The organism is Burkholderia sp. AU16482 (assembly GCF_002223285.1).
In the GTDB taxonomy this organism is placed as follows: Bacteria; Pseudomonadota; Gammaproteobacteria; order Burkholderiales; family Burkholderiaceae; genus Burkholderia; species Burkholderia semiarida.
This window is the reverse complement of the sequence record NZ_NKEY01000003.1, coordinates 1,584,445-1,696,901: the sequence shown is the minus strand read 5'-3', so window position 1 is coordinate 1,696,901 and position 112,457 is coordinate 1,584,445. Positions and strand designations below refer to the sequence as shown.

Sequence of the window (112,457 nt, the reverse complement as noted above, 5' to 3'; positions counted from 1 at the left end):
CGATCGAACAGGCGCAGATCGACCTCGAGGCGCAGACGGCCAAGCTGCGCGAAGTCGAGGCGCAGCTCGAGACGCTGCGCGTCGCGCACTACTCGGCGAGCGACGCGATGCAGGGCGCGCAGGGCGCGCTCTACGAGGCGAACGCCGAGGTGAGCCGCCTCGAAGCGGAAATCAAGTTCATCGTCGAATCGCGCAATCGCGTGCAGGCGCAGATCGCCGCGCTGAACGCGCAGCGCGAGCAGTGGCGCGCGCAGGCCGAGAAGTCGCAGGACGAGCTCGAGGAAGCCGAAGAGGCGCGCGCGATGGCCGACGAGAAGGCCGCGCTCGCCGAAGACAACGCGGCCGCGAAGCACGATGCGCTGCCGGCGCTCGAAGCGAAGTGGCGCGACGCGCAGGCGCAGCTCAACGACGAGCGCGCGCGGATCGCGCAGACCGAGCAGTCGCTGAAGCTCGAAGCCGCGCACCAGCGCAACGCCGACCAGCAGCTCCAGCAGCTTCAGCAGCGCCACGAGCGCCTGAAGAGCGAAGCGGGCGGGCTCGACGCGCCGGACGAGACGCAGCTCGAAGAGCTGCGTATGCAGTTGGCCGAGCAGGAAGAGATTCTCGCTGAAGCGCAGGCGCGCCTCGCGGACGCGCAGGAAACGGTGCCGCGCCTCGACGGCGAACGTCGTGCCGCGCAGGAGCGCGTGCAGGCCGAAGCCGCGCAGATCCACCAGCTCGAGGCGCGCCTCGCCGCGCTGAAGCAGCTGCAGGAGAACGTGCAGACCGAAGGCAAGGTGCAGCCGTGGCTTGACAAGCACGAGCTCGGCGCGCTGCCGCGGCTGTGGAAGAAGCTGCACGTCGAGGCCGGCTGGGAAGCGGCGCTCGAGGCCGTGCTGCGCGAGCGCCTCGCCGCGCTCGAAGTGTCGAATCTCGACTGGGTGAAGGCATTCGCGGCCGACGCGCCGCCCGCGAAGCTCGCGTTCTACGCGCCGCCCGCGGCCGGCGAGCCGCCCGCCGCGGCGGCCGGGCTGCGGCCGGTGCTGTCGCTCGTGCGCATCGACGACGCCGGTATCCGCGCGGTGCTGAACGACTGGCTCGGCAACGTGTACGTCGCTGACGACGTCGCGCAGGCGCTCGCCACGCGCACGCAGTTGCCGGCAGGCGGCGCGTTCGTCGTCAAGGCCGGCCACATCGTCACGCGCGTCGGCGTGCAGCTGTACGCGGCCGATTCGGAGCAGGCCGGGATGCTGGCCCGCCAGCAGGAAATCGAAAACCTGACACGCCAGGTGCGCGCGCAGGCGCTGCTCGCCGACGAGGCGCGCACGGCGGCCGTGCGGGCGGAAGCCGCGCACACGCAGGCCACGCAGGCGCTCGGCGACGTGCGCGCGCAGGCCGAGCGCGCGACGCAGCGCGTGCATGCGCTGCAGATGGACGTGCTGAAGCTCGCGCAGGCGCACGAGCGTTATACGCAGCGCAGCACGCAGATCCGCGAGGAACTCGAGGAAATCGGCGCGCAGATCGAGGAGCAGCGTGCATTGCGCGCGGAGTCGGAAGCGAATTTCGAGCGCTTCGACGGCGAGCTCGCGGAACTGCAGGCGCGCTTCGAGGACAACCAGCTCGCGTTCGAGTCGCTCGACGAATCGCTGACGCAGGCGCGTCAGGAAGCGCGCGACCTGGAGCGCGGCGCGAACGACGCGCGCTTTGCCGCACGCAACGCGGCGACCCGCATCGACGAACTCAAGCGCACGATCCAGGTCGCGCACGAGCAGAGCGAGCGCGTCGCCGCGTCGCTGGAAGACGCGCGCGCCGAACTCGAGACGATCAACGAGCAGACCGCGCACACGGGCCTGCAGGACGCGCTCGAGATTCGCGCGGTGAAGGAGGAAGCGCTGCAGGCCGCGCGCATCGAGCTCGACGACCTGACCGCGAAGCTGCGCGCGTCGGACGAGCAACGGCTCGTCGCCGAGCGTTCGCTGCAACCGCTGCGCGACCGCATCACCGAGCTGCAGTTGAAGGAGCAGGCCGCGCGCCTGTCCGTCGAGCAGTTCGCCGAGCAGCTCGCGGCCGCCGAGGTCGACGAGGCCGCGCTGGCCGCGAAGCTGACGCCGGATCTCAAGCCGTCGTACCTGCAGGGCGAAGTCACGCGCCTGAACAACGCGATCAACGCGCTCGGGCCGGTGAACATGGCCGCGCTCGACGAGCTGAAGGCCGCGAGCGAACGCAAGGTGTTCCTCGACGCGCAGTCGGCCGACCTGATCGACGCGATCACGACGCTCGAGGACGCGATCCACAAGATCGACCAGGAGACCCGCACGCTGCTGCAGGGCACCTTCGACGAGGTGAACCGTCATTTCAGCGATCTGTTCCCGCGCCTGTTCGGCGGCGGGCAGGCGAAGCTGATCATGACGGGCGACGAGATTCTCGATGCCGGCGTGCAGGTGATGGCGCAGCCGCCGGGCAAGAAGAACGCGACGATTCACCTGCTGTCGGGCGGCGAGAAGGCGCTGACCGCGACCGCGCTGGTGTTCGCGATGTTCCAGTTGAACCCGGCGCCATTCTGTCTGCTCGACGAGGTCGACGCGCCGCTGGACGATGCGAACACCGAGCGTTTCGCGAATCTCGTGCGCGCGATGTCCGACAAGACGCAGTTCCTGTTCATCTCGCACAACAAGATCGCGATGGAAATGGCGCAGCAGCTGATCGGCGTGACGATGCAGGAGCAGGGCGTGTCGCGGATCGTCGCGGTGGACATGGAAACTGCCGCGGGTTTTGCCCAGAATTGACGTTTGACGAAACCGGACCGCGTTCGCGCGGCGCATGGGCGCCCGTTCGCGGTCCCGACGAAAAAGAATTGCTGATGGAGCGTGCATGGACGAGTTGACACTCGGTTTGATCGGCGCGGGCGCCGTCGTGGTGGGCGGCGTCGTGGTCTACAACGCATGGCAGGGCGCGAAAGTGCGGCGCAGGATGCCGCGCCCGATGCCGGAGGAAGCGGCCGAGGCGATGAACCGCCCCGAGCGCGACGAAGAGCCGCCGTTCATCGAGCCGGTGCGTCAGCCGGTGCGTCGCGAGCCCGCGGCGCCGGTCTCCGCGGGTACGGCGGCCACGGCCGAAGCCGCGCGCGTCGAGCCCACCTTCGGTGCGGCCGCGGGCGGCGCCGCGCCGGCCGATACGCCGGCCGACCTGCAGGCCGAGGCGACGGGCGTCGACACGTCGGCCCCACCGACCGAACCGGCCGCGGGCGAGCAGGCCGTGCCCGCCGCCACGCACGAGGCGGCGGCCGAGCCGACCGAACCGGTGTTGCCGGCCGCGACGACGATCTCGTCGGCGCCGCCCGCGATCGTCGATCGCCGGATCGACTGCATCGTGCCGATCCGTCTCACCGGGCCGCTGCCGGGCGACAAGATCCTGCCGGTCGCGCAGCGGCTGCGCCGCGCGGGCAGCAAGCCCGTGCACATCGAAGGCAAGCCGGAAGGCGGCCAATGGGAGCTGCTGCAGAACGGCGTGCGCTACGAAGAGCTGCGCGCGGCCGCGCAGCTCGCGAACCGCGGCGGCGCGCTGAACGAGCTCGAATTCTCCGAATTCGTGACGGGCGTCCAGCAGTTCGCCGACGCGATCGACGGCGCGCCGGAATTCCCGGACATGATGGAAACGGTCGCGATGGCGCGCGAGCTCGACGCGTTTGCCGCGCAGTGCGATGCGCAACTGTCGATCAACGTGATGTCGGACGGCGCGCCGTGGTCCGCGAACTACGTGCAGGCGGTCGCGTCGCAGGACGGGCTGCTGCTGTCGCGCGACGGCACGCGCTTCGTGAAGCTCGACGCGAAACAGAATCCGGTGTTCATGCTGCAGTTCGGCGATACGAACTTCCTGCGCGACGACCTGACGTACAAGGGCGGCAACATGATCACGCTGGTGCTCGACGTGCCGGTGGCCGAAGAGGACATCCTGCCGTTCCGGCTGATGTGCGATTACGCGAAGTCGCTGTCCGAGCGGATCGGCGCGCGCGTCGTCGACGATTCGCGCCGGCCGCTGCCGGAGTCGACGCTGCTCGCGATCGAGCAGCAGTTGATGAAGCTGTACGCGAAGCTCGAGGAAGCCGGCATTCCGGCCGGTTCGCCGGTCACGCGCCGCCTCTTCAGCCAGTAACGCGATCGCGCGGACGGCGGCGCCTGGCGCCGTCGTTCGTCGGCGCGGCGCACACCGCTCGGTGTGCGCCGCAGCATGCCATCGGGCCCGCATTGCGCACCCCGCCGCGGCGTCAAACTGAGATAATCGGACATCCGATTTTTTCAGAACGAATCTGCCGCCAGCATGGCCCGAACCCAAGCCGAACCGCCAGCCAGCCAGCCCGACGCGCGCGCCGCGTGGCTGCGCGACCAACTCGAGCGGGCGAACCACGCCTATTACGTGCTCGATCAGCCGGATCTGCCCGACGCCGAATACGACCGGCTGTTCCGTGAGCTGCAGCAGCTCGAAACCGACCATCCCGAACTCGTGACGCCCGATTCGCCGACGCAGCGCGTCGGCGGCGAAGCGGCCGGCGGCTTCACGCCGGTCGTCCACGATGCGCCGATGCTGTCGCTGAACAACGGCTTCGCCGACGAGGACATCGTCGCGTTCGACAAGCGCGTCGCCGACGCGCTCGCCAAGACGACCGATCTCGCCGGCTCGGTGACGGACCCCGTCGAATACGCGTGCGAACTGAAGTTCGACGGCCTCGCGATTTCGCTGCGCTACGAGCAGGGCGTGTTCGTGCAGGCGGCGACGCGCGGCGACGGGACGACGGGCGAGGACGTGACCCAGAACGTGCGCACGATCCGCTCGATTCCGCTGAAGCTGAAGGGCAAGCACGTGCCGGCCGTGCTCGACGTGCGCGGCGAGGTGCTGATGTTCAAGCGCGATTTCGCGCGCCTGAACGAACGCCAGCGCGCGGCCGAGCAGCGCGAATTCGCAAACCCGCGCAACGCGGCGGCCGGCAGCCTGCGCCAGCTCGACTCGAAGATCACCGCGCAGCGGCCGCTGTCGTTCTTCGCATACGGGATCGGCGTGCTCGACGGGATGCCGATGCCCGACACGCACAGCGCGCTGCTCGACTGGTACGAGTCGCTCGGCCTGCCGGTGAACCGCGAGCGCGCGGTCGTGCACGGCGCCGAAGGCCTGCTCGACTTCTTCCGCAAGGTGGGCGAGAAGCGAGAGTCGCTGCCGTACGACATCGACGGTGTCGTCTACAAGGTCAACCGGCGCGACGAGCAGGAGCGCCTCGGTTTCGTGTCGCGCGCGCCGCGCTTCGCGCTTGCACACAAGTTCCCCGCGCAGGAAGCGCTGACGAAGCTCGTCGCGATCGACGTGCAGGTCGGCCGCACCGGCGCGATCACGCCGGTCGCGCGTCTCGAGCCGGTGTTCGTCGGCGGCGCGACCGTGACCAACGCGACGCTGCACAACGAGGACGAAGTGCGCCGCAAGGACATCCGGATCGGCGACACCGTGATCGTGCGCCGCGCGGGCGACGTGATTCCGGAAGTGGTTGGCGCGCTGCTCGACCGGCGCCCGGCGGATGCGGCCGAATTCGTGATGCCGACCGAATGCCCGGTGTGCGGCTCGAAGATCGAGCGCCTGCCGGACGAGGCGATCGCGCGCTGTACGGGCGGGCTGTTCTGCCCGGCGCAGCGCAAGCAGGCGCTGTGGCATTTCGCGCAGCGCCGCGCGCTCGACATCGACGGCCTCGGCGAGAAGATCATCGACCAGCTCGTCGAGCTGAATCTGGTGCGCACGCCGGCCGACCTGTTCAATCTCGGCTTCGCGACGCTGGCCGAACTCGACCGGTTCGCCGAGAAATCCGCGCAGAATCTGCTCGATTCGCTCGAGAAGGCGAAGCATACGACGCTCGCGCGCTTCATCTACGGGCTCGGCATCCGCCATGTCGGCGAATCGACCGCGAAGGATCTCGCGAAGCATTTCGGTTCGCTGACGCCGATCATGGACGCGTCGATCGAGGAACTGCTCGAAGTCAACGACGTCGGGCCGATCGTCGCCGAGTCGATCCACCAGTTCTTCGCGGAAGAACACAACCGGACCGTGATCGAGCAGTTGCGCGCGCCCGGCAAGGTCACGTGGCCGGAAGGGCCGCCCGCGCCGAAGGCGCCGCAGGGCGTGCTGGCCGGCAAGACGGTCGTGCTGACGGGCACGCTGCCGACTCTCACGCGCGATGCGGCGAAGGAAATGCTCGAAGCGGCGGGCGCCAAGGTGGCCGGTTCGGTGTCGAAGAAGACGGATTACGTGGTCGCGGGCGCCGAAGCCGGCAGCAAGCTCGCGAAGGCCGAGGAACTCGGCATCCCAGTGCTGGACGAAGACGGTCTGCACCAACTCCTGGAGGGCAATACGCCATGATTCGCGAGATCCTGAAGATGGGCGATCCGCGCCTGCTCGAAATCGCCCAACCGGTCGAGCGGTTCGATACCCCCGAGCTGCACGAGATCGTCGCGGACATGTTCGAGACGATGCATCACGCGAACGGCGCTGGGCTGGCCGCGCCGCAGATCGGCATCGGGCTGCAGATCATCATCTTCGGCTTCGGCAACAACAACCGCTATCCGGACGCGCCGCCGGTGCCCGAGACCGTGCTGATCAACCCGAAGATCGAGTACCTGCCGCCGGACATGGAAGAGGGCTGGGAAGGCTGCCTGTCGGTGCCGGGCATGCGCGGCGTCGTCAGCCGCTACGCGAAGGTGCGCTACAGCGGTTACGACCAGTTCGGCCAGAAGATCGATCGCGTCGCCGAAGGATTCCACGCGCGCGTGGTCCAGCACGAATACGATCACCTCATCGGCAAGCTGTATCCGATGCGGATTACCGACTTCACGCGCTTCGGCTTCACCGAGGTGCTGTTCCCGGGGCTCGATCCGGCCGACGACGACTGATCGTCCGCGCTTTGCGCGGAAACGAAAAAGCCCGCGCAAGCGGGCTTCGTCATGGCGGGGCGCACGTCGCGCGTGCCCGAGGTCAGAACGTCTCGTCGGCCGACAGGTAGCGCCATTGGCCCTGCGGCAGCGCGCCGAGCATCACGCGGCCCATCCGCACGCGCTTCAGGCCGATCACGTCGAGGCCGACCAGTTCGCACATGCGGCGGATCTGGCGCTTCTTGCCTTCGCGCAGCACGAAGCGCAACTGTTCGCCGTTCTGCCAGCTCACCATCGCCGGCTTCAGCGGAACGCCATCGAGCTCGAGGCCGTGGCGCAGCTTCGCGAGCGATTCCGCCGGGAAGTGCTGGTCGATGTCGATCAGTCGTTCGCCGAAGCGCACGCGCACCAGGTATTCCTTGTCGATGTCCGACTGTTCGCCGATCAGCTGCTTCGCGATCACGCCGTTCTGCGTCAGCACGAGCAGGCCGGTGGAGTCGATGTCGAGACGGCCGGCCGGCGCAAGCGCATGCAGATGCTGCGGCGAGAAGCGCAGCGGCGAATGATCGCCGCTCCAGCGGTTCGCGCGCGTGATCAGCACGGACGCCGGCTCGTAGCCGTCTTCCGCCTGGCCCGACACGTAGCCGACCGGCTTGTGCAGCAGGATCGTCACCTGCGCGGCCTGCGCGGCGCTCGCCCGCTCGTCGATCTCGATCTTCTGATCGGCGCGCACCTTGGTGCCGAGCGTGTCGATGCGTTCGCCGTCGACGAGCACCCAGCCCTTTTCGATCCATTCGTCGGCTTCGCGGCGCGAGCACATGCCGAGCTCGGACATCCGCTTCGACAGGCGCATCAGGCCCGTTTCGTCGCCGTAGTCGACATCGGCCGCCGCCGCGCGCTTGACGGGTTGCGCGGTCTTCACCGCGCCGAACGAACGGCGCTCGCCGTCGCGCGCGGGGCGGGCCGGGCGATCGCCGAAGCTGCGCTTCGCGCCTTCGCCGGCGGCCTTGTCGCGGTAGGACGGGCGTTTGCCGTCGTCGGTGCCTGCCGTGCGGCGCGGGCGTGCGTCGTCATCACGACGGGGCGGGCGATCGGACGACGTACGGCGCTCGCCATAGCTGCGCTTCGCGCCTTCGCCGGCGGCCTTGTCGCGGTAGGACGGGCGTTTGCTGTCGTCACCGCCCGCTGCACGGCGCGGACGCGTATCGTCGTCGCTGCGGCGCGGCGGGCGATCCGATGACGTATTGCGGTCGCCATAGCTGCGTTTCGCACCTTCGCCGGCAGCCTTGTCGCGATAGGACGGACGCTTGCTGTCGTCACCGCCTGCTGCGCGACGCGGACGGGCGTCGTCATCACGGCGGGGAGGGCGGTCGGAAGACGTGCGACGCTCGCCGAAGCTGCGCTTCGCGCCTTCGCCGGCCGCGTTGTCGCGATAGGACGGGCGCTTGCCTTCGTCGCCACCCGTGCGACGCGGACGTGCGTCGTCATCGCGACGCGGCGGGCGATCCGACGACGTGCGACGCTCGCCGAAGCCGCGCTTCGCGCCTTCGCCGGCCGCGTTGTCACGATAGGACGGACGCTTGCCTTCGTCGGCACCGGCACGGCGCGGCCGCGCATCGTCATCGTTGCGGCGCGGCGGGCGATCCGACGACGTGCGACGCTCGCCGAAGCTGCGCTTCGCACCTTCGCCGGCCGCATTGTCGCGATACGGCGCGCGCGTGCCGCGCTCGGCGCCGCCGTCACGCGGCGCGCGCTTGGCCGGTGCGCGATCCGCGCCGGGGCGTTCGGCGCCGGCGGCGCCGCGCGGCTTGAACGAGCGCTCGCCGGTGGCGGCCGCCGCGGGCGCCTTCTTCGGGCGGGCCGGCTTGTCCGCCGCGGGCGGCGCGGCGGGGCGTACCGCCTTGCGGGCGACGAGGCTGCCGGAGCGGACGGGGGCGCGAGTCGGCGACGCCGGCTTCGGATTCTTGACGGTTAATTTGGTGCGCATAAACGCTGGGATTCATTCAGACTGCGATCGCACGCAGCAATTCGGTTTCGAGCTGGATCTGCAGGCGGTTGTCGGACAGGCCGGCACCCGCGAGCAGGAAGATGTCTTCGACGCGCTCGCCGAGCGTATTGATCCGCGCCGCATGGACGCCGATCCGATGTTCGGCGAGTACGCGCGCGATCGAATAGAGAAGGCCCGGCCGGTCGTTGGCCGACACGGACAGGATGTAGTACTGACCGCGCTCGTCGGCCCGCAGGTCGACGCGCGGCGTGATCGGAAACGTCCGCGACAGCCGCGACAGGCGGCCCTTCGACGGCTCCGGCAGCGATGCGGTTTCCGCCAGCCGCGTCGCGAGCTGCTGCTCGACGAGATTCGCGATGTCGCGGTAGCGCACGTCGCGTTCGGTCTGCGTGACGATGAAGTTGTCGAGCGCATAGCCGTGCCGCGTCGTGCTGACGCGCGCGTCGAGCACCGACAGCCCGTTGCGGTCGAAATACGCGCAGATGCCCGCGAACAGGTCGGGGCGGTCCTTCACGTACACGAGCACCTGCAGCGCGTCGCCGATCGGCGACGGCCGCGCGCGGACGATCGCGGTTTCGGCGTTCACGTGCCGGTACAGCACGCGCGTCTGCCACGCGATGTCGGCCGCGTCGTGACGCAGGAAGAAGCCGACGTCGAGCTGATCCCACAATGCGCGGTGCGCGTCGTCGGGCACGGTTTCCAGGCGCAGCAGCGCGAGCGCCTGCTCCTGCCGTGACTTCAGCTCCGAATGCGCGTCGGGGTTCGCGCCGCCGAGCACCGCGAGCGTGATGCGGTACAGATCCTCGAGCAGCTTGCCCTTCCACGTGTTCCATACCTTCGGGCTCGTGCCGCGGATATCAGCGACGGTCAGCAGGTAGAGCGCGGTGAGGTAGCGTTCGTTGCCGACGACTTCGGCGAAGCGCTTGATGACCTCGGGATCGCTCGTGTCCTGCTTCTGCGCGACCTGGCTCATCGTCAGGTGATGCTGGACGAGCCACACGATCAGCGCCGCGTCGTCGCCGTCGATCCCGTGCTCGCGGCAGAAGCGCCGCGCGTCGGCCATCCCGAGCGTCGAGTGATCGCCGCCGCGGCCCTTCGCGATGTCGTGGAACAGCGCCGCGACGTACAGCACCCACGGCCGCTCGAAGTTGCCGATCAGCTGGCTGCAGAACGGGTATTCGTGCGCATGTTCGGCCACCGCGAAGCGGCGGATGTTGCGCAGCACCATCAGGATGTGCTGATCGACCGTGTACACGTGGTACAGGTCGTGCTGCATCTGGCCGACGATACGGCGGAAATTCAGCAGGTAGCGGCCGAGCACGCTCGTCTGGTTCATCAGCCGGAACGCATGCGTGATGCCTTCGGGCTGCTGCAGGATCTGCATGAACGTGCGGCGGTTCTGCGGATCGCGGCGCCACGCGTTGTTCATGATTTCGCGCGAGTTGTACAGCGCCCGCAGCGTGCGGGCGGACAGGCCTTTCACGCCGCGCGTCGTCTCGTACAGCAGGAACGCTTCGAGGATCGCGTCGGGATGGCGCTCGAACACGCCGTCGTCGACGATCTCGAGCATCCCCTGTTTCTCGACGAAGCGATCGGCCGACAGCACGCGCGTGATGCCGCTCGTCGCGGGGAACAGCTGCGCCTCGATGTTCTGGATCAGGATCGTCGCGAGCTGCGTGACGGCCTTCGCGGCCCAGTAGTAGCGGCGCATCAGTTGCTCGCTCGCGCGCTTGGCCTGCGTCGGCTGGTAGCCGAAGCTCTCGGCGGCCTGCGTCTGCAGGTCGAACACGAGCATGTCCTGGCGGCGCCCGGCGATCACGTGCAGCCGCGCGCGCAGCGTCTTCAGGAAGCCTTCGTTGCGACGCAGCTCGCGTGCTTCGCGGTCGGTGATGAGCCCGCGCGTGTCGAGTTCGCGCCAACTGCTGCCGAAGCCGGCCGCGCGCGCGATCCACAGGATCGTCTGCAGGTCGCGCAGCCCGCCCGGGCTTTCCTTGACGTTCGGCTCGAGGCTGTACGGCGTGTCCTGGAACTTCGCATGGCGCTGGCGCATCTCCAGCACCTTCGCGGTGAAGAACGCGCGGGCGTCGAGCGCTTCGTGGTAGCGCACGGTGAAGCGCTCGAACAGCGTGGTGCTGCCGACGATGCGGCGCGCTTCGAGCAGCGAGGTCTGCACCGTGACGTCCTGCGACGCCTCCTCGATGCACTGCGCGACCGTGCGCACGCTGCTGCCGATCTCGAGGCCGAGATCCCACGCCATCCCGATGAAGCGCTCGATGCGCGCGTCGAGCGCCGCGTCGTGCGCATCGGGCAGCAGCACGAGGATGTCGACGTCGGAATAGGGCGCGAGCTCGCCGCGCCCGTAGCCGCCGACGGCGACGAGCGCGAGCGTCGCGGGCAGCCCGCATTCGTCCCACACGCGCTTCAACGCGTCGTCGGTGAGTTTCGACAGCGCGTGCATCAGCGACGCGACGTTCGCCGCGCGGCGAAAACGCTCGAGCATTTCCGTCTTGGCGGCCTTGAATTCGGCGCGCCGCGACAGCGCTTCGGGCGAGGGGGCAGCGTGAGCGCTCATGGGCAGCCGTTCAGGTGCGAAAGTGGGGCGGGCTGGCGTGACGTCGCTCAGACGGCGGCGGCCGGTTGCGCGAACACGGGGCGCGCCGGCGTGCCGGCCGACACGGTCAGCACTTCGTAGCCGGTTTCGGTGACGAGCACCGTGTGCTCCCACTGCGCGGACAGGCTGCGGTCGCGCGTCTTGACCGTCCACTGGTCGGGCATCGTGCGGATGTCGCGCTTGCCGGCGTTGATCATCGGCTCGATCGTGAAGATCATGCCGGCCTTCAGCTCGACGCCGGTGCCCGGGCGGCCGTAGTGGACGACCTGCGGATCCTCGTGGAACACCGTGCCGATGCCGTGGCCGCAGTATTCGCGCACGACGCTGTAGCCTTGCGCTTCCGCGTGCTTCTGGATCGCGTAGCCGATGTCGCCGAGGTGCGCGCCGGGCTTGACCTGGTCGATGCCGAGCCACATGCATTCGTAGGTGGTCTGCACGAGGCGCTTCGCGAGGATCGACCCCTCGCCGACGATGAACATCCGGCTGGTGTCGCCGAAATAGCCGTTCTTGATCACGGTGATGTCGATGTTCAGCGCATCGCCGTTCTTGAGCACCTTCTCGCCCGGAATGCCGTGGCAGATCACGTCGTTGACCGAAATGCAGGTGGCCTTCGGGTACGGCGGATAGCCGGGCGGCTGGTAGTTCAGCGGCGCGGGGATCGTGCCTTGCTCGTTGAGCATGTACTCGTGGCAGAGGCGGTCGAGTTCGGCGGTCGTGACGCCCGCGACGACGTGCGGCGTGATGAAGTCGAGCACTTCGCTCGCGAGACGGCAGGCGACGCGCATCTGGGCGATATCGTGTTCGTTTTTGAGCGTAATAGCCATCGAGGTATGCCTGCAATGCGGTGAATTGACGGATTATCGCACCTTATGGCGGGCCTCGCAGCCCCTGCGGGCCGCGCGGATGCGGGTTTTCGCGGATTGTCCGGCCCGCTGCCGCACGGCACGCGAAAGTGCCGCGCGACTTGAGAGCGGACAATTCCGCGTGCTATACTCTCTGGCTAAGTCGATATCCAAATGCCGAAATTTCCCCGTCTTGGGGCGGCATCGCGATGAAAGGCTTACGGCACGGGCGTTTTGCACGTGCCGAATCGCAAGCCGGCGCAACCAGGGTGCCGGCCGCGCGGCATCCGCGCCCTTCGGGCGGGTTCGCGCGGCGGTACGGCAGCCGGCTTAAGACCCAACCCTCGTGGAGAATTTACATGGCAGTCACGATGCGCCAAATGCTGGAAGCGGGTGTCCACTTCGGTCACCAGACGCGCTTCTGGAACCCGAAGATGGCTCCGTTCATTTTCGGTCACCGCAACAAGATTCACATCATCAACCTCGAAAAGACGCTGCCGATGTTCACGGACGCACAGAAGTACGTGCGCCAGCTGGCAGCGAACCGCGGCACGATCCTGTTCGTCGGCACGAAGCGCCAGTCGCGTGACACGATCGCCCAGGAAGCGCAGCGTGCGGGCATGCCGTACGTCAACGCACGCTGGCTCGGCGGCATGATGACCAACTTCAAGACGCTGAAGGTGTCGATCAAGCGCCTGAAGGACATGGAAGCGGCTGTCGAGGCAGGCGAGCTCGAGAAGATGAGCAAGAAGGAAGCGCTGCTGTTCGAGCGCGAAATCGCCAAGCTGCAGAAGTCGATCGGCGGCGTGAAGGACATGGGCGGCATTCCGGACGCGATCTTCGTCGTCGACGTCGGCTACCACAAGATCGCCGTCACGGAAGCGAACAAGCTGGGCGTGCCGGTCATCGCCGTGGTCGATACGAACCACTCGCCGGAAGGTGTGGATTACGTGATCCCGGGTAACGACGACTCGAGCAAGGCAGTCGCGCTGTACGCGGAAGGCGTGGCCGACGCGATCCTCGAAGGCCGTGCGAACGCGGTCAACGAAGTGGTCCAGGCTGCACGCGGCGACGACGAGTACGTCGAGGAAAACGCGTAACTGGCCCCGAGCCGGCGCAAAAAGGGGGCTCTCAACAGGCCCCCTTTTTTTAAGCTTGTGCGCCGGACCTGATCGCGTCGAATCGGCGCGGGTCCGGAAACGAATCTCGGCCGTTCGCGTCCAAGCGGGCGGCGTTGTGAATACAGACTCAAGGAGCGAATGATGGCGGCAATTACCGCAAGCATGGTGGCAGAACTGCGCGCAAAGACCGACGCACCGATGATGGAGTGCAAGAAGGCGCTGACGGAAGCCGACGGCGATCTGGCCAAGGCTGAAGAACTGCTGCGCGTCAAGCTCGGCAACAAGGCGAGCAAGGCCGCGTCGCGCGTGACGGCGGAAGGCGTCGTCGCATCGTTCGTCGGCGGCAACGCAGGCGCGCTGGTCGAACTGAACTGCGAAACCGACTTCGTCGCGAAGAACGACGACTTCCTCGCGTTCTCGAAGACGGTGGCGGAACTCGTCGCGACGCAAAACCCGGCCGACGTGGCGGCACTGTCGGCGCTGCCGCTCGACGGCTCGACCGTCGACGCAGTGCGTCTGGCGCTGATCGGCAAGATCGGCGAGAACGTGTCGATCCGCCGTTTCGTCCGTTTCGAAACCGCGAACAAGATCGCCACGTACCTGCACGGCGCGCGTATCGGCGTGATCGTCGAGTACACGGGCGCGGACGAGCAGGTCGGCAAGGACGTCGCGATGCACATCGCGGCGATGAAGCCGGTCGCGCTGTCGTCGGCCGACGTGCCGGCGGAACTGATCGAGACGGAACGCCGCGTGGCCGAGCAGAAGGCCGCGGAATCGGGCAAGCCGGCCGAAATCGTCGCGAAGATGGTCGACGGCAGCGTCCAGAAGTACCTGAAGGAAGTGTCGCTGCTGAACCAGACGTTCGTGAAGAACGACAAGCAGACGATCGAGCAGATGCTGAAGGCAGCGAATGCCGCGGTGCAGAAGTTCGCGCTGTTCGTCGTCGGCGAAGGCATCGAGAAGCGCCAGGACGACTTCGCCGCCGAAGTGGCCGCGCAAGTCGCCGCAGCAAAGCAGCAGTAAGCAGTCAGGCAGTAACCGCGGCGGGCGTCCGCTCCGCCGCGGCCGGCGGCGCCGCCGGGCCGGCCGGGTACCCCGGCCCGGTCGTCGGCGCTTGCCCGAATCAGTATTTCGCCCCTACAGTTCGTGGTTGTCATCCTCTCGTCGCTCGGAAGCCCCTATGTCCAATGCCTATAAACGCGTCCTCCTCAAACTCTCCGGCGAAGCGCTGATGGGCGACGACGCCTTCGGCATCAATCGCGCGACGATCGAGCGGATGGTGGCGGATATCGCAGAAGTCGTGCGCCTCGGCACGCAGCTCGCGGTCGTGATCGGTGGCGGTAATATTTTCCGCGGCGTCGCGGGCGGCGCGGCCGGCATGGACCGCGCGACGGCCGACTACATGGGGATGCTGGCGACGATGATGAACGCGCTGGCGCTGCAGGACGCGATGCGCCACGCGGGCATCGAGGCGCGCGTGCAGTCGGCGCTGCGGATGGACCAGGTCGTCGAGCCGTACATCCGGCCCCGCGCGATCCGTCAGCTCGAGGAAGGCCGCGTCGTGATCTTCGCGGCCGGCACCGGCAACCCGTTCTTCACGACGGATACCGCGGCCGCGCTGCGCGGCTCGGAAGTGGGCGCCGAAGTCGTGCTGAAGGCGACCAAGGTCGATGGCGTATATTCTGCCGATCCGAAGAAGGATCCGTCGGCTACGCGCTATACGACGATCAGCTTCGACGAGGCGATCAGCCGCAACCTGCAGGTGATGGACGCGACGGCGTTTGCGCTGTGCCGCGACCAGAAGCTGCCGATTCGCGTGTTTTCGATCAACAAGCCGGGTGCGCTCAAGCGCATCGTGCTGGGCGAGGACGAAGGTACGCTCGTCCACGTGTAAACTCCCGCGGATGCGGGCGACTGACGGCGGGCCACCGGCTATGTGCGACTGGCTGCGGGTTGCCGGCCGCGGCGCGCGACATGCGCCGGTCGGCGCTCGCGTTCTTTGAAGGTTTGAAGGTTCGGAGGTTGAAATGAGTGTCGCTGATGTCAAGAAGGGCGTCGAGCAAAAGATGCAGCGCTCGATCGAAGCGTTCAAGAACGATCTGGCCAAGATCCGTACGGGCCGTGCACACACCGGTCTGCTCGATCACGTTCAGGTCGACTACTACGGCTCGATGGTGCCGATCTCGCAGGTCGCGAACCTGACGCTCGTCGACGCGCGCACGATCGGCGTGCAGCCGTGGGAAAAGAACATGGTCGCGAAGGTCGAGAAGGCCATCCGCGAAGCCGATCTTGGCCTGAATCCGGCCACGGCTGGCGACCTGATCCGCGTGCCGATGCCCGCGCTGACGGAAGAGCGCCGCCGCGAGCTGACCAAGGTCGTGAAGAGCGAAGGCGAAACGGCCAAGGTCGCGATCCGCAACCTGCGCCGCGACGCGAACGAAGCGCTCAAGAAGCTCGTGAAGGACAAGGAAATCTCGGAAGACGACGAGCGCCGCGCAAGCGACGACGTGCAGAAGCTGACCGACAAGCACGTGGCCGAAGTCGACAAGCTCGTGCAGACCAAGGAAGCCGAGATCATGACGGTCTGACGACCGTCCTCGCGCGCCGCCTTCTTCCCGCATTACTGTCTCAACGGCCATGACCTATACCAGCTCTACCGTTCGCGTGCCTGACGTCGGCGTCGTGCCGCGTCACATCGCGATCATCATGGACGGCAATGGCCGTTGGGCGACCGAACGCCGCTTGCCGCGCGTCGCGGGGCACACCCGCGGCGTCGATGCCGTGCGGGCGGTGGTCGAAGGCTGCGCGCGCGCCGGCGTCGAATACCTGACGCTGTTCGCGTTCAGTTCGGAAAACTGGCGCCGGCCGAACGACGAAGTGTCGTTCCTGATGCGGCTGTTCATCACCGCGCTCGAGCGCGAGGTGGGCAAGCTGCATGCGAACGGGATCCGCCTGCGTGTCGTCGGCGATCTCGACCGTTTCGAGCCGCGCATCCGTGAACTGATTCGCCGCGCCGAAACCAAGACGGCGCGCAATACCCGTCTGACGCTCACCATCGCGGCCAACTACGGCGGCCGGTGGGACATCCTGCAGGCGACGAAGAAGCTCGTCGAGCAGGCCGTGCGCGAAGGTCGCGAGATCGAAGTGACCGAGGACGCTTTCGCGCCGCACCTGGCGATGGCCTACGCGCCGGAGCCCGATCTCTTCATCCGCACGGGCGGCGAGCAGCGCGTCAGCAACTTCCTGCTGTGGCAGCTCGCGTACGCCGAATTCTATTTCACCGACAAGTACTGGCCGGATTTCGACGGCGCGGCACTGGCCGACGCGATGGCGTCGTATACCGAGCGCGAGCGCCGTTTCGGGCGCACGAGTGCGCAGCTCGAACCGCAATCGCAGAACGCCGACTCCCTTTCATGCTGAAAACCCGTGTGATCACGGCGATCGTGATGCTGGCCGTGCTGCTGCCGGTGACGCTGTTCGCGCCGCTCGCCGGGTTCGGCGCGCTGATCGGCGTCGTGCTGGTGTTCGCCGCGTGGGAGTGGGCGCGCCTGCTGAAGCTCGGCGGCGCCGCGCCGGTCGTCTATGCGCTCGTCGCGGCCCTCGCGCTCGCGGCCACCGCGCCGCTCGGCGTCGACGCGGCTTCGTCCCGTCCCCTTTTCATGGCGGCTGGCGTGTTCTGGCTGCTGGTCGGCCCGTTCGCGCTGCGGCGCAAGCCGGAACTCGCGGGGGGCGTGTGGCGACCGTTCCTGCTGGCCGCCGGCCTCGTCGTGTTCGCCGCCTGCTGGCACGCGCTCGTGGCAGCCCGCGCGCAGGGCGTGCCGTTCGTGCTGTCGCTGCTTCTGGTCGTCTGGCTGGCCGATATCGGCGCATACTTCGCCGGCAAGGCCTTCGGAAAGCGTAAACTGGCCATCACGATCAGCCCCGGCAAGAGTTGGGAAGGCGCGATCGGCGGCTGGTTCGCGGTGATGGTCGTCGCCGGTGTCGCGATGGCCGTACACGCTTTCGAACCGACCCTGTTTTCCGCGCTCGCCGCGCGCTACGGAATGCCCGGCGCGTGGGCCGCACTGACGCTGCTGGTTGCATACAGCGTGATCGGCGACCTGTTCGAGTCGCTGCTGAAGCGGCAGGCGGGCGTGAAGGATTCGAGCGGACTGCTGCCGGGCCACGGCGGCGTGCTCGATCGTGTCGACGCGCTGCTGCCGGTGCTGCCGCTCGCGATGCTGCTGCTTGGTTAAACCATTATTTCTGTTATGCAAAAACGCCTGACATTGCTCGGTTCCACGGGCTCGATCGGAGACAGCACGCTCGACGTGGTCGCGCGCCATCCCGAGCGCTTCTCGGTCTACGCGCTGACCGCGCACCGCAACGGCGACAAGCTCGTCGAGCAGTGTCTGCGCTTCGCGCCTGAAGTGGCCGTGGTCGGCGATGCCGCGACGGCCGCGCACGTCGACGCGAAACTGCGCGCGGCGGGCAGCAGGACGGTCGTGCTGCACGGGCCGCAGGCGCTCGTCGACGTGTCGAAGAGCGACGGCTGCGACACGGTGGTCGCCGCGATCGTCGGCGCGGCCGGCCTTGCGCCGAGCCTGGCGGCCGCGCGCGCCGGCAAGCGGATCCTGCTCGCGAACAAGGAAGCGCTCGTGATGTCGGGCGCGATCTTCATGGACGCCGTGCGCGACCATGGCGCGATCCTGCTGCCGGTCGACAGCGAACACAACGCGATCTTCCAGTGCATGCCGCGCGACGCGGCCGAGCACGGCGGGATCTCGAAGATCATCCTGACCGCGTCGGGCGGCCCGTTCCGCACGCGCGAGCCGGCCACGCTCGTCGACGTGACGCCGGACGAGGCGTGCAAGCACCCGAACTGGGTGATGGGCCGCAAGATCTCGGTCGATTCCGCGACGATGATGAACAAGGGCCTTGAGGTGATCGAGGCGCACTGGATCTTCGGGCTGCCGGGCGACCGGATCGACGTGCTGATCCATCCGCAGAGCGTGATCCATTCGCTCGTGTCGTATCGCGACGGCTCGGTGCTCGCGCAGCTCGGCAACCCCGACATGCGTACGCCGATCGCGCACGCGCTCGCGTTTCCCGAGCGCGTCGACGCGGGCGTCGATCAGCTCGACCTCGCGCAGATCGCCCAGTTGTCGTTCGAGAAGCCCGATTACGCGCGCTTCCCGTGCCTCGCGCTCGCGCTGAAGGCGCTCGAGGAAGGCGGTATCGCGAGCGCCGCATTGAACGCGGCGAACGAAGTGGCGGTCGAAGCATTTCTCGAGCGCCGGATCGGCTTCATGGCGATCGCGGCGACGGTCGACGCCGTGCTCAACACGCTGCCGAACCGCGCGCCCGACGGGCTCGACGACGTCCTCGCGGCGGATGCCGAGGCTCGCCGCCTCGCCGCCGCGATCATTGCGAAAGCGCCTGCGCCACGCGTGGAGCGTGCGGTCTGAATGGAGTGCTCATGAACGTACTGGTCGAACTGGTCGCGTTTGCGGTGGCGATCGGGGTGCTGGTCGTCGTGCATGAGTATGGACACTATCGCGTCGCGCGCTGGTGCGGCGTGAAGGTGCTGCGTTTCTCGATCGGCTTCGGCCAGCCCGTCGCGCGCTGGGTCAGCCGCAGGACGGGCACCGAGTGGACGCTGTCCGCGCTGCCGCTCGGCGGCTACGTGAAGATGCTCGACGAGCGCGATCCAGGCCCGGGCGGCATTCCGCCCGAGGAACTCGGGCAGGCATTCAACCGCCAGTCGGTCTACAAGCGCATCGCGATCGTCGCGGCCGGACCGATTGCGAACTTCCTGCTGGCAATCGTGCTGTTCTCCGCCATATTCGCCACCGGCGTGACCGAGCCGACCGCGATCGTCGCGCCGCCGGCCGCCGGCACGGTGGCGGCTCGCGCGGGCTTCGACGGCGGCGAGACGGTCGTGTCGATCCGCGACGTGCGCGTGAGCGACGCGCAGGGCGGCGAGTCGGAGCCGGTGCGATCGTGGTCGGACCTGCGCTGGAAGCTGCTGTCGGCCGCGCTGGACCATCGCGAGGTCGTGCTCGGCGCGCGCGACGGCAATGCGACGTTCGATTTCCGCGTCGACCTGCGCAACGTGCCCGACAGCCAGCTCGACGACGACTTCATGGCCCATCTGGGCTTCGAGGCCGGCGGCGGCACGTTGTCGGTCGCGTCGGTGCAGCCGGGCAGCGCGGCGGAGCAGGCGGGCCTGAAGGCCGGCGACAAGCTGGTCGCGCTCGACGGCAAGCCGATCGGCGGCGCGTCGCGTTTCATCGATACGGTGAAGCACCATGCGGGTCAGCCGCTCGCACTGCAGATCGAACGCAACGGCGCCGCGCGGACGGTGTCGATCGTGCCGCAGATGCAGCGCGACGACGAATCGGGGCAGCAGGTCGGCCGCATCGGCGCGGCGCTGTCGATGCACGCGCCGTCGGTGGACGTGCGCTACGGGCCGATCGAGAGCCTGCGGCTCGGCGCGCACCGCACTTGGGACATTTCCGTGTATTCGCTGAAGATGTTCGGGCGGATGATCACGGGCAACGCGTCGTTGAAGAACCTGTCGGGCCCGGTGACGATCGCCGACTACGCGGGCAAGAGCGCACGGCTCGGTCCGTCGGCGTTCCTGTCGTTCCTCGCCCTTGTCAGCATTAGCCTTGGCGTCCTGAACTTGTTGCCGATTCCCGTTTTGGACGGGGGGCATCTGTTATATTATGCGGTTGAAGCCGCGACCGGGAAAGCCGTATCGGAGCGCTGGCAGCTGATTCTGCAAAGAGCCGGGTTGATCTGCATCGTCGCGTTGTCGGCGATCGCGCTGTTCAACGATCTGGCTCGGTTAATCCATTTCTGAAGCGTCAGGCGGCGGCCGCTGGCCAGCCGCCCGATTTGATGCAGCTAAATATTGGGGATGCATGTTGTTCAAACCTCATCGCTTTGTACCTAAGACAGTTGCAGCGGCCGCGCTCGCCGCGCACGGCCTCGCGGCGCATGCAGCGGCACCGTTCGTGGTGCAAGACATCAAGATCGAGGGGCTGCAGCGCGTCGAAGCGGGTTCGGTGTTCGCCTATCTGCCGATCAAGCAGGGCGATACCTTCACGGACGACAAGGCATCCGAAGCAATCCGCGCGTTGTACGCGACGGGCTTTTTCAACGACGTGCGCGTCGCCACGCAGGGCAACGTCGTGATCGTGCAGGTGCAGGAGCGGCCGGCCATCGCGTCGATCGACTTCACCGGCACGAAGGAATTCGACAAGGACAACCTGACTAAGGCGCTGCGTGCGGTCGGCCTCGCCGACGGCCGCTACTACGACAAGGCGCTCGTCGACAAGGCGGAGCAGGAGCTCAAGCGCCAGTACCTGACGCGCGGCTTCTATGCGGCCGAAGTCAAGACGACGATCACGCCGGTCGACGCGAACCGCGTGTCGATCCTGTTCGCGGTGGCCGAAGGCCCGAGCGCGAAGATCCGCCAGATCAACTTCATCGGCAACAAGGCGTTCAGCACGAGCACGCTGCGCGACGAGATGCAGTTGTCGACGCCGAACTGGTTTTCCTGGTACACGAAGAACGACCTGTACTCGAAGGAAAAGCTCACGGGCGACCTCGAGGCCGTGCGCTCGTACTACCTGAACCGCGGCTACCTCGAGTTCAACATCGAGTCGACCCAGGTATCGATCTCGCCGGACAAGAAGGACATGTACCTGACGGTCACGCTGCACGAAGGCGAGCCGTACACGGTGTCGGGCATCAAGCTGTCGGGCAACCTGCTCGATCGCGAGGCCGAACTCAACAAGCTGATCAAGATCAAGCCGGGCGACCGCTTCTCGGCCGAAAAGCTGCAGCAGACCACCAAGTCGATCGTCGACAAGCTCGGCGAATACGGCTACGCATTCGCGACCGTCAACGCGCAGCCGGACATCGACCAGGCGAACCACAAGGTGAACCTGAACCTCGTCGTCGATCCGAGCCGCCGCGTGTACGTGCGCCGCATCAACGTGGTCGGCAACACGCGTACGCGCGACGAAGTGGTGCGCCGCGAAATGCGCCAGCTCGAAAGCTCGTGGTTCGACTCGAACCGCCTCGCGCTGTCGAAGGACCGCGTGAACCGCCTCGGCTACTTCACCAACGTCGACGTGACGACGGTGCCGGTCGAAGGCACGAACGACCAGGTCGACGTGAACGTGAAGGTCGACGAAAAACCGACCGGCGCGATCACGCTGGGCGCCGGCTTCTCGTCGACGGACAAGGTCGTGCTGTCGGCCGGCGTGTCGCAGGACAACGTGTTCGGCTCGGGCACGAGCCTGTCGGTGAACGTCAACACCGCGAAGAGCTACCGCACGCTGACCGTCACGCAGGTCGATCCGTACTTCACGGTCGACGGCATCAAGCGGATCACCGACGTCTACTACCGCACGTACCAGCCGCTCTACTATTCGACGAGCTCGAGCTTCCGGATCATCAGCGCGGGCGGCAACCTGAAGTTCGGCATTCCGTTCTCGGAAGTCGACACCGTCTACTTCGGCGCGGGCTTCGAACAGAACCGCCTCGACGTCGATTCGAACACGCCGCAGAGCTACCAGGATTACGTGAACGAGTTCGGCCGCGTGTCGAACACGGTGCCGCTGACGGTGGCATGGTCGCGCGACGCGCGTGACAGCGCGCTGATTCCGAGCCGCGGCTACTTCACGCAGGCGAACATGGAGTACGGCGTGCCGGTCGGCAAGATCCAGTACTACAAGGCCGACCTGCAGGCGCAGTACTACTATTCGTTCTCGCGCGGCTTCATCCTGGGCCTGAACCTGCAAGGCGGCTACGGTAACGGTATCGGCAACCCGTACCCGATCTTCAAGAACTACTACGCGGGCGGTATCGGCTCCGTGCGGGGCTACGAGCCGAGCTCGCTGGGCCCGCGCGACACGAAGACGAACGATCCGATCGGCGGTTCGAAGATGCTGGTCGGCAACATCGAGCTGACGTTCCCGCTGCCGGGCACCGGCTACGACCGTACGCTGCGCGTGTTCACGTTCCTCGACGGCGGTAACGTGTGGGGCAATGCGCCGGGCGGCACGAGTACGGGCGCCAACGGCCTGCGCTACGGCTATGGTGTGGGTCTCGCGTGGATCTCGCCGATCGGCCCGCTGAAGCTGAGCCTCGGCTTCCCGCTGCAGAAGCACGAAGGCGACCAGTACCAGAAATTCCAGTTCCAGATCGGGACGGCGTTCTGACCGAACGCATGACAACAGCAACGAGAGGGTAATTTTGCTAACCGGTAAGTTTTCGAAACGAGTGATGTGCGCGCTGACCGTTGCGCTGGCCCTGGGCGCGGCAACGGTGCACGCACAGGACGTCGCCCGCATCGCGGCGGTCAATTCGGATCGGATCCTGCGCGAGTCGGCGCCCGCGAAGGCGGCGCAGACGAAGCTCGAAGCCGAGTTCGCGAAGCGTGACAAGGATCTGCAGGACCTGGCGGCCCGTCTGAAGTCGATGTCCGATTCGCTCGACAAGAACGGCACGTCGCTGTCGGCGGCCGATCGCGCGCAGAAGCAGCGCGATCTGGCGCAACTCGACACCGACTTCCAGCGCAAGCAGCGCGAGTTCCGCGAAGACCTGAACCAGCGGCGCAACGAAGAGCTGGCGGCCGTGCTGGAAAGGGCGAACAAGGTCATCAAGCAGATCGCCGAGCAGCAGAATTACGACCTGATCGTGCAGGAAGCCGTGTACGTCAGCCCGCGCATCGACATCACCGACAAGGTGCTCAAGGCGCTCGCGTCCGGCTCGACGAACTGAACGGAGCAGACGACGAATGGCATTGACGCTTGAGGCACTCGTAAAGCGGTTCGGCGGCGAGATCGCCGGCGACGCACAGTGCACGGTCGGCGGCCTCGCGCCGCTCGACCAGGCAGGCCCTCAGCAGCTCGCGTTCCTCGCGAACCCGAAGTACCTGTCGCAGGTCGAGACGACCCGCGCCGGCGCGGTGCTGATCGCGCCGAAGGATCTGGAAAAGCTGGGCGCGGCCGCGAAGGGTCGCAACTTCATCGTGACGCCGAATCCGTACGCGTACTTCGCGCGCGTCGCGCAGATGTTCATCGATCTCGCCACGCCGCCGCGCGCGGCCGGCGTGCACCCGAGCGCGACGATCGATCCGGCCGCGAAGGTCGCCGCGACCGCGGTGATCGGCCCGCACGTGACGGTCGAGGCCGGCGCGGTGATCGAAGACGGCGTGCAGCTCGACGCGAACGTATTCGTCGGCCGCGGCACGACGATCGGCGCCGGCTCGCACTTCTATCCGAACGCATCGGTGTACCACGGCTGCAAGATCGGCCCGCGCGCGATCGTCCATGCGGGTGCCGTGATCGGCTCCGACGGCTTCGGCTTCGCGCCGGATTTCGTCGGCGACGGCGACGCGCGCACCGGCAGCTGGGTCAAGATTCCGCAGGTCGGCGGCGTGACGATCGGCCCGGACGTCGAAATCGGCGCGAACACGACGATCGACCGCGGTGCGATGGCGGATACCGTCATCGAGGAATGCGTGAAGATCGACAACCAGGTCCAGATCGGCCACAACTGCCGGATCGGCGCGTACACGGTGATCGCCGGCAGCGCCGGCATCGCGGGCAGCACGACGATCGGCCGCCATTGCATGATCGGCGGCGCGGCCGGGATCGCCGGCCACGTGACGCTCGGCGACTATGTCATCATCACCGCGAAGTCGGGCGTATCGAAGTCGCTGCCGAAGGCCGGCATCTATACCAGCGCGTTCCCGGCCGTCGACCACGGCGAGTGGAACAAGAGCGCCGCGCTCGTGCGCAACCTCGATAAGCTGCGCGAGCGCATCAAGGCGCTCGAAGCCGCGCTCGCCGCCCAGGGCGGCACCCACGCCTGAGCCCATCATGCGAGACCACGAACCGGGCACGGCCAGCGCAACCGGCCCGGTTTGCCAGACTGGGCCGCGCGGCGGCCCGCTTCAGCCTTTGCATCACCACCGCGCAGCCTCTGCGTGAGACGAACCATCATGAGCACTGAAAAAATCAATCTCGACATCCACAAGATCCTCACGCTGCTGCCGCATCGCTACCCGATTCTGCTCGTCGACCGCGTGCTCGAACTCGAACCGCACAAAGGGATCAAAGCGCTGAAGAACGTGTCGATCAACGAGCCGTTCTTCCAGGGGCATTTCCCGAAGCGGCCGGTGATGCCGGGCGTGCTGATCCTCGAGGCGCTCGCACAGGCCGCGGCGCTGCTGACGTTCGCGGAAGAGCAGCCGAAGGATCCGGAGAACACGCTGTACTACTTCGTCGGGATCGACGGTGCGCGCTTCAAGCGCGTGGTCGAACCGGGCGACCAGCTGATCCTGAACGTGACGTTCGAGCGCTACATTCGCGGCATCTGGAAGTTCAAGGCGGTGGCGGAAGTCGACGGCAAGGTCGCGGCGGAAGCCGAGCTGATGTGCACGGTCAAGACGGCCGACGCGGCGCCCTGAGCGACGCGGCACGCATGGGCAACATAACGCGAGCAACGCGACACATCATATCGAGAGGCAACGGCGCATGACCAGGATTCATCCTACCGCGATCGTCGAGCCGGGCGCGCAGATCGACGAATCGGTCGAGATCGGCCCGTACGCGATCGTCGGCCCGCACGTCACGATCGGCGCGCGCACGACGATCGGCTCGCACAGCGTGATCGAAGGCCATACGACGCTCGGCGAGGACAACCGCATCGGCCATTACGCGTCGGTCGGCGGGCGTCCGCAGGACATGAAGTACAAGGACGAGCCGACGAAGCTCGTGATCGGCAACCGCAACACGATCCGCGAATTCACGACGATCCACACGGGCACCGTGCAGGACGTCGGCGTGACGACGCTCGGCGACGACAACTGGATCATGGCCTACGTGCACATCGGCCACGACTGCCGCGTCGGCAACAACGTGATCCTGTCGAGCAACGCGCAGATGGCCGGCCACGTCGAGATCGGCGACTTTGCGATCATCGGCGGCATGTCGGGCGTGCACCAGTTCGTGCGCATCGGCGCGCATTCGATGCTGGGCGGCGCGTCGGCGCTCGTGCAGGACATCCCGCCGTTCGTGATCGCGGCGGGCAACAAGGCCGAGCCGCACGGGATCAACGTCGAAGGGCTGCGCCGGCGCGGCTTCTCGGCCGACGCGATCTCGGCGCTGCGCAGCGCGTACCGCGTGCTGTACAAGAACAGCCTGTCGCTCGAGGAAGCGAAGGTGCAACTGCGCGAGCTCGCGGAAGCGGGCGGCGACGGCGATGCACCGGTGAAGGCGCTCGTCGAGTTCATCGACGCGTCGCAACGCGGCATCATCCGCTAAGCGATGCCGCTTCCGACCAACCAGCTCCGGCTCGCGATGGTGGCCGGCGAACCGTCGGGCGACCTGCTCGCGGCCTCGCTGCTCGGCGGCCTGCGCGAGCGGCTGCCCGAATCGGCCCAGTATTACGGGATCGGCGGGCAGCGCATGATCGCGCAGGGCTTCGACTCGCACTGGCAGATGGACAAGCTGACCGTGCGCGGCTATGTCGAGGCGCTGGGCCAGATTCCCGAGATCCTGCGGATTCGCGGCGAACTGAAGCGCCAACTGCTCGCCGAGCGGCCGGACGCGTTCATCGGCGTCGACGCGCCCGATTTCAACTTCAACGTCGAACAGGCCGCGCGCGACGCGGGCATCCCGTCGATCCACTTCGTGTGCCCGTCGATCTGGGCGTGGCGCGGCGGCCGGATCAAGAAGATCGCGAAATCCGTCGACCACATGCTGTGCCTGTTCCCGTTCGAACCGGCGATCCTCGACAAGGCCGGCGTCGCATCGACCTACGTCGGTCATCCGCTCGCCGATGAAATCCCGCTCGAACCCGATACGCACGGCGCGCGCATTGCGCTCGGCCTGCCGGCCGACGGCCCCGTGATCGCGGTGCTGCCGGGCAGCCGGCGCTCGGAGATCGCGCTGATCGGCCCGACGTTCTTCGCGGCGATGGCGCTGATGCAGCAGCGCGAGCCCGGCGTGCGGTTCGTGATGCCGGCCGCGACGCCCGCGCTGCGCGAACTGCTGCAGCCGCTCGTCGACGCACATCCGCAGCTCGCGTTGACGATCACCGACGGCCGTTCGCAGGTCGCGATGACGGCCGCCGACGCGATCCTCGTGAAGAGCGGCACCGTCACGCTGGAAGCCGCGCTGCTGAAAAAGCCGATGGTGATCTCGTACAAGGTGCCCTGGCTGACCGGGCAGATCATGCGCCGGCAGGGCTACCTGCCGTATGTCGGCCTGCCGAACATCCTGGCGGGGCGCTTCGTCGTGCCCGAGCTGCTGCAGCATTTCGCGACGCCCGAGGCGCTCGCCGATGCGACGCTCACGCAGCTGCGCGACGACGCGAACCGCCGCACGCTGACCGAAGTGTTTACCGAAATGCATCTTTCGCTGCGGCAGAACACGGCCGCGAAGGCGGCCGAGGCCGTCGTGCGCGTGCTCGAACAACGCAAGGGGCGCGCATGACCGCAGTCCGTGCGCCACGCCGCCGCGCGTCGGGCGACGTGCAGGGCGGTTTCGATTTCAGCCGCCCGGACGAGATCGTCTGCGGCGTCGACGAAGCCGGCCGCGGCCCGCTCGCGGGGCCGGTGGTGGCCGCCGCGGTGATCCTCGATCCGGCTCGGCCGATCGACGGGCTCGACGATTCGAAAGCGCTGTCCGCGAAGAAGCGCGACATGCTGTACGAACTGATCGTCGCGCGTTCGCACGCGTATTGCGTCGCGTCGGCGAGTGTCGACGAGATCGATACGCTGAACATCCTGCACGCGACGATGCTCGCGATGAAGCGGGCCGTCGAAGGCCTGTCGGTGCTGCCGACGCTTGCGCAGATCGACGGCAACCGTTGCCCGACGCTGAGCGTGCGCGCCGAGGCGATCGTCAGCGGCGACGCGCTCGTGCCGAGCATCTCGGCCGCGTCGATCCTCGCGAAGGTCACGCGCGACCGCATGCTGGTCGACCTGCACGAACGCTTCCCGGTGTACGGCTTCAACGTACATGCAGGCTACGGCACCGCGAAACATCTTGCCGCACTGCGCGAGCACGGCCCGTGCGAAGCGCACCGGCGCTCGTTCGCGCCGGTTCGTGCGGCGCTCGATCTGATTCGATGAAAAGCATCACTTCCCGCGACAACCCGCTGTACAAGCGCCTGAAGGCGCTCGCGGGTTCGACGCCCCAGCAGCGCCGCAGCGGCCAGGCGCTGCTCGAAGGTTTCCATCTCGCGAGCGCGTACCTCGATACGGGCGCGACGCCGGAGCTGTGCGTCACGACCGAAGGCGCGCTCGGCCACGCGGAGGCGCAGGCGATCGTCGCGCGCATCGACGCGCAGCGGGTCGTCTCGCTGCCGGACGCGCTGTTCGGGCAGTTGTCCAACGTCGTCAACGGCGTCGGCTTCCTGCTGCTGGTCGACCGGCCGGCGCACCCGCTGCCCGCGCGCGTGACGCATACGTCGGTCGTGCTCGACGGCGTGCAGGATGCCGGCAACGTCGGCTCGATCCTGCGCAGCGCGGCGGCGGCCGGCGTGCGTCACGTGTTCTGCGCGCCGGGGACGGCCTATGCGTGGTCGTCGAAGGTGCTGCGCTCGGGCATGGGCGCGCATTTCCTGTTGTCGATCCATGAGGACGTCGAAGCCGCGACGCTTGCCGAACGCCTCGACGTACCGGTCGCGCTGACCGATTCGCACGGCGCGCGCGCGGTTTACGACTGCGATCTGTCGGGGCCCGTCGCATGGGTGTTCGGCAACGAAGGCGCCGGCGTGTCGGCATTCTGGCGCGACGCGGCCACGCATCGCGTGACGATTCCGCAGCCGGGCGGGATGGAGTCGCTGAACGTCGCGGCCGCCGCCGCGGTGTGCCTGTTCGAGCAGGTGCGGCAGCAGCGGCCCGCGTGACGCCGCACGCGCGCAATGAATTACCGTAAAACGAAACAAGGCCGCGTTCGACGCGGCCTTGTTGCTTTCGGCGGCGGCTGGACAGCCGCCCGCGCATCCGCGCTCAGTACGACTGCCGGTCGAGGCGGATTTCCTGCAGGATCGTCGTCGCGATTTCCTCGATCGACTTGTGCGTCGACGACAGCCACTTGATCCCCTCGCGGCGCATCATCGCCTCGGCCTCGTTGATCTCGTAGCGGCAGTTCTCGGGCGCCGCGTACTTGCTGCCGGGCCGGCGTTCGTTGCGGATCTCCGACAGGCGCTGCGGGTCGATCGACAGCCCGAACAGCTTCTCGCTGTACGGCGCCAGCGCCGACGGCAGCTTGCCGCGTTCGAAATCCTCCGGAATCAGCGGATAGTTGGCGGCCTTCACGCCGTACTGCATCGCGAGGTACAGGCTCGTCGGCGTCTTGCCGCTGCGCGACACGCCGACCAGGATCACGTCGGCCTCCGACAGGTTGCGGTTCGACTGGCCGTCGTCGTGCGCGAGCGAGAAGTTGATCGCCTCGATCCGCGTCTTGTATTCCTCGGTGTCCGCGTTCTGGTGGCCGCGGCCCATCGCGTGGCTCGACTTGAGCTCCAGTTCCTGCTCGAGCGGTTCGACGAAGCGCTGGAACATGTCGAGCACGAGCGCGTTCGAGCGTTTGACGATGTCGTTCGACTCGCTGTCCACGAGCGTCGTGAACACGATCGCGCGACGGCCGTCGTGCACGGCGGCCTCGTTGATTTTCTCAACGGTCGCGTAGGCCTTGTCGAGCGAGTCGACGAACGGCACGCGCACGAGGCGGAATTTCTGGTCGAACTGGGAGAGGATCGAGTGCGCGAAGGTTTCGGCAGTGATCCCGGTGCCGTCGGAGACGATGAATACGGTAGGCAGCATGAATCTGGACGTCGAGCGTGAAGGGCGGTTGCGCGGACCGCTGGAGGTTCGCCTCCACACGCAGTGACAAGGTCGCGCCACATCCGGCAGCCGGCACGGTAGAATAGCGGCAACCTGTTGGATAAGCAATTGCGGGGCGGGGCGCGAACGGCGGCCCGTAGCTGGGCCGCACGATTCCAGAATTCCCGGCAAGTCTGGCGATTTGTCTGCAAATATCGCCCTTCTGCCGGGATTTTTGCAAATCGGGTCGGAACATTTTCGCCGCTGCGAGTGCTTATCTAACAGGTTGCGCAAGACGCGCCGCGCCTTTTTGCAAGCGCCCGCGTTCGAGCCCACTTGCGCGATCGAGCATTTTTTTCACACTTAGGGGCTTGTATGACTAACGCAGCAAACGTCGCAAAGGACCAGGCGTATGTAATTCCGTTCGAGCAGTTGCGGATGACCGATGTGGAAATCGTGGGCGGCAAGAATGCGTCGCTCGGCGAGATGATCAGCCAGCTTTCCGAAGCAGGCGTTCGCGTACCCACCGGTTTCGCCACGACCGCGCTCGCATTCCGCGATTTCCTCAAGCACAACGACCTCACCGATCGCATCGCCAAGCGTCTCGAGTCGCTCGACATCGACGACGTGAAGGCGCTCGCCGAAGCCGGTGCCGAAATCCGCAAGTGGATCGTCGACGCGCCGCTGCAGCCGCGCCTCGAGCAGGAAATCCGCGCGCAGTTCGAAGTGCTGAAGAACGGCTCGCCGAGCGAGCTGTCGTTCGCCGTGCGCTCGTCGGCGACCGCGGAAGACCTGCCCGACGCATCGTTCGCGGGCCAGCAGGAGTCGTATCTGAACGTCGTCGGCATCGACGACGTGCTCGACCGCATGAAGCACGTGTTCGCGTCGCTGTATAACGACCGCGCGATCTCGTACCGCGTGCACAAGGGCTTCACGCACGCCGAAGTCGCGCTGTCGGCCGGCGTGCAGCGCATGGTCCGCTCGGACGTCGGCGCCGCCGGCGTGATGTTCACGATCGATACCGAATCGGGCTTCAAGGACGCCGTGTTCATCACGTCGAGCTACGGCCTGGGCGAAACCGTCGTGCAGGGCGCGGTGAACCCGGACGAGTTCTACGTGTTCAAGACGACGCTCGCGCAGGACAAGTATCCGATCATCCGCCGCTCGATCGGCTCGAAGCTGATCAAGATGGAATTCACGCAGCCGGGCGAGCCGGGCCGCGTGAAGACGGTCGACGTGCCGCACGAGCAGCGCAACCGCTACTCGATCACCGACGAAGACGTGATCGAGCTCGCGAAGTACGCGGTCATCATCGAGAAGCACTACCAGCGTCCGATGGACATCGAGTGGGGCAAGGACGGCCGCGACGGCAAGATCTTCATCCTGCAGGCACGCCCGGAAACGGTGAAGAGCCAGGCATCCGGCAAGGCCGAGCAGCGCTTCAAGCTGAAGGGTCAGTCGCAGGTGCTCGCGACGGGCCGTGCGATCGGCCAGAAGATCGGTGCGGGCCCCGTGCGCGTGATCCAGGATCCGTCGGAAATGGAACGCGTGCAGCCGGGCGACGTGCTGGTGGCCGACATGACCGACCCGAACTGGGAGCCGGTGATGAAGCGCGCGGCGGCGATCGTCACGAACCGCGGCGGCCGCACCTGCCACGCGGCGATCATCGCGCGTGAGCTCGGCGTGCCGGCGGTGGTCGGCTGCGGCGATGCGACCGACATCCTGAAGGACGGCGCGCTCGTCACCGTGTCGTGCGCGGAAGGCGACGAAGGCAAGATCTACGACGGTCTGCTCGAGACGGAAGTCACGGAAGTGCAGCGCGGCGAACTGCCGGAAATCCCGGTCAAGATCATGATGAACGTCGGCAATCCGCAGCTCGCGTTCGACTTCTCGCAACTGCCGAACGGTGGTGTTGGCCTCGCGCGTCTCGAGTTCATCATCAACAACAACATCGGCGTGCACCCGAAGGCGATTCTCGAGTACCCGAACATCGACCAGGACCTGAAGAAGGCGGTCGAGAGCGTCGCGCGCGGCCACGCGTCGCCGCGTCAGTTCTACGTCGACAAGCTGACGGAAGGCGTCGCGACGATCGCGGCGGCGTTCTATCCGAAGCCCGTGATCGTGCGTCTGTCCGACTTCAAGTCGAACGAGTACAAGAAGCTGATCGGCGGTTCGCGCTACGAGCCGGACGAGGAAAACCCGATGCTGGGCTTCCGCGGCGCGTCGCGCTACATCGCCGACGACTTCGCGCAGGCGTTCGAGATGGAATGCCGTGCACTGAAGCGCGTGCGTGACGAGATGGGCCTGACCAACGTCGAGATCATGGTGCCGTTCGTGCGGACCGTGAAGCAGGCGGAGCGCGTCGTCGGCCTGCTCGAGAAGTTCGGCCTGAAGCGCGGCGAAAACGGCCTGCGCCTCGTGATGATGTGCGAAGTCCCGACCAACGCGATCCTCGCCGAAGAGTTCCTGGAACACTTCGACGGTTTCTCGATCGGCTCGAACGACCTCACGCAGCTCACGCTCGGCCTCGACCGCGATTCGGGCATGGAACTGCTCGCAGTCGACTTCGACGAACGCGACCCGGCCGTCAAGTTCCTGCTGAAGCGTGCGATCGATACCTGCCGCAAGATGGGCAAGTACGTCGGTATCTGCGGCCAGGGCCCGTCCGATCACCCGGATTTCGCGCAATGGCTGACCGACGAAGGCATCGCGTCGATCTCGCTGAACCCGGACACGATCATCGATACGTGGCAGGCGCTCGCCAACCGGAAGTAACGATCCGTCATGCAACTTCGGCGAAAGGGCGGTCCACCGCGCTTTCGTTGAAGGCAAAATGCAAGGTTCATGCTATAAACACCCCGGTAAGCACCGGGGTGTTTTTTTTCGTCGGTACGCGCCGGCCGCCCCTGGCGCGCCGACCGCTTCGTACAGTTGCAAGCGCGGCGAATATAGTGAGCATCGGGGGCGTTTTTCTGGAGACCACAATGATGTCGGGGCATCTGTTCTGGTGGGTCGGGGTAGGCGTGCTGGTCGTCGCCGAGTTGCTGACGGGCACGTTCTATCTGTTGATGATCGCACTCGGCTTTCTCGCGGGCGGCTTGCTGCAACTGGCCGGCTTCGCGCCGCACGTGCAGTTCGGCGCGGCGGCCGCGGTGGCGATCGTCGCGATGGTCGTGCTGCGCCGGTCGGGGCTCGGCCGCAAGCAGAAGCGCGACACGTCGGCGAATCCCGACGTCAATCTCGATATCGGCTCGACCGTCACGGTCGACGCGTGGCGTGACGGCCGCGCGCGCGTGCAGTATCGCGGCGCCGACTGGGACGTCGAGCTCGCGCACGGCGAGCGCGACGATGCGCACGTGTACCAGGTGAGCGCCGTGCGCGGCAATTGTCTCGTGGTCGTGGCGAAACCCGCGGGCTGATCGTCCGCCAATACAACAAGGAGGGAATATTTCATGGATTCGCTGATCATCTGGGTTGTCCTGCTCGTCATCGCGATCGTGATCGTGTCGAAGACGGTGAAGATCGTGCCGCAGCAGCATGCATGGGTGCTCGAGCGCTTCGGGCGCTACCACGCGACGCTGTCGCCCGGTCTCAATATCGTGCTGCCGTTCGTCGATCGGATCGCGTACCGGCACGTACTGAAGGAAATTCCGCTCGACGTGCCGAGCCAGGTCTGTATCACGCGCGACAACACGCAGTTGCAGGTGGACGGCGTGCTGTACTTCCAGGTGACCGATCCGATGAAGGCGTCGTACGGGTCGAGCAACTTCGTGCTGGCGATCACGCAGCTCGCGCAAACCACGCTGCGCTCGGTGGTCGGCAAGCTCGAACTCGACAAGACGTTCGAGGAACGCGATTTCATCAACCACAACATCGTGTCGGCGCTCGATCAGGCCGCGGCGAACTGGGGCGTGAAGGTGCTGCGCTACGAGATCAAGGACCTGACGCCGCCGAAGGAAATCCTGCATGCGATGCAGGCGCAGATCACCGCCGAGCGCGAAAAGCGCGCGCTGATCGCCGCCTCCGAAGGCCGCAAGCAGGAACAGATCAACCTCGCGTCGGGTGCGCGCGAAGCGGCGATCCAGAAGTCCGAAGGCGAGCGGCAGGCCGCGATCAACCAGGCGCAGGGCGAAGCCGCCGCGATTCTGGCGGTGGCCGAGGCGAACGCGCAGGCGATCCAGAAGATCGCGAGCGCGATCCAGTCGCAAGGCGGGATGGATGCCGTGAACCTGAAGGTCGCCGAGCAATATGTCGGCGCGTTCGCGAATCTCGCGAAGCAGGGCAACACGCTGATCGTGCCGTCGAACCTGTCGGATCTCGGCACCGCGATCTCGTCGGCGCTGACGATCGTCAAGAGCGCGGGCGCCGCGTCGGGCGCGAAGGGTTGAGCCCCATCTCGACGCGCGCGCGGCTGCCGCGTGCGCGTCGTCGTGCGGCGAATCGTCGCGCAGCCGCGCGACCGGCCGGTGCGATTCACCACGTCCAAAGCGACACGGCCCGCTTCGAGCGGGCCGTGTCGTTTGCGATGAATGGCGTGGGCGTCAGGTGCCGGCGCGCATGATGCGCGCCTTCTCGCGTTCCCAGTCGCGCTTCTTTTCGGTTTCGCGCTTGTCGTGCAGCTTCTTGCCTTTCGCGAGTGCGATGTCGCACTTCACGCGGCCGCCCTTGTAGTGGAAGTTCAGCGGCACGAGCGTGTAGCCGCGCTGCTCGACCTTGCCGATCAGTTTCTTGATTTCCTCGCGGTGCAGCAGCAGCTTGCGCGTGCGAACCGGGTCGGGCTTGATGTGCGTCGAAGCCTCGGGCAGCGGACTGATATGGGTCCCGATCAGAAAGATCTCGGCGTTCTTCACCACGACGTAGCCTTCCTTGATCTGGCCGCGTCCGGCGCGCAGCGCCTTGACTTCCCAGCCCTCCAGCACGAGCCCCGCTTCGTAGCGTTCCTCGATGTGATAATCGAAGTGCGCTTTCCTGTTGTCGATGATGCTCATGAAAGGATTGGGCCAACTCGTTTAAAATCACGATTTTAGCAAAGCGGGGCGGCAATTGCCCGGCTTGGCGTTTCCACTTTCAGCGATGCCGCGCGATTTATGGCAGATGTCCAGAAAACCGTATTGATTCGCCATTCGGCGGAACAGATGTTCGACCTCGTCACCGACGTGGCCGACTACCCCAATTTCCTGCCCTGGTGCGGCGGTGTCGAGATTCGCCGTCAGGACGAGAGCGGAATGGAAGCGCGCATCGACATCAACTTCAAGGGCATCAAGCAGCATTTCGCGACGCGCAACACGCAGCAGCGCCCGACCCGCATCGACATGGAGTTCGCGGACGGGCCGTTCAAGAAGTTCACGGGTTCGTGGCGCTTCATTCCGCTGCGCGCCGATGCGTGCAAGATCGAATTCGCGCTGCACTACGAATTTTCGAGCATCCTGCTCGAAAAGATCATCGGGCCGGTGTTCAGCCACATCGCGAACACGTTCGTCGATTCGTTCGTGAAGCGCGCGGACCAGCGGTACGGAAAGGGGTGACGCGATGCTGTCGATCGAAGTCTGCTACGCATTGCCGGACCGCCAGACGCTGATTCCGCTGTCGCTGCCCGAAGGGGCGACCGTGCGCTCGGCCATCGACGCGAGCGGCGTGCTCGCGCTGCACCCGGAGATCGATCTCGCGCACGCGAAGACGGGCGTCTACGGCAAGCTCGCGCCGCTCGATGCGCCGCTCGTCGATCACGACCGCGTCGAGATCTATCGTCCGCTGATCGTCGATCCGAAGCTCGCACGCCAGCGGCGTGTCGACAAATCGCGCCGCGACGGCTCGATCGAGGGCCGCAAGTGGATGCACAAGGACGCGCGCTGACGCGCTTTTCGTTCCGATTGATCTGATCAAGCGCCGCGGCGCTCAGTGGGCCGCGGCGTTTGCGTTTGCGGGCGCGCCGCCCGGCGTGTCGCCGTGCCGTCGCACCGAGCCGTATACGCCCGCGAGCAGCAGCACGAGCGCGGCGATCTCGAGTGCGCGCGGCATCCGCTGGTCGTACACGAACGCATACAGCATCGCGAACACGGTTTCGAACACGATCAACTGGCCCGACAGCGTGAGCGGCAGCCGCTTCGACGCGGCATTCCACAGTCCGTTACCGAGCCACGACGCACCGATCGCAAGCACGAGGTTCAGCAGCCAGAACAATTGCCAGCGCGAGGCGGGGACGGCCGCCTGTACCGTCCCGGCGGGCAGCGCGAGGATCGCCAGCCAGCAGAGCCCGCCGATCAGGCCCGTCACGACACCCCACAGCACCGACCATTCGTTGCCGCCGAAGCGGTGATGGCGCTGCAGGTAGCGTGTGTTTGCCACCGCATACCAGGTCCAGCTCGCGAGCGCGCCCGCCGCGCAGGCGATACCCGCAAGCTTCTGGGCGAGCGTCGTCGCGTGCGCGGCTTCGGACGTAAACAGATCGACGTTGATGCACACGATGCCCGCGATCACAAGCGCGAGCGGGGCGGCGAGCCGCCGCAGCGGCATTGCGCCGTGGTCGCCGAGGCCCGCGAGCGTGACGGTCACCGGCAGCACGCCGACGATCAGCGAACTGGGCGCGATGCCGATCAGGTGCACGGCGCCGGACAGCAGCATGTAGTACGCGACGTTGCCGATGACGGCGAGCCTCACCAGTGCGACGAGATCCGCGCGGGTCAGCCGATCGAGCAGCGAGCGGGCGGCCGGCAGCGCGGCCGCGAGCGACACGAGGCCGTACATCGTGTAGCGGCCGGCGCTCAGCAGCAGCGGCGAGAAATCGGTCAGCAGCCGCGGAACCAGAAACACCATGCCCCACAGGGCGCCTGCCAGGACACCGTACACCACGCCGCGCTGCATCGACCGCTCCGAACGAATGACTGAGGTGCGCGCATCTTAGCGATGCCGGCGCGGCGGCGTCTTGTTCATTCCTGCACTCGCGGCCGGGTGCGGCCGTCACGCGGCTTCGGCGGGCGGCGAATCATTCGTCCGCCGAATCGGGGGTTGGCCGCGTGCCGTCGCCGGCAGCATCCGTGCGCGTCGGGCGGCGCACGGCACGCAGCTTGCCGCTGTTGCCGCCGCCGCAGTAGAAGCGGTCGCGGCCATCGGATTCGAGGCCCGACACGCCGACGCCGGGCGGCATGTCGACCTGCTCGAGCACTTCGCCCGTGCGCGGATCGATGCGCCGCAGGTCGCTGCGGTCGGCTTCCCACGTGCCGTGCCACAGCTCGCCGTCGACCCACGTCACGCCGGTGACGAAGCGGTTCGACTCGATCGTGCGCAGCACGGCGCCCGATTGCGGATCCACCTGATGAATCTTGCGCTCGCGGTACTGGCCGACCCACAGCGTGCCTTCCGCCCACGCGAGCCCCGAATCGGCGCCGCCGCCGGGCGCCGGAATCGTCGCGAGCACGCGGCCCGATTCGGGGTCGATCTTCTCGATGCGGTCCTCGACGATCTGGAACAGGTGGCGGCCGTCGAACGCCGTGCCCGCGTGCGCGGCGACGTCGAGCGAGCGGACGATCGTGCCGCGCTCGGGGTCGAGCGCATTCAGCTTGTCGCCGGACGCGTACCACACGTGCCGCCCGTCGAACGTGACGCCGTGCACGCCGTCGACGCCCGGAAACGGGCCGTACTCGTGAAGGATGTCTGCGGTGGAGCGCTTCATGTTCGTCACCTCGTCGTTCGATGAGGCCATCCTAATCGCCCGGCAGCGCAAGCGGGAGTAACAAGGTCGTCGCGAATCCGGGCAGCGGCGGCGTGAGCCAGCGGCGCGCGCGTCCGCGGCCGAGTGCCTGCACCTTGCCGGTTTGCGCGAGCGCATCGAGCGCGCGCTGCACGGTGCGCTGGCTCGCGCCGAGCGCGAGCGCCAGCGCGGAGCTCGACCACGCTTCGCCGTCGGCGAGGAGCGCGAGTACGGCCGCATGGCGATCGTCGACCGGCCGCGCGAGGACGACGGTTTCGCGCACGCCGAGCGGTTCGAGCGCGAAGCCGCGCGGCGTCGCGACGACGTTCGCGAGCGGGCGCAGCACCGCGCGCAGCCGGCCGATCTCGACACGCAGCCGCGCGCGGTGCGATTCGTCGGCCTGTTTCGCGCGGAACGCGGCGGCGACGAGCGCATTTCTCGACACGTCGGCTGGCCAGGCCTCGCCAAGTGCACGGACGAGCACGAACAACACCGGGCGTCGCGCGAGCGACACGGTCGTGCGCGCATCGCGCACCGTGTGGCGGCACGCGTCGACGACGAGCGCATTCGACTCGAACAGCGTCTCGACTTCGTCGAGCGGCACGAGCCGCGACGTGCCGCGCGCGATGAGCCGCGCGGCCGGTGCGTCGAGCACGCGCGCCGCGGTGTCGACCTCGGCCGCCAGCGCGGCGATGCCGGCGGCGCGGGCGGCTGTCCGTGCGCGGTCGAGCGCCGCGCGGGCCGCGTGCGTGCGGATGCGGCGCATCGCGATGCCGGCCGCGATCAATTCATGGGCGGCGCGCGACGCGGGCGGCAGCGGCGCGGGGTCGAGATGCGCGAGCAGCCGCTCGGCCTCGTCGAGATGGCCGATCAGCAGCAAGCGGCGGACGCCGAGATAGCGGCCATGCGCGGCGTTCGCGCGGTCGCCATGCGCGTCGAGCGTCGCGCAGGCCGCGTCGAGCGCGCGCGTCGGCCAGCGCAGGTCGCGCGACGCGAGCGCGATTTCCGCTTCCGCGACGACGCAGCGCGCCCGTGCGACCGCTTCCTTCGCGCCGAATGCGCGTGCGGCGCCGCGCACGAGCGACCGTGCACGTTCGAAATCGCCGAGCTGCGCCAGCGCGATCCCGCGCAGCGCGAGTGCCGGCGCATCGTCGCGCAGCGCGACGCGGTTCAGCGCGCCGAGCGCGTCACCGGCCGCGAGCGCGTGCGCGGCCGCCGTGATCAGCGAATCCATTCGAATCCCGACACACTTGTCACTCCCTTCGGTCCGATGCCCGCCACTAATCTAGCACCACGCACACGGCCCGTACGCCGTGCCCGGACACCCATCGGAAGGAGGACCCCACCATGACGACCCATCTCACCGGCACCCGCGACGAATGGCTGGCCGCGCGCCGCGCGCTGCTCGACGCGGAAAAGGCGCTGACGCGGCACAGCGACGAACTCGCGCGGCAGCGCCAGGCGCTGCCGTGGGTGCGCGTCGACAAGACCTACCGGTTCGACACCGAAGCAGGGCAGGCGACGCTCGACGACCTGTTTGGCGGCCGTTCGCAACTGCTCGTCTATCACTTCATGTTCGGCCCCGACTACAAGGCGGGCTGCCCGTCGTGCTCCGCGCTCGCCGACGGCTTCGACGGCTTTGCCGTGCATCTGGCGCATCACGACGTGACGCTCGCGGCCGTGTCGCGCGCGCCGCTCGCGAAACTGCTCGCGTACCGGCAGCGGATGGGGTGGACGTTCCCGTGGGCGTCGTCGGTCGGCAGCGATTTCAACTTCGATTTCAACGTGTCGTTCACCGAAGCGCAGCAGCGCGCGGGCGACGTCGAATACAACTATGCGAAGGCCGGCCATGCGATGGACATGGATCCGCCGCCGGCGCCCGTCGTGCAGTTCGCGGCCACGTGCGGCACCGATCCGGTCACGTATGCGCTCGATCGGCCGGGAATGAGCGCGTTCGTGCGCGAGGACGGCGCCGTCTATCACACGTATTCGACCTACGCGCGCGGCCTCGACGGATTGTGGGGGATGTATCAGTGGCTCGATCGCGCGCCGCGCGGACGCAACGAGGCCGGCCCGTGGTGGCGCCGTCACGACGAATACGCGCGTGGCTGAGCGGGCCGGCCACGGGCGGGAGCGCGCGATGACGCGAACGGCAACCGGCGAGGCGGCCCCCGATCCGCGGGCATTCGGCGTGGCGGCCACCGCCGTGTTCGCGCTCGCCGCGATGGCGACGTTGGCGCAGCACGCGTCGATGGGTGCGATGGGCGGCGAACCGATGCCCGGCGGCTGGATGGCTTCGGCCGTATGGCTGCGGCCGTGCGGCCAGGGCGCCGGCCGCGCATTCGCGGCCTTCGCCGGAATGTGGGGCGCGATGACGGTGACGATGATGCTGCCGGTGCTCGCGCCGCAGCTCTGGCATTACCGGCGGCGCATCGGCCCACGGGCGGCGGCGCGGTCGGCCTGGCTCGTCGTCGTCGCGGGGGCGGGATATTTCTCGGTCTGGATGGTGCTCGGGGCGCTCGTGTTGCCGGCCGGCGCTGCGCTGACGGCGGCCGCTGCCCGTCTGCCGGCGCTCGCCGGGGCGATGCCGTTCGTGGCCGGCGCCGTCGTGCTGGCCGCGGGCGCGTTGCAATTTTCCGGGTGGAAGGCGCGGCGGCTCGCGTGCTGCCGGCACCCGACGGCGCACGACGTGCATCGGCCACGGGCAGCAGCCGTCACGGCATGGCGGTACGGCGTGCACGCCGCGATCCGATGCGGCGCGTGTTGCGGGAATCTGATGGCGGTCGCGCTGGTGGCCGGCATGATGGACCTGCGCGTGATGGCCGCCGTGACGGTCGCGATCGCCGCCGAACGCGTTGCGCCTGCCGGCTGGCGCGTCGCGTGGATCGTCGGTTGCGGGACGGTGGCGGGCGGCATCGCGATGACCGCCCGTGCGGCCGGTCTGGCGTGAGGTCGGGCAGGCAAGCCGCTTCGGCGCGCGGGTCGCCGGGCCGTGCGCGGCCGCCGCCGTCGCGCCCGTGTCGCCTCGCCGCGACACGCGCACGTGCCGTCCGGCCGCCGGCGGCGCGAATGGCTCGACGCAGCGGTGAAACGAAAGTCGATCGAAAACGAACCGAACGGCGATCCGAACGATTCGGCCCCCGAACCGCCGAAACCGGCTAAGCCGTTGTTCGTGTTGTGAAAAATCACGGCGCTTCGCGTATAATTCGCTTTTGCGCCCATAGGATTTGCCATGCGTCTGATCCAAAAAGCACTCACTTTCGATGACGTGCTCCTCGTTCCCGCCTTCTCCGACGTTCTCCCGCGCGACACCAGCCTCAAGACCAAGCTGACCCGCAACATCTCCCTGAACATGCCGCTCGTGTCCGCCGCGATGGACACGGTCACCGAAGGTCGCCTCGCGATCGCGATGGCGCAGCAGGGGGGCGTCGGTATCGTCCACAAGAACCTCACGCCGGCCGAGCAGGCCCGCGAAGTCGCGAAGGTCAAGCGTTTCGAGTCGGGCGTCGTCCGCGACCCGATCACGGTGCCGCCGCAAATGAAGGTGCGCGACGTGATCGCGCTGTCGCGCCAGCATGGCATCTCGGGCTTCCCGGTCGTCGAAGGCCCGCAGCTCGTCGGCATCGTCACGAACCGCGACCTGCGTTTCGAAACGCGCCTCGACGAGCCGGTCAAGTCGATCATGACGCCGCGCGAGCGCCTCGTCACGGTCAAGGAAGGCACGCCGCTCGCCGAAGCGAAGGCGCTGATGCACAGCCACCGCCTCGAGCGCGTGCTGGTCGTCAACGACGCGTTCGAGCTGCGCGGCCTGATGACCGTCAAGGACATCACGAAGCAGACCGAGCACCCGGACGCGTGCAAGGACGAACACGGCAAGCTGCGCGCAGGCGCGGCGGTCGGCGTCGGCCCGGACAACGAAGAGCGTGTCGAACTGCTGGTGCAGGCCGGCGTCGACGTGATCGTCGTCGATACCGCGCACGGCCACAGCAAGGGCGTGCTCGAGCGCGTGCGCTGGGTCAAGCAGAACTTCCCGCACGTCGAGGTGATCGGCGGCAACATCGCGACGGCCGCCGCCGCGAAGGCGCTCGTCGAATACGGCGCGGACGCGGTCAAGGTCGGTATCGGCCCGGGCTCGATCTGCACGACGCGGATCGTCGCGGGCGTCGGCGTGCCGCAGATCAGCGCGATCGCGAACGTCGCGGAGGCGCTGAAGGGCACCGGCGTGCCGTGCATCGCCGACGGCGGCGTGCGCTTCTCGGGCGACGTGTCGAAGGCGCTCGCGGCCGGCGCGAACGCGGTGATGATGGGCAGCATGTTCGCGGGCACCGAAGAGGCGCCGGGCGACGTGTTCCTGTACCAGGGCCGCCAGTACAAGTCGTACCGCGGCATGGGTTCGGTCGGTGCGATGAAGGACGGCGCGGCTGACCGCTACTTCCAGGACAACTCGGCGAACATCGACAAGCTCGTGCCGGAAGGCATCGAAGGCCGCGTCGCGTACAAGGGTTCGGTCAACGCGATCCTGTTCCAGCTGGTCGGCGGCGTGCGCGCGAGCATGGGCTACTGCGGCTGCCGCACGATCGACGAGCTGCACGAGAAGGCGGAATTCGTCCAGATCACCGCGGCGGGCATGCGCGAGTCGCACGTGCACGACGTGCAGATCACGAAGGAAGCACCGAACTACCACGTGGACTGATCGCCGATGAAACCGCTGCTGCGAGCCGTGCTGATCGTCGATGCCGTACTGCTGCTGGCGTTCGGCGCGCTGTTCGTGCTGACGCCCTGGCAGGCGCTGTTCAATGCGCTGCAACTGGCGAACATCCAGCCCGCGATGCTCGGCCAGGCGTTCGGCATCGCGCTGCTCGGGCTCGCGTGGCTCGCGTTTCATGCGGCGTTCAACGGCGATCTCACGGCGCCCGTCGCGCGCCCGGTCGGCCACGTGTACTGGCTGACCGGCGTGCTGACGGTCGTGTGGTCGATCGGCACCGGCAGCGGGCCGGCGCTCGCGGCCGCCGGCCGGGTGCTGTCGGCCGTGGCCGGCGTCGCGCTGATCGTGCTCGGCCTCGGCGGCGTGCGGCTCGCATCGGCCGTGCGCCGGCGCGAAAGGGCCGACAAGGCGCAGGCGCTCGAGGGCCGCGATGCGAAGCGTCCGGTCGAACCGGCGCCGGCCTCCGTGGCGCAGCCGCGAGTCGAGCCGGTCGTCAGCCGTCCGGTGGCGCCTGCGGCGCCGGCCGCGGCTACCCCGTCGGCCGCATCCGACCGTGCGTCAGGCAGCGTCGCGTTCGACGCGCGCCCGCCGTCGCAGGATTGACCGGCGATGCGTCGCGCGAGCCGCCTGCCGCCCGACGCCGCTGTCCATGTTTTTGACGCAGCGCTCGATGCGCTGCTTTTCTTATTCTCTTCATCCCGTCCGCAGCCATGCACGACAAAATCCTGATTCTCGACTTCGGTTCGCAAGTCACCCAACTGATCGCGCGCCGCGTGCGCGAAGCGCACGTCTACTGCGAAATTCACCCGAACGACGTGTCCGACGACTTCGTCCGCGAGTTCGCGCCGAAGGCGGTGATCCTGTCGGGCAGCCACGCGAGCACGTATGAAGACCACCAGCTGCGTGCGCCGCAGGCCGTGTGGGATCTCGGCGTGCCGGTGCTCGGCATCTGCTACGGGATGCAGACGATGGCCGTGCAGCTCGGCGGCAAGGTCGAGTGGAGCGATCATCGCGAATTCGGTTACGCGGAAATGCGTGCGCACGGCCATACGCGCCTGCTCGACGGCATCGAGGATTTCACGACGGCCGAAGGCCACGGGATGCTGAAGGTCTGGATGAGCCACGGCGACAAGGTGGCCGAGTTGCCGCCGGGCTTCGCGCTGATGGCGTCGACGCCGAGCTGCCCGATCGCCGGCATGGCCGACGAGGCGCGCGGCTACTACGCGGTGCAGTTCCACCCGGAAGTCACGCACACGGTGAAGGGCCGGCAGATCATCGAACGCTTCGTGCTGCAGATCGCCGGCGCGAAGCCCGACTGGATCATGAAGAACCACATCGAGGAAGCCGTCGCGAAGATCCGCGAGCAGGTCGGTGACGAGGAAGTGATTCTCGGCCTGTCGGGCGGCGTCGATTCGAGCGTCGCGGCCGCGCTGATCCATCGTGCGATCGGCGATCAACTGACGTGCGTGTTCGTCGACCACGGCCTGCTGCGCCTGAACGAGGGCAAGATGGTGCTCGACATGTTCGAGGGCCGCCTGCATGCGAAGGTCGTGCACGTCGACGCGTCCGACCAGTTCCTCGGCCATCTGGCCGGCGTGACCGATCCGGAAGCGAAGCGCAAGATCATCGGCCGCGAGTTCGTCGAGGTGTTCCAGGCGGAAGCGAAGAAGCTGTCGAAGGCGAAGTGGCTCGCGCAGGGCACGATCTACCCGGACGTGGTCGAATCGGGCGGCACGAAGACGAAGAAGGCGACGACGATCAAGAGCCACCACAACGTCGGCGGCCTGCCGGAAACGCTCGGCCTGAAGCTGCTCGAACCGCTGCGCGACCTGTTCAAGGACGAAGTGCGCGAGCTGGGCGTCGCGCTCGGCCTGCCGCCGGAGATGGTGTACCGCCATCCGTTCCCGGGCCCGGGCCTCGGCGTGCGGATTCTCGGCGAAGTGAAGCGCGAGTACGCGGATCTGCTGCGCCGCGCGGACGCGATCTTCATCGAGGAACTGCGCGGCACGGTCGCGACCGCGCAGGATGCGGCGGCCGGCCTGTGCGGCGACGCCGACGTCGGCAAGAGCTGGTACGACCTGACGAGCCAGGCGTTCGCGGTGTTCCTGCCGGTGAAGTCGGTCGGCGTGATGGGCGATGGGCGGACGTATGACTATGTGACGTCGTTGCGGGCCGTGCAGACGACCGACTTCATGACCGCGCATTGGGCGCATCTGCCGTATGCGCTGCTCGGCCGCGCGTCGAACCGGATCATCAATGAGGTGCGCGGGATCAATCGCGTGGTGTATGACATCTCGGGGAAGCCACCGGCGACGATTGAGTGGGAATGATCCCGCGTCCGGCATAAGCCGGCACCAAAGAGCACGAAATCACCTCTAAGCCCGCGTAACTGCGGGCTTTTTTCATTCTCGGCTTGGCACTGGCTGGCAAGGTTTTGCATCGCCAAGCATCCCGTTTCTGTGGCATGGTTAGGCAAAAACCGAGTTGGCGCACAGACGCGACCGACGGCGCCAAGCGCATAAACAATACGGGCTGGATTCGGCTCAGACATAACCTTCCGCCACTGCATCGACTTCACGCTCATAGCGCTTAGTTGCGGCGTTCTTTGCCTCATTGAGGTGACTAAGGTCTGCCAGTAGTGCGCCGCTGATCTCTGGGGAGGACAGTGCGATGATGCTGATAATGGCAAGGCCGAAATCGAGGCAAGCGCAGAGGCCGCGGATCGTCTCGATGTGGGTTGCTCCGTAAAGACTGGTATGACTGACTGAGACAAAGTCGGCGTCCTGGTCCTCTATAGACACGTGGCCGAAAACGCCTTTGATGTTTGGATGCGCTCCGTAGTCAATTGCCCCTTCGTAGATAAGAGCGGCAAGCGCATGAATATCGGGAGCACGATGCTTCAATAGTCCGATTGCCTTCTCGAAAGTAAATGCTTTGCGGCAGGCCTTTTTATCAGCCTCGCCTTGATGTCGGCGGGTCCAAATCTCCTGTAAATCAGGCTTATGCGTCATTAAGCTTGCATATGCAGCAGATTCGAGTGCAGTGCGCAGCAGTGGGAAAACGGCGGCGCAATGGCCGCTCAAGGCCATGCGGGAACCGGCTAGGAAAAGCTGGTACGCGTTCATGCAGAGCACGAGCGGGACAGCGGGGGGCTGATACTGACGCCAAAGCCCTTCACGAAAATAGGTGTCGTACTCCCGAAGTGCCGCAACTAGTGGCTCTTTAGATGTTAGTAATTCGGCCGTTGTTTCATCGGCAGCAGCCAGATAGGAGTCAATCCCGCCTTCAATCACAATGCGCACACCATCGTTGGCCATCGTTAGTTGGCTCCTTGAACGGCGCGGATGAACTCCTCGCGTGTCAAATGGCACAGGGCGTATTGACCTCTTTTTAGCGGAGTGCCACCCGTTATGCGCCGTGTTAGAGCATCGCCTGCGAGAAAGAAAATTCGATCCTGGCACTCGAAGAAGACGTGGGCGGTCGCACGCTTCCATTTCTCGATGAACTGTTTGCTACGACCGAACCATTGCATGACCGCAAAGCGCCGGCCGTCGATATCGACAGGTCGAGATTGCCAATCCATCGATGCGGCGAAACTCCAGCCCGTGAAACTAGAAGAACTGTCATGGACATGCACCAGCCAAAACATGCGATGGTCTCGCCGGTAGAAGGTCTCTCGTGCAGCACGCTCATCTTCCGATATCGGAGAATATTGCAGCTCCAGCACGGTCGCGTGCGGCGTGCCAGCGCCGCACAGCACATCGGCCCTGTGGCGCTCACCTGTCATGGGGTCGATTAGGCCGATCTCGCGGCAGTCCTCGGGGAAAGCCTCTTTCCAGCCGAGGTGCCAAGGGCCTTCCGGCTCGCTCCAAGAGTCACAATCTCCCGCCTTGTGTCGCCAGTGCTTTACGTTCTCGACGGGAATGACGGAAGTGAGCATGCCCCCACAATCGCGGCATGTCGTGCTTTCGCCTTTAGTAATGGGCGGGCGTTTCTCTCCATTAATCCACGCATACAGCATTCAGCCCCCTTAAATTGCCTTCACTTTTAGAATATCAATCGTGAATGGTATAGCACGGGGGAAGGGTGGCCCTACACATCGCTCAAGGCGCGAAGCGCAAGAGGTTTTTGATTGCCCAATCCAAATGGGCGGCCCTGCATGTGTAATCGGTCGCCTCTCAGCTAGAATCTGCGGACTAGTGCCTGGTGCTGGTACTTGGGGAGCTTAGATTTGGGGGAGGGGGTATGACGACTGAAGCCGAGGCGCTGGCTAGCATTCTTGCGTGGTCTTCTGAAAGTCCGGGCTGGCAACGGGACGCGCTGCGCCGACTCGCGACCCAGGCTGCTTTAGAGGCAGTCGAGATCGACGAGTTGGTTGCCATCTGCAAGGGCGATAGCCCGGCGGTCCCGCTGGAAGCCGAGCACCTTCGTGGCGCGAACCGTGAGCAGGGGGAAGTCTATCTGCGGCAGGTGCATGGAGTTCGGCATGTCAACGCCCTTGCGCCGGACCAGCGGTTGACACTCCATCGAGTCGGCTTGACGATCATTTATGGCGATAACGGATCGGGAAAATCCGGCTACGCGCGGATTCTCAAGAAGGTTTGCCGCGCCCGTATGCCTGGACGAGCCGAGGAAATCTCGCCGGATATCTATGACCCAGCCCCAGGCACGCCGAGCGCCACGATTGAATATGCGATCGGCGGTCAGAACCACACTTGTGCTTGGCAGCTTGGACAAGCCGCCGACACGGCGCTTTCAGGCATCAGCGTTTTCGATTCCCGCACTGCGAACGTCCACGTCGACGATACGAACGACGTAGCTTACACGCCATTTCCGCTCAAACTGCTTGGTGCGCTGGCGCAGCTCTGCAAGTCGGTCAAGGACAAGCTGGAAGCCGAGATCGCGCAGATAAAGGCGCAAACGCCCGAAGCGATCAGAACACCGGCATGCAGCAAGGACACAGCGGTCGGCAAGCTCATGGCCGGACTTTCCGCCAACACTGCGCCGGCGACAGTCGAAGCATTGACCACGCTCACGCAAGCAGAGCAAGACCGATTGGCTCAGCTTACGGCGGACCTAGCTGGTGATCCTGCTCGCGCGGCTCGCCAGCTTGCAACGTTAAAGGCCAAGGTTGATGGCCATATTGCACGCCTGGATCGGTTGTTTGTTTCAATCGGCGACGAGACTGTCAATAACCTGCGCCGCCATGCCATTGATAGCGATGCGGCACGCCGGGCAGCAGAAGCTGCCTCCAGTGCGCTTTTCCGTGACGAACCGCTGCCGCAGATCGGGTCGGAGGTTTGGCAGGCACTATGGACTAGTGCCCGAGCATTCTCGGACGCTGAAGCCTACCCCGACCGGCGCTTCCCGGTCACAGATCCCGGCAGTGTGTGCGTGCTTTGCCAGCAAGAGTTGACGCCCGTCGCTGCTGACCGTCTCAATCGCTTCGAGGCTTTTGTGCGCGACGACAGCCAGCAACGTGCCGAGGCTGCACGCCTCGCATACGACAGGGCACTGGCAACGTTCAAGGGGGAGGCTATTTCGTTGGCCGAGCTTGCGAACATTTTGGCGACCGTCCGCGACGAACTGCGTCTGGATGCCTTGGCGCTGGAGATTAGGGGCGCGACCTTGCGCGCGCTGTGGCGTCATCGCCAGATCAGGCGACGCCACGCAAATCCAAGCGCCACCATTGATGTGCCCTTTACGGAGTATCCGCGTCAAGCGCTGGTCGATCAAGCCGCGGGCATTGAGTCTAGGGCGAACGCCCTTGCCGCAGAGGCTGGCTCTCCCGCTCGTGCCGCCTTGCTCGCCGAAAAGGCCGAACTGGCGGATCGGCAATGGCTTGGTGGCATCAGAGCCGATGTTCTCGCCGAAATCGAACGCCTTAAGCAAGTCGTAAGGCTTGATACGGCCAAACGAGACACCACCACCAATCGCACGACTACCAAGAGCACGGAGATCGCACAGGCTCTGGTTACGGATGCACTTCGTGCGCAGTTCGCTCGCGAGGTGGCAAGCTTCGAGATTGCCGGCCTGGCCGTGGAGCTTCGCCAGCAAAATAGCGTTCAGGGCATTCCCCGATTCAAGGTCGCACTTACGCGGAAGCCCACGGCTGCGGTGGGACAGGTCTTGAGCGAAGGGGAGCATCGCTGCGTTGCCTTGGCCGCGTTCATGGCCGAACTTGCTACCACCGAAAACAAGTCCGGCATCGTCTTTGACGATCCCGTTTCCTCGCTCGACCACATGCATCGGGAGGCCGTAGCGAAACGCCTGATTGCTGAGGCCGCCCATCGTCAGGTCATCGTCTTCACGCATGACCTTGCGTTCCTGTTCGAGTTGAATCGCGCGGCTGACGATGTGCAGCCTAAGCCGCCCGTTGCGATTAGCTCCATCAGTCGGGGGGCTGACAAGGCAGGCTTCTGCCGCAGCGAGCCGCCATTCAAAGCGCGTCGGGTCAGTGATATCACCACAAGTCTGAGCAATCAGCTTGCGGGTGAACGTTACCATTTCGAGCAAGGCAATCACGACGAGTGGCGCAAGTCCGTCAAATCCATCGCCGCAACGTTGCGCGATACCTGGGAGATCGCGGTTGAAGAAGCAGTCGGACATGTCATCCGGCGACTGTCCAACGAGGTGAAGACGCCTGGCTTGGTGAAGCTGACCGCGATCACGGTTCCCGACTGCGAGGCAATGCGCGACGGATTTGGTCGCTGTTCCGAGCTGCTGCACAGCGCTGCCGCTGCGTTGAACCGTCCTCTGCCGAGACCGGAAGCACTGATGGCAGAGATCGATGCGTTGGCGGCTTGGGCGGACAGCCTTCGGCAGCGTCAGAGCGCTGCGAGGTTGCCATGAACCCTTGGCGTCCCTCGATTGCTATGAAGTTGAACATGGTATTGTTCATGGCACTGATGAAAGGTGGTTTCGTATCGTATTGATCCGTAAGCAATCTTTATTGTTGTTTATGATTGAGTGGGAGTGAGCATTTCGGCTAAATCGGCGTTCGATTCCGCTTGTGTCGTGGCGCATCGCTTGATGTCGCGATAGTTCGCAAGCGGATGACCGATTCGGTTGGCTTGCTGCCCCGGCTCACGCAGGGGCAAGAAGCGGCCTGGCAATGGATTGCCAGGCCGTTTTGCGTTAACGCATGAAGTCGGCGAGCGTGGCGTTTTCCGTTCCGGGGCCGGATACGTCACACATGCGCCCGCCCGAGCGACCGCAGATACATCGGCACTTTCGCCTTGGTCGTCGCCTGAACCCGTGACATCAGCGCATGATCGATGCGATCCAGCCCATAAGTCCGCGAAATGTCCTGCTGCAACCGGCACCACAGATGGCCGGCCATCTCCGCATCGACCATCGCGCGGTGCGCACGGCCCGATTGCGGCAGCCGCAGCATCTCGGCCAGGCTCGACAGGCGGTGACTGCGCGCGTCCGGGTAGATCCGTCGCGCCACCAGCATCGTGCACGCAAATGCATGGTCGGCCGACATGCCGAGCATCCCGAGTTCCGACTGCCAGAAGCGCTTGTCGAAACCGGCGTTGTGGGCCACGACCGCATGCTGGCCGACGAACGCCGCCGCTTCCTTCATGACTTCGGAAGCCGGGGGCGCCGCCGCGATCATGTCGTTCGTGATGCCCGTGAGCGCGACGACGTCGGACGGGATGCGTCGGCCTGCATTCATCAAACTCTGGAAACGGTCGACGACCTGCCCGTCGCGCAGCAGGATGACGGCAATTTCGGTTGCACGGTCGCCCAGATTCGGCGACAGCCCGGTTGTTTCGAAGTCCAGTACCGCGACGGTTTGCATGGTTGAATTCGGGTGCTTCATTAGAGGATGTCGAGTGTGGCCGAGAGGGTAGCATCTTCGGGCGCGCGAACGGCGGGTTCGTCGAGCGGGCAGGCTGTCGATTGACGATAATGAAAATCTCGCTCCAGGCCAGTCGGACATGCTGCCGTGACTCAACTGACGCTACCCGGATTCGATGCGCCGCCGCCGGTTCCCGTGCACCGCTTCTTTTTCGCCGTGATGCCGGATCCGGCCACGGCGGTGCGCATTGCCGGCATGGCCAACAGCTTGCGACTGGAGAAGGACAGTCCAGTGGGCCCCGAGCGTCTGCACATCACGCTCGGCTCTCTAGGCGACTTCGCTTACGTGCCGGACGCTACGCTTGCGCGGGCCCGCGCGGTCGCGGACCGCATGGATGGGCCGTCTTTCTCCGTGAAGTTCGACAGGATCATCAGCTTCAACGGGCGGCCCGGTCGTCAGCCGCTCGTGCTGATGGGGCGGGCCGGTCTGGGACACTTGATCGACTTTCGACGGCAGTTGCGACGTGCGCTGAAACAAGAGGCGGGGCTGAGCATTCTTCCTGCAGGTTTCACCCCGCACGTGACGCTGCTGTATGGCGCGCCAAGGCCCGATGAGTATCGGATCGAGCCGATTACCTGGACCGTCTTCGACTTCGTCCTGATCGATAGCTGGCTCGGCAAGTCGCACTACGACGTGTTGGGGCGCTGGCCGCTGACGACCGGCAGCCCGTCGGGATGATTTTCAGTCTCGACCGCACCCGCGATAACGAAGGTGAATCAGCGGATAAGGCCGCCCCTGTCCATCCAGCTCCGATCGCCCGCAGCGCTCGAATCCGAGCCGTTCATAGAATCGTGCCGCCGCTTCGTTCTGTTCGTTGACGTCGGTCGACAGGTCGGGATGGCGCTTGATCGCCTCTTCGACGAGCAGCCGCCCGACCCCCGCGCGATGGTGGGCGGGATCGACGAACAGCGCTTCCATGTGGCTGCCGTCGAGCAGCATGAAGCCGATCGGGCGATCGGTTTCGTCGACGGCCAGATCGAGCGGTGCGCCCGGCAGGAACGCGACGACTTCGGATTCGATCGCGCGACGATCGTCTTCGCTCAGGAAGTGATGCGTGGCATCGACGGCTTGGCGCCAGATGTCCAGTACGCGTGTGCCGTCGGCCTCGGTGGATTGTCGAATTTTGATCATGGTTTGATATGGGATGACTTGGCGCTCGCCGGGGGCCGCCTCGGTGACGGAGCGAACGCGTCGCGGTAATGCACAAGCGACAGCGAAGTGTCACGCGGATGGCAGTCGCGCGTGCTCCAGCACCGCCGCCCGCTTGATCGCCCGTCGCGCGACATCGCGCACACCCGCGCTCATCGGCAAATCGTCGCGGTCGAGTTCGTCGAGGCCGAACCAGCGCGCGTCGAGCGCGTCGTCGCCGGCGGCTGGCGTGCCGCGCAGCCATCTGCACAGCACCGCGACCATGATGAAATGCTGGCGCACGGCGCCGTGCGCATCGTAATCGAACGCGTCCAGCGCGGTAAAGGCGTCGAGCGCCTCCACGTCGATCGTCGTTTCTTCCGCGATCTCGCGCACGACCGCCTCGGCAAGCGGCTCTCCCGGCTCGATCTTGCCGCCGGGGAAGCCCCAGCAGCCGGCATCGGGCGGGTTCGCGCGGCGCACGAGCAGCACGTCGCGCTCGCGCAGCACGATGCCGATCACGGCGGGAACGGGGCGCAAGGGTGCAGCGTTGCCGGTTGCGGACGTGCCGGTTGCGGACATGGTTGTGCCTACCTGCCGCTGCGAACGAATAGGTGAGTGTGCACGCCGCTCATGGCATGTCCCCGGTACGCCGTTCGATCGCACGAATCACGGCGACCATATCGGCCGCGCCATGTCCGGCCTGTTCGGTTTCGCCGTAAAGCGCATGGCAGATGTCGAGCAGCGGCGACGCGATGCCGATGCCGCGCGCGGACTCGGCGACGAGGCACGCGTTTTTCAGCACGTCGCTGATCGCGGCCTGCACCGAGAAATCTTCCGTGACGAACTTGCCGAGCTTCACGCGCGACACGTCGCTCGCCATCGGGCCGGCATTCAGCACGTCGGCGAAGCGCGCGAGGTCGATGCCGTGACGTTGCGCGAAGTGCGTGGCTTCGGCGAGACCAGTAACCATCGTGATCAGGAACAGGTTGACGGCGAGCTTCATCGTCAGCGCCGCCGGCACGTCGCCGCACACGAAGCTGTCGCGGCACAGCGGCTTCACGAGCGTGCGGATGGCATCGACATCGTTCGGCGCGCCGGCCAGCATCACGACGAGCTGACCGGCTTCGGCCGGCTTGCGCGAGCCCGATACCGGCGCCTCGACGTAGCGGCCTGATGCGGCGGCGATGTCGTCGGCGAGCGCGCGAGAATACTCGGGCGCATTCGTGCCCATGTTGACGATCGTGTGTCCACCGACCCGCGCGGCAAAAGCACGTGTGCCGCGGGCGAGAGCGGCATCGATGGCCGCGTCGTTCGCGAGCATCAGGATCACGGTGCGGCAGGACGCGAATACGTCGTCGATGCCGTCGGCCACCCGTGCGCCGGCGTCGCGCAGTGCATCGTCGCTGCGGTGCGAACGACTCCACACGACGAGCGGCGTGCCGGCGCGCGCGAGATTGAGCGCCATCGGCGTGCCCATCACGCCGAGGCCGATGAATCCGACTGCGGTTTGCATGATGCTGCTCCCACGGTGGGTGATGCGATCGTGGGCGTCAGTATCGCAGCGTTTGCGCATGCCTGCCATCCGGCCCGCGCGACCGCGGCAGCCGGGTCATCGCCGCGACGCGATCTCCGCCAGGTACGGCCACGGATAGATGCCGCGTGCATGGCCGTCGCCGAACAGGAAGCGCACGCCGTAGCCGAGCGCTTCCACGCCGTCCAACGTCAGGCTGGCCCGCGCGTCGATATGGCCGCCATCGAAGCGGATTCTCCGGCATTGCGCACACGGGCAATCGCCGCGCAACCGCGCATAGCCGATGCGTTGCGTGACGCCGCCGGGCCAGTGCAACGTCAGTGCATGCGCGGGGTGATCGAGTGCAATTTCGGTCGGCGCGATCATCGCGACGCCTCGTCGATCTGTCCGATCGCGATCCGTGCGGCCTTGCGTACTTCGGGGTCGCGATCGTCGAGTGCGCCGTGCAGCGCGGGCAGCGTCTCCCGGTCGCGCAATTCGCCGAGCGCGAGTGCGGCTTCCTTGCGCAGATTGCTGATCGCATGCGAGAGCAGCGCGACGACGGCCGATGCCGCGGCCGCATCGCGCAATTGGCCGAGCGCGCGGACGGCGCGCACGCGCACTTGCCAGTAATCGTCGTCGAGCGCGGCGACGAGCGGGTCGCGCGCAACGGCGGCGCGCAGCTTGCCGAGCGTGGCAGCGGCTTCCTCGCGTACCTGCCATGCGGCGTCGCGCAGCGCGGCGAGCAATGCGGTGACGACGGCCGCATCGCTCGCCGAAGCAAATCCGATTGCGCCGACCGCGGCGCGGCGCACGTCCACATCGGTGTCCGTGGTCGCGACGCGCGCGAGCGGCGGCAGCGCGCGGCCGTCCTTGAGCCAGCCGAGCACGACGACCGCCTCGGCGCGGACGTCCGCATCGCTTGCATCGAGCGCGCGCAGGGCCGGCGCGAACGCATCGGGGTCGCGCAACTCGCGCAAGCCGCGCAGCACGGCGGCGCGCACGAACGGCTCGGGCCGGTCGGCCCAGCGGCACAGCACGGTGCCCGATGCCGCGCTCTTCAGTTCGGACAGGCTTTGCGCGGCGGTCGCGCGCACGCCGTCGTCCGGATCGAGCAGCGCGTGGCACAGCGCGTCGACGACATCGGGCTGCTCCCACGCGTCGAGCACGCGCGCAGCCTCGCGGCGCACATCGGCCGACGCATCGTCGCGCAGCGCCGCGACGAACGACGGCACGAGTTCGGGCGCTTCGAGGTCGGCGAGTTCGAGCAGCGCGATGCGGCGCACCGATGCATCGGCTGCGGCGAGGCGCGCGACGAGCACGGCGTGATCGGCGTGATCGCCGGCCGGCACGCCCGGCAGCGGAAAAGCGGAGGAAGAAGCGGTCATGGATAAAGTCGGTGCGGTGAACGGGCCGGCATGCGTACTGATGCGACGTTCGCGCAATAGCGCGAGACAGCGGCGCTCGATGTCGACGGAGGCCGGCTCGGTCGTGCCGTCGCCGGTGCGGGGCCGCGCGCCGTGTCAGCGCAGCAGGTAAGGGATGTCGACCTTGACCGCGCCGGTCGGGCAATCGCGTTCGCACGGCATGCAGTACCAGCATTCGTCGAACTGCATGTAGGCCTTGCCCTTGGTGACGTCGATCGCGAGCAGGTCGAGCGGGCATACGTCGACGCACACGGTGCAGCCCTTGTCGGCGATGCACAGCGACTCGTCGATCGTCACGGGCGCGCTGCTGCGCTGGAAGATGTCGTGCGGGGTATGCGGCATGGCAAGGCTCCTCAAAGGGCGGCCGCGAGCGCGGCCGGTTCGCGGATGCGCAATTGCGCGTAGGCGCCGCGTTCGTCGTCGGCAAGCGGCACGACGTACGGCTCGACCGGCCGCTTCTCGCTGCGCATCGCGCCTGCGGCATCCTTGCGCAGCCAGGTGTGGCAGAACCATTCGGCATCGTTGCGATGCGGAAAATCGACGCGATGGTGGTACAGGCCCCAGCGGCTTTCGGTGCGGAACAACGACGCGCGCGCGGCCATTTCCGCGCAGTCGCGGATCGCGCGCACTTCGGCGGCGCGCATCAGCTCGTGCGGATGGTTCGCTTTGATCTCTTCGAGATCCTCGGTAATGGCGTCAAAGCGTTGCAGCCCGATTTCCATCTTGCGCGTCACCTTCGGCGGTTGCAGGTAGTCGTTCACCATGCGGCGCAGCTTGTACTCGACCTGCGCCGGCGCGAGGCCGCGTTCGCGCAGCAGCGGTGCGAGCACGCGGGTGCGCTCGGCGTCGACCTGTTCGTCGTCCACCGGCGCATGGTCGCGGCCGGCCACGTAATCGGCCGCGTTCTGCCCGGCGAACCAGCCGTACGTAAACGCCCCGAGCATGTAGTTGTGCGGGACGGCCGCCATGTCGCCCGCTGCGTAAAGCCCCGGCACGGTCGTCTCCGCGCGTGCATTCACGTACACGCCGGATGCGCTGTGGCCGCTGCAGAAGCCGATTTCGGAGATGTGCATCTCGACCATCTGGCGGCGGTAGTCGGTGCCGCGCCCCGCATGGAAGCGGCCGCGGCTCGGCCGTTCGTTCGTATGCAGGATCTGTTCGATGGTTTGGATCGTTTCTTCCGCGAGATGGTCGAGCTTCAGGAATACCGGGCCGTTGCCGCTTTGCAGTTCCTGGTAGAACTCCCACATCATCTGGCCGCTCCAGTAGTCGCATTCGATGAAGCGTTCGCCCTTGCCGTTCGCGGTGAATCCGCCAAGGGGCCCCGTCACGTACGCGCACGCCGGGCCGTTGTAGTCCTTGATCAGCGGATTGATCTGGAAGCATTCGAGATTCGCGAGCGCCGCGCCCGCGTGATAGGCCATCGCGTAGCCGTCGCCCGCGTTGGTCGGGTTCTCGTACGTGCCCATCAGGTAGCCCGACGCCGGCAGGCCCAGGCGGCCGGCCGCGCCGCAGCAGAGGATCACGGCCTTCGCGCGGATCACGTGGAACTCGGCGGTGCGGCAGTCGAAGCCGAGCACGCCGCTCGCGCGGCCCTGCGCGTCGGTCAGCACGCGCGTCGCGACGATCCGGTTCGTGATCGCGATGCGCGCGCGCTTCAGTTGCCGGTACAGCACCTTCTTGATGTCGTGTCCTTCCGGCATCGGCAGCACGTACGAGCCCATGTGATGGACCTTCTTCACCGCGTAGTCGCCGGTGCCGTCCTTCTCGAACTTCACGCCCCAGCGGTCGAGCTGCTCGATCGTCGTGAAGCTGTGCGCCGCGTACGCGTACACGGCCGCTTGATCGACGATCCCGTCGTTGGCGATCGTGATCTCGCGCGTGTACTGCTCGGGCGTCGCATGGCCGGGAATCACCGCGTTGTTCAGGCCGTCCATCCCCATCGAGATCGCGCCGCTGCGTTTGACGTTGGCCTTCTCGAGCAGCAGCACGCGCAGCGACGGATCGCGCTCCTTCGCCTTGATGGCCGCCATCGGCCCGGCCGTGCCGCCGCCGACCACGACGATGTCGTATTCGTGCACATGGGTGTTCATCGTGGGTTCCTTGCAGGTTTGCGCGCCTTCTGCCGGTCGACGCGCAACCGGTACTGGAAGGCGTCGCCGCGGAAGTACAGGTGTTCGTAGTCGATCGGCGCCCCCGACGCGTCGTGCGTGAGGCGCTCGATGCGCAGCACGGGGCTGCTTTCCTCGACGTGCAGTGCGTCGACGATGTCGTCGTCGGCGAGGATCGCGTCGATCGACACGTCGGCGTGGCCGAGCGGGATGCCGCAGTCGTTCTCCAGGATCAGGAAGATGTCGCGGGTCGCGAGATCGGCACCCGCGAGCCGCTTGCCGAGCGCCTCCGGCACCCAGGTCTGTTCGAGCGACACGGGTTCGCGGTTCAGCAGCCGCACGCGATGGATCTCGACGAGCGGCGCGCCTTCCGGCACGTTCAGCTTCGTCGCGAGATGGCGATCGGCCTTCACGGTGCGCAGGCTGCGCAACTGGTTGACGATCTCGTAGCCCATCGACGACATCGCCTCGGCGAACCCTTGCAGCGACGTCACGTTCTGGAAGGCCTTCGGCTTCGACACGAACGTGCCCTTGCCGTGCAGCTTGAACAGCAGGCCTTCCTTCTGCAGGTCGCCGAGCGCCTGGCGCACCGTGATGCGGCTGACGTCGAACATCGCGCAGAGTTCGTGCTCGGACGGCATCCGGCTGTGCGGCGCATAGGTGCCGTCGAGAATGCGCGCGCGCAGCGTGTCCTTGATCTGCACGTAGAGCGGGGCCGCTGACAGCGGCACGACGTTGGGTGGGGGCATCGGTCAACTTGTTATGACAAGATGAGGCGAGTGTAGCCAGCGCAAGGGCGCGCCCCAACCAAGCATTTCTGATTTCGATTTCCCGTGGCGGAAAAAGGGGGCGGCGGCAGGCGGCGGCGCGAGCGGGTGAACCGACCCTTGCGAGCCGAGCGGGATCGCCGACAATAAAAGGCGTGGCCCGATGCGCGCCGCATGTCGATTCCCGGATGCGTCGCCCGTCGTATCGATATCGACCGGGCAGTGCGCCGCGCCATGCGGCCGGCACCCCGGTTTTCCGCGAATGGCGCAACGAACGAGGAGAGACCCCATGACACGCCACATGCCGGATTCCCGATACCGCTGGGTCATTGTCGCCGCGGGCGGCCTGATGGGGTGCGTCGCGATCGGCGCGATGTTTTCGTTGCCGGTGTTCCTGCGGTCCATCGCGCACGATACGGGCTGGTCGATGACCGGCATTTCCGCGGCGATGACGCTCGGCTTCATCGCGATGGCGTTTGCGAGCATGGCGTGGGGCAGCCTGTCGGACCGCGTCGGCACGCGGCCCGTCGTCATCGCGGGGGCCGTGCTGTTGTCGGCCAGCCTGGCGCTCGCGAGCCGCGCGCCATCGCTGCTGGTGTTCCAGCTCACCTTCGGGCTGGCCGTCGGCAGCGCGACGGCCGCGATATTCGCACCGATGATGGCGTGCGTGACCGGCTGGTTCGACACGCACCGCAGCCTTGCGGTGTCGCTCGTGTCGGCCGGCATGGGAATGGCGCCGATGACGATGGCGCCGCTGGCCGCGTGGCTCGTGTCGGTGCGAGACTGGCGCACGTCGATGCTGCTGATCGCCGTGCTGGCGGCCGTCGTGATGATTCCGGTGTCGCTGCTGGTGCGCCGGGCGCCCGCGCTCGAGCACGCGCCCGCGCAGGCGGCGGCCGAGTCGGCGCCTGCCGGCGCGCCGGCCCCGACGATGTCGGTCGCGGATGCGCTGCGCTCGCCGCAGTTCATGGTGCTAGTGCTGACCAACTTCTTCTGTTGCGCGACGCATTCGGGCCCGATCTTCCATACGGTCAGCTATGCGGTGACCTGCGGGATTCCGCTGATCGTCGCCGTGTCGATCTACAGCGTCGAAGGGCTGGCCGGCATGGGCGGCCGGATCGCGTTCGGGATACTCGGCGACCGCCTCGGCGCCAAGCGCATGCTGGTCGCCGGACTGCTCGCGCAGGCGTTCGGCGCGCTCGGCTACTACTTCGTGCGCACGCTCGACGGCTTCTACGCGGTCGCGACGCTGTTCGGCTTCATCTATGCGGGCGTGATGCCGCTGTATTCGGTGCTCGCGCGCGAGAATTTCCCGCTGCGCATGATGGGCACGGTGATCGGCGGCTGCGCGATGGCCGGCAGCCTCGGGATGGCCGCGGGCCCGGTGGCCGGCGGGCTGATCGTCGATGCGCTCGGCAGCTACGGCTGGCTGTACCTCGGCTCGTTCGCGATCGGGATCGGCGCGTTCCTGATCGCGACGCTGTTCCGCCCGTTCGCGAAAGCGCGACAGGAAACGGTGGCTGCGTAATCGGGCGGGGAGTGGGGCGCCTCGCGTTTTCGCCGGGCGCGCTGTGGCCACCTTCCTGGCGCGGATAAAAAATGGCTCGGACATCGCGCCCGTTCGGACGCGGTCGAACGGCGCTCGGCCTGCTGCGGCGCAGCAGCGCGGCAAGTGGCTGCGATCGGCGCGCATGCGCTGCGATTCGGCCCCTAAAAGCACAATATCGAGCATGTATTCGAAGGGCCTGTCATACCGGCGTCACCCTGATAGAATTCGGCCTGCCGCATTGTTCCGATTGACTGATGAGATTGCTTGACGCTCTGGTCGAACAACGTATTGCCGCCGCCGCCGCGCGGGGCGAGTTCGACGATTTGCCGGGTACCGGCGCGCCGCAGGCGCTGGATGACGACCTGCTCGTGCCCGAGGAGGTGCGGGTGGCTAACCGTATCCTGAAGAATGCGGGCTTCGTGCCGCCGGCCGTCGAACAACTGCGCGCGCTGCGCAACCTGCACGACGAGGTGCAGGCGGTCAGCGACCGCGCCGCGCGCTGCCGGCTGCAAGCGAAGATCCTCGCGCTCGACATGGCGCTCGAATCGCTGCGCGGCGGCCCGATGGTGATGCCGCGCGACTACTGCCGGCGTATCGCGGAACGCCTGTGCGAGCGCGGGCTCGACGAAGCGCCCGCCGAAGCGGGGCCGATGTGACGTCCGGCGCGCTGCCCGACGCAGCCCCTGCTGGCCTTGCGGCAGCCGCCTCGGGTGCCGAACCCGCCGCCGATTCTCCCGTTCTGGAAGCCGCGCCCATCTCGGCGCGCGATCTGCATTTCATGCGTCTTGCGCAGGCCGCCGCCGAAGAGGCGCGCGCGGCCGGCGAAGTGCCGGTCGGCGCGGTGCTCGTGCGCGGCGACGAAGTGATCGCGCGCGGCTTCAACCATCCGATCGGCGGGCACGACCCGTCCGCGCATGCCGAAATGGCCGCGCTGCGCATGGCCGCGCAGCACCTGCGGAATTACCGGATGCCCGGCTGCGAGCTGTATGTGACGCTCGAGCCGTGCCTGATGTGTGCGGGCGCGATCATGCATGCCCGCATCGCGCGGGTCGTCTATGGCGCGGCCGACCCGAAGACGGGCGCGTGCGGCAGCGTGATCGACGCATTCGCGAATCCGCAACTGAACCACCATACCGAAGTGACGGGCGGCGTGCTCGCCGACGAATGCGGCGCCGCGCTGAAGTCGTTCTTCGCCGAGCGCCGACGCGCGCTGCGCGAAGCACGGCTTGCCCGCGACGCCGAATCCGGCGCGTCATAGGCGCGTCGCCGCCGCGCCCGTCGTTGTGGGCGCGCATGGTTTCGTGAACCGCCCACGGTTCGGACCCTCTAAGCAGGTTTGACGACCCCGACACCTTTCGCCATGTCCTTCCAGCCCGCCGCGTCCTACACCATTCGCCTGCTGGCGCCGTCCGGCTATCCGCACGACCCCGACGCGATCAACCGCGCGCTCGAGCGCCTGAGCACCGCGCAGCAGCGCATCGAGAACATCGAGGCGACGCAGCGCCGCTTCCAGCGTTTCGGCGGCACCGACGGCGAGCGGGCAGGCGACCTGAACCGCCTCGCCGATCCCGCACGGCCGTTGCCGGACATCGGGCTCGCGGTGCGCGGCGGCTACGGCGCCGCGCGCATCCTGCACGGGCTCGACTATCGCGGGCTCGAACGCCGGCTGCGCGACCAGCCGGTCGCGCTCGTCGGTCACAGCGACTTCACGGCGATCCAGTTGGCGCTGTACGCGAAGGCGCGCATCAAGACGTTCGGCGGCCCGATGCTGTCGGCCGATTTCGGCGCGGAAACGCCGAGCGACTTCACGATGCAGCATTTCTGGCAGACGCTGACGCAGCCGAGCACGACGATCGTGGCCGACGCCCCGCAGGTGCAGGCGGTGAACGTGACGGGCACGCTGTGGGGCGGCAACCTCGCGATCCTCACGTCGCTGGTCGGCACGCCATACATGCCCGACATCGAGGGCGGCATCCTGTTCATCGAAGACGTCAACGAGCAGCCATTCCGGATCGAGCGGATGATCTATCAACTGCACCTGTCGGGGCTGCTCGCGCGGCAGCAGGCGCTCGTGCTCGGCCAGTTCACCGGTGCGCGGCCGTTCGAGTACGACAACGGCTACGACATGCAGGCGATGATCGACCAGGTACGGGCGGTGGTCGGGATTCCGGTCGTCACGGGGCTCCAGTTCGGCCATGTGCCCGACCTGTTGACGCTGCCGTTCGGCGCACAGGCGCAACTGGTCGCGAATGCGCACGGGTTCCGGCTCACGCTGTCGGACTATCCGCATCTCGGCTGACGCCGGCGATGCCGGCGCGATCGATCGAAAGGCGGGTTTTGAACTGACCCCGCAAAGTTGGACAGTTAAAGGCTAGGCGCCCAAGGGCTGAGTCCTGTATTGCACGGGACTCAGCCCTTTCAACTTGAGCTTGATGCGTTCGTGGTTGTAGTAGTGGATGTAGCGCTCGAGCGTGTCGCGCAAATGCTCCACGCAAGTGAAGCGATGTCCCTTGTAGCACTCGGACTTGAGCGTGCCGAAGAAGCTTTCCATCGCAGCATTGTCGAGGCAGTTCCCCTTGCGCGACATGCTTTGAGTCAGCTTGCGTCGCTTCAATTGCCGACAAAACGCCGGCATTCGGTATTGCCAGCCTTGGTCCGAATGCAATAACGGTCTGTCCGTGCGTTTGAGTTTGGCCAATGCCTTCTTCAGCATGCTGCTGACCAGCTCGAAGCTTGGGCGTCGGTCCATCTGGTAGGCCACGATCTCGCCGTTGTACAGATCCATTACCGGCGACAGATACAGCTTCTGCCCGCCGACGTTGAATTCCGTCACATCCGTTACCCACTTCTGGTTGGCCTGCGTGGCGCTGAACTGACGTTGCAACAGGTTGGGCGCGACTTTGCCGACCTCACCTCGCCACGAACGATATTTCTTCGGGCGCAGCAGGGACTTCAGCTGCAATTGCTGCATCAGCCGCTGCACAGCCTTGTGGTTGACGAGATGCCCGGTTTGCCGAATCGCAGCCGTGACGCGTCGATAGCCGTAGCGGCCCTTGTGATGGTCGAACACCGCCCGGATCCTCGCCTTGAGATCGGCATGGCGATCGCCAACGTTCAGCGTCCCGAGTTGGTAATAGAACGTGCTGCGCGCCAGACCGGCCGCCTTCAGAAGTGCCGCTACCGGATGGTGTTGCCTAAGCTCGCGCACTATTTGCGCTTTTTCTTTTGCGCTGCCTGCTTCTTCGCCAGCAGCGCATCGAGCTTTTTTAGGTAGGCCACCTCCGCACGCAGATACTCGTTTTCCTTGAGCAATTCCTCGCGTGTGCGTTCATCCGGTGAGCCGGTTTCAGTGGGTTTGGGCGGAAGTGAAGTGGCCATCTTTCGGGGGCGCCCTCGTCGGCGAGGGGACAGTGCATCGATACCGCCCTCATGATACAGGCGCTCCCAGCCGGCGACGCAGCCCGCGCCACGAATGTCGAACAAGGCCGACACCTGGCCGTATGACAACTCGTCTCGCCACATGCGCTGCAGTACCGATAGCTTGAACTCAGCATCGTAGCAAACGTGTTTCTTGCGCAACCCCGCGTTGCCATGCTCCCTGTAACTTGCCACCCAGCGCCGGATCACCGTACGCCCCACGCCGTGCCGGGCAGCCAGGGACTGGATGCCAATTCCACCGGAAAAATACTCGTCAACGATGCGTTGCTTGAACTGCTCGTTGTACTTCGTCATGAAAAACACCCCAAAGGTTGGACGGGTGTCCAACTTTTGGGGTGCAGTTCATTTCCCGCCTTTTTCTTTATGCAAATGCGCAACTAACCGTCGATATTTTTCATTGACGCCGACCTGAGTTTCGCCCGGTTTTGCACCATTTTTGTCAACAAAATCGGCGGAAGGGTATACGACGAGAAGGGCCTCCGTCTTGCCTGTGAGGCTTGATATGCATGGATTTCGTGCGCGTTGCACCGAATGCAGGCACGCCGGCGCACGCCGATTGTGCGAAATCATTCAAAAGAATTGTTGACAATCTTTATGTCCACCCTAGGATGAGGACCATCACACGATGCCGATCATGAACGAGCCCGATTCCCCTCCGTCCGGTGCGGCCAGCCCTGAAGCGATCGCCGAGCGAATCCGCACCGCGATCCTCGAGCATCGGCTCGCGCCCGGCGCGAAGCTCACGGAGGCGCAGCTCTGCGACGTGTTCGGCGTGAAGCGCGGAACGATCCGCCAGGCGCTCGCGCAGCTCGCGACCGACAAGCTGGTCGACCTGGAGCCGAACCGCGGCGCGTTCGTCGCGAGCCCGACGCTGCAGGACGTGCACGAAGTGTTCGAGATGCGCCGGATCATCGAGCTGGCCGTGGTCGAGCGGCTCGCGAGCGGCCCCGGCGCCAGGCGGCTGAAGGGCGTCGCCGCGCTGATCGACAAGGAACGCAAGGCGTTCGAGCGGCACGACTTCGCGGCGTGGATCCGGCTGTCGGGCGAATTCCATACGGCGCTTGCCGCGCTGATGGGCAATGCGACGCTCAGCGAGTGCCTCGAAGGGCTCGTCGCACGCTCGACGCTGATGTCGGCGCTGTACGAATCGCACGGGCGCAGCCCGTGCTCGTGCGACGACCACGACGAGATCCTCGCCGCGCTGGAGGCGGGCGATCCGAAGCAGGCGGTGACGCTGATGGCGCGCCACCTGCAGCATGTCGAACTGAAGATGCTGGACCGGCCCGCGCAAGGGCAGGTCGATTTGCGCGAAGTGTTCGGCGGCGCCTGAGCGGCGACGCGAACCCGGCCGCGCGCCACAGAACGAGCGAAATGCAGGCCCGCGGCGTTTGCCGAGGGCCGCTGGTCCGACTCCGGGCGACGATCCGGGGCGATATCGATGACGGTGGAGCGGCCTTGCGGCCGCGTCAAGGAGAAGTCATGGCTCAGTTCAGTGTGGCGCACGACAGCGCCTATCCGGCGGAGGAAGGCGGCGAGGGCGGTGGTCCGGCACTGCCGGATGGTTACAGCGAACGTCTGTACAACGAAGATTTGGCACCCCTTAAAAATCAGACGTGGGGTGCGTACAACATCTTCGCGTTCTGGATGTCGGACGTCCACAGCGTCGGCGGTTACGTGTTCGCGGGCAGCCTGTTCGCGCTCGGGCTGACGAGCTGGCAGGTGCTGATCGCGCTGATCGTCGGCATCGGCCTCGTGAACGCGCTGTGCAACCTGATCGCGCGGCCGAGCCAGCAGATCGGCGTGCCGTATCCGGTCGCGTGCCGCGCGACGTTCGGCGTGCTCGGCGCGAACGTGCCGGCCGTGATCCGCGGGTTGATCGCGATCGCGTGGTACGGGATCCAGACGTATCTGGCGTCGAGCGCGCTCGTGATCGTCGTGCTGAAATTCTTCCCGCAATGGCTGCCCTACGCGGACGTCCATCGCTACGGCTTTCTCGGGCTGTCGGCGGTCGGCTGGGCCGGCTTCATGCTGCTGTGGGTGCTCCAGGCGTTCGTGTTCTGGAACGGGATGGAGACGATCAAGAAGTTCATCGATTTCGCGGGCCCGGCCGTCTACGTCGTGATGTTCATCCTCGCCGGCTACATGGTGTGGCGCGCGGGCTGGCGCAACATCGGCATCAACCTCGGCGGCGTCAAGTATCACGGCGCGGAAGTGATTCCGGTGATGATCACCGCCGTGTCGCTCGTCGTGTCGTACTTCTCCGGGCCGATGCTGAACTTCGGCGATTTCTCGCGCTACTGCCGCTCGTTCGGCGACGTGAAGCGCGGCAATTTCTGGGGGCTGCCGGTCAACTTCCTCGCGTTCTCGCTCGTCACGGTGATCACCACCGCCGCGACGCTGCCGGTGTTCGGCCAGCTCATCACGGACCCGGTCGAGACGGTCGGCCGCATCGACCATCCGACCGCGGTGATCCTCGGCGCGCTGACGTTCACGATCGCGACGATCGGCATCAACATCGTCGCGAACTTCGTGTCGCCCGCGTTCGATTTCTCGAACGTCGCGCCGCGCCTGATCAGTTGGCGCGCGGGCGGGATGCTCGCCGCCGTCGCGTCGATCTTCATCACGCCGTGGAACCTGTTCAACAACCCGGCCGTGATCCACTACACGCTCGACGTGCTTGGCGCGTTCATCGGCCCGCTGTACGGCGTGCTGATCGCCGACTTCTACCTCGTCAAGCGCGGCCGCCTCGTGCGCGACGACCTGTACACGATGTCGGAAAGCGGCGCCTACTGGTATACGGGCGGCGTGAATCGCCGCGCGCTTGCCGCGCTGCTGCCGGCCGCGGTGATCGCGGTCGCCTGCGTGATGGTGCCGGGTTGGGAGGGCGTCGCGAATTTCTCGTGGTTCATCGGCGCGGGGCTCGGCTTCGTGTTCTACCGGATGCTCGCGAGCGCGAAGGCGTAAGGAGCGGGCGATGAAGATCCGACTGATCAATCCGAATACGACGCAGCGGATGACCGACGCGATGGGCCGCTGCGCGCGCGAGGTCGCGGCCGCCGGCACGGAGATCGTGGCCGTGAGCCCGCCGATGGGGCCGCCGTCGATCGAAGGGTATTACGACGAGGCGCTCGCGACGCCGGGGCTGCTTGCCGAGATCGCGCAAGGCGAGCGCGACGGTTGCGACGCGTACGTGATCGCGTGTTTCGGCGATCCAGGCCTGTATGCGGCGCGTGAGCTTGCGCGCGGGCCGGTGATCGGCATCGCCGAGGCCGCGATGCATGCGGCGAGTGTGCTCGCGCCGGGATTTTCGGTCGTGACGACGCTCGCGCGCACCTGCGGGATGGCGTGGCACCTCGCGGAGCGCTACGGGATGAAGCGGTTCTGCCGCAACGTGCGCGCGACCGATGTCGCGGTGCTCGAACTCGACCGGCCCGGCTCGGCCGCGCGCCGGATCATCGTCGACGAATGCCGGCGCGCGCTCGACGAGGACGGCGCCGACGCGATCGTGCTCGGCTGCGCGGGCATGGCCGAATTCGCGCACGAGATCGAGCAGCAGATCGGCGCGCCGGTGGTCGAGGGCGTCACGGCGGCCGTCAAGTGGGCCGAGGCGCTCGTCGCGCTGCGCCTCGCGACCGCGAAGCGCGGCGACTACGCGCGCCCGCTGCCGAAGCGCTACGACGGCGCGTTCGCCCGCTTCAGCCCGCCGGATGGCGAAGCGGCGCAGCCGGGCCCGAATTTGCCGCAACCGCACATACACACCGTCTGACACGCACTATCTGCGCCGCTGTATGGGCGCGTATGAGCGTTTTCGCTACACTGGGCCGTCATCGCATCGGCTCGTGCGGCCGGCCTCGGGCGCCGTGCAGCCGATGCGAACCCATTACTTCAGCAAGGCTTTCGCCGCACCTCGAACCCATGCCACTCGATCCCAACTATCCTCGCGACCTGATCGGCTACGGCCGCCATCCCGTGCAGGCGAACTGGCCGGGGCGCGCCCGCGTCGCCGTGCAATTCGTGCTGAACTACGAGGAGGGCGGCGAGAACTGCGTGCTGCACGGCGATCCGGGCTCCGAGCAGTTCCTGTCCGAAATCGTCGGCGCGGCCGCGTACCCGGACCGCCACATGAGCATGGAGTCGATCTACGAATACGGGTCGCGGGCCGGCGTGTGGCGCATCCTGCGCGAGTTCGAGAAGCGCGGATTGCCGCTGACGGTATTCGGCGTCGGCATGGCGATCGAGCGTCATCCGGAGCTTGCGCGCGCATTCGTCGAGCTCGGCCATGAAATCGCGTGCCACGGCTGGCGCTGGATCCACTACCAGAGCATGACGCCGGAGCTCGAAGCCGAGCACATGCGCCTCGGGATGGAGGCGATCGAGCGCGTGACGGGCGAGCGTCCGCTCGGCTGGTACACGGGCCGCGACAGCCCCAATACGCACCGCCTGGTCGCCGAATACGGCGGCTTCCTGTACGACTCCGACAACTACGGCGACGACCTGCCGTTCTGGATGGACGTCGAGGTGTCGGGCGGCCGCACGTCGCCGCAACTGATCGTGCCGTACACGCTCGACACGAACGACATGCGTTTCGCGACGCCGCAGGGCTTCAACACCGGCGACCACTTCTTCCAGTACCTGCGCGACGCCTTCGACGTGCTGTATGCGGAGGGCGACGAGGCGCCGAAGATGCTGTCGATCGGCATGCACTGCCGGCTGCTCGGCCGGCCGGGCCGGTTCCGCGGGCTGCAGCGTTTTCTCGACCACATCGAGCAGCACGATCGCGTATGGGTGACGCGCCGTGTCGATATCGCGCGTCACTGGCGTGAACATCATCCGTATCAGCCCAATCATCGAAACGAAGGGAAAGCATGAAGGCGATGCGTTACACGTTGGAGCAACTGAACACGATGGCGCCCGGCGCATTCGTCGCGGCGCTGTCGGGGATCTTCGAACATTCGCCGTGGGTGGCCGAGGTCGCCGCGGGCAAGCGGCCGTTCGCGAGCATCGACGCGCTGCACGAGACGATGTCGGATGCGGTGGAAACCGGTGGCGAAGCGCGCCAGCTCGCCCTGATCAACGCCCACCCGGAGCTGGCCGGCAAGGCCGCCGTGCGCGGCGAGCTGACGGCCGAGTCGACCCGCGAGCAGAGCGGCGCGGGCCTCGACCAGTGCACGCAGGAAGAATTCGACAAGCTGCTGACGCTGAACCGCACGTATCGCGAGAAATTCGGCTTCCCGTTCATCCTCGCGGTGCGCGGCTATGACCGGCACGGCATCATCGCGAACTTCGAGTCGCGCGTGAATCATTCGCGCGACGAGGAGCTGCGCGCGAGCCTCGACCAGATCTACCGGATCGCGCGCTTTCGCCTCGACGACCTGATCGACGCCTGACCTCGACGCCTGACACCGCACTCTGGGCCGCCGCGTCGCGGCGGCCCGATCGCCTCACTGAAACAAGGAAACATCATGGCTGTTCCGCTTCTCGATCCGAACGCACCCGATTTCACGCGGCGCTACGTGAACCTTGCCGACCCGCGTCTCGGTGCGCAGGCGCTCGAGGCCAGCGACGATTTCTTCGCGCCGAAGGAGCGGATGCTGAACCCCGAGCCGGCCGTCTTCATTCCCGGCAAGTACGACGATCACGGCAAGTGGATGGACGGCTGGGAAACGCGCCGCAAGCGTACGACCGGCTACGACTGGTGCATCGTCAAGCTCGCGCGGCCGGGCGTGATCAAGGGCTTCGACATCGACACGAGCCACTTCACCGGCAACTTTCCGCCGGCCGCGTCGATCGAGGCCGCGTTCGTGGCCGACGGCGCGCCGACGCAGGCGACCGACTGGGTCGAGATCGTGCCGTCGACGACGCTGCAGGGCAACAGCCACCACTACGTCGAAGCGAGCGACGCGCGTGCGTTCACGCACCTGCGCGTGAACATCTACCCGGACGGCGGCATCGCGCGCCTGCGCGTGTACGGCCAGCCGCAGCTCGACTGGGCCGGCGCGAGCGCGACCGAGCAGTTCGATCTCGCGGCGATGGAAAACGGCGGCTACGTGGTGGCCGCGAACAACCAGCACTTCGGCGTCGCGTCGAACCTGCTGCTGCCGGGCCGCGGCGTGAACATGGGCGACGGCTGGGAAACCCGCCGCCGCCGCGAGCCCGGCAACGACTGGGCGATCATCGCGCTCGCGCAGCCGGGCGTGATCCGCAAGATCGAAGTCGATACCGCGTTCTTCAAGGGCAACTACCCGGACCGCTGCTCGATCCAGGCCGCGTACGTGTCGGGCGGCACCGACAGCTCGCTGATCACGCAGTCGATGTTCTGGCCGGTGCTGCTCGGCGAGCAGAAGCTGCAGATGGACAAGCAGCACTACTTCGAACATGAGATCGCGTCGCTCGGCCCGGTCACGCACGTGCGGCTGAACATCATTCCGGACGGCGGCGTGTCGCGCCTGCGCCTGTGGGGGACGCTCGACAAATGAAGACGCTTGCCATCGAACCGCTGACCAGGGAAGCCTTCGCGCCGTTCGGCGACGTGATCGAAACGGAAGGGGCGAAGCAGATCCCGATCAACCTCGGCACGACGATCCGCTTTCACGATCTCGCGAAAGTCGACGTGGCCGACGAAGGCGGCCGCCCGCTCGTCAACCTGTTTCGCGGCCAGCCGCGCACGCTGCCGTTCGAAGTGAAGATGCTGGAGCGGCACCCGCTCGGCAGTCAGGCGTTCGTGCCGCTGAACGACCGGCCGTATCTCGTCGTCGTCGCGCCGGCGGGCGATCTCGATCCGGCGAAGATCCGCGCGTTCGTCACGAGCGGCTGGCAGGGCGTGAACTACGCGAAGGGCGTGTGGCATCACCCGCTGATCGCGCTCGGCGGCGTCAGCGACTTCATCGTCGTCGATCGCGGCGGCGACGGCCTGAACCTGAACGAGCAGGATCTGCCGGAATCGCTGTGGCTCACCGACGACGCGCTGCATGCATTGACGGCCTGAGTCGCGCCGATCGTCCGTCGATCGAAACCCGCGCGATTCGCGCGGGTTTTTTCATGCGCGTCGTTTTCAGGCGAATCAGGCCGCCGCGCCCTTGCGCGTGTCGCGCGCACCCTGACCGCGGCGGCGGCTCGCGACCGGCGCATGCCGCGCCATCAGCTCGGCCACCCAGTCGACGAATACGCGCAGCTTCGCGCTGACGTGCCGGTTCGGCGGGAAGGCGACATACATCGGCATCGGTTCGAGTTGCCACTGCTCGAACAGCGGCACCAGCTCGCCGCTCGCGCGATGCGCGGCGGCCATGTAGTCCGGCAGCCACAGGATGCCGAGCCCCGCGAGGCCGGCTTCGAGGTACGCATTGCCGTCGTCGACCGCGAGCACGTAGCGCCCGCGCACGTTGACCCGCTCGCCGTCGCGTGCCATCGCGAACGGCAGCGTCTTGCCGGTGCGCGCCCACAGAAAGCCGACGACCCGGTGATGCGTTTCTTCGAGCTCGGCCGGATGCGACGGCGTGCCGGCGCGCGCGAGATAGGCGGGCGATGCGTACACGCCGAGCCGCAGGTCGCCGATGTGGCGTGCGACCAGCGCGCGGTCGGTCGGCTCGCCGCCGCGCACGACGCAATCGACGTTTTCGCCGATCACGTCGACCACGCGGTCGCTCACGCCCATGTCGAGCTGGATGTCCGGATGGCGCGCATGAAACGCGGGAAGCGCCGGGATCAGGATCAGGCGCGCGAACGGGGTCGGCACGTCCACCCGCAGCCGCCCGCGCGGCGACGCCGACGCCGCGGACAGGCTCGTTTCGGCATCGTCCATGTCGGCCAGCAGCCGCACGACGCGCTCGTAGTATGCGGCGCCGTCCGCGGTGACGACGACCTTGCGGGTCGTGCGATTGAACAATTTCACGCGCAGTCGCGCCTCGAGCTGCTGCACCAGTTGCGTGACGGTGGTGCGGCTCATGTGCAGCGTGTCGGCTGCCTTCGTGAAGCTGCCGGCTTCCACCACGCGGGCGAACGCCTGCATTGCGTCGAATCGATCCATCGGGTCGGGGCTCCGCGTCGGTCGCAGATTGTTTGGGGCGAGCAAACAGTGTTGGACAGGGTTGCCGGTTTATCCGCCGCGCAACGGTCCTTAAAGTGCCTCCATCGTTGATGCAAGGGCATGTCGCCCGACAAGACCGATGGAGGTGTCGAATGGCAAAGCGTAGCGTAGTTTTCCCGCCGGGTCGCCAGGCGCTGTACGACCGCAACCGTTACTCGCCGGCGCTGCGCTCGAACGGCTTCCTGTTCGTGTCCGGGCAGGTCGGCAGCCGAGAGGACGGTTCGCCCGAGCCGGAACTCGGCGCGCAGGTCCGCCGCGCGTTCGACAACCTGAATGCGGTGCTGCGGGCGGCCGGCTGCACGTTCGACGACGTCGTCGACGTGACGGTGTTCCTCGTCGATCCCGAGGCGACGTTCGAGCGCGTCTGGGAAATCGTGCCCGAATACTGGGGCGATGCACCGCATCCGACGCTGACCGCCGTCGGCGTGACCTGGCTGTACGGCTTCCAGTTCGAGATCAAGGCGATCGCGCGGCTGCCGGAGACGGTCGACGCGTGAGTCGAGCGTTGCGGTTCGACGTTCCGCGAAGCGGACGACGCGATGCGCGACTGACGCGCGAAGCGCATTCAGCTCCGCGCGGGCAAAAAAACGGGCCCGTCACCGGGCCCGAGAACGAGAGGCTGGCGCCGGCGAATGATTTCCGGTGCCCGGCGGGCGGCTTACTTGACCGCGCCGCCCTCGAACCACGCGGCGAGCTTCGTTCGCTCGTCGTCGGTCATGTGCGTGACGTTGCCGATCGGCATCGCCTTCAGGCGCACGGCCTGGTCGTAGATGCGCTGCGCGTTCTTCGACACTTCGTCGGGCGTGTCGAACATCACGCCGGCGGGCGCGCTGCCCATCAGCGTCGGCTTGGCCGAGTGGCACGCGACGCAGCGCTGCTGCAGGATCGGCATGATGTCGTTGATCACGATCTTCGGTGCGTTGGCCGCTTGCGCTTCCGGCGCCACCGGCTTCGGCATCGTCCACACCAGCGCGCCCGACAGCAGCGCGACGCCGCCGATCGGCAGGTACCACAGCTGCTTGCCGCGGTGGCGCATCACGAAGAACTGGCGAATCAGCGCGCCGGCCAGCATGATCAGCACGAGCACGACCCAGTTGAACTTGTTCGTGTACGTCATCGCATAGTGGTTCGACAGCATCGCGAACACGACCGGCAGCGTGAAGTAGGTGTTGTGCACCGAGCGCTGCTTGCCGCGCTTGCCGTAGATCGGATTCGGTTCCTCGCCCTTGAGCATCTTGTCGACCATCTTGCGCTGGCCCGGGATGATCACGAAGAACACGTTCGCCGACATGATCGTCGCGAGCATCGCGCCGACGATCAGGTAGGCGGCCCGGCCCGAGAAGATGTGGCATGCGAGGTACGCGGCGATGACGACGTACAGGCCCACGCAGATGCCGAGCACGCGGTCGTTGGTGCCGAGGATGCGGCACAGCGAGTCGTAGACGATCCAGCCGGCCGCGAGGAAGCCGAGCGCGGAGGCGACGGCGACGACCGGGCCCATGTCGAGCACGTTCTTGTCGATCAGGTACGTGTTCGGGGCGAGCAGGTACAGCACGAAGAACAGCGTGAAGCCCGACAGCCACGTCGTGTACGACGGCCACTTCGACCAGTGCAGGTCGTCCGGCATTTCCGGCGGGGCGACCGTGTACTTCTGCATGTTGTAGAAACCGCCGCCGTGGACGTGCCACAGCTCGCCGAACACGCCGCGCTTGCGCTGGTTCGCGTCGGTCGGCGGTTTCAGGCTGTTGTCGAGCGCGACGAAATAGAACGACTCGCCGATCCACGCGATGGCGACGATGACGTGCAGCCATCGCAGCGCGAGGTTCAGCCAGTCGGTGATGAAGCCTTCCATGAAACTCCTCCAGACTCAGATCGTTTGTCTTGATGCGGGCGCTGATTCGTCTGTCAGCTGCCGCGATAGGTGCTGTACGACCACGGCGACACGAGCAGCGGCACGTGGTAGTGCGCGCCGGTGTCGGCGATGCCGAAGCGCAGCACGACGCGGTCGACGAAGCGGGGTTCGGGCACCTTCACGCCGAGCGACGCGAAGTAGTCGCCGGCATGGAACACGAGTTCGTATTCGCCGGCGGCGAGCGCGGGGCCTTCGAGCAGCGGTTCGTCGCAGCGGCCGTCGCTATTGGTCAGCACGGTCTTGATCGCGCGGCGCGATTCGCCGTCCAGCGCGTAGAGGTCGACCTTGATGGCCGCGCCGGGACGGCCGTGCGCCGTATCGAGTACGTGGGTAGTGAGCTTTCCCATTCGTTGTGTCCTTGTGTGAATGCGAGGTTCGGCGGCGACCCGATCCATGACTGTGCGGCGGATCGAGGCTCCACGTCACGTGGCTACATACCCGTCGGCGAGCGTGAAGCGAGCGCCGTGCAGGCATTGTAAAAAGGTTCCCCGTGCAAATACGTGCGCGATATCGAAGATAATGCGCCGCGCATGAGCGGCTGTCGACGGCCCGCCCGACAGGGCTTCGCGCGTGGATGCCGGGCGCCCGGCGGGGCGGCGGGCGGCGTACCATACCGAATCCCTGAAGGACGGTATTCGGGATCGCGCATTGTGCGCGGCGCGCGCTTGGGCGATCCTCCCGCCGTGCGCGTCGGCCCGTGGCCCGCGCGTACCCCGAAGACGGCGAGCACGCCGGGTAACCGGGCCAGGGCGTTCGAACGGACGCAGGCACCGGGGCGTGCCGCGATTCAGCGTTCGAACGGCTGTGTGACCGCCTCCAGGGCAACCCGGGAGGCAGACCGACGCGGAGAACGCATGAATCTCGAGCAGCACGCCGGCGCACGCGCGCCGAACCCCACCTCATCCCGCCCGACGACGCTGCTGGTCAAGCACGCCGACGTGCTCGTGACCATGGACGACACGCGCCGCGAGCTGCGCGACGCGGGGCTCTACATCGAAGACAACCGGATCGTCGCGGTCGGCCCGAGCGCCGAGCTGCCCGACACGGCCGACGAAGTGCTCGACCTGCGCGGCCACCTCGTGATCCCGGGGCTCGTGAACACGCATCACCACATGTACCAGAGCCTCACGCGCGCGGTGCCGGCCGCGCAGAACGCCGAACTGTTCGGCTGGCTCACGAACCTGTACCGGATCTGGGCGCACCTGACGCCCGAGATGATCGAGGTGTCGACGCTCACCGCGATGGCCGAGCTGCTGCAGTCGGGCTGCACGACGTCGAGCGACCATCTGTACATCTATCCGAACGGCAGCCGGCTCGACGACAGCATCGGCGCCGCGCGGCGGATCGGCATGCGCTTTCACGCGAGCCGCGGCGCGATGAGCGTCGGCCAGCGCGACGGCGGGCTGCCGCCCGACTCGGTCGTCGAGCGCGAACCCGATATCCTGCGCGACACGCAGCGCCTGATCGAGACCTATCACGACGAAGGGCGCTACGCGATGCTGCGCGTGGTGGTCGCGCCGTGCTCGCCATTCTCGGTGAGCCGCGAGTTGATGCGCGACGCGGCCGTGCTCGCGCGCGAATACGGCGTGTCGCTGCACACGCACCTCGCGGAGAACGTCAACGATATCGCATACAGCCGCGAGAAGTTCGGGATGACGCCGGCCGAATACGCGGAAGACCTCGGCTGGGTCGGCCACGACGTGTGGCATGCGCACTGCGTGCAGCTCGACGATGCGGGCATCGGCCTGTTCGCGCGCACCGGCACGGGTGTCGCGCATTGCCCGTGCTCGAACATGCGGCTCGCGTCTGGCATCGCGCCGGTGAAGAAGATGCGGCTCGCAGGCGTGCCGGTGGGGCTCGGCGTCGACGGTTCCGCGTCGAACGACGGCGCGCAGATGGTCGCCGAGGTACGCCAGGCGCTGCTGTTGCAGCGCGTCGGCTTCGGGCCCGACGCGATGACCGCGCGCGAAGCGCTCGAGATCGCGACGCTCGGCGGCGCGAAGGTGCTGAACCGCGACGACATCGGCGCGCTGAGACCCGGCATGGCCGCGGATTTCGCCGCGTTCGACCTGCGTCAGCCGCTGTTCGCGGGCGCGCTGCACGATCCGGTCGCGGCGCTCGTGTTCTGCGCGCCGTCGCAGACGGCGTACACGGTGGTGAACGGCAAGGCGGTGGTGCGCGAAGGGCGGCTGGCGACGCTCGATCTGCCGCCCGTGATCGAGCGCCACAACGCGCTTGCGCACGCGCTCGTGGAAGCGTCGCGCTGACGCGTCGGCGCGGAGGTCGCGCAGCACGTTACGGATCGGGTGCGCGGCCGTGGCGGCCACCGCCCGCCGCGCAACCCGCCGCGGCCACGCGCAACGGCGTGACCGGCGCGCGCGCGGGGCGCGCCCTGTGCGCTTACGCCTCGATCAGCGTGCGGGTGGCTTCGGCGACGAGGCTGCGCAGCCAGCGCACTTCGTCGGAGTAATGGCAGCGCTCGTGCCACAGCTGGTAGTACTGCATCGGCGGGAAGTCGAGCGGCGCGGGCACGACCGACAACGGCAGGAACTTCGCGTAATGATCGGCGAACAGCCGCGTGGTCGTGAAGATCAGGTCCGACTTCACGAGCACGTAAGGCGCGAGGTTGAAGTACGGCAGCGTGACGACCACGTGGCGCTTGAGCCGTTCGCGCGCGAGATGCACGTCGATCGCGCCGCGCTGGCCGACCGAGTACGGCGTCGGCGCGAGATGCGGCGCGTTCAGGTACTGGTCGAGCGTGAGCCCGCCGCGCTTCGCGAACGGGTGCGTGTTGCTCATCAGGCAGACGATTTCGTCGACGAACAGGTTCGACAGGTGCAGTTGCTCGGGCGGCTCGGGCCAGTTGCCGACGACGATGTCGAGCTTGCCGTCTTCCAGCGCGAGCTCGTAGTCGAACGCGGGGCCGAGCGAGTGGAACTCGAGCGTCGCATTCGGCGCGGCCAGGCGAAAGCGTTCGACGACGGTCGGCACGAACAGCACGTTCAGGTAGTCGGGGCAGCCGATCCGGTAGCAGCGGATCGACGTGGCCGGATCGAAGTTGTGCTGCTGGAACTTGATGCGCTCGATTTCGCGCAGTGCGTTCTGCACGGGCTCGAGCAGGCGCAGCCCGTATTCGGTCGGCACCATGCCGGATTTGCCGCGCACCAGCAGCGGATCGCCGGTGATGTCGCGCAGGCGCCGCAGCGCGGCGCTGATCGCCGGTTGCGACTGGTTCAGTTTGACGGCCGCGCGCGTGACGCTGCGCTCCATCAACAAGGTGTGCAAGACGCGCAAGAGGTACGTGTCGATCGCCTCGCGTTGCTGACTCATGTTATCTCCGGGTTATATGGCTGGGCTGATCGATGAGTGGGTGGGGTATATCGTTTTTAATATGAACGAAAATCAGCGTCAAGAGATGGATACCCGCAGGTATCCGCCGGCCGGGCCGCGACAAGGGGCCTGAACGGATGGGCGCGCGGCGCCGCGCGGATCCGTATTGCGCGGATCCGGACCGCGGCGCGACGGGTGGCGACGGGTGCGTCAGTCGTCGATGCGCATGCCGACCTTCAGCGTGACCTGCCAGTGCACGACCTGATCGCCTTCGATGTGGCCGCGCGTTTCGGTCACCTGGAACCAGTGCAGGTTGTGCAGCGTCTTGCCGGCTTTCGAGATCGCGTTGCGAATCGCGTCGTCGCTCGATTGCCGCGACGATCCGGTCAGCTCGATCATCTTGTACACGTGGTCGCTCATGATGCCTCCCTGGGATATCGATCTGTTTTGCCGGTGCAAGGCGCGGTCCCGCTTCGGTCCCGCTACGGTCCCGCGTGCGTGCCCGGCTTCTTGAGTGATAGGTATGATGGGCGGCAACTGCAACCCATATCGGAGACGACGAACGTGGAAGTCGGATTTTGCGGACCGGGATTGATGGGCGCGCCGATGATTCGGCATTTGCTGGCGGCCGGGCATCGCGTGAGCGTGTGGAACCGCTCGCGCGAGAAGGCCGAGGCGCTGGTGAAGGACGGCGCGCAGGTGGTCGGCACGCCGCGCGAGCTGGCCGAACGCGTCGAGACGGCGTTCGTGTGCGTGCTCGACGGCCGGGCGGTCGGCGACGTCGTGTTCGGCGAGCACGGGCTGCTTTCCGGTGACGCGAGCGCGCGCCGCGTGCGGCGCATCGTCGATCATTCGAGCATTCCGCCCGCCGTCACGCGCGATTATGCGACGCGTGCGGCCGCGCTCGGCGTCGGCTGGGTCGATGCGCCGGTGTCCGGCGGCGTGCCGGGCGCGCAGGCCGGCACGCTCGCGGTGATGGCCGGCGGCCGCGCGGCCGATCTCGACGCGGTGCGCCCGTTGATCGATACGTACGCGTCGCGCATCACGCACATGGGCGACGCGGGGGCGGGCCAGACGGCGAAACTGTGCAACCAGGCGATCGTCACCGCGACGGTCACCGCGATCGCCGAGGCGGTCGGCCTGGCGCAGGCGAGCGGCATCGACGCCGCGCGTCTGGCCGAGGCGCTGGCCGGCGGATGGGCCGATTCGGTGCTGCTGCAGACCTTCGTGCCGCGCATGACGTCGGGGGGCCATCCTGCGATCGGCGCGCTGAGTACGTTTCAAAAGGATGTCGACGCCATCGCGGACGCCGCGCGCGACACGGGCGCGGTGATGCCCGTGTCGGCCACCGTGCAGCAGGTGCTGAGGCTCGGCGCCGCGCAGGGGCTCGCCGGCGCCGATTTCGCCGCGTTCATCGACATCGTGCGGCCGGGCAACGGTCGCCGGCAGGCGCCGTGACGGGCAAGCAGGGCGCGTGAATGGCAGATGGGCCGCCCGGAGGCGGCCCATCGAATGACTGGGGGATCAGCCGAGCGAGCGGGGTGTCGTATCGCCGGCGTTCTGGCGGCCGAGGCCGCCGCGCAGGCTCGCTTTCGTGCCCGCACCAAACTCGGGCAGGATGCGCGCACGCGCGCGACTGGCGAACACGAGGAAGCCGAAGCCGTTCGCTTCGTACCAGTAACCCCCGTTCTCGAGGCCGTCGAGCGGTTGCTCGAGCGCGTTGGCGATCGATTCGATGCAGCGCTTGCGCAGCTCGGCGATGGCCGGATAGGGCGGCTGCGCGCCGCGCACGCTGCACAGGAGCACGTCGAGGCCGGGCAGCACGTGCGCATAGAGGACGGGCTCGTCCTGCGCGCGGGCGCGGGCAATCTTGGTGTCGAGCTGGGCAAACGGCTTCGAGTGGCGCAAGACCGCGAGGAACGACTCCTGGCCATCCTGCGGCGCACGCCGACGTTTTTTCGGGAAGGACATAAACACTCGCCTCAAAAACAATTGCAAGAAATGCGGCACTTTCATGCGACCCACTCCCGGCTATGTACGCCGCATGTCGATCCTTTATAGCACACGAAAATGCTGCATTCGTGCAGTACGACGATCAATGTCTCCCGTCGACCTGCTCGCCATGATCGACACAGCCAGCGTCTTGGCGCCCGTACTGTCGTTTAGTCTCCATCATAGACCTGCTTTTCCCGCGCGTGCATTCGCCCGTCACAAAAAAGTGAGATGGGCCGCATGCGGCGGTGCATCGCATGCGCAATAAAAAGGCCCGCACGGGGCGGGCCTGGCACGCGAAGCGTGGCGCGATCAGCGCTGCTTGAGCGAATCGCGGATCTCGCGCAGCAGCACGATGTCTTCCGGCGTCGCGGCCGGCGCGGCTTCTTCCGGCTTGCGCAGCTTGTTGATGAATTTCACCATCAGGAAAATGATGAACGCGAGGATCACGAAATTGATCGCCACGGTGATGAACGAACCGTAGCCGAATGCCGCGACGCCCGCGGCCTGCAGGTCCTTGAACGAATCGGGATTACCCTTGAACGACGGGGGGATGGTGCCGAGCAGAATGAACTTGTTCGAGAAATCCAGGCCGCCGGTCAGCACGCCGATGACCGGCATGATGAGGTCCTTCACGACCGAGTCGACGATCTTCGAGAACGCGCCGCCGATGATCACGCCGACGGCGAGATCCATCACGTTGCCCTTGACGGCGAACTCCTTGAATTCCTTGATGATGCTCATGAGCGGCTTTCTCCTGTTGGGGGGGCGGGGGAGGCGTGCCGCGACGCGCAGGATTGCCTTGCGTCGAATGAGGGTCGGTGGCACGCCGATGGCCGCATGATAGCGAACGTGCCCCATTGCCGGTAGTCCATCTTGAAATGATTGACAAATCCGCGCGTCGGCAGCGGGCGGCCATGCGGCAGCGCGCGGCGTGCGCGGCCGGGCGTCGAGACGGACGTCGACGCCTGGCCGTCGGTGCTTCAGGTGTTGTCGTCGGTCCAGCCGTCGTCGTTGCTGCCGAGGTCCATGCCGCCACCGCCACCATTGCCGTCGCTCCAGCTCGAATCGTCGCCGCGGCCGAGGTCGAAGCCCGGGTCGGCCTCCTGCCGGTGGCGTTCGCCGTCGACGATCACGTCGCGTTCGACCACGCGCTCGCGGCCGCCCGACATCGCTTCGCCGAGCAGCACGCCGGTCAGGAGCCCGCCCATCCCGCCGCCGAAACCGCCGCCTTGCTGAATCACGACGGGCGGCTGCTGTTGCGGATAGGGCTGTTGCGGCGGGTAGGGCTGCTGCTGATACGGCTGGCCCTGGGCGCCCGTCATGCGGTCGGCTTCCTGCGCGTACACGGAGCCGCTGCCGTTCGCCGGCGCCGCGGGCTGCGCCGCCGGGTCGGGACGGCCTTCGACGCGCGCCTTCACGCTGGCGTGGCGCTGTTCGAGTTCATCGACGCGATACGGCGGCACCGGATTCTTGCCGCTCGAGAGCGTCTCGACGAGCGTGCGCGCGTCGTTCTCGATCGCTTCGAGCTCGCCGGTCAGCGCCGCGGCGCCGGGCGCCGTCGACAGCTTCGCATCGAGCTTCAGCGGCCGGATGTCGTTCAGCACGTCGGTCGCGCGCTTGAGCTGCGTGCGGCGTTCGTCGTCGGCGCGGCCGTCGTCGGCCGTGCGCGCGCGTCGCAGCGTCCAGCGCAGCACCAGCGCGATCACGGCGACGATCAGCCCGAGGCCGATCCACATGCCGGTCGACGGGCCGTGTTTTTCGGCCGGCGCGACGGCGGGAGCGAGCCCCGGCTGCAGGGTGCCCGCCTGCGTGGCCGACGGCGTGTTGCCGCTCACGCGCGCGGCATCGGCGCGAATGCGCGACTCCGTCTGCGCGAAGCGCGACGCGTCGGTGAACTTCAGTTGCGGATCGAGCGATTTCGCGCGCTGCAGTTGCGCGAGCGCGTCGGACGCGCGGCCTTCGCGGTCCAGCACCTGCGCATACAGGTAGCGCGCGTGCGCGTTGTTCGGATGGGCATCGATGACTTGCGACAGTTGCGTGTCGGCTTGCTGCCAGTTGCGCTGCGCGATCGATTGCTCGACCTGCTGCAGCGACGGGACCGCAAACGCGACGGACGACAGCAACATCAGCGAGAGGCCGAGTGCGGCGAGAGATTTCTTCATGGTCGAACCGGGCGCGAGGCGCCCGTCTCCTGACGATCGGTTCGCGCCGCGCGCCCGGGCCGGGGCGCGACGCGGGGGCTCGCGGCGGCGGTTACTGCGCGGGCGTATCGAGCTGCTTCTTCAGCGCGGCGAGACGATCTTCGACCGACGGGCCCTTGTTCAACGCGGCGAGCTTGTCCTCGAGCGCCTTGCCGCTCGACGTGTCGGCGGAATTGAGGCGCGCGTCCGAGCGGGCATTCTGCAGCGCGACCTTGTCCTCGAGCTTCTGGAAATCCTCGGACAGGTTCTTGCCGCCGATGCCGCCCAGCGCGCTGGCGGCCACGTCCTTCGCCTGCGCGATTTCCTGCTTGGCCTGCAGGATGTTCGAGCGCGCGTTGAGGTCGTTGCGGCGCTGGCGCATGTCGGCGATCTGCCCCTTCAGCTTGTCGACCGACGGCTCGAGCGTCGCCAGTTCGGCCGCGAGCGCATCGCGCTCGGCTTCCGCGTTGGACTGTGCGGCGAGCGCCTCGCGGGCGAGCGCTTCGTCGCCGGCCTGCAGCGCACGCTTCGCGCCGTCCTCGTACTTCTTCACCTTGTCGTCGGCCGCATCGCGCTTGCTGCGCTGGGTGGCGACCTGTGCCTCGATTTCGATCAGCGAATTCTCGGCACGGCCGATGCTGTCGTCGAGCTCCCGCACGATCTGCCGTGCGTCGCGCGACGGATCCTGTACCGAATCGGCCGCATCGTTCAGCAGGCCTTTGATCGTGCGCGAAATAGAGTCGAAAAGCGACATGAAATCCTCCGTGGTTGAAAGGCGCCGCGTGACCGCGGCAATGCCCGCTGCGAGCTGGTCCCGCTACGGTCCCGCTACGGTTCCGCTACGGTTCCGCTACGGTTCCGCTACGGTTCCGCTTCGGTTCCGCTTCGGTCCCGCTACGGTTCCGGCCCGCGTGAGCCGGCGGATATTACACCACCGGTTCACTTAAATACGGCTTAAACGCGCGAGTTCAAGCGGCTCGTGCATCAGGACGCCCAACCTTTCGCGGCTGAAAGAAACGCGTGCGCACGCGCCGTGTCGCGTGTCCATCATAGGCCGAGGATGCCGACAATACGTGCCGCAAATCACGCCATTGCGGGAATTTTTACAAAAAATCGCGAAGGCCCCCGGTCGATTTCATTAAAATGCGCTGTCACGTCGCGGGAACGGATCGCCGCGCGGCGGGGTCTGTCGACGTGACAGCCGCATCTCGATGCACCCACTCTGATTCATCCGCTTGCATTTCCGCATGCGTCCGAGGGCGCCACGACCGCCCGCCATTCCGACATGCCAATTATCAAACGACCGCCTTCTTCTTCCGACAGGAACGAACCCCACTACACGCTGCGCCGTTCGCCGTCCGGAGCCTATTACCCCGATGACGACGATCGCGACGACGGCCGCCGTGCGCAGCAGCGCGGTGGCGGAGGCGGAGGGCGCCGCCGCACGTTCGGCTCGCGCGTCGCGCTGTGGTTCGTCGGCCTCATCGCGACGCTCGCGGTGGTCGGCGCGCTGATCGTCGGTTACGCGCTCGTCGTGATGGCGCCGCAACTGCCGTCGCTCGATGCGCTGACGAATTACCAGCCGAAGGTGCCGCTGCGCGTGTTCACGGCCGACCACGTGCTGATCGGCGAGTTCGGCGAGGAGCGCCGCAGCCTCGTGCGCTTCCAGGACATTCCCGACGTGATGAAGAAGGCCGTGCTCGCGATCGAGGACTACCGCTTCTACGAGCACGGCGGCGTCGATTTCCTCGGCATCCTGCGCGCGGGCGTGGCCGACCTGATGCACGGCGGCGCGCGTCAGGGCGCGAGTACGATCACGATGCAGGTCGCGCGCAACTTCTTCCTGTCGAGCGAGAAGACCTACACGCGCAAGATCTACGAAATGCTGCTCGCGTACAAGATCGAGAAGGCCCTGACGAAGGACCAGATCCTCGAGCTGTACATGAACCAGATCTATCTCGGCCAGCGTTCGTACGGCTTCGCGGCCGCCGCGCGCGTGTACTTCGGCAAGGACCTGAAGGACATCACGCTCGCGGAAGCGGCGATGCTCGCGGGGCTGCCGAAGGCGCCGTCCGCGTACAACCCGGTCGTCAATCCGAAGCGCGCGAAGGTGCGTCAGGAATACATCCTGAAGCGCATGCTCGACATCGGCTACATCACGCAGCCGCAGTACGACGCAGCGATCAAGGAAGAGATTCACGTGCGCACGCCGGGCAATCAATACGCGGTGCACGGCGAGTACGTCGCCGAGATGGTCCGGCAGATGATGTACGAGCAATACAAGGACGAAACCTACACGCGCGGGCTGACCGTCACGACGACGATCAATTCGGCCGACCAGGAAGCCGCATACCAGGCCGTGCGTCGCGGGATTCTCGACTACGAGCGCCGCCACGGCTATCGCGGCCCCGAAGCGTCGATCAACCTGCCCGCGGCCGGCGACGAGCGCGACGAGGCGATCGACGACGCGCTCGCCGACCACCCGGACAACGGCGACCTGCAATCGGCGGTCGTGCTGTCGGCATCGCCGAACGCGGTCGAGGTGCAGTTCGTCGGCGGGGCGACCACGACGATCGGCCCGGCCGGGCTGCGTTTCGTGTCGGCCGCGCTGGGCCCGCGCGCGAACAACGCGCTGCGCATCAAGCCGGGCTCGGTCGTGCGCGTGCTGAAGGACGGCAAGACGGGCTGGCAGGTCGTGCAGTTGCCGCAGGTCGAAGGCGCGCTCGTCGCGATCGCGCCGCAGGACGGCGCGATCCGCTCGCTCGTCGGCGGCTTCGACTTCAACAAGAGCAAGTTCAACCACGTGACGCAGGCGTGGCGGCAGCCGGGCTCGTCGTTCAAGCCGTTCATCTACTCGGCGTCGCTCGACAAGGGGCTCGGGCCGGCGACGATGATCAACGACGCGCCGCTGTACTTCCCGCCGAGCGTGCCGGGCGGCACCGCGTGGGAGCCGAAGGACGACGACCAGCCGGACGGCCCGATGACGATGCGCACCGGCCTGCAGCGTTCGAAGAACCTCGTGTCGATCCGGATCCTCGCGTCGATCGGCACGCAGTACGCGCAGCAGTACGTGACGCAGCGCTTCGGCTTCGATCCGGCGAAGACGCCGCCGTACCTGCCGATGGCGCTCGGCGCGGGGCTCGTGACGCCGCTGCAGCTCGCGACCGGCTACGCGGTGTTCGCGAACGGCGGCTACAAGGTCGACCCGTACCTGATCGCCGAAGTCGACGACGCGCGCGGCCAGCCGATGCAGAAGTCGCAGCCGGTGGTCGCGGGCAGCACGGCGCCGCGCACGATCGAAGGCCGCAACGCGTACGTGATGAACAGCCTGCTGCATTCGGTCGCGACGGCCGGCACGGGCGCGGGTACCAACGCGCTGGGCCGCAACGACCTGCAGGGCAAGACGGGCACGACGAACGATGCGAAGGATGGCTGGTTCGCCGGCTACCAGCAGTCGCTCGTCGCGGTGGCTTGGATGGGCTTCGACCAGCCGAAGAGCCTGGGCAGCCGCGAATTCGGCGCGCAGCTCGCGCTGCCGATCTGGGTGAACTACATGCGCACCGCGCTGAACGGCGTGCCCGAGCAGCAGATGCCGATGCCGGACGGCCTGACCACGATCGACGGCGAGCTGTACTACGCCGATCGCACGCCGGGCAACGGCTTCGTCGCGAACGTCGACATCAACCCGGCCGAGAACGCGATCAGCGCGAACGACGCCCTCGGTTCCGCCGGCGCGGCAGGGCTGGCGCCGCCGCCCGTCACGCCGCAGGAGAAGCAGCAGATCATGGACATGTTCGAGAGCAAGTAAGCGATACGCCGTTCTCCGCGCATGCGACGGGCGCCTTCGGGCGCCCGTTTTTTTGCGTGCGGCCGGGCGGCAAAGACGGTGAATCAGAACGACGCGCAGGCCGGCACGACGGTCATGCCGACCGATTGCTGATGAAATCGCTCGACGTACGCTTGCCGGATCGCGGCGAGCCGCGTACGCGTGTCGGGCGTATCGTCGGCGATGATACGGATCACGAAACTGTCTTCGCGCGTGATCGCGCCGCTCGCGCGGTCGCGCCACTGGCCGTGCGTGTCCCAGTACGTGAGGCCGTCGGCGAAGCGTGGCGTGACCGTGTCGGCGAGGAATGCCGCGCGTTCGGCATCGGTGACGGGGCCGCGCCCGGCGATGTCGCGCCCGAACAGCAGGTCGGCCTGCAGCATGCGGCTTTCGCCCGGCCGCGCGCAGGACGCAGATTGCGCGGGGGAGGTGGACGAGGGTGGCGCCGCGCAACCGGCGAGCAGGGCGAGCACCGCAGCGCATGCGGCCAGCCGCCGCATCTGCCCATTTCGTGACGATCGACCTTCGCGCGCGCAAAACGCCGCCCGCTCAACCACTTGCGCGCTTGTCCGGCGGGTTATCAACAGGGCTGTCAACATAATCTGGGGATAACCCCGGGTCGGTTTGCGCACGCACGACGCGTGGTCAGTGCTGCAGTTGCGCGTGCGCGAGGTGCATGCCGAGCGTGGCGGGATCGGTGTTCGTGCCCGACAGCAGCACGCCGACGCGCTTGCCCTGCAGCGTTTCGCGCAGCGGGCCGAGGAGCGCCGCGAGCGCGGCCGCGCAGGCCGGCTCCACCGACAGTTTCAGGTGCGAGAACAGGAACAGCATCGCGGCGCGCAGTGCATCGTCGGAGACGGTGACGATGCGATCGAGATGGCGCCGGCACAGCTGATAGCTGTATTCCTCGGTATGCGGCGCCATCAGCGAATCGGCGATCGACTGCATCGCGCTCATCTTGATCGTGTGATTGGCCGCGAAGCTGCGGCTCATCGCGTCGGCGCCTTCCGGCTCGACGCCGTACACGTGCACGCGCGGATTCGCGAGCCGCAGCGCGGTCGCCATGCCGGCCGCGAGCCCGCCGCCGCCGATCGGCACGATCACCGCGTCGAGGTCCGGCGTCTGCGTCGCCCATTCGTAGCCGAGCGTCGCGGTGCCTAGGATCGTGTGATAGCCGTTGAACGGATGAATGAAGAAGCGGCCTTCCTCGGCCTCGATGCGCCGCACGAGGTCGAATGCCTGCGACGCGCTGCCCGCGAGCACGACTTCCGCGCGGTACTGCTTGCACTGCGCGATGCGCGTCGGGCTTGCGGTATGGAACATCACGACCTTCGCGCTGCTGCCGAGCCGCATCGTCGCGTACGCGACGGCCGCCGCATGATTGCCGGCCGACACGCAGGTGACGCCCGCGTTCTTGCGGGCTTCGTCGAGCGCGAGCACGTGCGTGAACGCGCCGCGCGCCTTGAAGCTGCCGCTCGCCTGCAGCAGCTCGAACTTGAAGTTGACGTGCGTGCCTTCGAGGGAGGGCAGGTCGGCGCGCTCGAATACGGGCGTGCGCGCGACCCACGGCGACAACGCGAAATGCTGCGCGGCAATCTCGTCGAGCGTCGGAATCGGCTCGCCGTCGATCGTCGTATGGGCCGTGCCCTGTTGTTCAGTCGACATGACGTGGCGGGTGGCGGAGTGGGCCGGCCCGCGCACGCGGGCCGGCGTGGCGGGAGGCAGTCAGTGCGCGTCGACCGACATGCTGCGGATGAACTTGCGCAGGAATTGCTCGCAGCCGGCGAGCTGCGCGAGCTCGACATATTCGTTCGGCTTGTGCGCCTGCTCGATGTTGCCGGGCCCGCACACGACGCTCGGGATGCCCGCGCGGGCGAACAGCCCGGCCTCGGTGCCGTACGCGACCTTGCGCTTGTCCTGGTCGGCCGTCAGCGCGCGCACGAGCTGCGTGATCGCCGCCTGTTCGGTCGCGTCGAGGCCGGGCGCCGCGGCGATCTTCGAGAACTCGATCGCGGCGCCCGGATGCTCGCGCAGCATCTGCGGCAGCAGCGTTTCCTGCGCGTACGCTTCGATGCGCGCGAAGATCTGTTCGGGATCGAGCGTCGGCAGGTTGCGGAATTCGAAGTCGAAGCGGCACTCGGCCGGCACGGTGTTGATCGCGTTGCCGCCCTGGATCGTGCTCGTCTGCGCGGTCGTGAACGGCACGTCGTACAGTTCGTCGAACGGGCCTTCGGCGCGAAAGCGCTCGGCGATGTCGCGGATGTGGCAGATGAGGCGCGCCGCATACTCGATCGCGTTGAGCCCCTTCGGCGTCAGCGACGAATGCGCGGCGTGGCCGCGCACGCAGCAGCGGTACGCGTTGATGCCCTTGTGCGCGATGATCGGCCGCATGCTGGTCGGCTCGCCGACGATGCAGCCGGACGGCTGTACGCCGCGCTTCACGAGATCGGCGATCATCAGCGGCGCGCCCGCGCAGCCGATTTCCTCGTCGTAGGACAGCGCGAAATGGATCGGCTGCGCGAGCTTCGTCGCCTGCATCTCGGGCAGCAGTGCGAGCGCCGCGCCGATGAAGCCCTTCATGTCGCAGGTGCCGCGGCCGTACAGGCGGCCGTCGCGGATTTCCGGCGCGAACGGGTCGCTGTCCCATTGCTGGCCGTCGACCGGCACGACGTCGGTATGGCCCGACAGCACGATGCCGCCGTTCGTCGAACCGTCGTGCGCGGGCACGGTGGCAAACAGGTTCGCCCAGCCGTCGCGCGGGTCGTGCGTGATCGTCGACGCGATGCCCTTCGCGGCGAGCGCGTCGCGCACCGTCTCGATCAGGCCGAGGTTCGGCACGCGGCTCGTCGTGTCCATCGACACGAGTTGCTTGACCCAGGGCAGGCTGACGAGCGATGCATCGCGTTCGGTGGCGGCGGACGGCGCCGTCGCGTCGGGAGTGGACATGGCAAAACTCCGTCTGATGAATGAGAAATCATACTCAAAAACGCGCCCGGCCGCCTTCGCCGGGCGCGATGCGGTGCAGCAACGTCGCGCCCGTCAGGATCGCATCGGCGCCGCGTCGGCGCTGCATCAACGGGCCGCGACGGCCGCCCCCTGTTTCGGGGCGAGCGCGCGCAGCGTTTCCTTGATCGTCGACACGCGGATCGCGAGGTCGGGCGAGCGCGTCTCGATGCGCAGCTTGTCCTGGCCCGCGAGCTTGATGTGGCGATGCTTCTGCACCATCTCGATGATCCGCATCGGATCGATCGGCGGGTTCGGCTCGAACTGCAGTCCGATCGCGGCCTCGCTCGCGTCGATCTTCACGATGCCGAGCGGCTTCGCGGCGATCCGCAGCCGGTGCGTCTCGACGAGCGCGTGCGCCTGCGGCGGCAGCTTGCCGAAGCGGTCGATCAGTTCCTCCTGGATGCCGTCGATCGCGTCGCCGTGCTCGCAGTTCGCGAGCCGCTTGTACAGCGACAGTCGCTCCTGCACGTCCGCGCAGTAGTCGGCCGGCAGGATCGCGGGCGCATGCAGGTTGATTTCGGTCGTCGCGGCGAGCGGGGCGGTGAGGTCGGGTTCCTTGCCGTTCTTCAGCGCCTTCACCGCGTCGTTCAGCATGTCCGTATAGAGCTGGAAGCCGATCTCGTGGATTTCGCCCGACTGCTTGTCGCCGAGCACCTCGCCGGTGCCGCGGATCTCGAGGTCGTGCATCGCGAGATAGAAGCCCGAGCCCAGTTCCTCCATCTGCTGAATCGCTTCCAGCCGGCGCTGCGCCTGCTTGGTCAACGACTGCGGATCGTTGACCAGCAGGTACGCGTAGGCCTGGTGGTGCGAGCGGCCGACGCGGCCGCGCAACTGGTGAAGCTGCGCGAGGCCGAACTTGTCCGCGCGGTGCATGATGATCGTGTTCGCGCTCGGCACGTCGATGCCAGTCTCGATGATGGTCGTGCACAGCAGCACGTTCGCGCGCTGCGCGACGAAATCGCGCATCACGCGTTCGAGCTCGCGCTCGTGCATCTGGCCGTGCGCGATCACGATGCGCGCCTCCGGCACGAGCGCCTCGAGCATCGCCTTGCGGTTCTCGATCGTCTCGACCTCGTTGTGCAGGAAGTACACCTGGCCGCCGCGCTTCAGCTCGCGCAGCATCGCCTCGCGGATCACGCTTTCTTCCTCGCGGCGTACGAACGTCTTGATCGCGAGCCGCTTCTGCGGCGCGGTCGCGATCACCGAGAAATCGCGCAGCCCTTCGAGCGCCATGCCGAGCGTACGCGGGATCGGCGTCGCGGTGAGCGTCAGCACGTCGACTTCCGCGCGCAGCGCCTTCAGCGCTTCCTTCTGGCGCACGCCGAAGCGGTGCTCCTCGTCGATGATCACGAGGCCGAGGCGCTTGAACTGCACGTCCGACGACAGCAGCTTGTGCGTGCCGATCACGATGTCGACGCTGCCTTCGTTGATCTGCGCGATCGCCGCGTTCACTTCCTTCGCGGTCTTGAAGCGCGACAGCTCGACGATGCGCACCGGCCAGTCCGCGAAGCGGTCGGCGAAGGTCTGCGTGTGCTGCTCGGCGAGCAGCGTCGTCGGCGACAGCAGCGCGACCTGCTTGCCGCCCATCACCGCGATGAACGCGGCGCGCAGCGCGACCTCGGTCTTGCCGAAGCCGACGTCGCCGCACACGAGGCGGTCCATCGGCTTGCCGCTCGTCATGTCGCCGATCACGGCCGCGATCGCCGCGGCCTGGTCGGGCGTTTCCTCGAAGCCGAAGCTTTCCGCGAATTTCACGTAGTCGCGCGGGTCGAGCGCGAACGCGTGGCCCTCGCGGGCCGCGCGGCGCGCGTACAGGTTCAGCAGCTCGGCGGCCGTGTCGCGGATCTGCTGCGCGGCCTTGCGCTTGGCGCGCTCCCACTGGCCGGAGCCGAGTGCGTGCAGCGGTGCGCTGTCGGGATCGGCGCCGCTGTAGCGCGAGATCACGTGCAGTTGCGCGACGGGCACGTAGAGCTTGCTGTCGCCCGAGTATTCGAGGTGCAGGAATTCGGTCTCGCCTTCGCCGAGATCCATCGACACGAGGCCCATGTAGCGGCCGATGCCGTGCTGCGCGTGCACGACCGGGTCGCCCACTTTCAGCTCGGACAGGTCGCGCACCATCGCGTCGACGTTGCTCGCCTGTTCCTGCCGGCGGCGGCCCGCGCGGCGGCCGAGCGCGCCGTACAGCTCGGTTTCGGTGACGATCGCGTAACCTTCGCCCGGCACCGCGAAACCGTTCGCGAGCGGCGCGACGCCGAGCGCGAAGCGCGCGTCGCTCGCGAGCCAGCTCGCGAAATCGTCGTTCGAGGATGGCCGCAGGTGATGTTCCGCGAGCAGTTGCAGGATCGTTTCCCGACGGCCGGCCGATTCGACGGTGAGCAGCACGCGCTTGCCCGACGATTCGACGAACGTGCGCAGCGACGCGAGCGGATCCTCCGCATGGCGGTCGACGGTGAGCTCGGGCAGCGCGGTCGCCCAGCCGCCGGCCGGCTGCGCGGGCAGCACGACGCGCGCGAACGGCTTCGCGAACGCGAAGAAATCCTCGTCGGACAGGAACAGCCGCTGCGGCTCGAGAATCGGCCGCTCGCGATCGTGCGCGAGGAACGCGTGACGCTGCTTCGTATCGGCCGTGAAGCGGCGGATCGACGCTTCGAGATCGCCGGTGAACACGAGGTGCGCGTCCTGCGGCAGGTAGTGGAACAGCGTGGCCGTCTCGTCGAAGAACAGCGGCAGGTAATACTCGATGCCGGCCGACGGCACGCCGTTGCCGATGTCCTTGTAGATCGGCGCGCGGCTCGGGTCGCCCTCGAAGGTTTCGCGCCAGCGGCTGCGGAAGGCCGTGCGCGCGGCCTCGTCGAACGGGAACTCGCGGCCGGGCAGCAGGCGCACGTCGCGCACCGGGTACAGGCTGCGCTGCGTGTCGGGGTCGAACGCGCGGATCGAGTCGACCTGGTCGTCGAACAGGTCGATCCGGTACGGCAGCGGCGAACCCATCGGGTACAGGTCGATCAGCGAGCCGCGCACGCAGTATTCGCCGGGCCGCACGACCTGGCTCACGTGCTCGTAGCCGGCCAGCGTGAGCTGCGATTTCAGCTTAGCCTCGTCGAGCCGCTCGCCCTGCGCGAACGCGAACGTGTACGCGGCCATGAACGACGCGGGCGGCATCCGGTACAGCGCGGTGGTCGCGGGCACCAGCAGGATGTCGCAGCGGCCCTCGCCGAGGTCGTGCAGCGTCGCCAGCCGCTCGGACACGAGGTCCTGGTGCGGCGAGAACGTGTCGTACGGCAGCGTTTCCCAGTCGGGCAGCAGGCGCACGCGCGCGTCGGGCGAGAAGTAGTGGATTTCCTGCGACAGCCGCTGCGCGTCGACCGCGTTCGCGCAGATCACCGCGAGGAGCGGCACGTCCTGGCGGTTGTCGGCGAGATAACGGGCGATGGCGAGCGCGTCGGCGGAGCCGTGCGCGCCGTCGAAGGCGAAACGCTGGCCGGGCTTGACGCGGGCAACGGGTGAAGCGGACGGGGTGGAAGCGTTATCTGGCATAGGGACGACAGGGGTGGCGTGCACGGGCGCATCGCGGTGCGCCGGTCGAGACGAAAGACCTATTATAAAATCCGCTTCTCGATTTCACCTTTCCGGCGTTTCCCTTCGTGACTCCCCGACTTTTCGCCCTGATTCCCTGTGCCGGCACGGGCAGCCGTTCCGGTTCGGCCGTGCCGAAGCAATACCGCACGCTGGCCGGCCGCGCGCTGCTGCACTACACGCTCGCCGCGTTCGACGCGTGCAGCGAGTTCGCGCAGACGCTCGTCGTGCTCGCGCCCGACGATACCCATTTCGACGCGCGCCGCTTCGCGGGCCTGCGCTTCGCGGTGCGTCGCTGCGGCGGCGGCTCGCGGCAGGCGTCGGTGCTCAACGGGCTGCTGGAGCTGGCGGAATTCGGCGCGACCGACCACGACTGGGTGCTCGTGCACGACGCCGCGCGCCCGGGCATCACGCCGGCGCTGATCCGCACGCTCGTCGCGACGCTGAAGGATGACCCGGTCGGCGGGATCGTCGCGCTGCCGGTGGCCGATACGCTCAAGCGCGTGCCGGCCGGCGGCGACGCGATCGCGCGCACGGAGCCGCGCGACGCGCTGTGGCAGGCGCAGACGCCGCAGATGTTCCGTATCGGCATGCTGCGCGAAGCGATCCTGCGCGCGCAGCGCGAAGGGCACGACCTGACCGACGAAGCGAGCGCGATCGAATGGGCCGGCCATACGCCGCGCGTCGTGCAGGGCAGCCTGCGCAACTTCAAGGTCACGTACCCGGAAGATTTCGCGCTCGCGGAGGCGATCCTCGCGCGCCCCGAAAACGCTTCCTGACTTTCACTCCTCTCAATCGGAACACGCATGGATTTCAGAATCGGACAAGGCTACGACGTGCACCAGCTCGTCGAAGGACGCCCCCTCATCATCGGCGGCGTGACGATTCCGTACGAGCGCGGCCTGCTCGGCCACTCGGACGCGGACGTGCTGCTGCACGCGATCACCGACGCGCTGTTCGGCGCGGCGGCGCTCGGCGACATCGGCCGCCATTTCTCCGACACCGACGCGGCGTTCAAGGGCGCCGACAGCCGCGTGCTGCTGCGCGCGTGCGCCGAGCGCGTGAAGGCGGCCGGCTTCGCGATCCAGAACGTCGACAGCACCGTGATCGCGCAGGCGCCGAAGCTCGCGCCGCATATCGACGGGATGCGCGCGAACATCGCCGCGGATCTCGGGCTGCCGCTCGAGCGCGTGAACGTGAAGGCGAAGACCAACGAGAAGCTCGGCTATCTCGGCCGCGGCGAGGGGATCGAGGCGCAGGCCGCCGCGCTGCTGGTGAAGCAGGGCGGCTGACGTCCGGCCGTGGCGGCGTGCGGTTCGCGCCGCACGCCGCGCCGCCGAAATGAAAAATGCCACGCGCATGCGTGGCATTTTCGTTGGAAGCGGGCGTCGCGTATGGCGAGCGCCGCGCAACCGCTCATTCGCTCATTCGCCTTCGGCGGCGATCACCTGCGCGGCGGCGTTGATCACCGACGCGATGCGGCCGACGTCGCGCAGTTGCGTGACGGTCATCCCTTGCTCGTTCTTCAGCAGCGCATAGTGCGACTTCACGCAGAAGTGGCACTTGCCGACGATCGACGCGGCAAGCGCGTACATCTCGAACTTGCGCTTGTCGACGCCGCCGTGCGTCGCATACGCGCCCATCCGCAATTCGGCGCGCTGCGTCTTCAGGTCGGCGTCGTCGGCCATCTCGACATACGGATACCACGTGTTGTTCATCCCCATCAGCGCGGCCGCCGTCAGCACGGCGTTCGTCTCTTCGGGCGACAGCACGCCGGCTTCGCGGATCGTCTTCACGAGCACCGTGCTCTTCGCTGCGATGGCCGCCGCCAGCGCCACGCCGACCGCGTCGGTGCCTTCGAGCGACGAGCGCGAGATCGTGCCGTCGAGGTTCAGGCGAATGTCCTTCGCGTAGTCGGGGATACGCGCCTTAATCGAGTCGATGAATTCCATTGATATCTCCTATGGGTTGGCCGTTAAAAAAGCCCGCAGGCAGGACGTGCGCCGCGGGCTTCGTGCATCGATGCGCTTACAGCGTTGCGCCGCCGACTGCACGGTTGCACGGGCACAGTTCGTCCGTTTGCAGGCCGTCCAGAATACGCAGGACTTCTTCCGGGCTGCGGCCGACGTTCAGGTTGTTCACCGAAACGTGCTGGATCGTGTTGTCCGGATCGACGATGAACGTCGCGCGCAGGGCCACGCCGGCTTCCTTGTCGCGCACGCCGAGCTGGTCGATCAGTTCGCCCTTGACGTCGCCGAACGAGTAGTGGTTCAGCTTGTCGAGATCCTTGTGCTCACGGCGCCATGCGAGCTTGACGAATTCGTTGTCCGAGCTGCCGCCGAGCAGGACGGCGTCGCGCTCTTCGAACTGCTTCGTGAGCTTCGCGAATTCGACGATTTCCGTCGGGCACACGAACGTGAAATCCTTCGGATAGAAGTAGATGATCTTCCACTTGCCCGGGAACGACGCTTCGGTGATCGTCTCGAACGCCGACTGGCCGTTTTCCTCATGATTGTTGAAGCCCGGCTTCGCGGCTACGACGGTGAATGCTTCGAGTTTATCGCCCACGGTTTTCATGCGGATACTCCTGTGTGAGTTGGGAAGAAGACTGAGTCAAGCTACCTCGGTGCTGCAACGATGATGTGACAGCATGCCGAAGACTATAACACTATTAATAAGACACTTCAATAGATTTTGACTAACGACCCTCATAGCTTTTATCAACCGGGCCGATAGTGTGACGCGCAAGATGCGTGCGCGAGCGTGTCACGCGGTCGCACGCGCCTTGCCGGCGCCCGGGAACTCGAGCGTGACTTCCAGGCCCGCTTCGGGGTGGCGGTTGCGCAGGCGCAGCGCGCCGCGATAACGGCTGACGAGCCGCAGCACGATCGCCATCCCGAGGCCCGTGCCGTCCGCCTTGGTGCGCGCGGTGTCGACGCGGTAGAACGGTCGCATCACGAGCGGCAGTTGATCCTCGGGGATGCCGGGGCCTTCGTCGCTCACCGCCAGTTCGACACGCGCATGCGACACGCGCGTCTCGAGCGTGATGCGCGAGATGCCGTCCTGCTTGCTCTGGCCGTACTTGCGCGCGTTCTCGACGAGGTTGCCGATCACGCGACGCATGTCGGTCTCGTCGGCTTCGATGATCGCGCTCGGCGCGAGCCGCGTGCGGATCTCGACGCCGTCCTCGCCCGACACGCGCGCGGCGACTTCGTGCGCGATCGACGACAGGTCGACCGGTTCCGGCTTGCGCTGCGACGGGCGTGCGTAGTCGATGAAGGCCGCGATGATGCGGTCCATCTGCTCGATGTCGTCGACCATCGCATCCTTCGTCGCCTGGTCGGACGGGCTCATCTCGGTTTCGAGCCGCAGCCGCGCGAGCGGCGTGCGCAGGTCGTGCGAGATGCCCGCGAGCATCAGCGCGCGATCGGCCTCGAGCTGTTCGAGGTCGCGCACCATCTGGTTGAAGCTGCGGTTGGTTTCGGCCGCGACGCCCATCCCGCGCTCGGGCAGCGGCTCGGGCGCCTGGCCCGAACCGACCTGGCGCGCGGCGAGCGCGAGCCGCGAGAACGGCCGGTTCACGAGGCTCGTGATGAACGCGGAGCCGAACAGCGACAGCGCGAGCGCGAACAGCCCCCAGCCGGCCCACTGCAGGCCCGTGACGTTGTCGAGCTGGTCGCGGTCGAGCGCGACCCAGTAATCGTCGTCGTCGATCTTGAAGCTGATCCAGACGCCGGGAATGTCGTTGACCGACTGCGCGATCACGGTATCGTCGCCGAGGCGGCTGCGGATGTCGTGCTCGATCAGGCGGTTCAGCGATTCGTCGGGCTGCAGCTTGAACTTGTCGGTTTTCTCGCGCGGGTACACGCGCACGCCCTCGTTGCTCTCGAGATCCTGCAGCAGCGCGCGCCGCAAGTCGGGATCGGAATAGAGCAGGGCGGTGCGCGTGAGCTTCACGACCGCGACGAGCTGGAGCGCGACGCGCTGCGCACGCGGCTCGCGCTCGATCACGCGAAAACTCTGGAACCACGCGGCGAGACTGACCGAGATCAGCAGCGCGATCAGCAGGAAGGTGCGCCAGAACAGCCCGCCGAACGCGAGCTGCAGAAGGCGCCGGTCGATACGCATGGGACGGGCCGTGGGCGGGGCGAAACCGGGAAGAAAAAACTCAGGCGGCGCCGTCCGGGATGAACACGTAGCCGAGGCCCCAGACGGTCTGGATGAAGCGCGGGCTGCCCGGATCCGGTTCGATCAGCTTGCGCAGGCGCGAGATCTGCACGTCGAGGCTGCGGTCGAACACTTCGTATTCGCGGCCGCGCGCGAGCTCCATCAGCTTTTCGCGCGACAGCGGCTGGCGCGGATGACGCGCGAAGACTTTCAGCACCGAGAATTCGCCGGTGGTCAGCGGAATTTCCTGGCCGGACTTCGTCAGCGTGCGCGTGGCGAGGTTCAGCGAGAATTCGCCGAACTCGAACACCTCGGTGGTTTCCGACGGCGCGCCCGGCAGTTCGGCCGGCGCCTGGCGGCGCAGCACCGCATGAATGCGCGCGACCAGCTCGCGCGGGTTGAACGGCTTCGGCAGGTAATCGTCGGCGCCCATCTCGAGGCCGACGATGCGATCGACGTCTTCGCCCTTCGCGGTGAGCATGATGATCGGCGTGCGGTCGTTGCTGCCGCGCAGGCGGCGGCAGATCGACAGGCCGTCTTCGCCGGGCAGCATCAGGTCGAGCACGAGCAGGTCGAAACGCTCGCGTACCCAGAGCTTGTTCATCGCGGTCGCGTTTTCCGCGACGTAGACGTTGAAACCCTGCTCGCCGAGGTAGCGGCGCAGCAGATCGCGCAGGCGAGGGTCGTCGTCGACGACGAGAATCTTGGAGGGGTTTTTCGTTTCCATGATCGGCATCTTATCGCGAATGGGAATTGACGCACGGCCGCGTATTTTCGTGCGTTACAGTCGGTTACAAAATTTACCCGTAGTGTCGCGCCGAGTAAAGGCAGGCTATATAGATTCCTTTACTCGAAGCCGAAATTCGGTAGATACTCCCCTGCACTCCATCTTTCATCTTTGCACACCCGAATTCCGCAGGGTTTTTCAAGTACCAGAGGTAGCCGGTTGCCGCGTGACGAAGGGAACAAATCGACCAAAGAAGCGAGGACGGTCATGCGATCTGCCCGGATTGCACTGATGCTGACGATCGCGCTTGCCGGTCCGTATGCGTCGAACTTCGCGTATGCGCAGCGCCCCGAGCAGGGCGCACCGTCGCGCAAGCTGCCGCGCGGCAAAGCGTCGCAACCCGATCGCGCCGCCGACATGACGGCCCGTTCCGCCGTGCCTCCCGATCTCGAACAGCGCCGCCGCGACGGGCACATGACGCCCGAAGAGCGGCACCTGTTGCGCCAGCACATCGAAGACGCCGTTCGCGAGCTGTACAAGCGCTGATGCGTGCCGTCGTTTTTCGTGCGCGGAAATGCCCGCGCGGAAAGAATTCGTAGCACTTTTTCCGTCAACTTTCGGCCGCCGAATGCCGTTGTACGGGCATCCGCACCGCCGGTGCGTTCCGGGAGTCCATGACGATGAAAGCGAACGCTGCCGCACCGGCGCCGTCGCCTGCCATGCAGTCGCCGCTCGATGCCGACGACGCGCTGTTTTTCCTCAGCCGCACCGGTTTCTCTCCCACACCCGCCGAGGTCGCGCGCATCGTCGGCATGACGCGCGCGCAGGTCGTGGCCGACACGCTCGGCGATGCGCGGCGCGAGCCCGTCACGACGTGGCCCGACTGGCTCGCCGAGCCGCCGCCGACGCGCGCGCAGCGCCAAGCGCTCACGCTCGACATGCGGCGCGACGAGCAGCGCGAGCGCAATCGCCGCTACGATGCGTTGCGGGCGGCCTGGATCAACGAAATGGTCGCGACGCCGTCGCCGCTCACCGAGCGCATGACGCTGTTCTGGCACGGGCACTTCACGTCGGGGCAGGACAAGGTGCCTTACCCGCAGACGATGGCCGCGCAGAACGCGCTGTTTCGCCGCGAGGCGCTCGGCAATTTCGGCACGCTGCTGCACGCGGTCGCGAAGGATCCGGCGATGCTGCAGTATCTCGACGGCGCGAGCAATCGCAAGGGGCGGCCGAACGAGAATTTCGCGCGCGAGGTGATGGAGCTGTTCACGCTCGGCGAAGGGCACTACACGCAACACGACGTGACCGAAGCCGCGCGCGCGATGACGGGCTGGACGGTCGATCCCGACACGCTGCGCTTCGCGGTGCGGCCCGACTGGCACGATGCCGGCGACAAGACGATCCTCGGCGAAACCGGGCCGTTCGACGGCGACGGCTTTCTCGACATCCTGCTGAAGCGGCCGGACACCGCGCGCTTCATCGCCGGCAAGCTGTGGCGCGAGTTCGTGTCCGATACGCCGGAGCCGGGTGCGCTCGATGCGGTGGCCGACCGGTTTCGCGCGAGCGGCTACGACGTTCGCGCGGCGCTCGCCGCGCTGTGGTCAACCGACGCGTTCTGGGATCCGCGCAACCGCGGCGTGCTCGTCAAGTCGCCGGTGGAATTCGTCGTCGGCTCGGTGCGGCTGTTCGACGTCGCGTACGGCGATCCGCTGATGCTCGCGAACACCGTGCGCACGCTCGGGCAGAACCTGTTCTATCCGCCGAACGTGAAGGGCTGGCCGGGCGGCGCGCTGTGGATCAACAGCACCACGCTGCTGTCGCGCAAGCAGTTCGTCGAGCAACTGTTCCGCGCGACCGAGACGGCCGGCATGCGGCCGCCGGCCCGTGCGGTCCCGACGCCGCCGAACGCGCGGGCACAGGCGATGCCGGTGGCCGACGCGGCGTCGGCCGGCATGCGCGGCACGCCACCGAAGCCGGCGCGCGGCGGCCTGCGGTTCGATCTCGAGCGCTGGCTGGCCCAGTATCGTGCGCGGCCGCAGGCGATCGCGGGATTGTCGACCGAGCTGCAGTTGCAGCATGCGGTGCTGCAGCTTTCTCCGGTCGCCGCGATCGACACGGATTCGACCGGCAGCGCGTATCTCGAGGCGCTGCTGATGGATCCGGCCTATCAACTGAAATGATGCGAACGATGACGAAGCGGGCAGCCGCCGCGCAAAGATGCAGGGCGGCGAACCAAAGGATGTGCGATGAACCGACGTGATTTTCTGACGCTGACCGGTGCCGCGGCCGCCGCCGGCGTGTCGATGTGGCAGGCGCCCGCGACGGCGGCTGGCGCGACGCAGGCAGGGCGAAAGCCGGCGACCGGGTATGCGAACGTGCTGATTCTCGTCGAGCTCAAGGGCGGCAACGACGGCCTCAATACGGTCGTGCCGTACGCGGATCCGCTGTACTACCAGTGCCGGCGCAGCATCGGCATCAAGCGCGACCAGGTGCTGCAGCTCGACGCGCAGACGGGGCTGCATCCGTCGCTCGCGCCGCTGATGCCGCTTTGGCGCGACGGTCAAGTCGCGGTCGTGCAGGGCGTCGGCTATCCGCAGCCGAACCTGTCGCATTTCCGCTCGATCGAGATCTGGGATACCGCGTCGCGCTCGGATCAGTACCTGCACGAAGGCTGGCTCACGCGCACGTTCGCGCAGGCGCCCGTGCCGCCCGGTTTCGCGGCGGACGGCGTCGTGCTCGGGAGCGCCGAGATGGGGCCGTTGTCGAACGGCGCGCGCGCGATCGCACTCGTCAATCCCGCGCAGTTCATCCGTGCGGCCCGGCTCGCCGAGCCGTCGTCGCTGCGCGAGCAGAACCCGGCGCTCGCGCACATCATCGACGTCGAGAACGACATCGTGAAAGCGGCCGACCGGCTGCGCCCGCGCGGCGGGATGCGTGAATTCAGGACGACCTTTCCGGCCGGCGCATTCGGCACGTCGGTCAAGACCGCGATGCAGGTGCTGGCCGCGTGCGAAGCGTCGGGGCCCGGCGTGCAGGACGGTGTCGCGGTGCTGCGCCTGACGCTCAACGGCTTCGACACGCACCAGAACCAGCCGGCGCAGCACGCCGCGCTGCTCAAGCAGTTCGCGGAAGGGATGAGCGCGATGCGCGCCGCGTTGATCGAACTCGGGCGCTGGAACGAGACGCTCGTGATGACGTATGCGGAGTTCGGGCGGCGCGTGCGCGAGAACCAGAGCAACGGCACCGATCATGGCACGGCCGCGCCGCACTTCGTGATGGGCGGCCGCGTCGCCGGCGGGCTGTACGGCGCGCCGCCGGCGCTCGGGCGGCTCGACGGCAACGGCAACCTGCCGGTCGCGGTCGATTTCCGCCAGCTTTACGCCACCGTGCTTGGGTCCTGGTGGGGGCTCGATGCGACGCGCGTGCTGCAGCAGCGCTTCGACACGCTGCCGCTGCTGAAGGCGTGAGGCGCGCCGCTCAGCGGCGGCGCGCGGCGCGCCACGCGATCCACAGCTTGCGGATCGGCGTCAGCGCGATGCGCTGGTGCAGCACCTGGTAGCCGTCGCGCGCGATTTCGTCGAGCAGCGCGCCGGCCAGCGCGATCTGCGCGCGCAGCGTGCGTTGCGCGCGGCGTTCGGCGGCGGGGATCGCCGCATCGGCCGCCGCGAGCGCGTCGCGCGCACGGGTCGTCTGGAATTGCAGCAATTCGGTGAAGGCCGGGCTGTAGCGGCGGTTCAGCAGATCGGCCGCGGTTACGTTGTAGCGCTGCAGTTCGTCGATCGGCAGATAGATACGGCCGTGGCGCGCGTCGTTGCCGAGCTCCTGCACGAATTGCGCGAGCATCAGCGCGCGGCCGACGTCCGCGGCCCACGGTTGCGGTGCGGCCGGATTCGCCGAACTGGCGCGCGCGACCAGCGACGCGAAGGTGCCGCCGACCTGCGCGATATAGCGCTGCAGGTTCGCGAAGTCGAGGTAGCGCGCCTGTTCGAGATCCATCCCGTAACCGTTGACGAGCGTGCGCAACGCATCGGCTTCGGCGGCGATCGCCGGGTGATGCTGCGCGAGCGCCTTCGTGACGGGGTGCGACGGCTGCCCGTCGGCCAGTGCCGCGAGTTCCTTGTGCCACCAGGCGAGCTTCGTGTGGCCGACCGTCGGATCGCTGGTTTCCTTGACGGTTTCCTCGAGTTCGCGGCGCAGCGCGTAGTAGACGCTGGAGCCTGCGGGGGCGGCCTTTTGCTGACAGTAGTCGTCGAAGTTCACGGGCTGAATCGGGTGGGGCGGGTTCGGGGGACGCGCGGCGGCGCGTTGCCGAAACGTCGAGCGCGGCATTCTAGCACCGCGGCACGACGGGCGCCGGCAGGGCGAGACAAGACCGCAGGGATCGGGTAGAATCTCGCGCTCGCCTGATCGGGCGTGCCGGTTTTCGGGCCGGCGTGAAGTCCCGGGCGCGTGGAGCACGCATCTTGCGTGCCGCGCGGTCAGGCGACGGAATGCGCGTGAGTGGCGAAATTGGTAGACGCACCAGGTTTAGGTCCTGACGCCCGCAAGGGTGTGCCGGTTCGAGTCCGGCCTCACGCACCATCAAACATCTGCGCACGACGCCAAACCGCACCACAAGTCTCGTATTTTCAATGACTTAAGTGAATTCGCGGTGCGGCTTGTCCCCCTCAAAACACCATACGAAAACGCGCTAAACTACGCCCCACTACGCAGAAATTACGCAAGGGGTTACGCATGGCGTCCTTCCGAAAGGTGGCCAGTGGCGGTTGGCGCGCAGAAGTCTACGTCAAGGGCGTGCGCGATTCGGCGGTTCGAGACACGAAGGCCGAAGCGCAGGCATGGGCGCTCAAGCGCGAAACGGAATTGAGGTCGATCGCGACCGGGCAGGGCAGCAAGACCCATACGGTCGGCGATGTACTTGCGGAATACCGTGACAAGGTCAGCTCGACGAAACGCGGTGAACGCTGGGAGCGCCTTCGTCTCGGCCTGATAGGGCGGAAGCGGATCGACGGTCGGCCGTTCTCCGAGATTCGCCTGGCAGATTTGAAGCCCGCACATATTGCCGCTTGGCGCGACGCGCGATTGAAGGAAGTATCGCCAGCGAGCGTGAATCGCGAAATGACGCTGCTTTCCCACGCGCTCGATACTGCTCGCAAGGAATGGGGCTGGCTTGCCTCAGCCCCCATGAAGGACGTGAAGCGTCCGTCTCCGGGGCCGGCCCGCGAGCGACTAATCCCTCAATCTGAAATTGAAGCCGTTACTCTCGCGCTCGGGTTTCAAGAAGGGATGCCCGTGCAATACGCGTCGCAGCGCGTCGCAGTGGCGTTCCTATTCGCGATCGAGACGGCGATGCGCTCGGGCGAGATCATCGGTCTGACGAAACATACGGTAGATCGCGAGCGTCGTGTAGCTCACTTGCCGCTGACGAAAAACGGTAGCGCGCGCAGCGTCCCGCTGTCGACGCGCGCGATCGAGTTGCTCGATATGCTTCCGAAGGTTGAGGATGGGATGCCTTTGTTCGGACTGACGGACAAAAGTCGCGATGCGCTCTTTCGAAAGGCTCGGGATAAAGCGTTCCCGAAGGTGCCTCCGAAAGAGCGACTGACGTTCCACGACACTCGCCATGAAGCGATTACTCGTCTGGCAAAGAAACTGCAGCCGTTAGACCTCGCTCGCATGACGGGCCATACGAACCTGAATGAACTTCTGACCTATTACAACGAGACAGCCGCGGACATCGCAGTGCGGATCGGTTAGTCGGACTTGCGCGGTCGTCCACCGCGCGCGCGGATACCCCCTTGATGCGATTCGACCCAGGCGATGACCTCGGCCGCTTTCCAGCGGGGAAAGCAGCGGCCACCGGCCCCGTTAGGGAGGCGTATCGCTTCCGGAAAACCGGGGAGAGTAACGATTCGTTCGCGTACCACCTGTGCCGGCCGCTGGAGATATTCGCCGATTTCCTTGGTGGACCACAAAGCAACTTCCAGCGGTATCGTTGGTTTGATCCGCTTGTCCAGTTCCTGCACAAAGCGCTCAAGCAGTTCAAGTTCACTCATTCGCACCACCGTTCGATGCAGCATCCGCCAGTGCATCGTTTGTCTGGATAGATTTGCGCCGCGCGAGCGGCGCTTCGTTTTTCTGGACTTCAGTGGTGGGCGATAGCCCGCCACTGTCCAATCGCGTCGATGTGCCATTGACGCTCGCCAGCACGATAGCCGGGCGCTTTTTCGCGTGATTCCGCTTTCGCGGCAGCGGACGTGGGATAGAAGTGGCCGGGCGCGAGGTCATTTGCTTGCCTCCTTCGCCATTTCGGCCGTCCAATCCGGGTCGGGCATTGTGTACAGCTTGTCGAGCCATTTGTTGACGGATGCCGCTGCCTTCGATTTTGCGCGCTCGGAGTGATGCATCAGCCTAGTTACGTCAGCCACGGCCGCGCGAATGGCTTGTACGCGCGTCGGAAGAATCGCCGGTGTTTCCCGCATCGAGGGGAGGTGGTCGCCGAAACCGTAGGTTGGTGCGATATTCATCTCGAACGAATAGATCCACGCACCTGGTTCTGCATGTGCGATGTAGATGCTGGCGGGGACCAGGCCGGAGCCTGTGGCCTTGGGAGCGTGAAGCTTCTCGCAGTCCTCAAATACCCCGTTGGCGTTCGGCCTATGAACGGGATGTTTTTCCGCGTGCTTCGGCAGATCGAGCAGATCCTCCATGCCGGTTAGCGCGCGATGGACCCCTTCGATGGTGCCGGGAGAGAGCTTCCCGAAACACGGGTCGTGCAGGACTGACTGCAGCGCCTGCAAAAGTCGCTTTGACTGCTGCTCGCTGATCTTCGGTCGCGCTGTTGCCGCCGTGAGATGCTTTTTCGTCACGCGAACTTTGCCGCTCGCGGCTGCCTTCGCCGCACCCTTCTGCAGCCGATCCAGCGCGTTCTCTGCTCCGTGCTCGCGGATCTGTTCGATCGCCAGCGTGCCTGCGACCTTGCCGTCGCGAACCATCTGATGCAGTTCTGCTGGCGCACGTTCAAGCAGGGCAACATCTCGAACTGTTTGATCGGTGATGTTCAGACGCCTGCAGATCGTCGCGATCGTCATGCCATGAATGTCGCGCAACTCTGCGATGGCCGCGGCCAAATCGAGAAGCGATGACCGCATGCCTTCGTTGCTGACGACGCCGTCAATCACCATTTCGGCGCGATTGACCGTCTTGGCTTCGCGAACGACGACGGGGATTTTCTCCAGCTTCGCGCCGGCCTCGATCGCCTTGCCGGCCGCGAGGTAGCGGTGCTGGCCCTTGTACACGAACAGCAGATCTTTACCGTCGACCTTCCGCGCATAGCAATGCAGCGGGGAGCCCTTGTCGTATCCATTGGCGAGGATCAGGGCGGTCAGGTGCGCGACCCATTCAGGATCGACAGGGCGAATGTTGTCCGCCGGGTCGTAGTGAAGGTGGTCGTACGGGACCATCCAGAGATCGGCCGACGTTGCACCGGCTGCAGCTGCAGCCGCTTTGATGTTTCCGGTCGCGATCGGCGCGGTCAGGTCGAGTTGCTGTGTGCCAACGTCCATCACGCGGCCCTCCGTCGCTGAACGAGCGTTTCGAGGCGTGCGACTTCGAGGTCGATGCTCTGCCGGAACAGTCGGAGGTAGCGCAGCGCGTGAGCGGCCGAATCCTGCAACGTGTCGGGTGTGATCTCCAGCGGATACAGGTGGGGGAACGACACGGCAACGTGGTTGCGCCCATCGCGAGTGACAATCGGATGGAACGCCGGTCGAGTGTGCATCGAGCCGGTTGCCACTTCCGCATGAGCCGTGCGCCGCGGTCTGAAGCTGTCGGCCGCGCCGGTGGTGTACGTGCCGTCTGCCTGCTTGCAGGGAATTGCGAGCGGAGGAGCGGCGTCCGAGCCGGCAAGCCAGTACACGAAACGCAGATCATGCGGGCGCGGTTGTCGACGCAGTAAGCCACCTCGGGCGAGCTTGTCGATGTGCTGGGCGGCTACGCCGGCCAAATCGGAGAAGTGCGACCTGCACACCTCTTCGGACGTCATCGCGCGATCCAGCCGCTTGAACACGTCGAGGATGCGAATGGTCAGTTCAGCGCGTTGCGCCGCCGTCATGTCGACGAACGGATTCGAACGCTGCTCGGAATCCGCAGTCATCGTCATCACGCGACCTCCCGAATCGTCATCGCGCGGGGCCTGCGCGGCTTCTTTGCGCGCGCAATGACGTGTGTCGTCGCGGCTTCGAGGGCGCGTTTCGCGTCCCGCAGGCGCTTGATCGCGGTCTCGCAGTCGCCTTCGCTCGGAATAGAGATCTGCTTGGCGGCGATCTCGTTGCCGTCGAAGATCAAATACTCGGTGTACAGCCCATCGGGCAGGGGGTGTCGGCCAACGACGTGCTTGCCGACCAAAATCGGACTTGTCGGAAGCTTTGCGTCCGGGTCGTAACGAAACACCGTGCGCAATGAAAGGGTATCGCGGCGCTTGACGTCGAAAAGTGGTTTGGTTTTGACTTTAATGCGCGGCATGGTCATCTCCATGACGCCGGGGGCGCTTGCCCCGGCAAGGTCGGGGCAGTCAGACGTCGACGTGGTACGCGGTCGTTGGCGCGACAACCGGATCGTCTTGGAACACGTTCACTGCGACAAACAGCAGTGCGGCGACGACCGTCCAGCGGAAGATCGGCGATTTTTCAAAGTTGCTTTGGCGAGCTGGCTCGGATTGCGTAACGCGGGGCGTTTGCTCGTCGCGAAGCCATTCACGGCGAGCGGCGGAATGATGGTCGAACAGTTTCATGGGCTTCTCCAAAAGTCTGCCAAGAGGCAGTTCAGGAGACGAATGTTAGGCGCTCCTTTGTGGTTGTGCAATAGGAATGCCTAACTTTTGAGCGAGTTCGGACGTCCGTCGGCCCGGGAATGGATCGCGGCCTCCGAAATCATAATGAAAGCTCTTGAATTCTTCCGATGATTTACTGTATGTTTATACAGTATTAGGCGTAAATATTACCGAAGGGAGCTTATTGCGGGGTTATGGCAACGGGAGAACTGCGCTGCAAACCGGGCGATGTGGCGATCGTCAGTCGATGTCTCAACCGGTCACGTATCGGCATGCTCGTGCGGGTTATCGGGCCGCACGGTACAAAGGATTTCGATTGGGATGTAGAACTTCTCGGTGGCCCGGTCGTAGGGCGAGGCGTTCGTTCGGGGCAGGTGGGATCGCACAGGCGGGCCGCGCTATTCGACTGGAACCTTACCCCTTTTGCGGGTCTGGGGCGTTCAGATCGAGAAGATCATCGCGTTGCTGCTGGCCGCGCAGATCTTCAAACACCTTAAGCGTTTCGAGCAGGGCGGCGAAGGCTGTCGCCGGCATTCCCACCTTGTCCGCCTTCGTCAACGCATCTACGAGAGCCTGAGCATGCGTGCCCAATGTTTCCTGCCGTTGGGGGGCAGGGGCGTTGGGGCGGCGGTCCATATGTCCTTCGCCCGTCGCCAACCACCATGGATCTACGTTCAGGAACTCCGCAGCTAACAGCAGATTCGCCCCCTCCATCTTTTTTGTCTTGCCGCTCAGCCAGTCGCTGACCGACGGGGCGCGCACCCGGCAGGCTCGCGCCAAATCCGCCGCCTTTTTCTCGGGCGGCAACTTCATGGCCTTTTCTAGGCGTTCGGCTAGTGTCGTCATTAGGAAAGCCTAACTGATTGGGCTTTAGGAATGCCTTGCATTTCGTGTAAGGAGCGCCTAACATTGCGGCATGAATACGCAAGAGAAACGAGACCCATATGCGTGTGCCGTAATCGATGCCTTCGGAGGGACGGCGGCAACCGCTTACTTGTGCCAGGTTCGCATGCCGTCGGTGTCGGAATGGCGACGAAATGGCATTCCGCGCGCACGCCTGCTGTTCTTGAAACTCGCGCGTCCCGACCTGTTTGCGTCTCTGGATTCACGCGACGGATCGTGTGAACCCCCGCGTGCCGCGTGACGGCAGTCGCCAGGCAACTTACGAGCCAAATCATAGTTGCGTCCTGATCGCCGCGACAGGATGAAAGCCAGCGTCTACCAATCTTCGTTATGACTTGCCGATACGACAGTACTGAATGGCTGGACGTGCTCTACACGTCCGTGCGCAACACGCCCGGCGGCGTCGCCGATGCGGCGAACTATCTGACCGTCCGACGCGGTAAGAACGTCACCACCGAATCATTGCGTCTACGACTGCGCGGCGTGGGTGACAGCCGCTTGTCGATGGAGATGTTCGAACTGCTCGTCGAGTGGATGCAGGAAAAGTCCGAGGCAAATGCCCACGCGCTGGATGCGCTGCACGCGCTCAATGCGCGTTTTGGCCTCGTCGCAGAGCGTGTTGACGACCATGGGGCGAACGAAGCGCTCGAGCCCGAAACGATGCACCTCGTCTCGACCACGCTGCACCTTCAGGCACACGTCGGGCGAGTCGCGGATGACGTTACGCGAGCGCTCGAAGATCAGCGCATCGATGACCGTGAGGCGGAGCACATCATCGCGACCGGCCGCAAGGGGCAGCGGCTGTTCCAGAAGTTGATCCACGCGGCACGCTCCCTCGCTGCTAAACGCCGGCGTCGCTGAGATGGAGCGATTCAAGCCGGGCATGGGGTGCTGCCGCGTCGCGCGCGAGCGGGCCGAGCTGTGCTGCGGGTATGCGCAGCAGCTGGCCTGCGCCACCGCCGCGCTCGCGCACCGATTTGATACGGCGCCGGAACAGGCCGGTTGCATCCTCGCTGACGTGATGTCGGCGTTTCCAGATCGCATCGTCGTGTTCCTCGCGGAATCGCAGCGCGTAGGTCGATTCGACGTGTTCAACGCGGCGGCTGCACGTCTATGCGCATCGATGCCGACGAAGGCGGAACGTCATGCGTTTCGCGATCAGATCGTCGGCCAGCTCAGCGCAGGCGAGCTTTCCGCATTCGACGAACGCATGTCGGCTGAATGGCGACGGCTGCGCGGCAAATGATGATGGTGCGCGTATCTGGTTGCCGAGAAGCTTCAGAACTATTTGGTCAGCGTGTTCCACAAGAACAACGTGCCGGCCGTAAGTGCTGCGGTCACGCCTTGCTTCACGGCGTCCGACGCGCCGCTGCGGACACTGGCAACGAGATAGTCGCCGAGCGCCTGGGAGGCCTGAAGGGAAGCTGGCGTGGCTTTGAGAATTTCCAAAGCCTTTGGAGTGAGCACGACAGCACCGAATGCGCCGGAATCTGCCTCGCTCGAATAGTCGACGTAGCCCGCGCGCTTCAACCATCTGACGGTGCTGCAGAAGAAGGCCAATTTTGCCATCACATCCCGATCCACGGTCCCGTCAGAACCGAACAAACCATCGACGTCAAAGCCGTAGTTACTTGCCGAAATACCGGCCTCGATGGGGAAGCGCTCATAGAGATCGGCTAACAGCTGCGCAACTAGGAGATCAAATTTTTCAATGTTCGAGGACACGATGAGCGACTCCAATCATGGGTTGAGTCGAAAGACTTTCCTTTTCGTCGCAGAAGGATACTGGAAAGGCTGGTATGGAGCGTTAGAGGCCAACGGCGTCGGTCGCCAATTCGCAGCAATGGAGCGCGCAGAAGCGCTCGCTGCTTTCCACGATGTTTTGGGCCTCGTTCACGTGTGGGGTGACGACGCGTTGCGAATGGAATGTCCTCACCATTCGGGCAGTGCGACGGTTCAGAGCGTAGTCCGCGCGCCCGGGCGGTGTGACGGGATGTCCCTCGTTGATATAAGCACGGCCCTTTTCACGGGCGCGATCGGCCATAACGAAGCCCGATCTGCTGCGGACGCGTATCTCACGGGCCACGCCAGTTCTGAAATTGCCGCCGGCGTCGCCGAATTTCTTCTCGATATCAAAGCGAAGCACCGTGAAGCGCTGAGGCGCAGTTGCGGAGGCAGATGCATTGGAGGAGCAAAGTGACTTTGCAGAGTGTCAGCAGCGGTCTGCGCCGCAGGCATTCGATGCCGCAACGCAGGACGATCGGAACCGATGTTTACAGCGCTGGCCGTAAGGCGTGGCGCTCCACTCTTCATCAACGTGAACTGGAAAGGAGAATCGCTGAATGTCGTCGTTAGATCAAATCCGGGCGCAGCTCGCGGCGGCGGGGCATCCAGAATTGCCCGTCGGCCACCCGATTGCGGACGGCAAGCATCATCGCTACGGACCGCGCAAGAAATACTGGTACCAGCTTCGAGAAGTCGTCAGCAAGGGAGTCGTGATCGGCTACGGCGGTACGTTCGGCCACTTCTCGGGCGATGACCCCGGCACTGAACGTTTCGAATGGGGCGGCGCACCGTTGAGCGAGGAAACGCTGGCGGAAACACGTCGGCGTCAGGAAGCCGCCGAGCGCGAGCAGGCTGAGCGCGACGCCAGGCAGGCGAAGCTGGCCGCGAACCGCGCGCAGAGTCAGTGGAGCCGTGCGTCCCAACATGGCATATCCGCATACCTGGAGCGAAAGCAGATCACGGCTGAGGGCGTGCGCTTTGATGCAGACGGCACGATATTCGTGCCGATGTACCAGTACGGTGACGAACCACGCCTTGTGGGTCTACAGAAAATCACGCCAGACGGAGCGAAGCGCTTCAACAAGGGCATGGAAAAGAAGGGCGCGTCGTGCCTGCTCGGCGTGGTGGGGGCGGACGATCAGATCGTTATGGTTGCCGAAGGCTACGCGACGGCACGATCGATCCGTATGGCGGTCGAGCGGGCATTCGCGGTCGATGTTTGCTTCGATGCGGGCGGCATCTTGCCGGCCGTGCGCCGCTTGCGTGCTGCGTACCCCGAGGTTCACGTACTGATCTGCGCCGACGACGACTGGAAGATCGAACAGCGCATGCGCGAGTGGCTGGCCGAGGAGTTCGCTTTCCGCGGCGAGTTGGTGTTCGGCGGGGAACCGGTGCGGGTCGAGGCGAAGAACACGTGGTACATGGTCGCCGCTGCACACCGTCGTGATGACAATGGTGTGCCGTATGTCGAGGTGAGCTACGGCAACGATGTGATGCCGGTGCGCCGTAAGCGGTTCGAGAACACGGGCCTGAAACGTGCGTACGAGGCGGCAGCCGAGGTCGCCGACGTGAGCGTCGTCTATCCGGTATTCGCCAATCGCGGCGAGCGCAAGCTGACGGACTTCAACGACCTGCACGTCGAGGACGGTCTCGAATCCGTCGCGGCGCAGGTGCAAGCGGCGATCTTGCGCGTCATCGCGCCAGCGAACGAAGACATCCGGCCGGCGACGGTCGCACCGTCGACCGCGGACACGCCGCAACCGAAACCGCGCGCGACGTCCGCGGCCGCAGAACAGCCTGAGTGGGATGGCCACGAAGCGGAGAACGGCGCACACACGTGGGAGCAGGATCTTGCGCGCTCGGACAAGGGCACGTTGCTCCCGACGCTCGGCAATGTGCACATGATCCTGTCGAACCACAAGGCGTGGAAAGGCGTGATCGAGCAGGACGACTTCGGTGGGCGCGTGATGAAGCGCAAAGCGCCGCCGTTCCCGCAGGGCGTCACGGGCGAATGGACAGACATGGACGATCAGCGCTGCGCGTTGTGGTTGTCGCAGCGGTATGGCTTGTCGGTGCGCACCGACATCGTGATGAACGCGGTGCTGCTGGTGGCGGACGCGACCCACTTCCACGAGGTCCGCGAATACCTCGAAGGGCTCAAGTGGGATGGCGTGCGGCGCGTGCGGTCGATGCCGTCGACATACCTGCGCGTGGCCGACAGCGAGTACGTGCAGCTCGCGTTCATGAAATGGATGATCGCGGCCGTCGCGCGCGTGATGGAGCCGGGCTGCAAGGTCGACAACGTGCTGATCCTCGAAGGCAAACAGGGGCACCGCAAATCGACGGCGCTGAAGGTGCTAGCAGGCGCTCCGTGGTTCACCGACACGCCGATCCAGATCGGCAACAAGGATACGTACGCGGTGCTGGCCGGCAAGTGGGTGATCGAGCTGGCCGAGCTGGATTCGCTGAACAAGGCCGATTCGTCGGCGGTCAAGAGCTTCTTTGCGACGGCCGTTGATCGGTTCCGCAACTTCTACGGCAAGCGGGCGACCGATGTGCCGCGTCAGTGCGTGTTCGCCGGCTCGGTCAACTTCGACACGTACCTGAAGGACGAATCCGGCAACCGCCGCTACTGGCCGTTGCGCGTTGGGGGGCTGGTCGATATTGACGGCATCGTCGCCGCGCGCGACCAGCTGTGGGCCGAGGCCGTGCATCTGTACCGGTCGGGCGTCGTGTGGCATGTCACGGAGGACGAGCGTCCGCTGTTCGAGATCGAGCAGGCCGAGCGCTACGAAGGCGACGTGTATGAAGACAAGATCGCCAAGGCCCTCGACCACGTTGCGCGCATAACGATGGAAGAGATCCTCGCCGATGTCCTGAAGCTCGACACGTCGAAATGGTCCCTGCCGGAGCAGCGCCGTATCGGCAAGGCGTTGAAGTCGCTCGGTTGGGTGCGCAAGCGCGAATCGACCGGTTCGCGTGGCTGGTACTACGTGCGCGAGGAGCAGGAGCCTGAAGTCAAGCGCGAACTGGTTACGGCGGGCGATGACGACAGTCCCCTGTAACGCGTTGGCGCGCTGTGCCGGCATGGCCGGCGCGCCGCTGCGCCAGCTTTGGCGCGCCGTGGACGTCCCATGTCCCGACGTCCCAAAGCGCGGCCTCGGGCGCGGGTGCGGGGGCGCGACATGCGCGACGTGAGGGCGCATGTCGCGCATGTCGCAGGCGCGCACCCCTGCAAGCCTTTTCCCTTGGGACATTGAGACGTTAGGACGATACGGAGAGGATGATGATCGATTTGATGGAGCGGGCAGGCATAGCAATGAGCGTTCGTGGTCAGTTCACCGACCCGATTGCCGATCCGAAAGTTACTTTGGGCGCACTCGCGTTTGCGAACGATCTCGGTCGGTTGCTGGTTCGGATCAAGGCTGGCCAAGAGACCAAGCCCGAGACGATCCGTAAGGCAACGTTGCTTTTTGCGCAGATGATCCGCTTGTCGGGCCGTTTCAAGCGCAGTCGATTCACGGGTCGGAAGCGTGACGAACGACGCGATCAGCGGGCAGGGTACGAAGTCGAGCGCGCAAAGGCGGATATCGTCGAGCGCTTCGCGTTGCGCGTGCTTGATGAGTGGATCAACGATCAGTGCGCACGGTGCGAAGGTCGCGGCATCGTTCGGCGAGACGGCCGATACATTTGCCCCGATTGTGCTGGCTCAGGCAAGCGGCCGATCGACGAACCTGGGCGAGCGCAAGCGATCGGTGTGCCGCTCGATGAATACCGTCGGCACTGGTCTCGCCGCTTCCATGACATGCACGCGATGCTCGATCACGTGAATGGATCGGTGTCCGACATAATGCGTCGCCAATTGCGAGGATGAAACGTCTTCCATTCCAAGAGCGGATCGCGTAAACTTCGAACATCCTTTACGGCTGTACTGGATATTCGCTGGCACCGCGCGTTAGTCGTGCAAACCTCTCGGGACATAAGAACACATAGTGGAGCCCGTTAGGTCGTGTGGGGGCGTTCGTCCCTAAGAAATGAATTCAGAAGCCCTGAGTGCGGAACGCGCTCAGGGCTTTTTACTTCGTACTTCGTGATGCAAATGCAACTTACGCGGGATAGATCTGCGACGCGAGGCCGCGTTGTGAAGCTTTACGACCCTACCCAGTTCAAGCCCAGTTCGTTGTCGAACGTGGTACCGCTGATCGTGTAGTGCGCGATGTTGGGATTGCCCTTGCGGTAGATAAATTGCTGTTTGGCGATGTTGTCACTTCCCCACACAACGTCGACGTAGAGAACAACGACGTCACCATCGTTCACGCCGTAGCGTCCGGGATCGTCGGTCTGGCTCTGTCCCAGGTCGATACCTTCATCGTTGCCGTCGCTATGATGCTTTCCGGTTTTGTTGTAGTAGTTGTATTGCATTTTCGCGACGAATCCACCCTGATTTTTCAGCGTGAATTTTCCGATGGTTTGAAGTGCATTGAGGTCGAGGTCCTTGAGACCGTTCTGACCGAGATCTGACATCTGAATCTCCAGCAGGGGACGAGCTAAGGAGCCGAATTCTCTCCCCGGTGAGAATTCGGCTCGCCTGAGCAAGGGCGCTCAGTTCGATGAGGTCCGACTGACGATCGCCCCAGCACCGTGGCGCTCCCTAGACATAGACAATTCCATGCTGTTATTTCGACGTCAGTTTGATTGATTCTTATCGGTAAAAGATTGGCGATCTGTTATTTGACTGGATGACTATAGGTTGCGAATTTGGCGATTTCAAGACAATTTCGTCTGAATAAGTTGGTATGAAATGCAATAAACGAACAGTTTGTTGACTGTCTTGATGTGGCAAACAATGTTGGCGGCGTCCGCCGCTGGAAAGTCAAACCTCAAAGCCCCGGGTGCTAAAGCCTCGGGGCTTTTTGCATGGGGCGCGGAAATTCGAATCGAGGCGACGAGCGTCGGGCTGAACGAAGTCTGGTCGACGTGGGATGAGGATCGAAGCATGGGGCGCGTCACCGCGCGGTGTTTCGTGTTTGACGACGCGATGGATCGTGTCGTGTGGGCGATGGACCGGCCCGGTGACAGGGCGATCATGGACGTCGAGACGGGCGTGGGTCTGCCCACTTTTTGAACAGGCGGGGACCCCTGTAGGCAGCCCGACATGCGGGGCCTCAGACCCGCGTTTTTTCTCTACTGTCGAATCTCCATAGGGGGTCATATTCATGCCGACCCAACAACAGATTGCCGAGCATCTCGACCTCGACCAGTCGGCCGTTTCGCGGTTCGTCGACAAGGTCCAGCTCGATTACCGCGAAGCGACGCTCGATGCGATCCGCATCGCGTATATCCGGCACCTGAGAGAGATGGCTGCGGGCCGTGCGAGCGGCACCGGCATCGATCTGGTCGCCGAGCGCGCGAAGACGGAGATCGTCGAGCGGGAGATCAAGCTGCTGACGCTGGCCGAGAAGAAAGGCCAGCTCGTGAACGTCGCGCAGCTGGAACAGGCGTTCGGCCAGATGGTCGGCGCATTTCAAACGGAACTGCTGGCGCTGCCCGACAAGCTGGTGCAGGAGCTGCGGGCACTGTACGACGTCGAGGTAGACGTCGAGTGGTTGAACGAGCATATGTATGGATGCCTTGAGCAGCTATCTCAATACGATCCAGACCGTCCACGCGGTGATCCGCCGGCTCGCGCAGCTGCTGCGCCCGCCGGAGAGGATCGGCACGACGGATTGGGCGAGGCAGTACCGGCGCATGAGTGCGAAGGCGACGGCTAGTCCCGGCCGCTATAACCCGAACATCACGCCATGGGTGTTCGGCATGCACGCGGCGCTCGACGATCCTCGTGTGCAGAAAGTCGTTTGCATGAAGTCGGCGCAGGTCGCATGGACCGACGGCGTGCTGCTGAATTACATTGGCCGGCGCATCGACGTCGATCCGTGCCCGATGATCGTGATGTTCGCGAAAGAAAAAGCGGCGAAGAAATTCAATCTGGAGAAGTTCGAACCGATGGTCGAGGTGACGCCTCGCCTCGCGGCCAAGGTTCCGGTGCACGCCGGCCGCGACAAGAACAACCTGTGGGACCACAAGACCTTCCCGCGCGGCTTCCTGAAGTTCATCACGTCGAACGCGCCGGACGACGTGAAATCGACGCCGGCCCCGGTCGTCGCGGTCGAAGAGCCGGACGACGCGAACACCAACGTGCGCGATCAGGGCGACTCGATCACGCTGCTGGAGGAGCGCAACAAGAGCTATTCGGACAGCCGCCGCAAGGTGATTTTCGGCGGCACGCCAACGGTCGACGGATTCTCGCGGATCCAGCAGGCGTTCGAGTCATCGGATCAGCGGGTCTATCTGGTGCCGTGCCCCGACTGCGGTGAAGAGCATGAACTGGCGTGGGAGAACGTGACGTGGTCGGAGGGTGCAGAAGTCGAGCACGAAGTGTTCGGTCGTGCGCAGCCGGAGACCGCGCGTTACACGTGCCCGCACTGCGGCAGCCTGTGGGACGACAACGCCCGCATCCGTGCTGTACGGCGCGGCCGGTGGGTCGCGACGGCACCGTTCTACGGCGTGGCCGGCTTTCGGCTGAACGAGCTGGTGTCGCCGTTTCCCGGCTCGCGCATGGGCGAGCTCGTCAAGAAATGGCT

Annotated in this window: 109 protein-coding genes and 1 tRNA gene (2 of these 110 only partly in view); 62 read left to right on the top strand and 48 right to left on the bottom strand. The window is 66.2% G+C overall.

Annotated elements, in window-relative coordinates:
- From smc to def, 4 genes are all read left to right on the top strand, one after another.
- Window positions 1-2,765, top strand: the 3' portion of a protein-coding gene (smc, locus tag CFB35_RS10465; RefSeq protein WP_059645383.1) for a chromosome segregation protein SMC. The gene continues 748 nt to the left of window position 1, outside the view; the window shows 2,765 of its 3,513 coding nt (coding positions 749-3,513); its start codon lies off the left edge, out of view; the stop codon is at window positions 2,763-2,765.
- An 85-nt stretch (window positions 2,766-2,850) separates the two neighbouring features.
- Window positions 2,851-4,131 carry a cell division protein ZipA C-terminal FtsZ-binding domain-containing protein gene (locus CFB35_RS10460; protein ID WP_089464915.1) on the top strand — a complete coding sequence of 427 codons (1,281 nt, stop codon included), beginning with the start codon at window positions 2,851-2,853 and terminating at the stop codon, window positions 4,129-4,131.
- A 165-nt stretch (window positions 4,132-4,296) separates the two neighbouring features.
- On the top strand, window positions 4,297-6,372 hold the full coding sequence (gene ligA / locus CFB35_RS10455) for an NAD-dependent DNA ligase LigA (protein WP_089464914.1): 2,076 nt from the start codon (window positions 4,297-4,299) through the stop codon (window positions 6,370-6,372).
- Window positions 6,369-6,902, top strand: coding sequence for a peptide deformylase (gene def, locus CFB35_RS10450; RefSeq protein ID WP_059573695.1), 534 nt, complete (start codon window positions 6,369-6,371; stop codon window positions 6,900-6,902). Before ligA ends, def begins: the two co-directional genes overlap by 4 nt.
- 82 nt (window positions 6,903-6,984) lie before the next feature.
- Here the strand turns inward: def and CFB35_RS10445 are convergent, their stop codons facing one another.
- Genes CFB35_RS10445 through map form a run of 3 tightly spaced genes read right to left on the bottom strand, consistent with a single transcriptional unit; the run spans window position 6,985 to window position 12,324 of the window.
- A complete protein-coding gene (locus tag CFB35_RS10445) occupies window positions 6,985-8,868 on the bottom strand; it encodes a pseudouridine synthase (RefSeq protein ID WP_089464913.1) in 1,884 nt (627 codons plus the stop codon).
- Between the two features lie 16 nt (window positions 8,869-8,884).
- Window positions 8,885-11,461, bottom strand: coding sequence for a [protein-PII] uridylyltransferase (locus CFB35_RS10440; protein ID WP_089464912.1), 2,577 nt, complete (start codon window positions 11,459-11,461; stop codon window positions 8,885-8,887).
- A gap of 47 nt (window positions 11,462-11,508) precedes the next feature.
- Window positions 11,509-12,324 (bottom strand): type I methionyl aminopeptidase, encoded by an 816-nt coding sequence (gene map, locus CFB35_RS10435; protein WP_059573697.1) that lies wholly within the window; start codon window positions 12,322-12,324, stop codon window positions 11,509-11,511.
- A 377-nt stretch (window positions 12,325-12,701) separates the two neighbouring features.
- On the opposite strand from map, the gene rpsB reads away from it, so the two are divergent.
- From rpsB to CFB35_RS10350, 16 genes are all read left to right on the top strand, one after another.
- On the top strand, window positions 12,702-13,442 hold the full coding sequence (gene rpsB / locus CFB35_RS10425; RefSeq protein WP_006483818.1) for a 30S ribosomal protein S2: 741 nt from the start codon (window positions 12,702-12,704) through the stop codon (window positions 13,440-13,442).
- A gap of 162 nt (window positions 13,443-13,604) precedes the next feature.
- The gene (gene tsf, locus CFB35_RS10420) at window positions 13,605-14,486 is read left to right on the top strand and encodes a translation elongation factor Ts (RefSeq protein WP_006483826.1); all 882 of its coding nucleotides are present in this window, start codon (window positions 13,605-13,607) and stop codon (window positions 14,484-14,486) included.
- Between the two features lie 157 nt (window positions 14,487-14,643).
- The gene (gene pyrH, locus CFB35_RS10415) at window positions 14,644-15,357 is read left to right on the top strand and encodes a UMP kinase (protein WP_006402648.1); all 714 of its coding nucleotides are present in this window, start codon (window positions 14,644-14,646) and stop codon (window positions 15,355-15,357) included.
- A gap of 133 nt (window positions 15,358-15,490) precedes the next feature.
- Window positions 15,491-16,051 carry a ribosome recycling factor gene (gene frr, locus CFB35_RS10410; protein WP_006483822.1) on the top strand — a complete coding sequence of 187 codons (561 nt, stop codon included), beginning with the start codon at window positions 15,491-15,493 and terminating at the stop codon, window positions 16,049-16,051.
- 49 nt (window positions 16,052-16,100) lie between these two features.
- Window positions 16,101-16,883, top strand: coding sequence for a polyprenyl diphosphate synthase (gene uppS / locus CFB35_RS10405; protein WP_034201584.1), 783 nt, complete (start codon window positions 16,101-16,103; stop codon window positions 16,881-16,883).
- Window positions 16,877-17,698 carry a phosphatidate cytidylyltransferase gene (locus CFB35_RS10400; protein WP_059573698.1) on the top strand — a complete coding sequence of 274 codons (822 nt, stop codon included), beginning with the start codon at window positions 16,877-16,879 and terminating at the stop codon, window positions 17,696-17,698. The genes uppS and CFB35_RS10400 overlap by 7 nt, the downstream gene beginning before the upstream one ends.
- Before the next feature lie 15 nt (window positions 17,699-17,713).
- Window positions 17,714-18,910, top strand: coding sequence for a 1-deoxy-D-xylulose-5-phosphate reductoisomerase (locus tag CFB35_RS10395; RefSeq protein WP_089464911.1), 1,197 nt, complete (start codon window positions 17,714-17,716; stop codon window positions 18,908-18,910).
- Between the two features lie 11 nt (window positions 18,911-18,921).
- A complete protein-coding gene (gene rseP / locus CFB35_RS10390; protein ID WP_089464910.1) occupies window positions 18,922-20,310 on the top strand; it encodes an RIP metalloprotease RseP in 1,389 nt (462 codons plus the stop codon).
- Window positions 20,311-20,371: 61 nt separating this feature from the next.
- Complete coding sequence (gene bamA, locus CFB35_RS10385; RefSeq protein ID WP_059573701.1) at window positions 20,372-22,681, top strand: outer membrane protein assembly factor BamA; 2,310 nt, start codon at window positions 20,372-20,374, stop codon at window positions 22,679-22,681.
- A 64-nt stretch (window positions 22,682-22,745) separates the two neighbouring features.
- Window positions 22,746-23,243, top strand: a complete 498-nt coding sequence (locus tag CFB35_RS10380) for an OmpH family outer membrane protein (RefSeq protein WP_048248617.1) — start codon at window positions 22,746-22,748, stop codon at window positions 23,241-23,243.
- A gap of 16 nt (window positions 23,244-23,259) precedes the next feature.
- A complete protein-coding gene (lpxD, locus tag CFB35_RS10375) occupies window positions 23,260-24,339 on the top strand; it encodes a UDP-3-O-(3-hydroxymyristoyl)glucosamine N-acyltransferase (protein WP_060966269.1) in 1,080 nt (359 codons plus the stop codon).
- A gap of 129 nt (window positions 24,340-24,468) precedes the next feature.
- Window positions 24,469-24,936, top strand: a complete 468-nt coding sequence (gene fabZ / locus CFB35_RS10370; protein ID WP_006495559.1) for a 3-hydroxyacyl-ACP dehydratase FabZ — start codon at window positions 24,469-24,471, stop codon at window positions 24,934-24,936.
- A gap of 67 nt (window positions 24,937-25,003) precedes the next feature.
- The gene (gene lpxA / locus CFB35_RS10365) at window positions 25,004-25,792 is read left to right on the top strand and encodes an acyl-ACP--UDP-N-acetylglucosamine O-acyltransferase (protein ID WP_059573703.1); all 789 of its coding nucleotides are present in this window, start codon (window positions 25,004-25,006) and stop codon (window positions 25,790-25,792) included.
- 3 nt (window positions 25,793-25,795) lie between these two features.
- The gene (gene lpxB / locus CFB35_RS10360; RefSeq protein ID WP_043888491.1) at window positions 25,796-26,965 is read left to right on the top strand and encodes a lipid-A-disaccharide synthase; all 1,170 of its coding nucleotides are present in this window, start codon (window positions 25,796-25,798) and stop codon (window positions 26,963-26,965) included.
- Window positions 26,962-27,606: a ribonuclease HII gene (gene rnhB, locus CFB35_RS10355; RefSeq protein ID WP_089464909.1), complete on the top strand. Its 645-nt coding sequence runs from the start codon at window positions 26,962-26,964 to the stop codon at window positions 27,604-27,606. The genes lpxB and rnhB overlap by 4 nt, the downstream gene beginning before the upstream one ends.
- Window positions 27,603-28,385 (top strand): RNA methyltransferase, encoded by a 783-nt coding sequence (locus CFB35_RS10350; protein WP_059573706.1) that lies wholly within the window; start codon window positions 27,603-27,605, stop codon window positions 28,383-28,385. Before rnhB ends, CFB35_RS10350 begins: the two co-directional genes overlap by 4 nt.
- Window positions 28,386-28,488: 103 nt before the next feature.
- Here CFB35_RS10350 and CFB35_RS10345 read toward each other — a convergent pair whose 3' ends face one another.
- Complete coding sequence (locus tag CFB35_RS10345; protein WP_011549549.1) at window positions 28,489-29,304, bottom strand: pyruvate, water dikinase regulatory protein; 816 nt, start codon at window positions 29,302-29,304, stop codon at window positions 28,489-28,491.
- A 375-nt stretch (window positions 29,305-29,679) separates the two neighbouring features.
- On the opposite strand from CFB35_RS10345, the gene ppsA reads away from it, so the two are divergent.
- From ppsA to CFB35_RS10325, 3 genes are all read left to right on the top strand, one after another.
- Window positions 29,680-32,079, top strand: coding sequence for a phosphoenolpyruvate synthase (gene ppsA / locus CFB35_RS10335; RefSeq protein ID WP_059573707.1), 2,400 nt, complete (start codon window positions 29,680-29,682; stop codon window positions 32,077-32,079).
- Window positions 32,080-32,288: 209 nt separating this feature from the next.
- The gene (locus CFB35_RS10330; protein WP_059573708.1) at window positions 32,289-32,723 is read left to right on the top strand and encodes an NfeD family protein; all 435 of its coding nucleotides are present in this window, start codon (window positions 32,289-32,291) and stop codon (window positions 32,721-32,723) included.
- A 33-nt stretch (window positions 32,724-32,756) separates the two neighbouring features.
- Entirely contained in the window at window positions 32,757-33,692 is a 936-nt protein-coding gene (locus CFB35_RS10325) for an SPFH domain-containing protein (protein WP_059573709.1), read from the top strand.
- A 153-nt stretch (window positions 33,693-33,845) separates the two neighbouring features.
- Here CFB35_RS10325 and smpB read toward each other — a convergent pair whose 3' ends face one another.
- Window positions 33,846-34,292 carry an SsrA-binding protein SmpB gene (gene smpB / locus CFB35_RS10320; protein WP_006478511.1) on the bottom strand — a complete coding sequence of 149 codons (447 nt, stop codon included), beginning with the start codon at window positions 34,290-34,292 and terminating at the stop codon, window positions 33,846-33,848.
- A 99-nt stretch (window positions 34,293-34,391) separates the two neighbouring features.
- Between smpB and CFB35_RS10315 the strand changes: the two genes are divergently transcribed.
- Complete coding sequence (locus CFB35_RS10315) at window positions 34,392-34,829, top strand: type II toxin-antitoxin system RatA family toxin (RefSeq protein WP_006483809.1); 438 nt, start codon at window positions 34,392-34,394, stop codon at window positions 34,827-34,829.
- Window positions 34,830-34,833: 4 nt separating this feature from the next.
- Window positions 34,834-35,157, top strand: coding sequence for an RnfH family protein (locus CFB35_RS10310; protein ID WP_050012887.1), 324 nt, complete (start codon window positions 34,834-34,836; stop codon window positions 35,155-35,157).
- A gap of 42 nt (window positions 35,158-35,199) precedes the next feature.
- Here the strand turns inward: CFB35_RS10310 and CFB35_RS10305 are convergent, their stop codons facing one another.
- From CFB35_RS10305 to CFB35_RS10295, 3 genes are all read right to left on the bottom strand, one after another.
- On the bottom strand, window positions 35,200-36,165 hold the full coding sequence (locus tag CFB35_RS10305) for a DMT family transporter (RefSeq protein WP_059573710.1): 966 nt from the start codon (window positions 36,163-36,165) through the stop codon (window positions 35,200-35,202).
- Between the two features lie 121 nt (window positions 36,166-36,286).
- The gene (locus CFB35_RS10300; RefSeq protein ID WP_059573731.1) at window positions 36,287-36,973 is read right to left on the bottom strand and encodes a glutaminyl-peptide cyclotransferase; all 687 of its coding nucleotides are present in this window, start codon (window positions 36,971-36,973) and stop codon (window positions 36,287-36,289) included.
- 31 nt (window positions 36,974-37,004) lie between these two features.
- Window positions 37,005-38,225 carry a helix-turn-helix domain-containing protein gene (locus CFB35_RS10295; protein WP_089464908.1) on the bottom strand — a complete coding sequence of 407 codons (1,221 nt, stop codon included), beginning with the start codon at window positions 38,223-38,225 and terminating at the stop codon, window positions 37,005-37,007.
- Between the two features lie 113 nt (window positions 38,226-38,338).
- Between CFB35_RS10295 and CFB35_RS10290 the strand changes: the two genes are divergently transcribed.
- The 5 genes from CFB35_RS10290 to guaA all read left to right on the top strand — a co-directional run bounded on the left by CFB35_RS10290 (window position 38,339) and on the right by guaA (window position 44,026).
- Complete coding sequence (locus tag CFB35_RS10290) at window positions 38,339-39,103, top strand: DUF899 domain-containing protein (RefSeq protein WP_059573712.1); 765 nt, start codon at window positions 38,339-38,341, stop codon at window positions 39,101-39,103.
- Window positions 39,104-39,131: 28 nt separating this feature from the next.
- The gene (locus CFB35_RS10285; RefSeq protein ID WP_089464907.1) at window positions 39,132-39,941 is read left to right on the top strand and encodes a DUF2182 domain-containing protein; all 810 of its coding nucleotides are present in this window, start codon (window positions 39,132-39,134) and stop codon (window positions 39,939-39,941) included.
- A 282-nt stretch (window positions 39,942-40,223) separates the two neighbouring features.
- Window positions 40,224-41,684 (top strand): IMP dehydrogenase, encoded by a 1,461-nt coding sequence (gene guaB / locus CFB35_RS10280; RefSeq protein ID WP_034207642.1) that lies wholly within the window; start codon window positions 40,224-40,226, stop codon window positions 41,682-41,684.
- Between the two features lie 6 nt (window positions 41,685-41,690).
- The gene (locus tag CFB35_RS10275) at window positions 41,691-42,299 is read left to right on the top strand and encodes a hypothetical protein (RefSeq protein WP_089464906.1); all 609 of its coding nucleotides are present in this window, start codon (window positions 41,691-41,693) and stop codon (window positions 42,297-42,299) included.
- Between the two features lie 107 nt (window positions 42,300-42,406).
- Window positions 42,407-44,026 carry a glutamine-hydrolyzing GMP synthase gene (guaA, locus tag CFB35_RS10270; protein WP_059573715.1) on the top strand — a complete coding sequence of 540 codons (1,620 nt, stop codon included), beginning with the start codon at window positions 42,407-42,409 and terminating at the stop codon, window positions 44,024-44,026.
- 213 nt (window positions 44,027-44,239) lie between these two features.
- Here guaA and CFB35_RS10265 read toward each other — a convergent pair whose 3' ends face one another.
- Both CFB35_RS10265 and CFB35_RS10260 read right to left on the bottom strand, forming a co-directional pair.
- On the bottom strand, window positions 44,240-45,013 hold the full coding sequence (locus CFB35_RS10265) for a hypothetical protein (RefSeq protein WP_089464905.1): 774 nt from the start codon (window positions 45,011-45,013) through the stop codon (window positions 44,240-44,242).
- Between the two features lie 2 nt (window positions 45,014-45,015).
- Complete coding sequence (locus tag CFB35_RS10260) at window positions 45,016-45,636, bottom strand: hypothetical protein (RefSeq protein ID WP_218828248.1); 621 nt, start codon at window positions 45,634-45,636, stop codon at window positions 45,016-45,018.
- Between the two features lie 305 nt (window positions 45,637-45,941).
- Here CFB35_RS10260 and CFB35_RS10255 point away from each other — a divergent pair, with 305 nt between their 5' ends.
- Window positions 45,942-48,548 (top strand): AAA family ATPase, encoded by a 2,607-nt coding sequence (locus tag CFB35_RS10255; protein ID WP_089464903.1) that lies wholly within the window; start codon window positions 45,942-45,944, stop codon window positions 48,546-48,548.
- A 337-nt stretch (window positions 48,549-48,885) separates the two neighbouring features.
- Here the strand turns inward: CFB35_RS10255 and CFB35_RS10250 are convergent, their stop codons facing one another.
- Window positions 48,886-49,503, bottom strand: a complete 618-nt coding sequence (locus CFB35_RS10250) for a PolC-type DNA polymerase III (RefSeq protein ID WP_059645438.1) — start codon at window positions 49,501-49,503, stop codon at window positions 48,886-48,888.
- Window positions 49,504-49,650: 147 nt separating this feature from the next.
- Between CFB35_RS10250 and CFB35_RS10245 the strand changes: the two genes are divergently transcribed.
- Window positions 49,651-50,241, top strand: coding sequence for a 2'-5' RNA ligase family protein (locus CFB35_RS10245; RefSeq protein ID WP_089464902.1), 591 nt, complete (start codon window positions 49,651-49,653; stop codon window positions 50,239-50,241).
- Between the two features lie 3 nt (window positions 50,242-50,244).
- Here the strand turns inward: CFB35_RS10245 and CFB35_RS10240 are convergent, their stop codons facing one another.
- From CFB35_RS10240 to CFB35_RS10205, 8 genes are all read right to left on the bottom strand, one after another.
- Window positions 50,245-50,694, bottom strand: a complete 450-nt coding sequence (locus CFB35_RS10240) for an acetyltransferase (protein WP_089464901.1) — start codon at window positions 50,692-50,694, stop codon at window positions 50,245-50,247.
- 90 nt (window positions 50,695-50,784) lie between these two features.
- Window positions 50,785-51,273 carry an NUDIX hydrolase gene (locus tag CFB35_RS10235; RefSeq protein WP_089464900.1) on the bottom strand — a complete coding sequence of 163 codons (489 nt, stop codon included), beginning with the start codon at window positions 51,271-51,273 and terminating at the stop codon, window positions 50,785-50,787.
- A 49-nt stretch (window positions 51,274-51,322) separates the two neighbouring features.
- On the bottom strand, window positions 51,323-52,267 hold the full coding sequence (locus CFB35_RS10230; RefSeq protein WP_143328711.1) for an NAD(P)-dependent oxidoreductase: 945 nt from the start codon (window positions 52,265-52,267) through the stop codon (window positions 51,323-51,325).
- 36 nt (window positions 52,268-52,303) lie between these two features.
- Window positions 52,304-52,591, bottom strand: coding sequence for a gamma-butyrobetaine hydroxylase-like domain-containing protein (locus CFB35_RS10225; protein ID WP_059573720.1), 288 nt, complete (start codon window positions 52,589-52,591; stop codon window positions 52,304-52,306).
- On the bottom strand, window positions 52,588-53,592 hold the full coding sequence (locus CFB35_RS10220; protein ID WP_059573721.1) for a HEAT repeat domain-containing protein: 1,005 nt from the start codon (window positions 53,590-53,592) through the stop codon (window positions 52,588-52,590). The genes CFB35_RS10225 and CFB35_RS10220 overlap by 4 nt, the downstream gene beginning before the upstream one ends.
- 135 nt (window positions 53,593-53,727) lie before the next feature.
- Window positions 53,728-53,973: a ferredoxin family protein gene (locus CFB35_RS10215; RefSeq protein WP_006490846.1), complete on the bottom strand. Its 246-nt coding sequence runs from the start codon at window positions 53,971-53,973 to the stop codon at window positions 53,728-53,730.
- Window positions 53,974-53,984: 11 nt separating this feature from the next.
- Complete coding sequence (locus tag CFB35_RS10210) at window positions 53,985-55,724, bottom strand: fumarate reductase/succinate dehydrogenase flavoprotein subunit (RefSeq protein ID WP_059573722.1); 1,740 nt, start codon at window positions 55,722-55,724, stop codon at window positions 53,985-53,987.
- Entirely contained in the window at window positions 55,721-56,491 is a 771-nt protein-coding gene (locus CFB35_RS10205) for a GntR family transcriptional regulator (protein WP_059573723.1), read from the bottom strand. Before CFB35_RS10205 ends, CFB35_RS10210 begins: the two co-directional genes overlap by 4 nt.
- Before the next feature lie 319 nt (window positions 56,492-56,810).
- Here CFB35_RS10205 and CFB35_RS10200 point away from each other — a divergent pair, with 319 nt between their 5' ends.
- From CFB35_RS10200 to ldcA, 4 genes are all read left to right on the top strand, one after another.
- Complete coding sequence (locus tag CFB35_RS10200; protein ID WP_059573732.1) at window positions 56,811-58,037, top strand: MFS transporter; 1,227 nt, start codon at window positions 56,811-56,813, stop codon at window positions 58,035-58,037.
- Window positions 58,038-58,312: 275 nt separating this feature from the next.
- Complete coding sequence (locus CFB35_RS10195) at window positions 58,313-58,714, top strand: DnaJ family domain-containing protein (RefSeq protein WP_012328731.1); 402 nt, start codon at window positions 58,313-58,315, stop codon at window positions 58,712-58,714.
- A gap of 11 nt (window positions 58,715-58,725) precedes the next feature.
- Entirely contained in the window at window positions 58,726-59,316 is a 591-nt protein-coding gene (gene tadA / locus CFB35_RS10190; protein WP_373453007.1) for a tRNA adenosine(34) deaminase TadA, read from the top strand.
- A gap of 102 nt (window positions 59,317-59,418) precedes the next feature.
- Window positions 59,419-60,357 (top strand): muramoyltetrapeptide carboxypeptidase, encoded by a 939-nt coding sequence (gene ldcA / locus CFB35_RS10185; RefSeq protein ID WP_059608799.1) that lies wholly within the window; start codon window positions 59,419-59,421, stop codon window positions 60,355-60,357.
- Window positions 60,358-60,429: 72 nt separating this feature from the next.
- Here the strand turns inward: ldcA and CFB35_RS10180 are convergent.
- Together CFB35_RS10180 and CFB35_RS34245 are read right to left on the bottom strand one after the other, a co-directional pair.
- Window positions 60,430-61,790 (bottom strand): IS3 family transposase gene (locus CFB35_RS10180; protein ID WP_089465000.1). Its coding sequence is split into 2 segments (ribosomal slippage): window positions 60,430-61,328 and window positions 61,328-61,790, totalling 1,362 coding nucleotides; the frame shifts between segments, so codons are not numbered across the junction.
- Window positions 61,791-61,838: 48 nt separating this feature from the next.
- Window positions 61,839-62,066, bottom strand: a complete 228-nt coding sequence (locus CFB35_RS34245) for a hypothetical protein (protein WP_143328710.1) — start codon at window positions 62,064-62,066, stop codon at window positions 61,839-61,841.
- Between the two features lie 55 nt (window positions 62,067-62,121).
- Here CFB35_RS34245 and CFB35_RS10175 point away from each other — a divergent pair, with 55 nt between their 5' ends.
- From CFB35_RS10175 to CFB35_RS10145, 7 genes are all read left to right on the top strand, one after another.
- The gene (locus tag CFB35_RS10175) at window positions 62,122-62,826 is read left to right on the top strand and encodes a GntR family transcriptional regulator (RefSeq protein WP_059645461.1); all 705 of its coding nucleotides are present in this window, start codon (window positions 62,122-62,124) and stop codon (window positions 62,824-62,826) included.
- Between the two features lie 149 nt (window positions 62,827-62,975).
- Window positions 62,976-64,460, top strand: a complete 1,485-nt coding sequence (locus CFB35_RS10170) for an NCS1 family nucleobase:cation symporter-1 (RefSeq protein ID WP_060316689.1) — start codon at window positions 62,976-62,978, stop codon at window positions 64,458-64,460.
- Between the two features lie 10 nt (window positions 64,461-64,470).
- Window positions 64,471-65,262, top strand: coding sequence for an aspartate/glutamate racemase family protein (locus tag CFB35_RS10165; RefSeq protein WP_089464899.1), 792 nt, complete (start codon window positions 64,471-64,473; stop codon window positions 65,260-65,262).
- A gap of 149 nt (window positions 65,263-65,411) precedes the next feature.
- Window positions 65,412-66,365 (top strand): allantoinase PuuE, encoded by a 954-nt coding sequence (gene puuE, locus CFB35_RS10160; RefSeq protein ID WP_059585148.1) that lies wholly within the window; start codon window positions 65,412-65,414, stop codon window positions 66,363-66,365.
- A complete protein-coding gene (uraD, locus tag CFB35_RS10155) occupies window positions 66,362-66,883 on the top strand; it encodes a 2-oxo-4-hydroxy-4-carboxy-5-ureidoimidazoline decarboxylase (RefSeq protein ID WP_059585149.1) in 522 nt (173 codons plus the stop codon). The genes puuE and uraD overlap by 4 nt, the downstream gene beginning before the upstream one ends.
- 75 nt (window positions 66,884-66,958) lie before the next feature.
- Entirely contained in the window at window positions 66,959-67,972 is a 1,014-nt protein-coding gene (alc, locus tag CFB35_RS10150; protein ID WP_059609106.1) for an allantoicase, read from the top strand.
- Window positions 67,969-68,481 (top strand): ureidoglycolate lyase, encoded by a 513-nt coding sequence (locus tag CFB35_RS10145; RefSeq protein WP_059585151.1) that lies wholly within the window; start codon window positions 67,969-67,971, stop codon window positions 68,479-68,481. The genes alc and CFB35_RS10145 overlap by 4 nt, the downstream gene beginning before the upstream one ends.
- Window positions 68,482-68,556: 75 nt before the next feature.
- Here the strand turns inward: CFB35_RS10145 and CFB35_RS10140 are convergent, their stop codons facing one another.
- Complete coding sequence (locus tag CFB35_RS10140) at window positions 68,557-69,519, bottom strand: LysR family transcriptional regulator (RefSeq protein WP_059585152.1); 963 nt, start codon at window positions 69,517-69,519, stop codon at window positions 68,557-68,559.
- A gap of 152 nt (window positions 69,520-69,671) precedes the next feature.
- On the opposite strand from CFB35_RS10140, the gene CFB35_RS10135 reads away from it, so the two are divergent.
- Window positions 69,672-70,076: a RidA family protein gene (locus CFB35_RS10135; RefSeq protein ID WP_059585153.1), complete on the top strand. Its 405-nt coding sequence runs from the start codon at window positions 69,672-69,674 to the stop codon at window positions 70,074-70,076.
- Between the two features lie 161 nt (window positions 70,077-70,237).
- Here CFB35_RS10135 and CFB35_RS10130 read toward each other — a convergent pair whose 3' ends face one another.
- Both CFB35_RS10130 and uraH read right to left on the bottom strand, forming a co-directional pair.
- Entirely contained in the window at window positions 70,238-71,431 is a 1,194-nt protein-coding gene (locus CFB35_RS10130) for a urate hydroxylase PuuD (protein WP_089464898.1), read from the bottom strand.
- A 53-nt stretch (window positions 71,432-71,484) separates the two neighbouring features.
- A complete protein-coding gene (uraH, locus tag CFB35_RS10125; protein WP_089464897.1) occupies window positions 71,485-71,838 on the bottom strand; it encodes a hydroxyisourate hydrolase in 354 nt (117 codons plus the stop codon).
- 507 nt (window positions 71,839-72,345) lie between these two features.
- Here uraH and CFB35_RS10115 point away from each other — a divergent pair.
- Window positions 72,346-73,758: an 8-oxoguanine deaminase gene (locus tag CFB35_RS10115; protein WP_089464895.1), complete on the top strand. Its 1,413-nt coding sequence runs from the start codon at window positions 72,346-72,348 to the stop codon at window positions 73,756-73,758.
- A 133-nt stretch (window positions 73,759-73,891) separates the two neighbouring features.
- On the opposite strand, the gene CFB35_RS10110 is transcribed toward CFB35_RS10115, so the two are convergent.
- Window positions 73,892-74,821, bottom strand: a complete 930-nt coding sequence (locus CFB35_RS10110) for a LysR substrate-binding domain-containing protein (RefSeq protein WP_006478550.1) — start codon at window positions 74,819-74,821, stop codon at window positions 73,892-73,894.
- A gap of 210 nt (window positions 74,822-75,031) precedes the next feature.
- On the bottom strand, window positions 75,032-75,241 hold the full coding sequence (locus CFB35_RS10105; RefSeq protein ID WP_006493215.1) for a dodecin: 210 nt from the start codon (window positions 75,239-75,241) through the stop codon (window positions 75,032-75,034).
- A gap of 144 nt (window positions 75,242-75,385) precedes the next feature.
- Between CFB35_RS10105 and CFB35_RS10100 the strand changes: the two genes are divergently transcribed.
- Window positions 75,386-76,279 carry an NAD(P)-dependent oxidoreductase gene (locus CFB35_RS10100; protein ID WP_059585157.1) on the top strand — a complete coding sequence of 298 codons (894 nt, stop codon included), beginning with the start codon at window positions 75,386-75,388 and terminating at the stop codon, window positions 76,277-76,279.
- A gap of 66 nt (window positions 76,280-76,345) precedes the next feature.
- Here the strand turns inward: CFB35_RS10100 and CFB35_RS10095 are convergent, their stop codons facing one another.
- The 4 genes from CFB35_RS10095 to CFB35_RS10080 all read right to left on the bottom strand — a co-directional run bounded on the left by CFB35_RS10095 (window position 76,346) and on the right by CFB35_RS10080 (window position 79,750).
- Entirely contained in the window at window positions 76,346-76,792 is a 447-nt protein-coding gene (locus CFB35_RS10095; protein WP_006488003.1) for a hypothetical protein, read from the bottom strand.
- 333 nt (window positions 76,793-77,125) lie between these two features.
- Window positions 77,126-77,557 (bottom strand): large conductance mechanosensitive channel protein MscL, encoded by a 432-nt coding sequence (gene mscL, locus CFB35_RS10090; RefSeq protein ID WP_059585158.1) that lies wholly within the window; start codon window positions 77,555-77,557, stop codon window positions 77,126-77,128.
- Between the two features lie 239 nt (window positions 77,558-77,796).
- Window positions 77,797-78,978: a tetratricopeptide repeat protein gene (locus tag CFB35_RS10085; protein ID WP_059585159.1), complete on the bottom strand. Its 1,182-nt coding sequence runs from the start codon at window positions 78,976-78,978 to the stop codon at window positions 77,797-77,799.
- Between the two features lie 91 nt (window positions 78,979-79,069).
- Window positions 79,070-79,750 carry a PspA/IM30 family protein gene (locus tag CFB35_RS10080; protein ID WP_059585160.1) on the bottom strand — a complete coding sequence of 227 codons (681 nt, stop codon included), beginning with the start codon at window positions 79,748-79,750 and terminating at the stop codon, window positions 79,070-79,072.
- A 531-nt stretch (window positions 79,751-80,281) separates the two neighbouring features.
- On the opposite strand from CFB35_RS10080, the gene CFB35_RS10075 reads away from it, so the two are divergent.
- Window positions 80,282-82,804 carry a penicillin-binding protein 1A gene (locus tag CFB35_RS10075; protein ID WP_059585161.1) on the top strand — a complete coding sequence of 841 codons (2,523 nt, stop codon included), beginning with the start codon at window positions 80,282-80,284 and terminating at the stop codon, window positions 82,802-82,804.
- Between the two features lie 83 nt (window positions 82,805-82,887).
- On the opposite strand, the gene CFB35_RS10070 is transcribed toward CFB35_RS10075, so the two are convergent.
- The 4 genes from CFB35_RS10070 to mfd form a co-directional block, all read right to left on the bottom strand.
- A complete protein-coding gene (locus CFB35_RS10070; RefSeq protein ID WP_059585162.1) occupies window positions 82,888-83,322 on the bottom strand; it encodes a DUF3574 domain-containing protein in 435 nt (144 codons plus the stop codon).
- Between the two features lie 145 nt (window positions 83,323-83,467).
- Complete coding sequence (locus tag CFB35_RS10065) at window positions 83,468-84,487, bottom strand: threonine/serine dehydratase (RefSeq protein WP_059585163.1); 1,020 nt, start codon at window positions 84,485-84,487, stop codon at window positions 83,468-83,470.
- Window positions 84,488-84,547: 60 nt separating this feature from the next.
- Complete coding sequence (gene argE / locus CFB35_RS10060) at window positions 84,548-85,768, bottom strand: acetylornithine deacetylase (RefSeq protein ID WP_059585164.1); 1,221 nt, start codon at window positions 85,766-85,768, stop codon at window positions 84,548-84,550.
- Between the two features lie 126 nt (window positions 85,769-85,894).
- Window positions 85,895-89,365 (bottom strand): transcription-repair coupling factor, encoded by a 3,471-nt coding sequence (gene mfd / locus CFB35_RS10055; RefSeq protein WP_059585165.1) that lies wholly within the window; start codon window positions 89,363-89,365, stop codon window positions 85,895-85,897.
- Between the two features lie 107 nt (window positions 89,366-89,472).
- Between mfd and ispD the strand changes: the two genes are divergently transcribed.
- Together ispD and ispF are read left to right on the top strand one after the other, a co-directional pair.
- The gene (gene ispD / locus CFB35_RS10050; protein ID WP_059585166.1) at window positions 89,473-90,183 is read left to right on the top strand and encodes a 2-C-methyl-D-erythritol 4-phosphate cytidylyltransferase; all 711 of its coding nucleotides are present in this window, start codon (window positions 89,473-89,475) and stop codon (window positions 90,181-90,183) included.
- A 27-nt stretch (window positions 90,184-90,210) separates the two neighbouring features.
- Window positions 90,211-90,696 (top strand): 2-C-methyl-D-erythritol 2,4-cyclodiphosphate synthase, encoded by a 486-nt coding sequence (ispF, locus tag CFB35_RS10045; protein ID WP_059585167.1) that lies wholly within the window; start codon window positions 90,211-90,213, stop codon window positions 90,694-90,696.
- Window positions 90,697-90,828: 132 nt separating this feature from the next.
- Here ispF and CFB35_RS10040 read toward each other — a convergent pair whose 3' ends face one another.
- From CFB35_RS10040 to ompR, 4 genes are all read right to left on the bottom strand, one after another.
- Complete coding sequence (locus CFB35_RS10040) at window positions 90,829-91,356, bottom strand: carboxymuconolactone decarboxylase family protein (RefSeq protein ID WP_006478562.1); 528 nt, start codon at window positions 91,354-91,356, stop codon at window positions 90,829-90,831.
- Window positions 91,357-91,432: 76 nt separating this feature from the next.
- Window positions 91,433-91,981: a peroxiredoxin gene (locus CFB35_RS10035; RefSeq protein WP_034207560.1), complete on the bottom strand. Its 549-nt coding sequence runs from the start codon at window positions 91,979-91,981 to the stop codon at window positions 91,433-91,435.
- 189 nt (window positions 91,982-92,170) lie between these two features.
- Window positions 92,171-93,532 carry an ATP-binding protein gene (locus CFB35_RS10030; RefSeq protein ID WP_059585168.1) on the bottom strand — a complete coding sequence of 454 codons (1,362 nt, stop codon included), beginning with the start codon at window positions 93,530-93,532 and terminating at the stop codon, window positions 92,171-92,173.
- 40 nt (window positions 93,533-93,572) lie between these two features.
- Window positions 93,573-94,307 (bottom strand): two-component system response regulator OmpR, encoded by a 735-nt coding sequence (gene ompR / locus CFB35_RS10025; protein WP_006478565.1) that lies wholly within the window; start codon window positions 94,305-94,307, stop codon window positions 93,573-93,575.
- 258 nt (window positions 94,308-94,565) lie between these two features.
- On the opposite strand from ompR, the gene CFB35_RS10015 reads away from it, so the two are divergent.
- From CFB35_RS10015 to CFB35_RS10005, 3 genes are all read left to right on the top strand, one after another.
- A complete protein-coding gene (locus tag CFB35_RS10015; RefSeq protein WP_059585169.1) occupies window positions 94,566-94,844 on the top strand; it encodes a hypothetical protein in 279 nt (92 codons plus the stop codon).
- A gap of 134 nt (window positions 94,845-94,978) precedes the next feature.
- Window positions 94,979-96,478 carry a DUF1800 family protein gene (locus CFB35_RS10010; protein WP_089464999.1) on the top strand — a complete coding sequence of 500 codons (1,500 nt, stop codon included), beginning with the start codon at window positions 94,979-94,981 and terminating at the stop codon, window positions 96,476-96,478.
- A gap of 66 nt (window positions 96,479-96,544) precedes the next feature.
- Complete coding sequence (locus tag CFB35_RS10005; RefSeq protein ID WP_089464894.1) at window positions 96,545-97,765, top strand: DUF1501 domain-containing protein; 1,221 nt, start codon at window positions 96,545-96,547, stop codon at window positions 97,763-97,765.
- Window positions 97,766-97,775: 10 nt separating this feature from the next.
- On the opposite strand, the gene hpnD is transcribed toward CFB35_RS10005, so the two are convergent.
- Entirely contained in the window at window positions 97,776-98,558 is a 783-nt protein-coding gene (hpnD, locus tag CFB35_RS10000) for a presqualene diphosphate synthase HpnD (RefSeq protein ID WP_089464893.1), read from the bottom strand.
- Window positions 98,559-98,792: 234 nt separating this feature from the next.
- Between hpnD and CFB35_RS09995 the strand changes: the two genes are divergently transcribed.
- Together CFB35_RS09995 and CFB35_RS09990 are read left to right on the top strand one after the other, a co-directional pair.
- Window positions 98,793-98,879, top strand: a tRNA-Leu gene (locus tag CFB35_RS09995).
- Between the two features lie 153 nt (window positions 98,880-99,032).
- On the top strand, window positions 99,033-100,055 hold the full coding sequence (locus tag CFB35_RS09990; RefSeq protein ID WP_040144430.1) for a site-specific integrase: 1,023 nt from the start codon (window positions 99,033-99,035) through the stop codon (window positions 100,053-100,055).
- Here the strand turns inward: CFB35_RS09990 and CFB35_RS09985 are convergent.
- The 7 genes from CFB35_RS09985 to CFB35_RS09955 form a co-directional block, all read right to left on the bottom strand.
- Window positions 100,052-100,354: a hypothetical protein gene (locus CFB35_RS09985; protein WP_040144429.1), complete on the bottom strand. Its 303-nt coding sequence runs from the start codon at window positions 100,352-100,354 to the stop codon at window positions 100,052-100,054. The genes CFB35_RS09990 and CFB35_RS09985 overlap by 4 nt on opposite strands.
- Window positions 100,347-100,586 (bottom strand): hypothetical protein, encoded by a 240-nt coding sequence (locus CFB35_RS09980; RefSeq protein ID WP_179231725.1) that lies wholly within the window; start codon window positions 100,584-100,586, stop codon window positions 100,347-100,349. Before CFB35_RS09980 ends, CFB35_RS09985 begins: the two co-directional genes overlap by 8 nt.
- A complete protein-coding gene (locus tag CFB35_RS09975; protein WP_089464892.1) occupies window positions 100,583-101,863 on the bottom strand; it encodes a pyridoxal phosphate biosynthetic protein PdxJ in 1,281 nt (426 codons plus the stop codon). Before CFB35_RS09975 ends, CFB35_RS09980 begins: the two co-directional genes overlap by 4 nt.
- A complete protein-coding gene (locus CFB35_RS09970) occupies window positions 101,863-102,459 on the bottom strand; it encodes a hypothetical protein (RefSeq protein WP_179231724.1) in 597 nt (198 codons plus the stop codon). The genes CFB35_RS09975 and CFB35_RS09970 overlap by 1 nt, the downstream gene beginning before the upstream one ends.
- On the bottom strand, window positions 102,459-102,821 hold the full coding sequence (locus tag CFB35_RS09965; protein ID WP_089464997.1) for a beta-hexosaminidase: 363 nt from the start codon (window positions 102,819-102,821) through the stop codon (window positions 102,459-102,461). Before CFB35_RS09965 ends, CFB35_RS09970 begins: the two co-directional genes overlap by 1 nt.
- Before the next feature lie 49 nt (window positions 102,822-102,870).
- Window positions 102,871-103,089 carry a hypothetical protein gene (locus CFB35_RS09960; protein WP_040144427.1) on the bottom strand — a complete coding sequence of 73 codons (219 nt, stop codon included), beginning with the start codon at window positions 103,087-103,089 and terminating at the stop codon, window positions 102,871-102,873.
- 453 nt (window positions 103,090-103,542) lie between these two features.
- Window positions 103,543-103,974, bottom strand: a complete 432-nt coding sequence (locus CFB35_RS09955; RefSeq protein ID WP_040144426.1) for a transcriptional regulator — start codon at window positions 103,972-103,974, stop codon at window positions 103,543-103,545.
- 387 nt (window positions 103,975-104,361) lie between these two features.
- Between CFB35_RS09955 and CFB35_RS09945 the strand changes: the two genes are divergently transcribed.
- Complete coding sequence (locus CFB35_RS09945) at window positions 104,362-104,892, top strand: phage regulatory CII family protein (protein WP_040144425.1); 531 nt, start codon at window positions 104,362-104,364, stop codon at window positions 104,890-104,892.
- Between the two features lies 1 nt (window position 104,893).
- On the top strand, window positions 104,894-105,277 hold the full coding sequence (locus CFB35_RS09940; RefSeq protein ID WP_040144424.1) for a hypothetical protein: 384 nt from the start codon (window positions 104,894-104,896) through the stop codon (window positions 105,275-105,277).
- A gap of 38 nt (window positions 105,278-105,315) precedes the next feature.
- On the opposite strand, the gene CFB35_RS09935 is transcribed toward CFB35_RS09940, so the two are convergent.
- The gene (locus CFB35_RS09935) at window positions 105,316-105,756 is read right to left on the bottom strand and encodes a hypothetical protein (protein WP_089464996.1); all 441 of its coding nucleotides are present in this window, start codon (window positions 105,754-105,756) and stop codon (window positions 105,316-105,318) included.
- A 1-nt stretch (window position 105,757) separates the two neighbouring features.
- Here CFB35_RS09935 and CFB35_RS34235 point away from each other — a divergent pair, with 1 nt between their 5' ends.
- From CFB35_RS34235 to CFB35_RS09920, 3 genes are all read left to right on the top strand, one after another.
- On the top strand, window positions 105,758-106,231 hold the full coding sequence (locus CFB35_RS34235; protein WP_143328709.1) for a hypothetical protein: 474 nt from the start codon (window positions 105,758-105,760) through the stop codon (window positions 106,229-106,231).
- Between the two features lie 142 nt (window positions 106,232-106,373).
- A complete protein-coding gene (locus CFB35_RS09925; RefSeq protein WP_089464889.1) occupies window positions 106,374-108,881 on the top strand; it encodes a VapE domain-containing protein in 2,508 nt (835 codons plus the stop codon).
- Between the two features lie 221 nt (window positions 108,882-109,102).
- On the top strand, window positions 109,103-109,690 hold the full coding sequence (locus tag CFB35_RS09920; protein ID WP_089464995.1) for a hypothetical protein: 588 nt from the start codon (window positions 109,103-109,105) through the stop codon (window positions 109,688-109,690).
- Window positions 109,691-109,965: 275 nt separating this feature from the next.
- Here the strand turns inward: CFB35_RS09920 and CFB35_RS09915 are convergent, their stop codons facing one another.
- Window positions 109,966-110,340: a hypothetical protein gene (locus CFB35_RS09915; protein WP_089464888.1), complete on the bottom strand. Its 375-nt coding sequence runs from the start codon at window positions 110,338-110,340 to the stop codon at window positions 109,966-109,968.
- Between the two features lie 298 nt (window positions 110,341-110,638).
- On the opposite strand from CFB35_RS09915, the gene CFB35_RS35665 reads away from it, so the two are divergent.
- The 3 genes from CFB35_RS35665 to CFB35_RS09900 all read left to right on the top strand — a co-directional run.
- Window positions 110,639-110,941 (top strand): hypothetical protein, encoded by a 303-nt coding sequence (locus CFB35_RS35665; RefSeq protein ID WP_373453003.1) that lies wholly within the window; start codon window positions 110,639-110,641, stop codon window positions 110,939-110,941.
- A 91-nt stretch (window positions 110,942-111,032) separates the two neighbouring features.
- Window positions 111,033-111,587 carry a MarR family transcriptional regulator gene (locus CFB35_RS09905; protein ID WP_179231723.1) on the top strand — a complete coding sequence of 185 codons (555 nt, stop codon included), beginning with the start codon at window positions 111,033-111,035 and terminating at the stop codon, window positions 111,585-111,587.
- Window positions 111,487-112,457, top strand: partial view of a phage terminase large subunit family protein gene (locus tag CFB35_RS09900; RefSeq protein WP_373453006.1) — the 5' portion only. The gene runs 1,093 nt beyond the window's last position; 971 of the gene's 2,064 nt are visible here — the first part of the coding sequence; its start codon is at window positions 111,487-111,489; its stop codon lies beyond the right edge, outside the window. The genes CFB35_RS09905 and CFB35_RS09900 overlap by 101 nt, the downstream gene beginning before the upstream one ends.

Coding starts and splice junctions, on each gene's coding strand:
- mfd (WP_059585165.1), bottom strand. CDS start 89,365: ATGCCAGATAACGCTTCCACCCCGTCCGCTTCACCCGTTGCCCGCGTC.
- CFB35_RS09970 (WP_179231724.1), bottom strand. CDS start 102,459: ATGACGATGACTGCGGATTCCGAGCAGCGTTCGAATCCGTTCGTCGAC.
- CFB35_RS10095 (WP_006488003.1), bottom strand. CDS start 76,792: ATGTCCTTCCCGAAAAAACGTCGGCGTGCGCCGCAGGATGGCCAGGAG.
- CFB35_RS09975 (WP_089464892.1), bottom strand. CDS start 101,863: ATGGACGTTGGCACACAGCAACTCGACCTGACCGCGCCGATCGCGACC.
- CFB35_RS10395 (WP_089464911.1), top strand. CDS start 17,714: ATGCAAAAACGCCTGACATTGCTCGGTTCCACGGGCTCGATCGGAGAC.
- bamA (WP_059573701.1), top strand. CDS start 20,372: ATGTTGTTCAAACCTCATCGCTTTGTACCTAAGACAGTTGCAGCGGCC.
- uppS (WP_034201584.1), top strand. CDS start 16,101: ATGACCTATACCAGCTCTACCGTTCGCGTGCCTGACGTCGGCGTCGTG.
- CFB35_RS09905 (WP_179231723.1), top strand. CDS start 111,033: ATGCCGACCCAACAACAGATTGCCGAGCATCTCGACCTCGACCAGTCG.
- CFB35_RS10135 (WP_059585153.1), top strand. CDS start 69,672: ATGGCAAAGCGTAGCGTAGTTTTCCCGCCGGGTCGCCAGGCGCTGTAC.
- fabZ (WP_006495559.1), top strand. CDS start 24,469: ATGAGCACTGAAAAAATCAATCTCGACATCCACAAGATCCTCACGCTG.
- CFB35_RS10165 (WP_089464899.1), top strand. CDS start 64,471: ATGAAGATCCGACTGATCAATCCGAATACGACGCAGCGGATGACCGAC.
- rpsB (WP_006483818.1), top strand. CDS start 12,702: ATGGCAGTCACGATGCGCCAAATGCTGGAAGCGGGTGTCCACTTCGGT.
- CFB35_RS10305 (WP_059573710.1), bottom strand. CDS start 36,165: ATGCAGCGCGGCGTGGTGTACGGTGTCCTGGCAGGCGCCCTGTGGGGC.
- ligA (WP_089464914.1), top strand. CDS start 4,297: ATGGCCCGAACCCAAGCCGAACCGCCAGCCAGCCAGCCCGACGCGCGC.
- CFB35_RS10445 (WP_089464913.1), bottom strand. CDS start 8,868: ATGCGCACCAAATTAACCGTCAAGAATCCGAAGCCGGCGTCGCCGACT.
- uraD (WP_059585149.1), top strand. CDS start 66,362: ATGAAGGCGATGCGTTACACGTTGGAGCAACTGAACACGATGGCGCCC.
- CFB35_RS10330 (WP_059573708.1), top strand. CDS start 32,289: ATGATGTCGGGGCATCTGTTCTGGTGGGTCGGGGTAGGCGTGCTGGTC.
- CFB35_RS10350 (WP_059573706.1), top strand. CDS start 27,603: ATGAAAAGCATCACTTCCCGCGACAACCCGCTGTACAAGCGCCTGAAG.
- CFB35_RS10030 (WP_059585168.1), bottom strand. CDS start 93,532: ATGCGTATCGACCGGCGCCTTCTGCAGCTCGCGTTCGGCGGGCTGTTC.
- CFB35_RS10235 (WP_089464900.1), bottom strand. CDS start 51,273: ATGTCCGCAACCGGCACGTCCGCAACCGGCAACGCTGCACCCTTGCGC.
- CFB35_RS09985 (WP_040144429.1), bottom strand. CDS start 100,354: ATGAGTGAACTTGAACTGCTTGAGCGCTTTGTGCAGGAACTGGACAAG.
- lpxA (WP_059573703.1), top strand. CDS start 25,004: ATGACCAGGATTCATCCTACCGCGATCGTCGAGCCGGGCGCGCAGATC.
- CFB35_RS09915 (WP_089464888.1), bottom strand. CDS start 110,340: ATGTCAGATCTCGGTCAGAACGGTCTCAAGGACCTCGACCTCAATGCA.
- CFB35_RS10460 (WP_089464915.1), top strand. CDS start 2,851: ATGGACGAGTTGACACTCGGTTTGATCGGCGCGGGCGCCGTCGTGGTG.
- CFB35_RS10250 (WP_059645438.1), bottom strand. CDS start 49,503: ATGCAAACCGTCGCGGTACTGGACTTCGAAACAACCGGGCTGTCGCCG.
- CFB35_RS10315 (WP_006483809.1), top strand. CDS start 34,392: ATGGCAGATGTCCAGAAAACCGTATTGATTCGCCATTCGGCGGAACAG.
- CFB35_RS10170 (WP_060316689.1), top strand. CDS start 62,976: ATGGCTCAGTTCAGTGTGGCGCACGACAGCGCCTATCCGGCGGAGGAA.
- CFB35_RS09955 (WP_040144426.1), bottom strand. CDS start 103,974: ATGACGACACTAGCCGAACGCCTAGAAAAGGCCATGAAGTTGCCGCCC.
- CFB35_RS10010 (WP_089464999.1), top strand. CDS start 94,979: ATGAAAGCGAACGCTGCCGCACCGGCGCCGTCGCCTGCCATGCAGTCG.
- CFB35_RS09990 (WP_040144430.1), top strand. CDS start 99,033: ATGGCGTCCTTCCGAAAGGTGGCCAGTGGCGGTTGGCGCGCAGAAGTC.
- CFB35_RS34245 (WP_143328710.1), bottom strand. CDS start 62,066: ATGATTTCGCACAATCGGCGTGCGCCGGCGTGCCTGCATTCGGTGCAA.
- CFB35_RS10275 (WP_089464906.1), top strand. CDS start 41,691: ATGAAACCGCTGCTGCGAGCCGTGCTGATCGTCGATGCCGTACTGCTG.
- CFB35_RS10195 (WP_012328731.1), top strand. CDS start 58,313: ATGAGATTGCTTGACGCTCTGGTCGAACAACGTATTGCCGCCGCCGCC.
- CFB35_RS10145 (WP_059585151.1), top strand. CDS start 67,969: ATGAAGACGCTTGCCATCGAACCGCTGACCAGGGAAGCCTTCGCGCCG.
- ppsA (WP_059573707.1), top strand. CDS start 29,680: ATGACTAACGCAGCAAACGTCGCAAAGGACCAGGCGTATGTAATTCCG.
- CFB35_RS10225 (WP_059573720.1), bottom strand. CDS start 52,591: ATGATCGCGCCGACCGAAATTGCACTCGATCACCCCGCGCATGCACTG.
- map (WP_059573697.1), bottom strand. CDS start 12,324: ATGGCTATTACGCTCAAAAACGAACACGATATCGCCCAGATGCGCGTC.
- rnhB (WP_089464909.1), top strand. CDS start 26,962: ATGACCGCAGTCCGTGCGCCACGCCGCCGCGCGTCGGGCGACGTGCAG.
- CFB35_RS10035 (WP_034207560.1), bottom strand. CDS start 91,981: ATGAAAACCGTGGGCGATAAACTCGAAGCATTCACCGTCGTAGCCGCG.
- guaB (WP_034207642.1), top strand. CDS start 40,224: ATGCGTCTGATCCAAAAAGCACTCACTTTCGATGACGTGCTCCTCGTT.
- CFB35_RS10070 (WP_059585162.1), bottom strand. CDS start 83,322: ATGCGGCGGCTGGCCGCATGCGCTGCGGTGCTCGCCCTGCTCGCCGGT.
- rseP (WP_089464910.1), top strand. CDS start 18,922: ATGAACGTACTGGTCGAACTGGTCGCGTTTGCGGTGGCGATCGGGGTG.
- CFB35_RS10400 (WP_059573698.1), top strand. CDS start 16,877: ATGCTGAAAACCCGTGTGATCACGGCGATCGTGATGCTGGCCGTGCTG.
- CFB35_RS10295 (WP_089464908.1), bottom strand. CDS start 38,225: ATGGATTCGCTGATCACGGCGGCCGCGCACGCGCTCGCGGCCGGTGAC.
- CFB35_RS09940 (WP_040144424.1), top strand. CDS start 104,894: ATGGAGCGATTCAAGCCGGGCATGGGGTGCTGCCGCGTCGCGCGCGAG.
- smpB (WP_006478511.1), bottom strand. CDS start 34,292: ATGAGCATCATCGACAACAGGAAAGCGCACTTCGATTATCACATCGAG.
- CFB35_RS10240 (WP_089464901.1), bottom strand. CDS start 50,694: ATGATCAAAATTCGACAATCCACCGAGGCCGACGGCACACGCGTACTG.
- CFB35_RS10265 (WP_089464905.1), bottom strand. CDS start 45,013: ATGGCCAACGATGGTGTGCGCATTGTGATTGAAGGCGGGATTGACTCC.
- CFB35_RS10255 (WP_089464903.1), top strand. CDS start 45,942: ATGACGACTGAAGCCGAGGCGCTGGCTAGCATTCTTGCGTGGTCTTCT.
- CFB35_RS10175 (WP_059645461.1), top strand. CDS start 62,122: ATGCCGATCATGAACGAGCCCGATTCCCCTCCGTCCGGTGCGGCCAGC.
- frr (WP_006483822.1), top strand. CDS start 15,491: ATGAGTGTCGCTGATGTCAAGAAGGGCGTCGAGCAAAAGATGCAGCGC.
- ispF (WP_059585167.1), top strand. CDS start 90,211: ATGGATTTCAGAATCGGACAAGGCTACGACGTGCACCAGCTCGTCGAA.
- CFB35_RS10310 (WP_050012887.1), top strand. CDS start 34,834: ATGCTGTCGATCGAAGTCTGCTACGCATTGCCGGACCGCCAGACGCTG.
- CFB35_RS10105 (WP_006493215.1), bottom strand. CDS start 75,241: ATGAGCGACCACGTGTACAAGATGATCGAGCTGACCGGATCGTCGCGG.
- CFB35_RS09965 (WP_089464997.1), bottom strand. CDS start 102,821: ATGCCGCGCATTAAAGTCAAAACCAAACCACTTTTCGACGTCAAGCGC.
- uraH (WP_089464897.1), bottom strand. CDS start 71,838: ATGGGAAAGCTCACTACCCACGTACTCGATACGGCGCACGGCCGTCCC.
- CFB35_RS10115 (WP_089464895.1), top strand. CDS start 72,346: ATGAATCTCGAGCAGCACGCCGGCGCACGCGCGCCGAACCCCACCTCA.
- CFB35_RS10080 (WP_059585160.1), bottom strand. CDS start 79,750: ATGTCGCTTTTCGACTCTATTTCGCGCACGATCAAAGGCCTGCTGAAC.
- CFB35_RS09920 (WP_089464995.1), top strand. CDS start 109,103: ATGATCGATTTGATGGAGCGGGCAGGCATAGCAATGAGCGTTCGTGGT.
- def (WP_059573695.1), top strand. CDS start 6,369: ATGATTCGCGAGATCCTGAAGATGGGCGATCCGCGCCTGCTCGAAATC.
- ompR (WP_006478565.1), bottom strand. CDS start 94,307: ATGCCGATCATGGAAACGAAAAACCCCTCCAAGATTCTCGTCGTCGAC.
- lpxB (WP_043888491.1), top strand. CDS start 25,796: ATGCCGCTTCCGACCAACCAGCTCCGGCTCGCGATGGTGGCCGGCGAA.
- CFB35_RS10085 (WP_059585159.1), bottom strand. CDS start 78,978: ATGAAGAAATCTCTCGCCGCACTCGGCCTCTCGCTGATGTTGCTGTCG.
- CFB35_RS10215 (WP_006490846.1), bottom strand. CDS start 53,973: ATGCCGCATACCCCGCACGACATCTTCCAGCGCAGCAGCGCGCCCGTG.
- CFB35_RS10260 (WP_218828248.1), bottom strand. CDS start 45,636: ATGCTCACTTCCGTCATTCCCGTCGAGAACGTAAAGCACTGGCGACAC.
- CFB35_RS10205 (WP_059573723.1), bottom strand. CDS start 56,491: ATGCCCCCACCCAACGTCGTGCCGCTGTCAGCGGCCCCGCTCTACGTG.
- CFB35_RS10110 (WP_006478550.1), bottom strand. CDS start 74,821: ATGAGTCAGCAACGCGAGGCGATCGACACGTACCTCTTGCGCGTCTTG.
- CFB35_RS10130 (WP_089464898.1), bottom strand. CDS start 71,431: ATGGAAGGCTTCATCACCGACTGGCTGAACCTCGCGCTGCGATGGCTG.
- CFB35_RS10200 (WP_059573732.1), top strand. CDS start 56,811: ATGCCGGATTCCCGATACCGCTGGGTCATTGTCGCCGCGGGCGGCCTG.
- CFB35_RS10040 (WP_006478562.1), bottom strand. CDS start 91,356: ATGGAATTCATCGACTCGATTAAGGCGCGTATCCCCGACTACGCGAAG.
- CFB35_RS10440 (WP_089464912.1), bottom strand. CDS start 11,461: ATGAGCGCTCACGCTGCCCCCTCGCCCGAAGCGCTGTCGCGGCGCGCC.
- CFB35_RS10285 (WP_089464907.1), top strand. CDS start 39,132: ATGACGCGAACGGCAACCGGCGAGGCGGCCCCCGATCCGCGGGCATTC.
- CFB35_RS09925 (WP_089464889.1), top strand. CDS start 106,374: ATGTCGTCGTTAGATCAAATCCGGGCGCAGCTCGCGGCGGCGGGGCAT.
- CFB35_RS10015 (WP_059585169.1), top strand. CDS start 94,566: ATGCGATCTGCCCGGATTGCACTGATGCTGACGATCGCGCTTGCCGGT.
- CFB35_RS10075 (WP_059585161.1), top strand. CDS start 80,282: ATGCCAATTATCAAACGACCGCCTTCTTCTTCCGACAGGAACGAACCC.
- pyrH (WP_006402648.1), top strand. CDS start 14,644: ATGTCCAATGCCTATAAACGCGTCCTCCTCAAACTCTCCGGCGAAGCG.
- CFB35_RS10230 (WP_143328711.1), bottom strand. CDS start 52,267: ATGCGCAAACGCTGCGATACTGACGCCCACGATCGCATCACCCACCGT.
- lpxD (WP_060966269.1), top strand. CDS start 23,260: ATGGCATTGACGCTTGAGGCACTCGTAAAGCGGTTCGGCGGCGAGATC.
- CFB35_RS10290 (WP_059573712.1), top strand. CDS start 38,339: ATGACGACCCATCTCACCGGCACCCGCGACGAATGGCTGGCCGCGCGC.
- CFB35_RS10325 (WP_059573709.1), top strand. CDS start 32,757: ATGGATTCGCTGATCATCTGGGTTGTCCTGCTCGTCATCGCGATCGTG.
- CFB35_RS09945 (WP_040144425.1), top strand. CDS start 104,362: ATGACTTGCCGATACGACAGTACTGAATGGCTGGACGTGCTCTACACG.
- CFB35_RS34235 (WP_143328709.1), top strand. CDS start 105,758: ATGAGCGACTCCAATCATGGGTTGAGTCGAAAGACTTTCCTTTTCGTC.
- CFB35_RS10300 (WP_059573731.1), bottom strand. CDS start 36,973: ATGAAGCGCTCCACCGCAGACATCCTTCACGAGTACGGCCCGTTTCCG.
- puuE (WP_059585148.1), top strand. CDS start 65,412: ATGCCACTCGATCCCAACTATCCTCGCGACCTGATCGGCTACGGCCGC.
- guaA (WP_059573715.1), top strand. CDS start 42,407: ATGCACGACAAAATCCTGATTCTCGACTTCGGTTCGCAAGTCACCCAA.
- tsf (WP_006483826.1), top strand. CDS start 13,605: ATGGCGGCAATTACCGCAAGCATGGTGGCAGAACTGCGCGCAAAGACC.
- CFB35_RS10140 (WP_059585152.1), bottom strand. CDS start 69,519: ATGGATCGATTCGACGCAATGCAGGCGTTCGCCCGCGTGGTGGAAGCC.
- alc (WP_059609106.1), top strand. CDS start 66,959: ATGGCTGTTCCGCTTCTCGATCCGAACGCACCCGATTTCACGCGGCGC.
- CFB35_RS10380 (WP_048248617.1), top strand. CDS start 22,746: ATGTGCGCGCTGACCGTTGCGCTGGCCCTGGGCGCGGCAACGGTGCAC.
- argE (WP_059585164.1), bottom strand. CDS start 85,768: ATGTCCACTCCCGACGCGACGGCGCCGTCCGCCGCCACCGAACGCGAT.
- CFB35_RS10210 (WP_059573722.1), bottom strand. CDS start 55,724: ATGAACACCCATGTGCACGAATACGACATCGTCGTGGTCGGCGGCGGC.
- mscL (WP_059585158.1), bottom strand. CDS start 77,557: ATGAGCATCATCAAGGAATTCAAGGAGTTCGCCGTCAAGGGCAACGTG.
- CFB35_RS10220 (WP_059573721.1), bottom strand. CDS start 53,592: ATGACCGCTTCTTCCTCCGCTTTTCCGCTGCCGGGCGTGCCGGCCGGC.
- CFB35_RS09960 (WP_040144427.1), bottom strand. CDS start 103,089: ATGAAACTGTTCGACCATCATTCCGCCGCTCGCCGTGAATGGCTTCGC.
- CFB35_RS10005 (WP_089464894.1), top strand. CDS start 96,545: ATGAACCGACGTGATTTTCTGACGCTGACCGGTGCCGCGGCCGCCGCC.
- CFB35_RS10345 (WP_011549549.1), bottom strand. CDS start 29,304: ATGCTGCCTACCGTATTCATCGTCTCCGACGGCACCGGGATCACTGCC.
- CFB35_RS10065 (WP_059585163.1), bottom strand. CDS start 84,487: ATGTCGACTGAACAACAGGGCACGGCCCATACGACGATCGACGGCGAG.
- CFB35_RS09980 (WP_179231725.1), bottom strand. CDS start 100,586: ATGACCTCGCGCCCGGCCACTTCTATCCCACGTCCGCTGCCGCGAAAG.
- ldcA (WP_059608799.1), top strand. CDS start 59,419: ATGTCCTTCCAGCCCGCCGCGTCCTACACCATTCGCCTGCTGGCGCCG.